At 51.3% G+C, this 109,380-nt stretch carries 90 protein-coding genes and 3 pseudogenes (1 of these 93 cut by a window edge); 51 read left to right on the forward strand and 42 right to left on the reverse strand.

Going from position 1 to position 109,380, the window contains the following annotated elements; translation table 11 throughout:
• Window positions 1-48, reverse strand: the 5' end (the start) of a protein-coding gene (locus tag BY447_RS22585; protein ID WP_013356650.1) for an AAA family ATPase. The gene continues 1,155 nt to the left of window position 1, outside the view; the window shows 48 of its 1,203 coding nt (coding positions 1-48); its start codon is at window positions 46-48; its stop codon lies off the left edge, out of view.
• Window positions 49-2,405: 2,357 nt separating this feature from the next.
• Between BY447_RS22585 and BY447_RS22600 the strand changes: the two genes are divergently transcribed.
• Window positions 2,406-3,479 carry a RepB family plasmid replication initiator protein gene (locus BY447_RS22600; RefSeq protein ID WP_110332336.1) on the forward strand — a complete coding sequence of 358 codons (1,074 nt, stop codon included), beginning with the start codon at window positions 2,406-2,408 and terminating at the stop codon, window positions 3,477-3,479.
• A 1,483-nt stretch (window positions 3,480-4,962) separates the two neighbouring features.
• Here BY447_RS22600 and BY447_RS22605 read toward each other — a convergent pair.
• The 3 genes from BY447_RS22605 to BY447_RS22615 form a co-directional block, all read right to left on the reverse strand.
• On the reverse strand, window positions 4,963-6,150 hold the full coding sequence (locus BY447_RS22605) for a diguanylate phosphodiesterase (RefSeq protein WP_110332337.1): 1,188 nt from the start codon (window positions 6,148-6,150) through the stop codon (window positions 4,963-4,965).
• Between the two features lie 305 nt (window positions 6,151-6,455).
• On the reverse strand, window positions 6,456-8,240 hold the full coding sequence (locus BY447_RS22610; protein ID WP_013356496.1) for a GGDEF domain-containing phosphodiesterase: 1,785 nt from the start codon (window positions 8,238-8,240) through the stop codon (window positions 6,456-6,458).
• Between the two features lie 513 nt (window positions 8,241-8,753).
• Window positions 8,754-8,978 (reverse strand): DUF3606 domain-containing protein, encoded by a 225-nt coding sequence (locus tag BY447_RS22615; protein WP_013356498.1) that lies wholly within the window; start codon window positions 8,976-8,978, stop codon window positions 8,754-8,756.
• 371 nt (window positions 8,979-9,349) lie between these two features.
• On the opposite strand from BY447_RS22615, the gene BY447_RS22620 reads away from it, so the two are divergent.
• Together BY447_RS22620 and BY447_RS22625 are read left to right on the forward strand one after the other, a co-directional pair.
• Window positions 9,350-9,589, forward strand: a complete 240-nt coding sequence (locus BY447_RS22620) for a hypothetical protein (protein ID WP_013356499.1) — start codon at window positions 9,350-9,352, stop codon at window positions 9,587-9,589.
• A 174-nt stretch (window positions 9,590-9,763) separates the two neighbouring features.
• Entirely contained in the window at window positions 9,764-10,252 is a 489-nt protein-coding gene (locus tag BY447_RS22625; protein ID WP_107320517.1) for an Hsp20 family protein, read from the forward strand.
• A gap of 72 nt (window positions 10,253-10,324) precedes the next feature.
• Here the strand turns inward: BY447_RS22625 and BY447_RS22630 are convergent, their stop codons facing one another.
• The 3 genes from BY447_RS22630 to BY447_RS22640 all read right to left on the reverse strand — a co-directional run bounded on the left by BY447_RS22630 (window position 10,325) and on the right by BY447_RS22640 (window position 12,888).
• Window positions 10,325-11,089 (reverse strand): MerR family transcriptional regulator, encoded by a 765-nt coding sequence (locus tag BY447_RS22630; protein WP_110332338.1) that lies wholly within the window; start codon window positions 11,087-11,089, stop codon window positions 10,325-10,327.
• Between the two features lie 201 nt (window positions 11,090-11,290).
• Entirely contained in the window at window positions 11,291-11,500 is a 210-nt protein-coding gene (locus BY447_RS22635) for a CsbD family protein (RefSeq protein WP_010256969.1), read from the reverse strand.
• A gap of 173 nt (window positions 11,501-11,673) precedes the next feature.
• Window positions 11,674-12,888: a diguanylate phosphodiesterase gene (locus tag BY447_RS22640; RefSeq protein ID WP_110332339.1), complete on the reverse strand. Its 1,215-nt coding sequence runs from the start codon at window positions 12,886-12,888 to the stop codon at window positions 11,674-11,676.
• A gap of 947 nt (window positions 12,889-13,835) precedes the next feature.
• On the opposite strand from BY447_RS22640, the gene BY447_RS22645 reads away from it, so the two are divergent.
• Window positions 13,836-14,069, forward strand: a complete 234-nt coding sequence (locus BY447_RS22645) for a DNA polymerase V subunit (protein ID WP_095708319.1) — start codon at window positions 13,836-13,838, stop codon at window positions 14,067-14,069.
• Window positions 14,070-14,149: 80 nt separating this feature from the next.
• On the opposite strand, the gene BY447_RS22650 is transcribed toward BY447_RS22645, so the two are convergent.
• Entirely contained in the window at window positions 14,150-14,479 is a 330-nt protein-coding gene (locus BY447_RS22650) for a hypothetical protein (RefSeq protein ID WP_110332340.1), read from the reverse strand.
• Window positions 14,480-15,109: 630 nt separating this feature from the next.
• Between BY447_RS22650 and BY447_RS22655 the strand changes: the two genes are divergently transcribed.
• Both BY447_RS22655 and BY447_RS22660 read left to right on the forward strand, forming a co-directional pair.
• Window positions 15,110-16,768: a methyl-accepting chemotaxis protein gene (locus BY447_RS22655; protein ID WP_110332341.1), complete on the forward strand. Its 1,659-nt coding sequence runs from the start codon at window positions 15,110-15,112 to the stop codon at window positions 16,766-16,768.
• A 615-nt stretch (window positions 16,769-17,383) separates the two neighbouring features.
• Window positions 17,384-19,309 carry a methyl-accepting chemotaxis protein gene (locus BY447_RS22660; protein WP_110332342.1) on the forward strand — a complete coding sequence of 642 codons (1,926 nt, stop codon included), beginning with the start codon at window positions 17,384-17,386 and terminating at the stop codon, window positions 19,307-19,309.
• A 52-nt stretch (window positions 19,310-19,361) separates the two neighbouring features.
• On the opposite strand, the gene BY447_RS22665 is transcribed toward BY447_RS22660, so the two are convergent.
• From BY447_RS22665 to BY447_RS22680, 4 genes are all read right to left on the reverse strand, one after another.
• Window positions 19,362-20,162 (reverse strand): MBL fold metallo-hydrolase, encoded by an 801-nt coding sequence (locus tag BY447_RS22665; protein ID WP_095708323.1) that lies wholly within the window; start codon window positions 20,160-20,162, stop codon window positions 19,362-19,364.
• 77 nt (window positions 20,163-20,239) lie between these two features.
• A complete protein-coding gene (locus tag BY447_RS22670) occupies window positions 20,240-21,355 on the reverse strand; it encodes a metallophosphoesterase (protein ID WP_110332343.1) in 1,116 nt (371 codons plus the stop codon).
• Between the two features lie 240 nt (window positions 21,356-21,595).
• Window positions 21,596-23,923 (reverse strand): FdhF/YdeP family oxidoreductase, encoded by a 2,328-nt coding sequence (locus BY447_RS22675; RefSeq protein ID WP_110332344.1) that lies wholly within the window; start codon window positions 23,921-23,923, stop codon window positions 21,596-21,598.
• Window positions 23,924-24,448: 525 nt separating this feature from the next.
• Complete coding sequence (locus BY447_RS22680) at window positions 24,449-24,787, reverse strand: cupin domain-containing protein (protein WP_110332396.1); 339 nt, start codon at window positions 24,785-24,787, stop codon at window positions 24,449-24,451.
• A gap of 201 nt (window positions 24,788-24,988) precedes the next feature.
• Here BY447_RS22680 and BY447_RS22685 point away from each other — a divergent pair, with 201 nt between their 5' ends.
• Window positions 24,989-25,726, forward strand: coding sequence for a 2-phosphosulfolactate phosphatase (locus BY447_RS22685; RefSeq protein WP_110332345.1), 738 nt, complete (start codon window positions 24,989-24,991; stop codon window positions 25,724-25,726).
• 44 nt (window positions 25,727-25,770) lie between these two features.
• On the opposite strand, the gene yajD is transcribed toward BY447_RS22685, so the two are convergent.
• The gene (gene yajD / locus BY447_RS22690; RefSeq protein WP_013356513.1) at window positions 25,771-26,118 is read right to left on the reverse strand and encodes an HNH nuclease YajD; all 348 of its coding nucleotides are present in this window, start codon (window positions 26,116-26,118) and stop codon (window positions 25,771-25,773) included.
• Between the two features lie 234 nt (window positions 26,119-26,352).
• Window positions 26,353-26,520 (reverse strand): hypothetical protein, encoded by a 168-nt coding sequence (locus BY447_RS23430; protein WP_167493470.1) that lies wholly within the window; start codon window positions 26,518-26,520, stop codon window positions 26,353-26,355.
• A 43-nt stretch (window positions 26,521-26,563) separates the two neighbouring features.
• Here BY447_RS23430 and BY447_RS23305 point away from each other — a divergent pair, with 43 nt between their 5' ends.
• Together BY447_RS23305 and BY447_RS22695 are read left to right on the forward strand one after the other, a co-directional pair.
• Window positions 26,564-26,728, forward strand: a complete 165-nt coding sequence (locus BY447_RS23305; protein WP_158280091.1) for a hypothetical protein — start codon at window positions 26,564-26,566, stop codon at window positions 26,726-26,728.
• A 77-nt stretch (window positions 26,729-26,805) separates the two neighbouring features.
• Entirely contained in the window at window positions 26,806-29,910 is a 3,105-nt protein-coding gene (locus tag BY447_RS22695) for an efflux RND transporter permease subunit (protein WP_110332346.1), read from the forward strand.
• 229 nt (window positions 29,911-30,139) lie between these two features.
• Here BY447_RS22695 and BY447_RS22700 read toward each other — a convergent pair whose 3' ends face one another.
• The gene (locus tag BY447_RS22700) at window positions 30,140-30,316 is read right to left on the reverse strand and encodes a general stress protein (protein WP_009093122.1); all 177 of its coding nucleotides are present in this window, start codon (window positions 30,314-30,316) and stop codon (window positions 30,140-30,142) included.
• A gap of 201 nt (window positions 30,317-30,517) precedes the next feature.
• Here BY447_RS22700 and BY447_RS22705 point away from each other — a divergent pair, with 201 nt between their 5' ends.
• The 5 genes and pseudogenes from BY447_RS22705 to BY447_RS22725 all read left to right on the forward strand — a co-directional run bounded on the left by BY447_RS22705 (window position 30,518) and on the right by BY447_RS22725 (window position 36,516).
• Window positions 30,518-30,811, forward strand: coding sequence for a hypothetical protein (locus BY447_RS22705; protein ID WP_013356516.1), 294 nt, complete (start codon window positions 30,518-30,520; stop codon window positions 30,809-30,811).
• 446 nt (window positions 30,812-31,257) lie between these two features.
• The gene (locus tag BY447_RS22710; protein WP_110332347.1) at window positions 31,258-33,231 is read left to right on the forward strand and encodes a methyl-accepting chemotaxis protein; all 1,974 of its coding nucleotides are present in this window, start codon (window positions 31,258-31,260) and stop codon (window positions 33,229-33,231) included.
• Window positions 33,232-33,335: 104 nt separating this feature from the next.
• Window positions 33,336-34,352 carry an NADPH-dependent aldehyde reductase Ahr gene (ahr, locus tag BY447_RS22715; RefSeq protein WP_107320469.1) on the forward strand — a complete coding sequence of 339 codons (1,017 nt, stop codon included), beginning with the start codon at window positions 33,336-33,338 and terminating at the stop codon, window positions 34,350-34,352.
• 272 nt (window positions 34,353-34,624) lie between these two features.
• A pseudogene (locus BY447_RS22720) lies at window positions 34,625-35,404 on the forward strand (MBL fold metallo-hydrolase).
• 71 nt (window positions 35,405-35,475) lie between these two features.
• A complete protein-coding gene (locus BY447_RS22725) occupies window positions 35,476-36,516 on the forward strand; it encodes a GlxA family transcriptional regulator (protein ID WP_110332348.1) in 1,041 nt (346 codons plus the stop codon).
• On the opposite strand, the gene BY447_RS22730 is transcribed toward BY447_RS22725, so the two are convergent.
• Window positions 36,513-36,914 carry an H-NS family nucleoid-associated regulatory protein gene (locus tag BY447_RS22730; RefSeq protein ID WP_110332349.1) on the reverse strand — a complete coding sequence of 134 codons (402 nt, stop codon included), beginning with the start codon at window positions 36,912-36,914 and terminating at the stop codon, window positions 36,513-36,515. The two genes, BY447_RS22725 and BY447_RS22730, sit on opposite strands and share 4 nt — an antisense overlap.
• Before the next feature lie 274 nt (window positions 36,915-37,188).
• On the opposite strand from BY447_RS22730, the pseudogene BY447_RS22735 reads away from it, so the two are divergent.
• The 3 genes and pseudogenes from BY447_RS22735 to BY447_RS22745 form a co-directional block, all read left to right on the forward strand.
• A pseudogene (locus BY447_RS22735) lies at window positions 37,189-37,458 on the forward strand (GGDEF domain-containing protein); the annotation flags it as partial.
• A 35-nt stretch (window positions 37,459-37,493) separates the two neighbouring features.
• Window positions 37,494-37,676 carry a diguanylate cyclase domain-containing protein gene (locus tag BY447_RS23680; RefSeq protein WP_072009016.1) on the forward strand — a complete coding sequence of 61 codons (183 nt, stop codon included), beginning with the start codon at window positions 37,494-37,496 and terminating at the stop codon, window positions 37,674-37,676.
• Between the two features lie 54 nt (window positions 37,677-37,730).
• Window positions 37,731-38,166 (forward strand): annotated as a pseudogene (locus BY447_RS22745) (VOC family protein).
• 221 nt (window positions 38,167-38,387) lie between these two features.
• On the opposite strand, the gene BY447_RS22750 reads toward BY447_RS22745, so the two are convergent.
• The gene (locus BY447_RS22750; protein ID WP_098049800.1) at window positions 38,388-38,789 is read right to left on the reverse strand and encodes an H-NS family nucleoid-associated regulatory protein; all 402 of its coding nucleotides are present in this window, start codon (window positions 38,787-38,789) and stop codon (window positions 38,388-38,390) included.
• A gap of 1,215 nt (window positions 38,790-40,004) precedes the next feature.
• Here BY447_RS22750 and BY447_RS22755 point away from each other — a divergent pair.
• Window positions 40,005-40,190: a DUF2256 domain-containing protein gene (locus BY447_RS22755; RefSeq protein ID WP_013356527.1), complete on the forward strand. Its 186-nt coding sequence runs from the start codon at window positions 40,005-40,007 to the stop codon at window positions 40,188-40,190.
• Window positions 40,191-40,234: 44 nt separating this feature from the next.
• Here the strand turns inward: BY447_RS22755 and BY447_RS22760 are convergent, their stop codons facing one another.
• The 3 genes from BY447_RS22760 to BY447_RS22770 form a co-directional block, all read right to left on the reverse strand.
• On the reverse strand, window positions 40,235-40,540 hold the full coding sequence (locus BY447_RS22760) for a hypothetical protein (RefSeq protein ID WP_013356528.1): 306 nt from the start codon (window positions 40,538-40,540) through the stop codon (window positions 40,235-40,237).
• A 110-nt stretch (window positions 40,541-40,650) separates the two neighbouring features.
• Window positions 40,651-41,193, reverse strand: coding sequence for a YfaZ family outer membrane protein (locus BY447_RS22765; RefSeq protein ID WP_110332350.1), 543 nt, complete (start codon window positions 41,191-41,193; stop codon window positions 40,651-40,653).
• 62 nt (window positions 41,194-41,255) lie between these two features.
• Window positions 41,256-41,492, reverse strand: a complete 237-nt coding sequence (locus BY447_RS22770; protein WP_110332351.1) for a YgdI/YgdR family lipoprotein — start codon at window positions 41,490-41,492, stop codon at window positions 41,256-41,258.
• A gap of 377 nt (window positions 41,493-41,869) precedes the next feature.
• Between BY447_RS22770 and BY447_RS22775 the strand changes: the two genes are divergently transcribed.
• The 4 genes from BY447_RS22775 (at window position 41,870) to feoB (ending at window position 46,603) form a co-directional block, all read left to right on the forward strand.
• Window positions 41,870-42,295, forward strand: a complete 426-nt coding sequence (locus BY447_RS22775) for a DUF1090 family protein (RefSeq protein WP_110332352.1) — start codon at window positions 41,870-41,872, stop codon at window positions 42,293-42,295.
• A gap of 661 nt (window positions 42,296-42,956) precedes the next feature.
• Window positions 42,957-43,337, forward strand: a complete 381-nt coding sequence (locus BY447_RS22780) for a YgiW/YdeI family stress tolerance OB fold protein (RefSeq protein ID WP_110332353.1) — start codon at window positions 42,957-42,959, stop codon at window positions 43,335-43,337.
• Between the two features lie 714 nt (window positions 43,338-44,051).
• Window positions 44,052-44,276, forward strand: coding sequence for a FeoA domain-containing protein (locus tag BY447_RS22785; RefSeq protein ID WP_013356535.1), 225 nt, complete (start codon window positions 44,052-44,054; stop codon window positions 44,274-44,276).
• A complete protein-coding gene (gene feoB / locus BY447_RS22790) occupies window positions 44,276-46,603 on the forward strand; it encodes a Fe(2+) transporter permease subunit FeoB (protein ID WP_110332354.1) in 2,328 nt (775 codons plus the stop codon). Before BY447_RS22785 ends, feoB begins: the two co-directional genes overlap by 1 nt.
• A gap of 355 nt (window positions 46,604-46,958) precedes the next feature.
• Here the strand turns inward: feoB and BY447_RS22795 are convergent, their stop codons facing one another.
• Entirely contained in the window at window positions 46,959-47,996 is a 1,038-nt protein-coding gene (locus BY447_RS22795) for a tyrosine-type recombinase/integrase (protein WP_110332355.1), read from the reverse strand.
• Between the two features lie 889 nt (window positions 47,997-48,885).
• On the opposite strand from BY447_RS22795, the gene BY447_RS22800 reads away from it, so the two are divergent.
• From BY447_RS22800 to BY447_RS22830, 7 genes are all read left to right on the forward strand, one after another.
• Window positions 48,886-49,353, forward strand: coding sequence for an SgcJ/EcaC family oxidoreductase (locus BY447_RS22800; protein ID WP_110332356.1), 468 nt, complete (start codon window positions 48,886-48,888; stop codon window positions 49,351-49,353).
• A gap of 271 nt (window positions 49,354-49,624) precedes the next feature.
• A complete protein-coding gene (locus tag BY447_RS22805; protein WP_110332357.1) occupies window positions 49,625-50,836 on the forward strand; it encodes an SfnB family sulfur acquisition oxidoreductase in 1,212 nt (403 codons plus the stop codon).
• Between the two features lie 9 nt (window positions 50,837-50,845).
• On the forward strand, window positions 50,846-52,036 hold the full coding sequence (locus BY447_RS22810) for an SfnB family sulfur acquisition oxidoreductase (RefSeq protein WP_110332358.1): 1,191 nt from the start codon (window positions 50,846-50,848) through the stop codon (window positions 52,034-52,036).
• A complete protein-coding gene (locus BY447_RS22815) occupies window positions 52,033-53,382 on the forward strand; it encodes an LLM class flavin-dependent oxidoreductase (RefSeq protein ID WP_110332359.1) in 1,350 nt (449 codons plus the stop codon). Before BY447_RS22810 ends, BY447_RS22815 begins: the two co-directional genes overlap by 4 nt.
• Before the next feature lie 33 nt (window positions 53,383-53,415).
• On the forward strand, window positions 53,416-54,225 hold the full coding sequence (locus tag BY447_RS22820) for a MetQ/NlpA family ABC transporter substrate-binding protein (RefSeq protein ID WP_110332360.1): 810 nt from the start codon (window positions 53,416-53,418) through the stop codon (window positions 54,223-54,225).
• A 2-nt stretch (window positions 54,226-54,227) separates the two neighbouring features.
• Window positions 54,228-55,328 carry an ATP-binding cassette domain-containing protein gene (locus BY447_RS22825; protein WP_110332361.1) on the forward strand — a complete coding sequence of 367 codons (1,101 nt, stop codon included), beginning with the start codon at window positions 54,228-54,230 and terminating at the stop codon, window positions 55,326-55,328.
• On the forward strand, window positions 55,312-55,962 hold the full coding sequence (locus BY447_RS22830; protein ID WP_110332362.1) for a methionine ABC transporter permease: 651 nt from the start codon (window positions 55,312-55,314) through the stop codon (window positions 55,960-55,962). The genes BY447_RS22825 and BY447_RS22830 overlap by 17 nt, the downstream gene beginning before the upstream one ends.
• Before the next feature lie 34 nt (window positions 55,963-55,996).
• Here the strand turns inward: BY447_RS22830 and BY447_RS22835 are convergent, their stop codons facing one another.
• From BY447_RS22835 to ssuD, 5 genes are all read right to left on the reverse strand, one after another.
• Entirely contained in the window at window positions 55,997-57,214 is a 1,218-nt protein-coding gene (locus BY447_RS22835; RefSeq protein ID WP_013356546.1) for a monooxygenase, read from the reverse strand.
• Window positions 57,207-58,667 (reverse strand): MFS transporter, encoded by a 1,461-nt coding sequence (locus BY447_RS22840; RefSeq protein ID WP_110332363.1) that lies wholly within the window; start codon window positions 58,665-58,667, stop codon window positions 57,207-57,209. The genes BY447_RS22835 and BY447_RS22840 overlap by 8 nt, the downstream gene beginning before the upstream one ends.
• 263 nt (window positions 58,668-58,930) lie before the next feature.
• Window positions 58,931-60,343 (reverse strand): LLM class flavin-dependent oxidoreductase, encoded by a 1,413-nt coding sequence (locus tag BY447_RS22845; RefSeq protein ID WP_110332364.1) that lies wholly within the window; start codon window positions 60,341-60,343, stop codon window positions 58,931-58,933.
• 68 nt (window positions 60,344-60,411) lie between these two features.
• A complete protein-coding gene (locus BY447_RS22850) occupies window positions 60,412-61,824 on the reverse strand; it encodes an FAD/NAD(P)-binding protein (protein WP_110332365.1) in 1,413 nt (470 codons plus the stop codon).
• A 26-nt stretch (window positions 61,825-61,850) separates the two neighbouring features.
• On the reverse strand, window positions 61,851-63,023 hold the full coding sequence (ssuD, locus tag BY447_RS22855) for an FMNH2-dependent alkanesulfonate monooxygenase (RefSeq protein ID WP_110332366.1): 1,173 nt from the start codon (window positions 63,021-63,023) through the stop codon (window positions 61,851-61,853).
• Window positions 63,024-63,297: 274 nt separating this feature from the next.
• On the opposite strand from ssuD, the gene BY447_RS22860 reads away from it, so the two are divergent.
• The 4 genes from BY447_RS22860 (at window position 63,298) to BY447_RS22875 (ending at window position 68,431) form a co-directional block, all read left to right on the forward strand.
• Entirely contained in the window at window positions 63,298-65,187 is a 1,890-nt protein-coding gene (locus BY447_RS22860) for an aliphatic sulfonate ABC transporter substrate-binding protein (protein ID WP_110332367.1), read from the forward strand.
• Between the two features lie 95 nt (window positions 65,188-65,282).
• Complete coding sequence (locus BY447_RS22865; protein WP_110332368.1) at window positions 65,283-66,230, forward strand: sulfonate ABC transporter substrate-binding protein; 948 nt, start codon at window positions 65,283-65,285, stop codon at window positions 66,228-66,230.
• A gap of 359 nt (window positions 66,231-66,589) precedes the next feature.
• Window positions 66,590-67,723 (forward strand): glutathione-independent formaldehyde dehydrogenase, encoded by a 1,134-nt coding sequence (locus tag BY447_RS22870; RefSeq protein ID WP_033785312.1) that lies wholly within the window; start codon window positions 66,590-66,592, stop codon window positions 67,721-67,723.
• Between the two features lie 393 nt (window positions 67,724-68,116).
• On the forward strand, window positions 68,117-68,431 hold the full coding sequence (locus BY447_RS22875; protein ID WP_110332369.1) for a hypothetical protein: 315 nt from the start codon (window positions 68,117-68,119) through the stop codon (window positions 68,429-68,431).
• Here BY447_RS22875 and BY447_RS22880 read toward each other — a convergent pair.
• Window positions 68,428-69,246, reverse strand: a complete 819-nt coding sequence (locus BY447_RS22880; protein WP_110332370.1) for a DUF4225 domain-containing protein — start codon at window positions 69,244-69,246, stop codon at window positions 68,428-68,430. The genes BY447_RS22875 and BY447_RS22880 overlap by 4 nt on opposite strands.
• 346 nt (window positions 69,247-69,592) lie before the next feature.
• Here BY447_RS22880 and BY447_RS22885 point away from each other — a divergent pair, with 346 nt between their 5' ends.
• Complete coding sequence (locus BY447_RS22885; protein ID WP_110332371.1) at window positions 69,593-70,294, forward strand: haloacid dehalogenase type II; 702 nt, start codon at window positions 69,593-69,595, stop codon at window positions 70,292-70,294.
• A 31-nt stretch (window positions 70,295-70,325) separates the two neighbouring features.
• Here BY447_RS22885 and BY447_RS22890 read toward each other — a convergent pair whose 3' ends face one another.
• From BY447_RS22890 to arnB, 8 genes are all read right to left on the reverse strand, one after another.
• Complete coding sequence (locus tag BY447_RS22890; RefSeq protein WP_110332372.1) at window positions 70,326-71,855, reverse strand: Fic family protein; 1,530 nt, start codon at window positions 71,853-71,855, stop codon at window positions 70,326-70,328.
• A gap of 146 nt (window positions 71,856-72,001) precedes the next feature.
• Entirely contained in the window at window positions 72,002-72,367 is a 366-nt protein-coding gene (arnF, locus tag BY447_RS22895; protein WP_110332373.1) for a 4-amino-4-deoxy-L-arabinose-phosphoundecaprenol flippase subunit ArnF, read from the reverse strand.
• Window positions 72,364-72,684, reverse strand: coding sequence for a 4-amino-4-deoxy-L-arabinose-phosphoundecaprenol flippase subunit ArnE (arnE, locus tag BY447_RS22900; RefSeq protein ID WP_110332374.1), 321 nt, complete (start codon window positions 72,682-72,684; stop codon window positions 72,364-72,366). The genes arnF and arnE overlap by 4 nt, the downstream gene beginning before the upstream one ends.
• Window positions 72,684-74,351 (reverse strand): lipid IV(A) 4-amino-4-deoxy-L-arabinosyltransferase, encoded by a 1,668-nt coding sequence (arnT, locus tag BY447_RS22905; RefSeq protein WP_110332375.1) that lies wholly within the window; start codon window positions 74,349-74,351, stop codon window positions 72,684-72,686. The genes arnE and arnT overlap by 1 nt, the downstream gene beginning before the upstream one ends.
• Window positions 74,351-75,253 carry a 4-deoxy-4-formamido-L-arabinose-phosphoundecaprenol deformylase gene (gene arnD / locus BY447_RS22910; RefSeq protein ID WP_110332376.1) on the reverse strand — a complete coding sequence of 301 codons (903 nt, stop codon included), beginning with the start codon at window positions 75,251-75,253 and terminating at the stop codon, window positions 74,351-74,353. The genes arnT and arnD overlap by 1 nt, the downstream gene beginning before the upstream one ends.
• Window positions 75,253-77,232, reverse strand: a complete 1,980-nt coding sequence (gene arnA, locus BY447_RS22915) for a bifunctional UDP-4-amino-4-deoxy-L-arabinose formyltransferase/UDP-glucuronic acid oxidase ArnA (protein ID WP_110332377.1) — start codon at window positions 77,230-77,232, stop codon at window positions 75,253-75,255. Before arnA ends, arnD begins: the two co-directional genes overlap by 1 nt.
• Window positions 77,229-78,212, reverse strand: a complete 984-nt coding sequence (gene arnC, locus BY447_RS22920) for an undecaprenyl-phosphate 4-deoxy-4-formamido-L-arabinose transferase (RefSeq protein WP_110332378.1) — start codon at window positions 78,210-78,212, stop codon at window positions 77,229-77,231. Before arnC ends, arnA begins: the two co-directional genes overlap by 4 nt.
• 1 nt (window position 78,213) lies before the next feature.
• Entirely contained in the window at window positions 78,214-79,350 is a 1,137-nt protein-coding gene (gene arnB / locus BY447_RS22925) for a UDP-4-amino-4-deoxy-L-arabinose aminotransferase (protein ID WP_110332379.1), read from the reverse strand.
• Window positions 79,351-80,033: 683 nt separating this feature from the next.
• On the opposite strand from arnB, the gene BY447_RS22930 reads away from it, so the two are divergent.
• Window positions 80,034-80,612: a YceI family protein gene (locus tag BY447_RS22930; RefSeq protein WP_110332380.1), complete on the forward strand. Its 579-nt coding sequence runs from the start codon at window positions 80,034-80,036 to the stop codon at window positions 80,610-80,612.
• A gap of 470 nt (window positions 80,613-81,082) precedes the next feature.
• Here the strand turns inward: BY447_RS22930 and BY447_RS22940 are convergent, their stop codons facing one another.
• Complete coding sequence (locus BY447_RS22940) at window positions 81,083-82,096, reverse strand: Gfo/Idh/MocA family oxidoreductase (protein ID WP_110332381.1); 1,014 nt, start codon at window positions 82,094-82,096, stop codon at window positions 81,083-81,085.
• Between the two features lie 108 nt (window positions 82,097-82,204).
• Between BY447_RS22940 and BY447_RS22945 the strand changes: the two genes are divergently transcribed.
• The 3 genes from BY447_RS22945 (at window position 82,205) to BY447_RS22955 (ending at window position 84,728) form a co-directional block, all read left to right on the forward strand.
• Window positions 82,205-83,215 (forward strand): LacI family DNA-binding transcriptional regulator, encoded by a 1,011-nt coding sequence (locus BY447_RS22945; protein ID WP_110332382.1) that lies wholly within the window; start codon window positions 82,205-82,207, stop codon window positions 83,213-83,215.
• A gap of 629 nt (window positions 83,216-83,844) precedes the next feature.
• Entirely contained in the window at window positions 83,845-84,288 is a 444-nt protein-coding gene (locus BY447_RS22950; RefSeq protein WP_110332383.1) for a PACE efflux transporter, read from the forward strand.
• 236 nt (window positions 84,289-84,524) lie between these two features.
• The gene (locus tag BY447_RS22955) at window positions 84,525-84,728 is read left to right on the forward strand and encodes an Hha/YmoA family nucleoid-associated regulatory protein (protein WP_033785255.1); all 204 of its coding nucleotides are present in this window, start codon (window positions 84,525-84,527) and stop codon (window positions 84,726-84,728) included.
• 188 nt (window positions 84,729-84,916) lie between these two features.
• Here the strand turns inward: BY447_RS22955 and BY447_RS23610 are convergent, their stop codons facing one another.
• Together BY447_RS23610 and BY447_RS22970 are read right to left on the reverse strand one after the other, a co-directional pair.
• Window positions 84,917-88,981 carry a S6 family peptidase gene (locus BY447_RS23610; protein WP_323859542.1) on the reverse strand — a complete coding sequence of 1,355 codons (4,065 nt, stop codon included), beginning with the start codon at window positions 88,979-88,981 and terminating at the stop codon, window positions 84,917-84,919.
• Between the two features lie 616 nt (window positions 88,982-89,597).
• On the reverse strand, window positions 89,598-89,846 hold the full coding sequence (locus tag BY447_RS22970) for a DUF333 domain-containing protein (protein WP_110332384.1): 249 nt from the start codon (window positions 89,844-89,846) through the stop codon (window positions 89,598-89,600).
• A gap of 620 nt (window positions 89,847-90,466) precedes the next feature.
• Between BY447_RS22970 and BY447_RS22975 the strand changes: the two genes are divergently transcribed.
• Both BY447_RS22975 and BY447_RS22980 read left to right on the forward strand, forming a co-directional pair.
• Complete coding sequence (locus BY447_RS22975) at window positions 90,467-93,319, forward strand: autotransporter outer membrane beta-barrel domain-containing protein (protein ID WP_110332385.1); 2,853 nt, start codon at window positions 90,467-90,469, stop codon at window positions 93,317-93,319.
• A 42-nt stretch (window positions 93,320-93,361) separates the two neighbouring features.
• A complete protein-coding gene (locus tag BY447_RS22980; RefSeq protein WP_110332386.1) occupies window positions 93,362-93,670 on the forward strand; it encodes a NirD/YgiW/YdeI family stress tolerance protein in 309 nt (102 codons plus the stop codon).
• A gap of 552 nt (window positions 93,671-94,222) precedes the next feature.
• On the opposite strand, the gene BY447_RS22985 is transcribed toward BY447_RS22980, so the two are convergent.
• Window positions 94,223-94,858 carry a helix-turn-helix transcriptional regulator gene (locus BY447_RS22985; protein WP_095708273.1) on the reverse strand — a complete coding sequence of 212 codons (636 nt, stop codon included), beginning with the start codon at window positions 94,856-94,858 and terminating at the stop codon, window positions 94,223-94,225.
• Between the two features lie 38 nt (window positions 94,859-94,896).
• Window positions 94,897-95,487, reverse strand: a complete 591-nt coding sequence (locus BY447_RS22990) for a helix-turn-helix domain-containing protein (RefSeq protein WP_013356578.1) — start codon at window positions 95,485-95,487, stop codon at window positions 94,897-94,899.
• A gap of 1,036 nt (window positions 95,488-96,523) precedes the next feature.
• Here BY447_RS22990 and BY447_RS22995 point away from each other — a divergent pair.
• The 11 genes from BY447_RS22995 (at window position 96,524) to BY447_RS23045 (ending at window position 108,179) form a co-directional block, all read left to right on the forward strand.
• Window positions 96,524-96,841, forward strand: coding sequence for a hypothetical protein (locus tag BY447_RS22995; protein WP_061060988.1), 318 nt, complete (start codon window positions 96,524-96,526; stop codon window positions 96,839-96,841).
• 9 nt (window positions 96,842-96,850) lie between these two features.
• The gene (locus tag BY447_RS23000) at window positions 96,851-97,072 is read left to right on the forward strand and encodes a hypothetical protein (RefSeq protein WP_013356580.1); all 222 of its coding nucleotides are present in this window, start codon (window positions 96,851-96,853) and stop codon (window positions 97,070-97,072) included.
• Window positions 97,073-97,176: 104 nt separating this feature from the next.
• Complete coding sequence (locus tag BY447_RS23005; protein ID WP_110332387.1) at window positions 97,177-97,707, forward strand: fimbrial protein; 531 nt, start codon at window positions 97,177-97,179, stop codon at window positions 97,705-97,707.
• A 61-nt stretch (window positions 97,708-97,768) separates the two neighbouring features.
• Entirely contained in the window at window positions 97,769-98,506 is a 738-nt protein-coding gene (locus BY447_RS23010; protein WP_095708274.1) for a molecular chaperone, read from the forward strand.
• Window positions 98,507-98,532: 26 nt separating this feature from the next.
• On the forward strand, window positions 98,533-101,118 hold the full coding sequence (locus tag BY447_RS23015) for a fimbria/pilus outer membrane usher protein (protein ID WP_110332388.1): 2,586 nt from the start codon (window positions 98,533-98,535) through the stop codon (window positions 101,116-101,118).
• A 12-nt stretch (window positions 101,119-101,130) separates the two neighbouring features.
• Window positions 101,131-102,192, forward strand: a complete 1,062-nt coding sequence (locus BY447_RS23020; protein WP_110332389.1) for a fimbrial protein — start codon at window positions 101,131-101,133, stop codon at window positions 102,190-102,192.
• Between the two features lie 55 nt (window positions 102,193-102,247).
• A complete protein-coding gene (locus BY447_RS23025; protein WP_110332390.1) occupies window positions 102,248-102,910 on the forward strand; it encodes a response regulator in 663 nt (220 codons plus the stop codon).
• Window positions 102,911-102,946: 36 nt separating this feature from the next.
• Window positions 102,947-104,269 (forward strand): TolC family outer membrane protein, encoded by a 1,323-nt coding sequence (locus tag BY447_RS23030; RefSeq protein WP_013356586.1) that lies wholly within the window; start codon window positions 102,947-102,949, stop codon window positions 104,267-104,269.
• Between the two features lie 25 nt (window positions 104,270-104,294).
• Window positions 104,295-105,554 (forward strand): HlyD family secretion protein, encoded by a 1,260-nt coding sequence (locus tag BY447_RS23035; protein ID WP_013356587.1) that lies wholly within the window; start codon window positions 104,295-104,297, stop codon window positions 105,552-105,554.
• Between the two features lie 17 nt (window positions 105,555-105,571).
• Window positions 105,572-107,755: a peptidase domain-containing ABC transporter gene (locus tag BY447_RS23040; protein ID WP_110332391.1), complete on the forward strand. Its 2,184-nt coding sequence runs from the start codon at window positions 105,572-105,574 to the stop codon at window positions 107,753-107,755.
• Entirely contained in the window at window positions 107,748-108,179 is a 432-nt protein-coding gene (locus BY447_RS23045; protein WP_110332392.1) for a DcrB-related protein, read from the forward strand. Before BY447_RS23040 ends, BY447_RS23045 begins: the two co-directional genes overlap by 8 nt.
• A 75-nt stretch (window positions 108,180-108,254) precedes the next feature.
• Here BY447_RS23045 and BY447_RS23050 read toward each other — a convergent pair whose 3' ends face one another.
• Both BY447_RS23050 and BY447_RS23055 read right to left on the reverse strand, forming a co-directional pair.
• The gene (locus BY447_RS23050; protein ID WP_110332393.1) at window positions 108,255-108,752 is read right to left on the reverse strand and encodes a FidL-like protein; all 498 of its coding nucleotides are present in this window, start codon (window positions 108,750-108,752) and stop codon (window positions 108,255-108,257) included.
• Window positions 108,749-109,380, reverse strand: a 632-nt coding sequence (locus BY447_RS23055; protein ID WP_110332394.1) for a winged helix-turn-helix domain-containing protein, incomplete at its 5' end; no start/stop codon positions are given. The genes BY447_RS23050 and BY447_RS23055, both read right to left, overlap by 4 nt.

Consider the following 109,380-nt stretch of genomic DNA (forward strand, 5'->3'; position numbering starts at 1 on the left):
GTTGGCACGTGTTGCCATCTCCAGCACTCCACCATAATCGCGCTTCATAAGACCCTCTGCGTTAATGTTTTTTGCATACTACACAAAAAGCGCACACCTGCCAATTTTTTAGGAAAATGCCAAAAACCTGGATTTTTTGTCTCAGGTGGTGGAATGGTTTTCGAAAATTTATGGTCAGCTGTAAAAGAGGATCTCTTGAGCTCTGTGGCCGTAGTCCATTCAGTTTGAGTATGTTGAACAGGCATCAGGGTTGAGTTTGATAATGGATGGCGGAGGGTAGTGCGCGATATTCGTTTTACTTTTGTGATGGCAGAAATGCCCAGTCGGCAATCGTGGCCCTTATATCAGACGCTGATCATGGTGTTTTCATCATGAAAATTTTATATATATCTATTTATATCAATATCTTACGAGAATATTTGCTTGGTGAAAATCTGCAGCGAAAATGGGTTTTTATAAAGTATTCTTTTAACTATAAATAGTGGCTTAACGTTAGTGGAAAGTCTAAGTGGTCACCCTGGCAGTACTCTCTTTTTGATAATAAAACCTTGCTCCCTCAAAAGAACAGATATCAGCCTTATACATTACCAAACTAACCTTTTCTGACTTTTAAGATCATCGCAATCGAAATCGAAGAATTTCTTTTCTGGCCCGGAGCCGATCTGTCAGCAATGTAAGCTTTGCTAAGAGCCAGGCGTAGACATGACTTCTTCTAGAAAGTCTATAAAGGCAAAGCTATAGGATGCGATGCTTTACTCACTTTCTTAATAAATCTGCAAAAGAGAGGAGATGTATCGAGCCAGGCTGAAACCCTATACATCAACTATCGGGCTGTGAGCTTCTACACGAAAAATGATTATATGCGTATTGGAGTTACAGCTCCTGCATAGGCAGGACAGAATCTGTCTGTTCCTCTAAGAAATGGTGCTGGTCGTAAGCTTGTCAGAAATTCATATCCTCTTATAACTTTCAATTACGATTTGTTTATAGTCTGTGTGGATGCTTCTCACAGAGTCCTGCAGCATTTGTCACTGCATCTGACAGAGATTCTATTCTTATCGCTGACTGACTTTGATCCCCATAAAGATATTTTATTTATAGTGTTAGCTTTAGCGGTTTCATGAATACTGTGATGAAACATTGAGATCTGTGAATAGGGCAGGGGATTGAGAGTAACAGGCCAGATAGTAATAACCAGTAAGACGCCGCATAAGCAGCAAAAGGAAATCCGCATAATTTAAACATCGTCTGTTCGGTAAGTGTACGGGTATGAAAACCAACTTTCTTTTTCCCTCGTGATAAACGATCGTATGCAGTTACCTGATGATGAGACTATGCATAACAAATTTCTTTATGAGCTGGATTTATCAGGTTGGGGAAAAGTATCAATTGCTACGCTAACTTATCGCTGTCTGAATTCATTCAGGAGCCAGTTGGACTTAATGAGTCCATCTTCAACCTCTTGAAACGTTATTTCTGAGATCATAAGCAGGGTGTTTTCACTATGAAAATATGGAAAAATCACTCGTTTATCAGATAGATAAATCATTAAATTCATGGTGAAAATCTGTTCTTTACTCATGAACGTTTATTTGAAGAGCTTGGAGATATTCACTTTGGGCTTAAAACCTTAATCTCTTTATGGTTATTGGCACATACCCGATTAAATGCTTTGCCTTGTCAGCAACAGATTGCTCCCACACCTAATAACTCGCTCAGAACTTGCTTATAGAATTCTTCATCTCGTATCTGCAGTTGAAAACCCGTTTGATCTCAGCTTTGGTTATTGCTGAATCGTGTCTGTTTTATCCCCGTTATTCACAGGCCAGATCCAATTGGTCGATCCTCAATAGATCAAATTGAGATCCTTAACAGATCCCAACAGGCTTTGAAGCCACGCAGCACAAGGTCTGAAAGGGTGTTGGTATCCACTGTAGCGAGAAGAACAACCACTGCAGAGAGCACAATAACCACTATAGCGAGTAAAGCAACCGCGCTGGCGAGTACTCAACAACCACTGTAGCGAGTAGATAACACTTTTTCATGTGCATAACCCCCGATTGAGCACACCCGCTGCAGTTTTAGAGTCTTTGCCAAGGAAACAGGATAAAAACGGAGATTCTGATTAACCGGGGGGTAGGCTTTTTTAACGGGTTATCCACCGAGCAGATCCAATAACAGATCCACATAAGATCCTTTTTAAGTTCCTTAAAGATCCCCGTGGAGCCTCAGCCCCTGGTATCACTGCGATAAAGAAGGTTAGCTAACCACTGTAGCGAGTAAAACAACCACTGTATCGAGATAAATAACCACTATGGCAAGTAGATTAACCGCTATAGTGAGTGCTAGTATCCACTGTATTGAGTAACAGCGGCTCTCGCCTGTTCACATTACGGATCTTCCTAATGCCAAGAAAAGAACCAGATATCCTGAACATAGCTGATGCGTTTAGCGAAACAGACAAGCGTACAGGCGAAGTTGTTACTCTAACGCCCAACAGTAATAACACCGTGCAGCCAGTCGCGTTGATGCGTCTCGGCTTGTTTGTTCCAACGCTGAAATCCACAGCGCGTAGTCAGAAAAACCAGATGAATGCGATGGATGTGACTCAGGATCTGAAACAGTTATCTCTGGTCAGATCGGAAGGGTATGACAACATCAAGATTCTGGGTGCCCGGCTGGATATGGATAATGATTTTAAGACCTGGGTTGGGATCATTCGCGCATTCGCCACGCATGAGTGTCTGGGAGACACAGTAACGCTCTCGTTCGTAGAATTTGCAAAACTCTGCGGCATACCTTCTGCGCGCCTCTCATCGAAGCTCAGGAGCCGTCTGGACGCTTCGCTGACGCGGATTGCGTCTAATACCCTGACTTTTACCAGCAAGGGCGGAGAGAACTACACAACGCATCTGGTGCAGTCCGCCAAATACAGCGTCAAAAAGGACACGGTGACCTTACAGGCTGATCCCAAAATCTTTGAGCTGTATCAGTTCGACAGAAAGGTTCTGCTGCAGCTTAAGGCTATTAACGAGCTGGCACGCAAAGAGTCCGCTCAGGCGCTTTATACGTTCATTGAAAGCCTTCCGCCTAAGCCTGCACCAATATCCATGGCACGCCTGCGTGCAAGGCTTAACCTTACGTCGCGCGTGATCACCCAGAATGCGACAGTCAGGAAAGCGATGGAGCAGTTAAAAGAGATTGGTTATCTCGATTATACCGAGACCCGCCGCGGCTCTTCCGTATACTTCTGGGTCCATTACCGTCACCCCAAGCTGCGCCCGGCCGAACTGCCGCTCAGCAAGGCAGGCCTGATCGATGATGAGATGGACGAGTTTGACGATATGGACAACGATCCCACTATTATTGATGTCAATCTGCCTGAACCGGTGGGTGAAGATGAAAGCAGTGAACTTGTCATGGTATCGCGTGAGGAAAAAGAGTTACTGAATAAAATCAGGAAACAGAAAAAGCGTTAGATGCCTGTTCACCACACAGTTCATGGCTGACCCATCCTGCAGCCTGCTAACCACTATAGCGAGAGATGGGCTGTTTAAGGGTATCTGACAGCCCTAACCACTATAGCGAGTTAGATTACTCGCTATAGTGGTTAGCCCCTTTCCGAAAGAGCATCAATATCCAGATGCGCTTGCCTGAAAACATCCTGCAATTTGCTGTGGTCTTCCATTCCGCCTCCCGGACCCAGAGGGTGCATTGGACTTCACAAGAGATCTACTTCTCGTAGTGGTTAGCCAGTACGTGGCTTCACTGTAAACGCTGCAATAAGGCGTTATCGTGTTTATCACTCTCTATAGTGGTTAGTCAGGTCTGGTTAACAGAATGCGGATTCTCCTCCCAATGCCATCTGACGTGTTCCGCAGGCGATATTGAGCTCTTCGGTTTTACTCGCTACAGTGGTTATCGCCATTCTGAAATGGCTATCTCATCCTGGTTTGCCTCATTCTGCCCAAAAGATTTACACGCTACAGTGGTTTTCTGGAGATTTATTGGCTGATGCGTTCAGATAATGATCAGGTGACAGACACGGTTCTTACAACATTCTCGCTACAGTGGTTATTTTTTTGGATTGAGGGGCGATATTACTCGCTATAGTGGTTAGCAGTATCATTTTACTCTGCCTGTTAATGACATTTAGCTAGTTAAAGTGAGTGCTTACTATCAATATTTATCTCTCATAGCATGATGAGAACAAAAAATTAGCTTAGCAGGTAAGGTCAGCCAGGCACTCGCTACAGTGGTTGTGTTACAGGATGAGCAGAATGATTTCGTCAACAGAACAAAGCTATTTTAGCGAATAACAGCGCAAAACAGGGCAGGGCTATCACTCCGTTCAAGCTACATGCACCTCCTCACACGACCTTTTCACTCGCTATAGTGGTTATGCCGCATGGAAGTCGTGCGTGGTGCACTGTTGAGCATAGATAATCTTAGGCTCCTCTTTCTGGATCACTTACTCGATACAGTGGTTATCATCTGAGAACAGAGGTGAGCAGGTACTCGCTACAGTGGTTATCTGAGCGTTTATCGTCTGCCTGAGTGATTTATCGGCATAATCCGGATGAATATTGCGCAACATACTGGCTACAGTGGTTGTCATAAACGCTTCGGGCGCACCTTTGCTCGCTATAGTGGATATTTGTCACATTCTATACCCTGATAGTGCAGTTCAATCTCAGATTTACTTCCTATAGTGGTTAACCTGTAAGCGTTACTCGCTATAGTGGTTATCAGAAAATGTATGCCGGAAATGCGTCAGAAACTCATTCAAAAATGCAGTATCGCGTCCAGGATTTACAAAAGAAGCTTAGAATGCGCAGATAAATAAAGGGGAGTAGGGAGGGCCTGTTAATCATGCCTTTTCCTGAGAGTCGGCACGGCCATAAATGAAAAAAGCGGCCGCTCGCTGGCGTACCGCTTTAAAATTATTAAGACCGCGTACGGTTACATCGCTTCGCGATATTCCGGCCAGGCGACCGATTGGGCCTCATAGCGGCCCGCAGATGCGAACAGCGTACCCTGGAAATTGATCACACCTGCAGCTTCCAGCCACATCCACTCTTCAGCCTGTACGATCCCAGCCGCGATAACGGTGATCTCCAGCGCTGAGCAGCACTTGATGATTGCCTGCACCACCGCCTGCTTTGGCCCACTGCGATGAACGTCGCGGGTGATACCGGCATCGATACGGATACGGTCAGGCTGAATATGAGTCAGCAATGACAATCCCGCGGAGCCGTCTCCAAAATTGTCGATAGACAGGCTGATCCCGAACGCTTTTAACGCGCGTACGGCTTCAGAGAACGCATCCAGCTGTGAAATCACGCCGGTTTCACTCACACCAATAACCACCTGCTCCGGCACCAGACCCGCCTGCTGAATGGCTGCCACAATGTGCTCAACGGCGTCGGGTATGACAATCAGCGTCATTGGCAGCAGACTCACGTAGAGCGTCATACCATCGGGACAAACCAGGCCAGCGTGGGCAAAGGTTTTCTTCACGGTTTCCAGATCGTCAACATAAAGCCGGTCGCCGGAAATTTCACCGGTCAGCGCCGGACGCAGGGTGACAGCTTCAATGGCGGTCACCTGACGCGCCAGTGGATCGACCACCGGCCGGAAGCTCACCCCTTCTGTCTCCGGACAGGAATCCGGCACATTAGTGTGCTCTGAAATAAACTCCCAGTAACCTGGCGGCAGAACCTCGTAGTAGTTTTCTTTCTCGCGTGACTCAACAAAAGTACGCAGGAATTGCAGTGCCCGATCATCATAGGTCAGGCGATATTTAGACGTACCTTTGTCCAGCACCGCCTGCAGCAGTGATGAGCGATCGTGTTCGCGCAGATCAAACAGCGACATGCCCGCATTACCAAAACGTCGGGAAGGCGCATAGTCGCGCATTAACTCCACCACATTATGATGCCGGCGATCGGCACAGATTCGCTGATAAACGGCCTGAATGCCCGCTTCCGGGCCTTCAAGTAACTGGAAGAAATGGGTGCCGTTGAATAACAGGATACCGGTTACACCGTGGGTAGTATTGATTTTGCTGGCGTTGTCGACCATTTCCGGTAGGGTTCTGACCGGAAAGTCCTCTGAAATATGGCTGCGATAGATTATGGTGGTAAGCATGTGCAGCTCCGTTTTACGTGATTGTTGCGGACACGCTAACATTGATCAAAAAATGTTTCACCTTTACTTGGTTACTGTCGCACAGACTGCACCAGAGCAGGTGGCACTAAGCGAAGCGGCAAATTGGCAGATCTGAATTCAGTTACCTTAATGGTAATAATGCTGCTGGATCTCCGCAGAGAAGCTCATTTCAGTGCATCATAAATAAGACCGCCATCAGGGCGGCCTTGTGGCTTTAGCGGAAAGTTAATCCGCAGCTCAGCAGTGACATAAGCGCAATGTTCACACAGGTATAGCCTGCAGGTTTAATGACACTCACCACGCAATTTCCAGTGAAGCCAGTGATCCAGCGCCTCTTCGTTTAATGGCCTGGAATAGAAATAGCCCTGAGCCTGATCGCAGCCATATTCTGTCAGGGATGTCACGGCGTCAGGACACTCAACGCCTTCTGCCACCACCGTATAGTCCAGCTCTTTGAGCATGGCGATAATGCTGCGGGCAATAATGCGTGAAGCCGTATCTGAAGAGAGTTCACTGATCAGAGAGCGATCCAGCTTGATAACATCGAGCGGCATACGGCGCAGATAGCTGATATTGCTGTAGCCTGCGCCAAAATCATCGAGTGAAATCGTGAATCCCCGTTCTCTGAGCATCTCCAGTCCGCGAAGGGCGGTGGGGCTTTCCAGGATACGTTCTGTCTCCAGGCATTCGATGCCCAGCAGCGAAGTCGGAAGCTTAGACTTCAGCATTTTGCTTTCCAGCGCGGATGCAAATCCCTCGCATGCAAAATCGCGTACGCTGACGTTGATGGTCAGTGGCAACTGAATACAGTTATTACGCAGTCGTCTGAGACGTTCAACGGCCTGATCGATAATCCAGGCGGTGAGCACCGAGAGCAGATCGGTCTGCTCAGCCAGCGGAATAAAGGCGGCAGGTGAAAGTTCCCCTCTGCTGGGATGTCGCCAGCGGATGAGCGCTTCCAGGCCCACCGGTTTGCCACTCTGCAGGCAAATCTTAGGCTGATAGACCATATAAAGCCCGATGTTATCGCGCAAAGCGGTTTTCAGATCGGTCATCAGCAGGAAATCTTCTGAGCGCTGTGTTTCCGCCTCAATATCAAAACGCTGAGAGGGCAGTCCGCGCCCGACAGCTTCATTCAGCGCGCTGACCGCGCGGCGTAACACTTCCGACGCTGACATGCTGCCGGCAACAAAGGCCGCCTCACCGGTATGAGGCGTCAGTGCAACTGACAGCCCCTCATCCATGTCTGCACTGATACCTTCCAGGCGACCGGCGACCCAGGCTGCACTCAGTCTGCTATCAGCACGGGTCAGAATGGCAAACCGCCCTGTGGCCACGGTGTAGATCATCTCACCCACCGCCGGGCGCAGGCGCAGCGGCAGCAGGGTAGCCATATCCTTCAGCAGGCTTTCAACCGGATTCATTCCCATGGTGCGGGCCAGTTCATAAGCACGTGACATGTCGATGCAATCAATCAGCACCAGACGGCGTGGCGTGGTGTCACCCGCCACGGCCAGATATTGTAAATCACGTATCAGGCGCTGACGGTTAGGCAATCCGGTCACCGGATCGCAAAAACCAGCGGAATGCCAGGCTTCAAGAAAGGACATGACCAGCGTGGAGAGCAGCGTTAATGTCGTCACCTGCTCAACGGCAAACGCATGCGGCTCGGTGTCGGTAACACAGAGCGTGCCCAGAATAATGCCGTCGCGGGTTTTCAGAGGCACACCGGCATAAAAGCGAATAAAAGGTGAGCCGGTGATCAGCGGATGCGTCACGAAACGCGCATCGTGATAGGTATCCGGGACGATCACTGCGCTGTCGCTGTCTACCACATGACGGCAGAGTGAATCCCCACGCGTTGAACGTTGCAGATCAAAGTTATGTGACGCCCGTACGGTCTGGAACTCGTCATCCAGCACAGAGATAAAGCTTCCCGGTATGCCCAGGGCCTGACTGGCTAACCGGACAAATTTTCGCAGAACGTCATCGCGACTTTCGTCAGGGTCACGCAGTGCCTGCAAAGCACGACTTCGGCGTTCATTGTCGCCGTTTAGATTCTTGAGCATGTGTGTGTAACCTCCGCACCGGCTGATTACGGAGCGAAAAAAGAAAACTGTCCGGAGCGAAATTTCATTCGGGCGGCAGGAAATATAGCGTATTTTTTTATTTTCATCCTGATGATAAGGGACTATGCGGCGGGTGTCTCTTAATATTTTCTTTAACGCATAAAGGCGATATTTACGATTCGAAAATTTAATCGAAGCGGTGCCTGATTATTTACCTTTTATATTTTCAGCCCGGCGCAGCAGCGCTGTTAAGGTTTATTCCCGGGCAGAAAATCAATAAGCATTCAGGATGGTTACTATTATTTCTAAGTTGGTTTTCAGGGGGAACAGTCATGATGCCGGAGGCAGGATCGTTATGCGCAGACTACTCAGCGGGATAACCTCTTCAAACACAACGCAAAAGCCGGGCAGAAACCCGGACCGGCAGAGATGACCTGTCAGCGTGCTCCCGGCTGATGCAGGCCAATCCACCGCAAGGCCGGCGTTAACACAGCGTTTCTGTCAGCAATCAGCTTAACGTTTGATGCCATTCAGAGATTGAGCCGGGCGGCGTGGGGGCGGGTTCTGTTCCAGCCAGTCACGCACCTGTTCGGTCCGCGCGCCGCTTTCTCGGATCGCGCGTGTCAGCCTTTCCTGGGTTGTCCTCAGCTCCTGAGTCCAGTAGGTGATTTGCCACTGCTCACGAATTTCCACATGCGACAGATCGTCGGGTGAGCGACGCTGGATGGGATTTTTCATTTATTATCCTCCTCTGGTTTCAATGATGCAGCCTGAACAGGAACCTCAGGCTAAACATCTATCCTGATGAAGAAAGCGGCATTGAGGTAGCGGATTAATCCCTGAATGGTCCTTAAGTCAAATAACAGGATAATTCCTGGCGGAAGAAATAAAGCATTCTAAGGAAATAGGAAAAGTACTGCGAGGACGAAATATGCCGCTTCGCTTACAGAAAAATTTCGCTTAATTGTTGAATCTGAAATTTGACATTTAAGCAAAATAGTCAATTATTCTCTGGTCTTTTCGCTGTGAGCGCTTTCAGGCCGCTTCGCTTTAATTGCTGGCGAAGCGCTGTGCTTTTGCGTTTTTAATCATGTTGAAGGAGTGTTTGTTTGGTTAATCGTCCCCCCAAGCCGCCTGTGGTTGTCCAGAGTAATGTACGTGAACTTCGTCTTGCCGCTGGCCTCTCACAACAGAGCGCCGCTGAGCGTTTTGATCTTAGCCTGAGAGTCTGGCAAACCAAAGAAGCGGCAGGTAATCCGACGCTACTCAGTCAGGGTGAATATGAACTGCTGTTATTACTGGCGGGTTGCCATCCCCATTTCACTCTTGCGCCTCAGAGCAAAAAGTAACGGCTCAGTTAATACCCTGAAATGTATTTCTGTGATAACCGGCCGTACAGTCACGTTAAAAAAAATCTATTAAGCTACTTGAAAGCGGACAACTGATCCCTACTTTAGCGATGATCGGGAATATCATACCGGTCAGATGAACTTTTGGATGAACCTGTTCAGGAGATTATCACCATGTCTGTACAACAGTTTTCTGTTTTTCCTTCGCTGACGGATTCTGTCTTTTCAGACCGTTTTAGCCGTATCGATAAATTGTTCAGCCAGCTGACTGGCGACAAGCCGGTGACGTCAGTTCCCGCTTACGATCTGCAGCGGGTTGAGGATAACCGCTACGCGCTGACCGTCAGCGTACCCGGCTGGAAAGAGCATGAGCTGGAGATAGAACTACGTGGCGGCCGGCTTTGCGTGGCAGGTCACCGGGATGATGCATCCGGGGAGTCGTCCGGCGAAGCTCGGCAGGAGAACAGCAGCTGGATCCATCGCGGCATTTCCCGGCACGATTTCCAGCTAAGCTTTTCGATTCCGGAGCACATGAAGGTGACCGGCGCCAGCCTGGCGGACGGTTTACTCAGCATTGATTTGATCCAGGAAATACCGGAGAGCGAGAAACCGCGTCGTATCCCGATTGCGATCGGCGGACCACGAACGCTGGAACATCAGTAATGTGAACAGGGCGGAAGCGGCTAAGGCTGTTTCCGCCCTTTTAACTGCTGGCAGGGAAGAAGGTCAACCGCATCAGGCGCTGGCAGACATCGGGCAGACGGGCGATTGCACGCCAGTATTTGTTCCGGTCAGCATAACAGGATCACCCGCCTCCAGGCTGGCGTGAAATGCCGCCTTCATCGATGCACTGATACCATCGCCACACCACATCAGATGATGCTCAAAGCGGCGATGCGCTACAGCGGGAACACCGCATGCGGCCGCTGCGACTTCAACCCGAAAGCCCTGTCCGTTGAGCCGTATCGCCTCCATCCAGATCTCGGTTTCATCCGTTACGCTGACCGCTTCAAGAAACAGTGGTACGGTGCTGCGTCGCCGTGCGGCCAGCGACAGGCGCTCCCACTGGCCGATGACGGCACTATGAAAACGCTGCTGACGCTGGGCTGCTCCTTCGCTGAGGTCAGAACGCAGCCAGAGGTTGAGCGGCCGCAGATAGCGATTAACATAGTCATCACCACAGTAGTCGGTATTCATCATCTGTAGTTCACGTTCAACATCTGCGTCCGGATTGTTCGCCAGCAGTTGCAACATATCCTCTTCCCGGCAGGCCCAGCCGCCGGGCAGCGTGACGCTGGGCCAGTTAAGGGCAGCATGGATATCAAACAGCGTATGGCCTCCTGATGTCATTTCACGAACGCAGAGCGCGCGCGTGAGCTGCTGATCTGAATAGCCAGCAGGGCCAGGCGGTGTGATCAGCCCGGCCCGGCGCCAGCGACGCAGGGTTTCAGGAAGAACACCGACGAGACCACATACGGTGTCGGTAGAGTGGTGAGGCATAGTTGATATCCGGGAAGCGTTGCAATCCCATGATCGGGAAAGATGGCCGCATTATGCGCGCCAGGAATAAATAAAGAAACAATCATTTCCATAATCTGTCCCTGCAACAGGTACAGAGGTGTCAGAGAGTAAATGAACAGACGGAGAGAAGGGCTGACGGGCAGGTGCCGGGCGCAGAGACGCCCGGCGATTAAGAACGCTTTACCAGTGGTACTTGTTGGAATCTTCCCACTCTTTTACTTCTTTTTCGGCACGGTCTTTCTCGTAGCCGTAGCGTTCCTGAATTTTACCGACCAGCTGATCGCGCTTCCCTTCTACAACGGTCATATCATCATCCGTAAGATCACCCCATTTTTCCTTGACCTTACCTTTGAACTGCTTCCAGTTGCCGCCAATGCGATCTTCGTTCATGGTGATTCTCCCAATTCCGGTTGTTATCCAGGGACCTGATGAATATCTGTCCTGCCAGAAGGCTGTCAGATGGATCAAGCATGGCACAGCTTTTGCTTTTTGCAGCGAAGCGGTGTGAGCCGCTTCAAACTATGAGCAAAAGGGCAGGCAGGGAGGTATTTCTGCCGGGGAAATCACGGGCGTCGTGCAGGCCAGCTCACGGCAGGCTGAGCATTAAGGGCAGGGCGGGCAAACAGAAAGCCCTGGTAATAACGGACCCCGGCACCTTCCAGCCAGAGCCACTCTTCAATTTTCTCCACGCCTTCCGCAATGACCGTAATTTCCAGCGCCTGGCAGCATTTAAGGATGGCCAGCACAATCGCCTGACGCGGGCCGCTGCGATGAATATCGGTAATCAGCTTGCGATCGATCTTAACTTTGTCGGGCTGGAAATCGGCGAGCAGCGACAGGCCTGCGAAACCGGCACCGAAATCATCAAGGGCCAGGCTGATTCCGGCTGCTTTCAGCTGGCGCACAGCAAACTGAAAGGCATCGAAGCGGGAGATGACCTCATCTTCAGTCACCTCAACCACCACCTGCTCAGGGCGCAATCCCTGTTGCCTGATCTGCTGAATGAGATGTTCAACCGCATCGTCGATCACCACCAGCGACATGGGCAGCAGGTTGACGGAGAGCGTCTGCTCCCGCAGGCCGAGATGTCTGGCCAGCTGAAACGCATAGGTTTTGGAATGGAGATCCGCCTGATAACGCTCGCCTTCCGGCAGCTGTGAAAAGTAGTCTGCGGGTGGTGCGCCCTGAAGACCGCGTATCAGGGCTTCGCAGGAGACAATCCGGCGATTCGCTGCGTCTACGATAGGCTGAAGCGCAAATTCACAGCGCTGATCCGCTGCAGGCTGCAGGGGTGGCAGGGCGCTGACGGTAAGGGGCGTAGTCAGTGTCCACTCGCTGGCAGGGGCAATCCCGATAAACGTCTCTTTATCTCTGCCTTCGACAAAAGAACGCAGGAACTTCACTACCCGGTCATGTCTGATTCGTTCATCAGTCAGGGTGACCCGTTTAAGCAGGGCTTCCACGACGGTATGTTTCTGATAGTCACGTAAATCAAATAAGGCCATACCGGCATGACCAAAGCGACGTGCAGGGGCATAGTCTCGCATCAGTTCAATCAGATTAAAATGCCGATCATCCCGACTGATATGCTGGAAAACTGTGTGAACGTTCTCGACGCTCCCTTCAAGCACCTGAAAAAAATGCTGCCCGTCATAGAGCAATATTCCGGTGACTTCAGCTTCAGCGTTTTTGATGCTGGCGCGCTCCACCAGCGCTTTAAGCTTCTCTGGCGAGACCGAACCCGCAAGCTGGCTACGGTAAATCAGGGTGGAGAGCATAAGCAGACTCACATGGCAGGAAGTTACTGATTAACCATACCACAGAAATATTGATGGTTAAGGGCATAACTGCGGCCAATATATCGTTCTGCTTGCGGCATCAAACCGGGCATAGGGCAGGGAAATACTTCAGGCATTAAGCACACACATGTCAGATGGCGTCTCAATAATAAACCGGCGAATAAGCAGAGATAAAAGAAAAGCCCCCGCAAAAGCGGGGGCGAAGAGCGGATATAGCGCATTATTATAACGTCACGACATCCCTGGTGAGGCGCCGGTTATTCGGTTCGTGCCTGATTATTACGCGCTTTATATTCTCCTTACCATGTTGTTCTGGTGGGATTATTACGCGGGTAAAAATCAGTTTCTCTGATATTTCAGGAAATTGTCCTGATATTCAATCAACTGGTTTGGGCTTTTGATAATATCAGCACAGCCATTGAATTATCAGGTTACAAATCCACCACTTTTCCAGTCGCAATCTTAACGTCTTCAGCAGGTTTAACCGGTACGCGTAAACATTACTCGCCTGCAGAGTTAACTGCGTGTCGACATCTGCGGTAACTGAAAAAGTGCCCCCCTATAAAAGGGGGCAAGGGTAGGAGTCAGATCACTCTGAAACAGAAGTGGATTTCGTTGCAGAGCCATTTAAAGATAGGGCAAAACCGCTGTTATTTCCGCTGCGGTTAACCCTTTTTTTAGTTAGATATCAAATAATTAAAATGCTTACAATGTAAAATAATGAGCAGGATCAGTCAGTTAATTGGATATGAAAACGATTACTAAGATTAGGATTAAAGTCCTGATCTGCCTGCGGCTACGGCTATTAATGGCCATAATTCCGGCATCCAAAGCATGTGAATGCAGACTTGACCGCCTGACGGATTAATTATACTGTTCATAAACACAGTACTATTTCAAACAAAAGCCGTTGTGGAGTCAATGTGATGTCACAGGATGATGAGATCTGGCATGCTTTCAGAGAGGCGACAAGACAGGATGATGCCGGTCAGTTTACCGTCAGCACCCGGGATTTTGTGGCGGAGCTGCAACAGCGCAACGCACCTCATACACTGCGAGCCGCAAATACCTGGATCGAGATGCATATCACTACCTTCAGTGATATTTCTGTTGAGCCTGGTGAGTGTCGGTTGTTTCAGATGCCTGCGGCGCGCAGTTAACACGCGCCGCAGAACGGAAAATAACACTACAGTGCAGGTATTTCAGCCACGCTGCTCTGGCGGATGCTGACTGAATGGCTTCAGAGCCTGGACGACTGACGACCCATATCTGACCGATCCTGATAGTTAGGATTAGCAGGATAGCTCTTCTCGCAGGCCATGCGTGCCAGGTTGAGCGCAACTTTACGCTTTTTAAGCTTTAACTTTGGCAGCCACTCTTTGAACTGCGCCGTCAGCGACGCTGCCTGCTGTTCTGTTGTGACGCGACAGATAAACAGCTTGCTCTTCGTCTGGCGGCTGACATCAATGGCGTAGATTTCAAAGCCAGCACTGCACTCTTCATATTCAACATCCGTAAATTGCATGTGTGGCCAAAGACCGGTTCTGGTTTCAAATGTGGCTAAATCCATGAGAACTACCTTTTTTATTGTAAACGTTATTGCTGCGCGACAGACTTAAGCCTGGTCGGGCCAGTGAGCATAGACCACAATCAGTATTCCGCCAGTGAATTTCCTGCTTTAATCTGGCCCTGACACAAATGGCTAAAATCTCAGAGATGTGCCGTTAGGGTTCACCCGCCCACGTTTACACCTATCATTTAATCTGATGACACGCCCACATTTCGAATGTTCGTCTCCGGCAACGCCTGCTATTCGCAGCACTGATGTTGCAGGATCTGTTGCCCTTTTTCATGATGCAGACGTGCCTCTTTACAACAATTATCGTCAGCGATCCTGTTGAATTAGCAGGCTAATTATCAGATCCCAACGGACAGCATCTTAATCCTGATCCTGACCATCGGGTTATGTAAATATCGTGTAAGCAGGCAGGCAGATTCTTGTCGACATGCGTTGTTAAAGGGGAAAAATGAAAGGGGATCGATAACTGAGAACATCGTGAGGTAGTTCACTCTGTTAGAGACGCAAGTAAAAATAAAAAAATATATCCTCCACGATTGATTAAAGCCCCGTGGACGAAAGCCGATAAAAATAATCCAGTTCAAACCAGGTTCACACTTATTTTCTCTCCAGGGGACGTTTATGACTATTACACAGCGTCTGGTATTGATTTTCTCACTGCTTGCAATGTCACTGATTGCGCTGGTGATTATTTCTTTATCAGTGATTTCGGGCTTTCAATCCCGTTTTGAATACGTACAGATGAATGCGATACCCAGCATTCGCGATCTCAACAAATCGATCAGTGTGACCAATCAGATAGGCATTGCTCTTTATCGCCACCAGAGCACTACCGATGCGACAAAACTCCCTGCTGCGGAAGAGCGCATTGAAAATCTGCTTCAGCAGGTTAAGTCATTGAATGATTATTATATGGCGAATGACATCTCCAATGATGAAGATAAAGCGATGACCGAGCAGGCCTATAAAAATCTGGATGCGGTTCGCAGCGCATTGCCAGCATTTCTTGCCGCCTCTCGCGCTCAGAATGATGCTGTCTCACTACCCTTACTGCAGAGTGATAATGGTATAGGGGCCGCTACCCGTAAAATGGAGGCGGATTTCACCCGTCAGATTCAGCTGAATATTGAAATTGGCGAACAGCTCAGGGCTGAGAATAAGCGCATTTATTCGCAGACGCTGTGGGCGATGTCTGGTGGTTCGCTGCTGCTTGTTCTGCTGCTGGCCGGTTTCTCCGCTAAGGTGATCCTTGGCATTAAAAAGAGCCTCTCAGGCATCGTCAACACCATGACGCAGGTGAGTCATACGCTTGACCTGACCCATACCGCTGAAGTCAGTAGTAAGGATGAGATCGGCAAAACGGCGATGGCGTTTAACCAGTTGCTGTCACGCGTTTCCGGCACGCTGCTTTCGGTCAGTCACGCCGCGCAATCGGTCAGTGCCGGATCCACGCAGATTGCTGCAGGTAACGAAGACCTTTCCGCGCGTACTGAAGAGCAGGCGGCATCTCTTGAGCAGACAGCAGCCAGCATGGCGACGCTGAGCGAAACGGTTCGTCAGAACTCAGAAGGCGCGCATCAGGCCAGCAGCCTGGCAAATAACGCCAATCACATGTCGATCCAGAATGGCACGTCAGTGAAGCAGATGCTCAACACCATGGATGAAATTCGCGCCAGCTCAGCAAAAATTTCTGAAATCACCGGGCTGATCGAAGGCATCGCCTTCCAGACCAATATTCTGGCACTGAATGCGGCAGTCGAAGCAGCACGTGCAGGTGAACATGGTCGCGGCTTTGCTGTGGTCGCATCTGAAGTGCGTAATCTGGCGCAGCGTTCCTCGTCTGCCGCACGTGAAATCAAAGACCTTATCTCAACATCGGTTTTACAGGTGGAGCACGGTTTAGAGCAGGCCAACGGCGTGGGATCAAACAGTGAAAATGTCCGTCAGGCGATTCAGCAGGTAGCCGATCTGGTCAATGAAATCGCCGCGGCGACGTCTGAGCAGAGCAAAGGCATTGAGCAGGTTCATCAGGCGATTGGCCAGATGGATGAGGTGACGCAACAGAACGCCTCACTGGTAGAAGAGGCTTCATCCGCCTCTAAATCCCTGCAGGAGCAGGCAGAGACGCTGTCAGGGCTGGTAGCGACCTTTACACTGGAGAGCAACCAGCGTGTTGCGCAGTCGCAACAGCCCGCTGGTGTACGCCGTCCGGTATTGCAGGCGAAGCAGCCTGCGCGCCACACCGTCGACATGACTCAGGCGAACTGGGAAAGTTTCTAATCGCTGAGCAGTAAAATCATGGCCTCCACACTGTGGGGGCTTTTTTTTATCTTTTATGAGCGAAATAAGAATAATTTTTATTTAAATAAAAATGAAATGAAATCGATTTCATTTTTAAAATATGCTGATCAAATTAACTCTTTAGAGTGAGGTGAAACTGTATCGATATATACAAAAAAAGAGTTCGTCAGGGTTAATAGCGTAATGGAGATTGATTCGATACAGTGCGGATGTCTGTTATCGGCGATAGATGCATTAACTTGAATTTCTTTATTTTCATAACGGTGATGCTGAAGTCAGGCTTACGACTAAAAATGCTGATATGTGCATTATTATTTTATGTTATTGATATTTATAAGTATTTTTAGATTTAGCTTAGGTGAAGCTTGCAGTAAATATCGTCATTTTATTCACTGTAAAATAACGTACCGCAATCTATACTCCTTTCTGCTGCGATATGCATTTCTGAAATTTCATACCAAACCCCTTTCTTCATAGCGTTATTGCGCTGCATGAGGCGTCTCTGGCTATGTCAAAGAAAGGGTAAAAATAATATGACACGCGCAATTTTGTGCACTACTCACCTGCACGCCCCACACATCAGAGCGGAAAAGAATGAAAAAAATACTCGACCGGATTAATTTGCCAGCAAAATTCCTGTTACTGGGAGCCTTTGCACTGGTGTTATTTATTTTACCTACCTTTCTGTTTATTCAGACAGGCAACCAGCTTATTGATACCAAAAAAGTCGAACTCACCGGTATTCCGGTTGAGAAAAAAGTCCTGCAGTTGCTGAACCTGCTGCAGCGCCATCGGGCGGAAAGCGCTATAGCGATTGGCCAGAACAAAATGGATAATCCGCCGCGCCTGGCCCTGGTCTCACAGATCAATAGCTTATCTGACAGCATTGCTGCCGATTTGCGTCAGAGCGATGAGCAGGCTCAGCCATTAAAGCGCCTTGAGCAGGTTAATCAGGAGTGGCGTCAACTGCAGGAAGATCTCAATGGCGGCCGGCTGACCCTGGCGAGCAGTCTGACGCGGCATACTCATCTGATCCAGGTGCTCCTGGACACCAGTCAGGATGTACTGGATTTTTATCAGCTCTCGCTGGATGCCGATTTAAACACCTATCAGTTGATCGTCAGTATTTACAGCCGTCTGCCGCTGCTCACTGAAACCCTGGGTCAGATTCGCGGCAATGGTGCTTCGCTAATTGCCAGCGGTAAAGCATCGGATGCCGATCGCAGTCGTCTGGCATTTCAGATAGATAATGGCAAAACGGCCTTATCACAGTTCAGCGGCAATATGGATAAGGTGTTCATGATTGAACCCGATCTTAAGACGACCTTTGGTGACCTGGCGGAGAATGCGAAACAGCAGGCCCTGAGTGCATTACAGCTGGCTGAGGGTGCCATTGTAACCGGACAGGTCAGCATTACCCCGGTTGAATATGTACGGGTCTTAACTGAGGCGATCAACCGCTACGGCATGCTGAGTACCCAGAGCAGCGCCCGTTTGCAGGCGTTACTGCAATCGCAGATTGATACGCGTCGTCAGGCACAGTATCTGCTGCTGGCGGGTTTGCTGGCGATTGCCGTGCTGTCCATCCTGCTGGCAGCTATGATCACCCGCTCTGTGACCCGCCCGGTCAAAGAAGCGGTCGAAGTGGCCAGTCGCGTCGCGGCGGGCGATCTGACAGCACAGCTGACGATTTCCGGCAGTAATGAAATGGCTGAACTGCTGAATGCGCTGATGCGGATGCAGCAGCGTCTTGCCCAGCTGGTTTCGGATATCAAAGGTAACGCCGCCACCATTGCCAACTCTTCAGAAGAGATTGCCCGAGGCAATGGTGATCTTTCGTCGCGCACCGAACAGCAGGCGGCTTCACTGGCTGAAACAGCGGCCAGTATGGAACAGCTGGCATCAATTATTCAGCAGAATGCGGATAACACCCGCTTTGCTTCTGATCGCGCAGAATCAGCGACGCAGGCGGCACTGTTAAGCGGCGCGGCGATGGATTCCGTGATGCAGACCATGCACAAAATCCGCGGCAGTTCGGGTCAGATTGAAGAGATCACCTCCGTGATCGACAGCATCGCTTTCCAGACCAATATTCTGGCACTAAACGCAGCGGTTGAAGCGGCGCGCGCCGGTGAGCAGGGCAAAGGTTTTGCGGTTGTCGCATCCGAAGTGCGGGCGCTGGCCCAGCGTTCAGCCAGTGCAGCAAAAGAGATCAAGAGCCTGATTGAGCAGTCGGTCTGTCACGCGCAGGAAGGGATTGCGATGGCGCAGAACGCAGGCGACAAAGTGAAGCAGAGCGTCAGTGCCATTGAACAGACCTCTCAGCTGATGCGTGATATCTCTTCTTCATCTGAGGAGCAGAGCAGTGGCATTTCGCAGGTCAATATTGCGGTGAACCAGATGGATCAGGTGACGCAGCAGAACGCCGTGCTGGTGGAAGAGTCGGCCTCCTCTGCTGATGAGCTTGCCGCACGCGCAGGGCAGTTACGTACCATGGTTGCGGTGTTCCAGACAGCATAATAGTGTTAAAACAGCCGCCACCTGTGGGCGGCTGTTATTCTCTCAACGCCTGCTACGCCTGATGATCCTGCAGACAGGCCAGATAAGTTTCTCCCGACCGCATCACTTTCTCTTTCGCCTGCTCACGAATTTCCTGACCTTCAAACGCGCCATAAAGCTGCCTGAATGTTACGTCATCAAGCCGATGCAGGATGTCGCCTACTGTGGCGGCTGACAGTGGCAGCATATTTGGGTAGCTCCACATAAACGACACGCCATGCGCACCCGGCGTGACCTGAATGATATCACCCGCCAGCATCACCCCTTCGCCCTCGTCCCAGTGCAGCACGCTGCCACCTGGAAAGTGGCCGCCCAGCCGTAACAACGTTACACCCGGCATCAGCGCCAGTGAATCCCCCTCCCAGAACCGGATATACGGGCTTTCCCGGACAATCCATTGCCGATCTCGGGCATGCAGATGCAGGGGCGCATTAAACGCCTCTGCCCACTCCTGCATGGTGGTGTAGTAGTGCGGATGAGAAATTGCGATAGCATCAATGCCGCCCAGCGCCGCGATTAGCGTGTACGTGGCGTCATCAAGGTTAGCGATGCAATCCCAGAGCACGTTGCCGTGCGGCGTACGCAGCAAAAAGGCACGCTGATTAATGGCAAATTCAGGCACCGTTTTAAGACTTAACAATGCATCGCTGTGGGCCGTCCACTTATTCGCGTGGCTGGTGCGCAGCGCGTCAAACGCGATCCAGCCCTGACCCGCAGCCGGAACGTACTGACGTTCATCCTCACAGATTTTACAGTGCTGATTCGGGGCATCAGAGGGATAAGCCGTCCCGCAGGCGGTACATAACATCGTCATGGTGATCTCCTTTGTCTCACTCAAGCTTATGCACACCTGCGAAAACCGCACTTTCCTGACGTAATTTCGTCACGCGATTACCGCTGGCGGCGCAGCGTAATCCGCGTCAGTTCGGAGGGGCGGCCCAGCCTGACCGCCATGCCCGGCCAGAGTGCCGTGCCGTTATTCACATAGAGCTGCATTCCGCCAACCTGATAAAGCCCGGACACAAACCCGGCGTTGGGTTTAGCAAACAGCCGGTCCAGTCCGATAATCAGCCCGCCATGCGTATGCCCTGAAAGCTGCACATCCACGCCCTGAGCCGCGTTCTGACGGGCATTGCGCGGCTGATGATCCAGCAGGATCACCGGTGCGTTTTCAGGTGCCTGCGCCAGCGCGCGGGCCAGGTCGGGGCCGGTTGCATTTCTGCCGGGTGCGGAGGCATCTGGCAGACCGGCAATCACCAGCTTTTCCGCACCGCGCTGGATGACGGTATGGCTGTTGAGCAGCGGCTGCAGCCCCAGTGACGCCAGGTGGGCCGTCCAGACTGTCTGATGGAAGAAATATTCGTGGTTACCGGTAATCGCCCATACGCCATCACGGGCTGCCAGCCCACGCAGCGGCGCGACGTCATGCCGCCTGTGTTCCAGGCTGCCATCGATCACATCGCCCGTTACCACAATCAGATCGGCGTTGAGAGACATCGCGCGCTCAACCATCGCGGCGGTCCAGGCCGCATTAAACAACCGGGTGATATGCAGGTCAGTCAGCTGCAACAACTGATAGCCCTCGAACTCAGCGGGCAGGTTGGGCAGGACCAGTGTTACCTCTTTGACTGGCGGCACGCGTATCGCCTGCTGTACCCCAACGGCAGCCATCACCATCGCCAGCACCACAGCCAGATAGCGAACACCGGGCACCAGCTCCAGCGGATGCCGCAACAGCAGCGCGATCAGCATTACCGCATCCATCAGCATCTGGAGCAGCGCCAGCAGCAGCACGGTGCTGTACGCCCAGTTAAACAGGATGATAATAATGCGAGGCATTTCGGCGGAGAAAATACCGCCCGACGTAAAGCGGCTTACCAGCAGATATTGTGAGGCCAGTAAAACCAGTGCGGAGAGCAGGATCTTGATGGCCAGTGGCAGGGATAAGGGAATGATGACGCGCGCAATAACATACCAGCTGGGTAAGCTGAAAATCAGGTGAAACATGGCAGTCTTCCGGTAGGGCGCTGAACGTCAGCGCAGGCAAAAAAGAGACGATCGTTTATAGAGCTGTTTTCAGCACATCAGTGTATACGATGCTGCCGTTCGGGTTACTTCGCGCGGGGTGCTTTACGGGTGATAAAACAGCTGGAGGGCCGAAAAAAGGGTGCCGGCAGGCCGACAAGCAAAAACAGCGTGACCGGAACACCGGCCACGCTGGCAATATTAACTCTCTTGCAAGTCAGACTAGCGAAGAATACCTGAGGTGGTGTGCGTCTCGTCGGTTACGCGCGTCATAGCAATCGGAATACTTTTATAGGCGGGAATGCCGCTTTTGGTATCGTGGCTATCGAGCGGAACCATCACATTGGCCTCCGGGTAGTAAGCGCCGACTGAACCTGGTGCCATATCAATAATCACGATGGTCAGGTTTTTCATCTGACGCGAGGTGGGATTACCCTCCGGATCCAGCGCCATGAGATCGACACGGTCACCCACCCGCAGCTCTCGTTTCTCCGCCTCTTCCGCATTGATAAACAGCACATCGCGGCGGCCCGTCACGCCACGATAGCGGTCATTCAGTCCGTACAGCGTGGTGTTGTACTGATCGTGACTGCGCAGGGTGGTGAGCACCAGATCATGGCACTTCAGCGAGCGGGGATCTTCGTTGATGCCCTGCATTACTTTAAATTGCGCACGACCGGAAGGCGTGAGCCAGACGCGTTCTGATGCGGCGTTATGGAGCCGGAAACCACCCGGATGCTTAATCCGCTCGTTGAAGTTTTCGAAAGCCGGGAACACGGCTTCAATGGCATCACGGATACGGCTGTAATCGGCGACCATGGCTGACCAGTCAACCACGCTGTCTGGCAGGGTTGCCTTAGCGAGTGAGGCGACCAGCGCCGGTTCAGATTTCAGATGGGGTGAAGCCGGGTTCAGCGAACCGCGCGAGGCGTGTACCATCGACATGGAATCTTCAACGGTCACACTTTGCGCGCCGGTCGCCTGAACATCGGTCTCAGTCCGGCCCAGCACCGGCAGCAGATAGTTATGTTTTCCGAGTAACAGGTGTGAGCGATTCAGCTTGGTGGCCATATGCACTACCAGATCTAAATTACGCATGGCCGGGAATGTCACCTGTGGATCGGAGATTGCCTCTGCCAGGTTACCGCCCAGACAGAGCAGCGCTTTGGCTTTACCATCGCGCATCGCCTTGATCGCCTCGACAGCGCCGTGACCATGTTCCTGTGGCGGACGGAAACCAAAGACCTTTTCAATGCTATCCAGCAGCGACTTCGGCGGGATCTCAGTGATGCCCACTGTGCGGTCACCCTGAACATTGGAGTGACCGCGTAACGGACAGATCCCCGCACCCGGCTTACCGATGTTGCCGCGCATCAGCAGCAGGTTCGCGATTTGCTGGACGTTCTGCGTGCCGTACTGATGCTGGGTAATGCCCATGCCATAACAGATGATGGTCCGTTCAGCGCTGGCGTAGAGCCGGGCGATATGCTGGATCTCCTCACGCGCCATGCCGGAGACTTTGAGGATGTGCGCCCAGTCGGTGCTTTCCAGGTCAGCTTTCAGGGCATCAAAGCCTTCGGTGTGCTCGTTAATAAACGCTTCATCGATGACGCCGGGTTTGCCATGGCTCAATGCCTCCTCGTGCAGGGTGAGCAGGATCTTCATCACGCCTTTGAGCATCGCCGCGTCGCCGCCCACCCGCACTTTGTAATAGGTCGAAGCCAGCTCAGTAGAGCTCATTGAGAGCATCTCAATCGGACTCTGCGGCGAGGTAAAGCGTTCCAGCCCGCGCTCACGCAGCGGGTTGATCGCCACAATGGTGGCACCGCGCTTAGAGACTTCCCGCAGCGTGCCGAGCATGCGTGGATGGTTGGTGCCAGGGTTATGACCGATGCAGAGCACCAGATCGCAGTGGTCAAAATCCTCCAGCTCTACCGTACCTTTGCCGACGCCAATCGACTCCGGCAGTCCGACGCTGGTCGGTTCATGACACATGTTTGAGCAGTCGGGGAAATTGTTGGTGCCATATTCGCGGGCGAAGAGCTGCCACAGAAACGCCGCTTCATTTGAGGCGCGGCCCGACGTATAGAACTCCACGCTATCGGGATCCTCATAGCTACGCAGATGCTCACCAATCTCCTGGAATGCCGTCTCCCACTCGATGGGCTGATAGGTGTCGGTAGTGGGATCGTACTTCATGGGATGGGTCAGCCGTCCCTCGCCCTCCAGATGCAGTGCGCTGCGCTCCCACAGTTCGGTCACGGTATGAGCAGCAAAAAATTCCGGAGTGGTGCGCTTGCTGGTGGCTTCCCACGAGACGGCTTTTGCGCCGTTTTCGCAGAACTCAAAGGATGAGGCATGCTGCGGGTCGGGCCAGGCACAGCCCGGACAGTCAAAGCCCTGCGGCTGATTAACTTTAAACAGGGCAATCACATCCTGCTTTACTGACATCTGGCCACGGATCGCATCGGCAACCGCCTTTAGTGCGCCCCAGCCACCGGCGGCACCACCATAAGGGGCGATGCCATTTGTGCGATTTTGCTCTTTCATAATGCTCCACATTGTCTCTATTGTTATTGGCTAAGCCTGGTACATAAAAAGGAACAGCAACGTGGATTCTGGCTATTATTCAGCGAAATTTTTTCTCAAAATGTTTCGGTGTGGCCGTGCGCTCTGTTTTTCTGGTATGAAATAAGCGTGAGGGTCACGCAATAATAAACGGGACGGCCGTGTGCGATCCCCTGGGAAATTTATCAGGAACAGCAAAGCTGTTATGACTGGCAATAAATGGATTTTAAGTAACGTATTGTTATAAAATAATAATAATGCGGTGGTGATTCTGTGGTATCTAAATAATTTGATTTCTTGCAGGTAAAGTCATTACGGTTAATATTTCCATCTGTACGCTAAAAAAAGAATATTCACAACGGTATTATTAGCGTAGCGGGAGTCGGGTAAATATAACGGGTCGTTATTACCGCACAAATTAATAAGCCGTTCTGGTATTTAAACTATCGTTCAGCCGGTATCTGTACACATCATGAGACAGCGCCATTGCCCGGCGCTGCTGGCCGATCAGGGGAGGTCAGTACGATCGCCTCGTGTTGTCGGATGAGAAATTACAATAAATTCTACTGGCGCATCGCTGTTATTTCTGGCCTGGTGTTTAGCGTGTGGCGGAATTTCGATTCCCTGTTGCGCACTGATATCATGCACTTCGCCCTCCAGTTCCATCGACAGCACGCCCTGAAGAACAAAGAAAAACTGCCGGGATGAAGCATGATAGTGTCTTTTTTCACGGGTGCCGGGCGGCATTTTTTCATGAATGACTAACATATCTTTGCGGTTCATCAGATACCAGCCATCACACCCGTCCCCCCAGCTATAGTGTTCTGCATTCTCTTTTGAAATCATCATTCTGCGCTCTGGTTATTATTGAAAAGTCTGAAGCCCTGACTAACTATACAAGGCCAGGTTACTGGCCCTCAATTTTTAGTGTCGGTAATAACTTCAATGTACTTTAACTCTGCTGATAACTTAACTGGGGATGACCCGCCAATGGCGTGTCGTGGATTGAGCGGCGCACACCTGACAGGCTGTAACGGAGGATGAGATATGCAATGGTGGGATCAGGAGAGATTTAACGTTCGTCTTGAGTGGGGCGATGCTGCTGTCCGCTACGCGGCAAAAGACGTGGAGTGCATCATTATCGTCGATGTGATGTCCTTCTCTACCTGTGTCAGCCTGGCGGTCGATAACGGAGCACAGGTTTATCCTTATCCATGGAAAGATGCATCTGCCATCGGTTTTGCAAACAACATCGGCGCACGACTCGCCAGCTACGACAGACTGTCTGACGCAGGCGGTTTTAGTCTCTCTCCGGCCTCGATTCAGAAAATAGAACAGGGCGAGAAGCTGGTTCTGCCGTCTCCCAATGGATCAGCGATTTCATTCCTGGCCCGTGATAGGGTTGCGGGCGTCACTGTATTCAGCGGCTGTTTCAGGAATCTCACGCAGACAGCAAAGGCCTGTCGCAACTTCGGGCGTATTCTGGTTATCCCCTGTGGAGAGCGCTGGCCCGATGGCACGCTTCGCCCGGCCATAGAGGACTATGCTGCAGCCGGTGGCATTATTGCAGCCATCGGGCATGACCGTTGCTCCCCTGAAGCAGCAGGCGCGGTTGCCGCCTGGCGGCAGCTGAATCTGTTATCTCTTCGCGAATGCGCTTCAGCCCTGGAACTTCAACAGCGCGGATTTCAGGAGGATGTCGATCTCTGTCTGGATCTGGATAGCGCAACGCGGGCCTGCCGGTTGCAGGGCGATTTTTATGCGGCAGGTCCGGAACGGGGCTGAGCCTGTCAGCTCGTTGTTGTCCTGACAGGCTCAACATTCAGCGGTTACTTCTTCTTATTCAGCATCGACTTCAGGTCAGCAAACGGATTGTAGGTCGCTTCACCCACATCTTTTTGTGCATCCTCGCCAGCCACCACGCGGGTGCCATACTGGTCAGCCTCAGTGTACTTTGAGTGCTCGTGATCGTGACAATAGAGACACAACAATTCCCAGTTGCTGCCATCTTCCGGATTATTAGTGTGGTCGTGATCGATATGGTGAACCGTCAGCTCGCGCAGATTTGAATAAACAAATTCTCGTGAGCAGCGCCCACACACCCACGGATAGATTTTAAGTGCTTTCTCACGGTAGCCGCTTTCCAGCCGCGAATAGTTTTTGGGGATCAGAGCCATTGCAGTTATTACCTGTTTTGCAGAGGTGTGTTCACGATAGTGCAGCCACTATATCCCACAACGGAACCCGAGGAGAAATTCTCCTGTTACGTGGGAAGAAAGGCTGACAAGCTTAAAGCGATCACCGGCAACTACCCGCGACTGAAAACTTATCCTGTTACCCGCGCCAGCCTTACCTATCAGCAGCATGGCGTAAGAAACATGATTATTTACCGCTTTGCTTTAAATTCCACGCTAAATGTAGTGCCGCACGCCATAAACCGCCCAGAAAATCGCGTTAGCTCCCAGATAAATCCAGCATCCCCAGTAGGCAATAGGTTCACGGCGGGTGCGGAGTTTGGGCAGGAAGATCAGTAAATAGAGAGCAGAGGCGATAAGAGAAACGAAGTAGAAAAATTTCATTGTTCTCTCCTGGTTAATATCCTTTATTTCAGGATAGTCAGGGATGACCATTTTGCTCAGTGCATCATCAGATTCGTGCCACACCGAGGTTTTTGGCAACCACGCCGGAAGTGACCCGTTCTGGCTGCTACAAAGCGAACTGGCGGCACAATGTCGCGATCGGCCCGGTTCAGGAAAAGATAACGTCAGGATGTTTAACCGGATGTAACAACCTATAATCAACGCAGTTTGTTGACCTGCAGGAATGCAGGTCTTGCACCCGCCCCAAAGGAAGAGATCCCGCTGATGTTTTCTCGCTTTTTTATTTATCGCCCCGTCTTCGCATGGGTTGTTGCCATTTTAATTATGTTGCTTGGCGCGCTCTCTATTACACTGCTGCCGGTTGAACAATATCCCGATGTTGCTCCGCCCTCGGTGAATATTAGTGCAACTTACACCGGTGCCTCTGCGGAGACGCTGGAGAACAGCGTCACTCAGGTGATTGAGCAGCAGCTGACCGGGCTGGATAATCTGCTCTATTTTACCTCCAGCAGCAGCTCGCAGGGGAATGTGTCGGTCACCGTCACTTTCAGTCAGGGCACCGATCCGGATACCGCACAGGTGCAGGTGCAGAACAAGGTGCAGCAGGCGCTCTCACGTCTGCCCAGCGAGGTGCAGCAGCTTGGCGTCACCGTGACCAAATCACAGTCGAACTTCCTGCTGGTGATGGGGCTGTATGACACGACAGGTAAAAGCAACAGCACCGATATCGGCGACTGGCTGGTCAGTAATATGCAGGAGCCGCTGGCCAGGACTGAAGGCGTCGGTGACATCCAGGTGTTCGGCGGCCAGTACGCGATGCGCATCTGGCTCGATCCCTTCAAGCTAAACTCTTATGCATTGCAGCCCTCCGACGTGTCTGCGGCGATACGCTCGCAGAACATTCAGGTCTCAGCCGGTAAAATCGGCGGCCTGCCATCGCCCGATAATCAGCAACTCACCGCCACGGTCCGAGCGCAGTCGCGACTGCAGACACCTGAGCAATTCCGCAACATCATTGTTAAAAGTGATAAAAGCGGTGCCATCGTGCGGGTAGGGGATGTGGCGCGGGTGGAGCTGGGCGGCGAATCTTATGACATGACCACCCGACTCAACGGGCATCCTGCGGCGGGGGTCGGCGTAATGCTGGCACCGGGTGCGAATGCGCTTGCCACTGCGACGCTGGTCAAAAACAAAGTTGAAGAATATCGCCATTCTATGCCGGAAGGTTACGAAGTGGCCTATGCCCTCGATAGCACCGATTTCATCAAAATCTCCGTTGAGGATGTGGTCATCACCCTGATCGAGGCGATCGCACTGGTGGTGGTGGTGATGTACCTGTTCCTGCAGAACATCCGCGCCACGCTGATACCGGCGCTGGCGGTGCCGGTCGTTCTGCTTGGCACCTTTGGCGTGCTGGCGCTGTGCGGCTATACCATCAATACTCTGACGCTGTTTGCGATGGTGCTGGCCATCGGCCTGCTGGTGGATGATGCGATCGTGGTGGTGGAAAACGTCGAGCGCATTATGCATGACGAAGGTCTGCCGGCGCGTGAGGCAACTGAAAAGTCGATGAAAGAGATCTCCGGTGCGCTGGTGGCTATTGCGCTGGTGCTTTCCGCTGTCTTTCTGCCTATGGCCTTTTTCGCAGGCTCAACTGGCGTGATCTACCGGCAGTTCTCCGTGACTATCATAGCCGCCATGACCTTCTCTGTGGTGGTGGCGCTGACCCTGACGCCTGCGCTATGTGGCATGCTGCTGCGGCCAACAGCACCCCATCGCAAAGGCTTCTTTGGCGGATTTAACCGCTTTTATGCTGCCACCGAGCGTCAGTATCGTCACAAAGTGGTGAGAACGTTGCGTCGTCCGCTCATCATGGTGTCACTCTACGCCGCAATGGGCGTGGTACTGTTTGTCATGTTCACCCGACTGCCGGGTAGTTTCCTGCCGACTGAAGATCAGGGCAGCATTATGCTTCAGGCGACGTTGCCGGCGGGCGCTACGGCCAGCCGCACCGAGGCCGTCAATAAGCAGATCGTTGACTGGTTTCTGATGGAGGAGAAACAGAACATTGATGTGGTCTTTACCATCAACGGCTTTAACTTCAGCGGCGCAGCGCAGAATGCCGGTATGGCGTTTATCAAGCTTAAAAACTGGGACCAGCGACCCGGCAGTGAGAACTCTGCTGAAGCGATTGCCGGACGCGCCACCTATGCGCTTGCATCGATTCGGGATGCACAGATCTTTGCGCTGACGCCGCCGTCGGTGCCGGGGCTGGGGCAGAATAATGGTTTCACCTATGAGCTGCTGGCCAGTGGTGGCACTACGCGTGAGCAGCTGGGCAGCCTGCGCGATCAGCTGTTACAGAGCGCCGCACAAAGCCCGGATCTGATCGGTGTGCGGGCGAATATCCTGCCACAGACACCGCAGTTGCAGATTGATATCGATACCAGCAAAGCGGTGGCGCTTGGACTTCAGCTGGATGATGTGACCGACACGCTGACCAGCGCCTGGGGCGGAGCCTACATTAATGACTTTATCGATCGTGGCCGGGTGAAACGCGTTTATCTGCAGGGCGATGGTCAGTATCGCTCTGCGCCATCGGATCTGGATAAGTGGTACATCCGTAACAGTGAGGGCACCATGACGCCGTTCTCCGCATTTGCTTCGACCCGCTGGACCATGGGGCCGGAAAGTCTTAACCGCTACAACGGTTCTGCCTCCTATGAAATCCAGGGACAAAACGCCGAAGGCTTCAGCTCTGGTGATGCCATGAACACCATTGAGCGGCTGGCGAATGAACTACCGGCAGGCACGACGGGTGCGTGGAGCGGACTTTCGCTGCAGGAGAAGCAGGCCGGCGGGCAGTCGACCACGCTTTATGCGATCTCGATTCTGGTGGTTTTCCTCTGTCTGGCGGCGCTGTATGAGAGCTGGACGGTGCCGTTCTCCGTGCTGTTAGCGGTGCCACTCGGTGTACTGGGTACGGTGCTGGCCGTGGCGCTGCGCGGATTAAGCAACGATATCTACTTCCAGGTGGCGTTACTGACCACGGTCGGGCTGACGTCCAAAAATGCGATACTGATTATCGAATTTGCCGAGGATGCGGTGCGTCGGGGCAGTTCGCTGAGTGCTGCGGCGTTGCTGGCGGCGCGAACCCGCCTGCGACCGATTATGATGACCTCACTGGCCTTTATCGCCGGGGTGATCCCGCTGGCGGTGGCGACCGGTGCCGGTGCCAACAGCCGCATCGCCATCGGTACCGGTATCATTGGCGGCACGCTGGCGGGTACCGTGCTGGCTCTGTTTTTCGTTCCGCTGTTCTTTGTGCTGGTGAAGCACTACCTGACCCGGCATCGTGACGCAAAATAACCCTCTCAGCTCGTCTGTCGGACAGGACCGGCGGGCTGAAATTACGGCTCCTGCGACTGAAAATAAAGCGTTCCGTCAGACCTGCTATTCGGGTCACGAATAACGGAGAGGTGAAATAGCGTAAAAGTATTTAATGGCAGAGAGATATAAGGGATGAACATCGTCGTGAATTCATTCAGAAGAGATGCCACTCCATGGCGTAAAACGTCCTAAAGCGCTTTATTCAGAATTACTTAGAAGGACGGCGACTAATCTTGCCTCCTTTCCGACCGGCTTCCCTGGCTTTTTCATGATCGTTTTTGAAATTGCCCCCACTGACCTTGCCTCCTGCACTGCCAGCTTCACTCGCACGTTCTGGATCGTTGGCAAAATTACCGGCACCACCTCTGTATTTCTGTTGTGTCATAGGAAGACCTCATATCAATGTTCCATTAGATAAAAAGGACTAGCTAGTCACACCAGGAAGCTTAGTCGACCGCTTCGTTTATGCAAATGCACAGCGTTAATACCTTGATAAGTCAGAGATTAAACTTCGGCTGCCCGTTCGCCGCAGCAGGGCAAAGACCGATGAACTACGCTTAAAGGCCTGACGAAAAAGGAGAATGCTATGAGCGACGCGACATTAATCGACACGCTTGAGTTTGGTTCTGACGAGCAGAAGCAGAAATATGAAATCTACGGCGATGATGCACAGACGCCCACTTTTGCTGTGATCTCACGACAGCAGGGCGATGGCTGGCAGAAACTGGAGGAAAAAATCAGCTTCGCCGCGCAGGATGAACAGCAGGAAGCGACGGGATCAATGGGCTACGGTTCCGGCGATACGCTGCCCGATTTACGCGATTTGCCTGCGGAAGCACGGGAGCGCTGCGAGCGGCACTGGCAGGAGCAGAGTGCATAATGAGTAGAGCGCTGCTCATTTTTTAGCGGTGAAGTGGCCTGATGAAGAGAGACGCGTGAAGGCGGCAGAATAACCTTCTGAGCGCTCTCTTTTTCCGACAGCCACAATAAAAGAGACCCAGGTCCTTAAAAACGGATGAGTCTGCATCGCAAAAAGTAATCATCAGTCACCAGCACAGCTTTACATCTGCCCGCCACAGTCCTGTCCCGGCTTATTTTATGCTACTAAAATGTAACAACTTCATTCATTAAACCAACTGCAGCAATCGCTAAAGGTTTTCCCGCTGGTGGCGATAACCCAATGGCGTTGAGCGCGCCACTCAATGATGAACCCGGCACTCAGCGACGAGTTCTGAACGCGAACGGACCTGCATTTAGCCCTCCTTCTACACACCAGAAAGCGCGAATTTAAGCGCAAGTTACTCCTATAAAAGTGAAAATAATAATATGTCGATCATTAAGACGATCAAAAGACGCCTGCCTGTTGCCCGTCTCAGGCGTAGCAGCCAGCCAGCGAATGGCACCTGGGATTGTCGTGCATTGCCTGATTCACTCTCCTCCATTGGTTTAAGCTCGCACGCGGGCGGCATTCTGATGACATTTGTTCCGCCTGAAGCCGATTTTCAGCGGGTCAGCCAGGCCTGGCAGCGCTTTAACACCCCCGATCTGACGGTACTGACGCTTTCCTCCAATGGTGCGCTGAGCAGCAGCCGATCGCAAAGCACCTACTGTGATGGCAATGGCCCGGAAGGAAGCTATCTCTGGCTGCCCGACACGTTGATCGCCAGCCATGAAACGCACATTGTCGATCTGCATGTTGCCGATACGCAGACCGCCAGTCAGCGTATCACCGCCATCCAGCAGGAGCTGATGCGGTTACAGGTGCGGATGCCGCTCTCGGCCGATCGGACTTTTGCGATGATTTACTGCGACGGCCTGTCGGCGTCAGAAGGCTTTCTGATGCAGGCCTGGTATAACAGCGGGCGCTTCCCGTGCCTGGCGATTGGCGGTTCAGCCGGTGGCAAAATTACCTTTGATGGCACCTGGATTGGTGCGGGTGGCAGGGTGCTGCAGGGCAAGGCCGTCATCGTGTTCTGCCAGATAGCAGCAGGAAAATCCTTTGCACCGTTCAAAAGCCAGAACTTCACGCCACGCGAGCAGAGCTGGCTGATTGCTGAAGCCGATCCGATTGCGCGTACGGTCACTTCCGTGTTTAACCGCCAGGGACAGCAGCAGCCGTTTGTGGCGTCGCTGTGTGAGCATCTTAACTGCACCGAGGCGCAGCTGACTGAACGCCTGAAGGGGCTGACCTTTGGTGTCAAAGTCGGCGGCGAATACTTTATTCGCTCAATCGCCAAAATTGAATCGGGTGGCGTGCAGTTTTTCTGTGACCTTGAGTTTGGCGATCGGCTGTTCCTGATGGAAGAAAAAGACTTTAAACAGGCGACACAGCAGGAATGGCAGGCTTTTACCGCCCGGCACGGCAAACCCGCGGCGATTCTGATGAACGACTGTATCCTGCGTCGTGTCGGTAATGCCGATAAGCTGCACAATGCTCATTTCTTCAAAGGGATTGCCGCCGCCGGTTTTTCCAGCTTTGGTGAAATCCTGGGCGTGCCTATCAACCAGACGCTTTCTGCGCTGGTGTTTTTCAATCATGACGTCAAAGCGATGAGCCAGTTCCCGGTGGAGTATGCCGGCTATGCGGCCCATTACGCGCAGCGCGCGTTACGCCGCTGGGAAGCGCTGAACACCATTCAGACGCGGGTGCTGGATCGGGTTATCAACTATCAGCAGGCGCTGACGCCGCTGATGGAGGCGTTACCGGTACTCGAAACGGCGACGCATAGCCAGGGAGAAACGCTGAGCCTTGCAGAAAGCAGTATCCGTAACATCAGCAACATCGCCACTGAGAGTCAGCAGGCGCAGGGCCGGCTGGATGAAGGGCTGGACGATCTGGAAAAAATCTCGAATGGCATTAATGAGATTACACATGGCATCAGCAATATTGCTTTCCAGACCAACATCCTGGCGTTGAATGCCGCCGTCGAAGCAGCACGCGCAGGCGAGGCCGGCCGCGGCTTTGCGGTAGTCGCGGGTGAAGTTCGTCGTCTGGCACATTCGTCGAAAGAACAGGCCGAAGCCACGGCGAGTAACATTGGCGAGGCGGTCATCACCATCTCACGTATCCGGCTGGTGGCCAGTGACTCGGCGCAGACGGCTGCACAGATGGCGGAGCGCAGTATCAGCGCGGCCGATACGCTGGCGGCCATGAATCAGCAGACCCGACATGAGCGCGCCGACATTGCGAAGCATCTCGGCAGCCTGCGTGAACTGACGCAGGGAATGGATGCGATGCAGGAAGCGGTCGCGCAGCTCAAAGTGTTACAAACGCTTTCCGGGGCGCAGGTTAAAGGCTGATTTATCAGCATAAAAGACAAAAAAGTGCGGTGTAAGCGTAACGGCCAGGCAAGGCAGGCTTTCAGTTGTTACACTTGTCGGTGATTAACCACGCAGAGGTACTAATGAAAATCAAAAGTTATGCAGCCATGCAGGCTGGCCAGGCCCTTGAACTCTATGAGTACGATGCCGCCGAACTGGCAGCCGAAGAAGTCGAAGTCCAGGTCGAATATTGTGGCGTCTGCCACTCAGATCTGTCGATGATCGATAACGAGTGGGGCATCTCTCAGTTCCCGGTGATTGCAGGACATGAAGTGATTGGCCGCGTCTCTGCCCTTGGCGAAGCGGCTAAAAGCAAAGGTCTCTCAATCGGCCAGCGTGTAGGAATCGGCTGGACAGCTAAAAGCTGTCAGCACTGCGATGCCTGTATCAACGGCGAGCAGGTTAACTGTCAGCAGGGCAGCATCCCAACCATCATGAATAAGGGTGGTTTTGCCGAGAAGCTGCGCGCCGACTGGCAATGGGTTATCCCGCTGCCGGAAAAACTGGATGCGGCCAGCGCCGGTCCGCTGCTGTGCGGCGGTATTACCGTATTTAAACCGCTGCTGATGAGCAACATTACGGCGACCAGCCGTGTTGGCGTGATCGGTATCGGCGGTCTGGGCCATATCGCGATCAAACTCCTGCACGCGATGGGTGCCGAAGTCGTGGCCTTCAGTTCAACGCCGGATAAGAAGCAGTCGATTCTGGATATGGGTGCGGATGAAGTGGTTAACAGCCGTGATCCTGAAGCCCTGAAGAAACAGGCGGGTCGTTTTGATCTGATCCTGAGCACCGTGGCAGTCGACCTGGACTGGAAACCTTATTTCGCCGCGCTGGCGCCTCAGGGTAAATTCCACACCGTGGGTGCCGTGATGAAGCCAATTGAAGTCAGCGCGTTTGATCTGATCCTGGGCGACAAAGCGGTAACCGGTTCGTCAACCGGCTCACCAGGCCAGCTGCGCTCGCTGCTGCGACTCGCTTCGCGTGCAGATATTGCGCCACAGGTTGAGTTCTTCCCGATGTCAGACATCAATAAAGCGCTGGATCACGTCCGCGCCGGCAAAGCTAATTACCGTGTAGTTCTGAAAGCCGATTTCTGATGCGAACCTGAGATGACATGCCGCAGCTTGCTGCGGCATTTTTTATGTCCTCATGTTGTCAGCCCTGATCCTGATAATTCGTTTCACACTCAGGTCATGCCCTTTCTTCCATCACCCTCAGACTCCATTCAGCGATACATTCAAAAGTGGCCCGAATCCATCGAACACTGTCCTGTGAGCCTGTCACGCGCAGGTCAGAGAGTACCGTAAAGTGAACTTATCGCAGCCTGTAAGCCTGCCTGATGTTAAAGAGACCCTTTGCGGAGCACAAAATGAAACTGACCCAGATTCGTAATGCCACACTGCTGCTGGAGTATGCAGGCAAAAAATTCCTGATCGATCCGTTGCTGGCAGATAAAGACGCGTGGCCGAGCTTTGCCGGTAATGCCCGTCCCCATCTGCGCAATCCCATGGCTGAACTGCCTCTCCCGGTTGAGGCACTGCTGGCGGTAGACGCAGTGATTGTCACCCATACACATATGGACCACTGGGACGAGGCCGCGCAGCAGCTGATACCAAAGACGATGATGATCTACAGCCAGAATGAACGTGATGCAGCGCTGATTCGTTCGCAGGGTTTTGCACATGTTCGGGTGCTGCAGGATGAAAATCCGTTTGTTGACGGCCTGACGATCCACAAAACGGAGGGTCAGCATGGCAGCAATGCGTTGTATGCCGACAAAGTCATGGGCGATATTCTGGGCGATGCCTGCGGTCTGGTGTTTACCCATCCGTCCGAAAAAACGCTCTACATTGCCGGGGATACCGTCTGGGTTAAACCTTATGTCAGAACGCTGCAACGTTTTTAGCCGCAGGTCGTGGTAATCTATGCCGGCAATGCGACTAACGATCTCTATGGCCCCATTATTATGGGAAAGGAGGATACGCTGCGCACCCTCCATATTCTGCCTGAAGCGACTCTGGTGACTTCGCACATGGAAGCGATTAACCATTGTCTGCTGACACGCGCTGAACTGCGCGCTTACACCCTGGAACAGGGTATTGCCGACCGGGTACTGATCCCGGAAGATGGTGAAGCAATGACGTTCTGAGCATCGTCGTCCTGAACCGGCACAGCTACGCGGTAAGGGCTCAATCATGCGTTTCACAAAAAGGGGATAAGATGACTGCTCTGAACGTCGCGGTGCTGGCAACAGCCGGTTTAAGTCCGTTTCATTTTTCAGTTCCCTGCATTCTGTTCGGCTCTGCTCTGCCGCAGCAGGATCTGTTTCAGATTGATATCTGCGCAGAAAAATCAGGCCCGGTGATCTCAGAGATGGGACTGTCAATCATGGTGGCAAATGGGCTCGGTCTGCTCGACCGGGCCGATATCATTATTGTGCCATACTGGCATAATCCGGCTGAAAAACCGTCGCAGGCGCTGCTGGATAAGCTGGTAGCTGCCTGGCTGCCTGGCTGCCTGGCTGCCTGGCAGCGTGGCGCAGAGGTGGTCGGGCTTTGTCTGGGCACTTACGTACTGGCTTATGCAGGCCTGCTTGATCAGCATCGGGCTGCCACACACTGGGAATTTGAGCGCGATTTCAGCGAACGCTTTCCACAGGTTCACCTCGACAGCAATGCCCTTTATACCCGGGACGATCGTCTGATCACCTCTGCCGGCACCGCGGCGGGTATCGACTGCTGTCTGGACATCATTCGTCAGCACTATGGCAGCGCTGTAGCGAATCGGGTAGCCAGGCGTATGGTGGTGCCGCCTTACCGTGAAGGTGGGCAGGCGCAGTTTATTGAGCGGCCGGTTCCGGAAACGACCCGCGACGGCAGGATCAATGCGCTGCTGGCCTCCCTGCGAGAGACTATCCATCAGCCGCAGGATCTCGACACCCTGTCACAGTCGCTTGGTATGAGCAGGCGGACGCTGACGCGCCATTTTCACAAGTCGACGGGCATGTCACTGGGTGAGTGGCTGACGGCTGAGCGTCTGCAGCATAGTCAGCAGTTACTCGAAACCACCGGTATCAGTATTGAAAGCGTGGCAGCAAGGGCAGGTTTTGATTCGCCTGTTTCATTCCGGCAGCGTTTCAAATCCCGGTTTGGCGTCACTCCCAGTGAGTGGCGCCGGACGTTTCGCGGTCCACAGCCGGAGATGAACAACGCGAGAGTGGCGGAAGATAATGTGTGCTCCGGCAGGAATTCTTGCGGCTAAAGCAGGAAATCATCCAGCGACTGGCCATTTTCAATCGCCGCCTTAATGACGGAGGGAGTACGGCCCTGACCTGTCCAGTCGCGAACCTGACCATTTTCATCGGTGTAACGATATTTCGCCGGACGTTTCGCGCGTTTCTTTTTCCCGGATACCGCAATAGCATCGCTATTCACCAGTTCCGCCGGATTGATCCCTTCCTCCATTAACAGCTCATGATAAAAAGCCAGTTTCTCCGCTTTTTCACGGGCTTCTGCCGCTCGTGCGTTTTCCTCATCACGACGCTCATTTACCACGGTCTCTAGTTTCTGGCGCAACTCTTCGAGCATATCCAGAGCCATGTTGCGCGCCTCTGCACGAAGCGTGCGGATATTATTCAGGCTGCTCAGGTTCTTAGTCATAAAATTCCTCAAATACTCAAGTTAATCAATAAAGTGCAAATTATTCAGCCAGCAAGGGTAACATTTACCTGCCTGAGAATTGAAGCTTAAATGTGGGTTAATTCGCTATAAATCCTGCATTATGGATACTGGTTGAGCCATTTGAGGAGAAGATTTAAGCGAATTCTGCTGGTTTAATAGGGATTGTCATTATCGAAGTGGGATTGCGGGGATTTGCATTCGTGCTTTTGACTAACCGTGCTGAAATCAGTCAACAGGGATTATCAAAGAAGGCATGAAGTTTCGCCGTAAAAATGATGGTTCTGCGCCAGAAATTTCGCCGCTGCTGAGAAGCATTATGCTCTCAGGCGTATTGCTCACCGTGGCGGTAATTGGATTGAATCTTTGGACGCTGCGGGAAGACTGGAATGAAACCGTCCGTAAAGCTGAGGATACGGCCGAGAATCTCTCACTGTCGCAGGCGCGGCAGGCTGACGATACGTTTCTGCAAACCGAACTTTCATTGCGCGAAGTGCAACGCGAGCTTGAAAAGCAACTCGCCACCACATCGCAGCCGTTAATCGGCTCGCTATTCCGCATATGACTACTGAGCTGCCGCAAAAGCACGTCACCCTGAGTGCTGGCTGTGCCATGTATTTCGCTACTGATTTACAGCATGGGAAACAGGGGCTTATAAAGCGCGCGGATGAGGCTTTGTATCGTGCGAAACGGGCAGGGCGCAATCGGGTAATGTGTGAAGAACGTCCGGCTAAGCACGCATGATGAAATTCTGAACTGCCCTGTGGCACGATGATCGCTCAACTTCAACAGGGAGCGATCATGTCAGACGATACCGGTTCCACTCATCTTGCACTGGTACGCGATTCAGTAAAGCGCGTGGATTTTTATCGCCGTTATGCCGGATGCGGGTAATACATCGGCGAGAATCGGGCGTTACGGACGCGCAGAAAATCGCATGGCTGTCAGAACTGACCGGACCTTTTGCTCTGGTGCTGGTGCAATCAGATAACAGTAACAGTACGCCGCTGGGGCCTTTTGGTCGTATTGGCTTAGCCTGCGGCCGTCGCGAAGAGATAGATGAACAGGTGGCAATTTCGCGTCGCGAAGGGGTATTACGCAGCAGTCTGAAATAACCGTTAGTTACCGGGCATTCTTTGGCGACCCTGATGGTAATACGCCCGAACTTTCATTTGGCCAGCAGAACGGGTTGGAAATCATCATCGCACGTGTTTCCCGGTCTGTTGTAAATTGATAAAACGGCTAAGGTAAGTGAATGAAACCTTTTATCTGCAACGAAATTGCGCAGAGCATTTCGGAAATTACATTCAGGTTAGTGTCTGTGCATGATTGTGTATAAAGATGGATAAGCATCGTATGTACAGGCAGGGGAAGTATGAAGTTAGTGTTTTTCGTCTGTTGCTGATAAAGAACCGCCTGAGCAACGTCAGGCGGTTCTCATCGAGACATCCTGAATTAGATCAGAAAATCGTCCAGCGATTTACCTGCATCGATGGCTGATTTAATCGCCGAAGGGGTACGGCCCTGACCTGTCCACTGCTTAACGTCACCATTCTCGTCGGTATACTGATATTTAGCCGGACGAGGGGCACGTTTTTTCTTCTCAGCGGGAGCAGTCGGCATACCATTTAACAGTTCGTTAGGGTCGATACCTTCCTGCAGCAGTAATTCACGGTATTTTGCCAGCTTCTCAGCTTTTTCACGATTAGCCGCTTCAGAAGCCTGAGCTTCTTCACGTCGCTCACTGACCACAACCGACAGTTTTTCCAGCATTTCTTCCAGGGCAGCAAGGTCAAGCTCGCGAGCATTTGCGCGGAGGGTACGGATATTATTCAAGCTGTTGAGAGTGTCACTCATCAAAGTCACCATAGTCATGTTCAGATAATAAAAATACAGAGCGGATTCACGCTGATGCTTTTCGTCGGACCTGCTTTTTTTAAAATGCTTGCCTTCGAAGAATCATAATACAGAACCAATAGTTCAACCTTAACATATTAATCTGTTTCTGAGAGAGTTGAAACTCTATTTAACGCATGCTGGTTAAACAAAAGTAAATTTACGCCATTTTTTTACTCACTTCACTCAAAATGGCTAAAACCCGTATTACCTGAGACGTGGGGTGTAATTTAGCAGGGTTATGGATTAATCGTGCTGGTTTTTGTGCAGTGGCAGCGGAGTCGCTTCGCTATTCGCATGGTTGTCCTGAGAAAGAGGATAACGTCAGCTGCAAAGCTCACACGCAGCTACTGCTCAGAGCAATGATGCTGTGCGTAATTTCGCTGTAAAAATCCTGCTATGAATTATTTCGCTAATTTATTGTCAAAAAAGCTGATTCAGCATCATAGTGGTAAGTTCATGATAATAGTTTAATTTATTTATACCTCCCTGTTTTTTTTCAGGAACGTAACATAACGCATAGCAGTGCTGCGAAATTGTCTGCCGATTGGTTTAAATATGCGTGAAAAATGCCGTGCACTCACACAGATGGATACGGGTTAAGCAGAATCATCGCCTGCCTGCTGCCATTAAAATGATTATTTACGGTAATATTTACCCTTTGTTCATTCAGCGCCTGCAGCTAATAAGCCCACGACAGGCTGTGGATTCAAGCCTGAATGCCATTTTTCTCCAGGATTATTGATTAAGTCTCATTAAATCAAGCGTTTATTTGCACAATCCCGGCCAGTTTGATAAGTGGTTTGACAACCTCTTCTTTTTTCAAGTCCACCACGTAACGTAAAGATGAACAGAGTAATCAATAACCGGCCTGACCAGTGCGGGTATGAACTGCGCTGGACTGTTGCCTGGTGTAATTAACCCTGTGGATTTTCACTTATGCAGGGTTCATTCTGAGGTTGCAGAGCAACGCAAGTTTAAATAGTTGCTAATGATAAATTTGCACTGTAAATCCGTTCTGGGATTGGGCGGGTAAGGACAGGCATCCGCATTACCTGATCTGAACACCATGCACGTAGCTATCGCAGAGATGGGGAGGAATTACCGCAGGCTAAGCTACACTTGACAACTGATGCGTTTACGTCAGCGCGATGATTACTTCTGCAGAGGTCTGAAGTGTTTAAAGGCAATAAAAAGTCATTACCTGTTCGTTACTGTAAAACCTGTAACAAACCGATGTCATGGCGTAAAAAGTGGGAGAAGTGCTGGAATGAAGTTTTGTATTGCTCAGAGCGTTGCCGGCGTCAGCGTTCTGCGCAGCATAAAGATGATGCAGAAATAAACGCTGAGTGGAACAAGTAAAACTCACAGGAAAAGGCCAGGTTTTGACCTGGCCTCACAGACCGCTATTGCTGAACCTCAATCTGTTGCCAGCCTTTTTTAAACATGCAATCTTTCACCAGTATCTCGCGCTGACTTTCATTGGCGTCACTGGTTGAGTAGTCGGTATCAGTCGTTTTATATTTACTGTCTTTCGAGGTGTATTTACCGCTGACGATATTATCAGGCGGTAAATCCCGCAGCGCCTGAGCCTGACAGGCTGTTTCCGCTATGGTTTCCTGCTGCTCAGATGCATCGGGCTTAACCCATTTGTATTGCACGCATCCGGTCAGACAAAGAGTGAACAACATCAGCATTAGAGGTTTCATCATCTGTTTCTCAGCAATACCCGCCAGCGTTCAGGCAAGTTGTTCAGTAAAGAAGCCAGTCTGATTATCTGAATAGGCTTCCTCACCAGCCAAAAAGAAATTTTTATCTGACATTAAAATGTCAGACCGCCACCGATGTAGGGACCATCGATCAGCGTATGACCCGGACGTCCATCTTTACCGTCGACACCCGCGTAACGGTAGCCCACTTTTAAAACCAGCGGACCTAGAGGTGACCAGCTGATGCCGGCGTTTGCTTCCACAAAATTCTTAACGCTGTTGGTCAGCTGTTCCGGCGCGGAATACCCTTCACCATAAATCGCAAAATCGGCAGGCAGATTGAGTTTCACACCGCCTCCGACAGGAAATGCGACGCCGTTATCCCCTTTTTTGCCACCGATATAAGTCGCTTTCACGCCAGCGGTCAGCATCACAGGACCGATTTCCAGGTTATAACCGGTACCCGCCTGACCAATCTGCACACCATCTGCCGTATTTTTGATCCACTGGCTGTCCAGATAGAGTCCGCCGGATGAACGGCCAATTTCAGCATCCAGTGCAGAGGTGTTTTTACCTTGTTCAGCATTCAGGCCAATGGCCATTGCAGATGAAGAGATACACAGCAGTAAGCCAAGGCTAATTAAGGAAATTTTCATTGCTTATTTCTTCCACATCAGGAGATTTTAGGAAATTAATCAGGATCGTTGCTTAAAAGGATTTACTTTTGCACCATTTCTTTAACATCGCGCTGCTGCAACTGATGTATGTTTCCGTCTGCATCTTTATAGGAGAGCATGCCGGTTTCTTTATCTCTGATGGGTTTACCCTGCGTCGTTATCATGTGGCCGTCATTGGTCGAGATGATATAATTGCCAGAGCAGGCGGAAATGGACATAACTGCAGCCATCATCACGAAAGCATTGGCGAATTTTCTGCCATGTTTGAAAGAGGTCATTTTACTTTCCAGTCGTTGTTCTTTAAGAAGATGCGGCATTATTAGCTGTGTTTGTTAAACGATATGATAACAATCAGGGAGTCCCGCGCCGAATGCGTAAAAAAATGATCTGGATCATTTTCACAGGATACTCAGGGGATTGTTAAAATTTTTCTCGTTATTTGAAAGGTTAAGGCATTAAAAAGCTGTGCTGCAATGCTGGATTTTTAATGATGCCATTTCCGCTGAAGTTATTGAGATTTAAACCGCAATTTAACAACGACTCCCTGATGACGTGATAATTTCATGTTTCAAATTATATGTTGTGGCTTTGGATCGCTTCGCTATAGTAAACCGGCAATATCACTCTGATTAGTCTGTTTTAACAAGGATTTAATATGGCTATGAAAAAAGCAGTTGTTGCTTTATTGTTTATCACGTCACCATTAACAGTATTTGCTGCAACTGATTCCTGCAAAGATCAGCTGGCAGATATTTCAGCAAAAATTGAGGTGGCCAAAAGCCGGGGGAATAGCGCTGAATCAGCACGACTCGATATTGCCCGTGATAAAGTTGAGACCTATTGCACTGATGAACGTCAGGCAAAGCGTGCCTCTCATGAGGTCAGTAAACGCGAGATGAAGGTTAAAAAGGCAGAACTTGAACTTCAGGAAGCTCAGCAGGAGCTGGCTGAAGCCGAAGCGGATGGCCGCAGCGATAAAATCAGGAAAAAGAGTACCAGGGTAGACGAGAAGAAACTGAAGCTTGAATCTGCAAAAATGGAGTTAAAAGAAGCTGAGGCTGATGCTCAGAGACTGAACTAAGATCCGTTAATTATCAGGCTTACGCTGTGAGCCTGAGAAAATTCCATTCATTTCAGCCTGTTTTAGTGGCAGGCTTTTACAACCCCATTCTTTATAAGCGTCGCAATGCGATGCATGGCAATTAACGTCTTAGTATTCTTCTTACGCAGGCAGGTCCTGACGGCATTCACAGCTTCTGTTAACTGTACCTTTGGGTGGAAAGGTTATGAAAAACCGATCAGGTGGTGTACTGCAGTTGCTTTACACCGCCGTCCATGAGGCATAGAAAAACCACTCAAAAGAGTGGTTATAAGTAGTACAAAATACTTCATGAGCAAAGCTGCGATACAGAATAAATTAATACTGGGACATATCTATGCCAGCAAAGGATAGCTGCTAATATGCAGGCGGGCTAAGTAATTTGTGCGGAAGGATGAATGGGTTAATTATAGACATTGTCATATTGCATAAGGTGTTAATTACAGCGAGTTCGTTAAAAGGTTTTTTGATGGCTATTTTTTGAAAGCAACATTAATTTAACTTTGGTTGCCATTTTGATGGTTTTATAGTGTACTCACATTACTGGTGATATTTTCAAAACACGCGCAGACAATAAAGCTTCTTAAGATCCCGTTAAGATCTGCGATGTAAACTATCCTGGAGATTTAACGGAGATAAAAATATGAAAAAGATTATGTTAGCGATGCTATTAGCAGGTATGAGTCTGGGTGTTTCTGCGCAGGAAGGATTTATTAATCCGGCAGGGCAGGGTTCTTCACAGGGTGGTTTTAAAGGCCCGACACCGGGTGTCGCTTCAGTCGCCCAGGCTAAAACACTGCGGGATGATGCATGGGTTGTTCTGGAAGGCAATATCATCAGACAGGTTGGGCATGAGCTTTACGAATTTAAAGATAGTACCGGAACAATTTATGTCGATATCGACGATAAGCGCTGGATGGGACAATCATTGTCACCCGCTGACAAAGTGCGCATTGAAGGCGAAGTCGACAAAGACTGGAACAGCGTTGAAATTGATGTGAAAACTGTTCGTGTCATGAAGTAACCTGTATTTACCACTGATATGGCAGTGACCTGAAGCCGGGTCACTGTCTTTTCTATAATGCACATTCCCAGGCGGATATTCTAAGGTAAGCGATAAATATCTACGGAACCTGCCCGGCAAGATAGCGATGACAAAATCTTCAAGGCTTAACACCGGATTAGACAGTGGATTCACGGCTTAAAAAAGCTGGTGCAGAGTCAGTTCTGGAAAAATGATATATTAGTTACAACACACTTCTATGCTGTCAGCTGAATCGCCGGTTTTCCTGTGAAGTATGCGCGTTTTAGTCAAAACTAACCGAGCTGTTCTGAAAATCCGAGTGCTCATTGGCAAGCCGCCCCGCACGGCCCAAAGGGCCGTAATTGTTGTTTTAGCTTAATTGAATGATGTAACTAAAAAGCTATTCTGTTACGGGCTTTATAAACACCAAAACAGAATGACATCCCTTCTGCTGACCAGCTCGCTTTTCGTCTGAGCTCGTATCGAATGAACACACCGGCAGGCGAGGCGTCAGATGGTGAAAATATTGCTCTCACCTGGGTACAAGACAAAGACGGACTTCTGAACCCTCTCCGGTAATCCACGAGTTAACTGCCTGTTGAGCTGTTGTTGACAATAACAGCGGTTTTCCCCTACCTGTGCGATCCCAGATCAAAAACCGAAACGCTTATCATTTATAAAATGATAGCTTCTTTATCAGAGGCAGAGCGTCGTATGGCAATTAACATGGGTAGCACTTACCGGATTCTTGGTTATCAGCCATCGGTAAATTCCGCCTGGCGGCAGAAATTACTGACAATGGGCATGCTGCCTGGGGCAGTGGTGGAGGTTATTCGCGTGGCACCTATGGGCGATCCGGTTCAGATTCGTACCCGCCGTGTCAGCCTGGCGGTGCGACAGCGTGATCTGGCCGACATCATTCTGGAGGAGATCGTCTGATGAAAAAGATCACCATCGGGTTGATAGGCAATCCCAACACCGGCAAAACCACGCTGTTTAATCAGCTGACCGGTGCCCGCCAGCGGGTCGGTAACTGGGCTGGCGTCACGGTTGAACGTAAAGAGGGCCAGTTCTTCACTGCACAGTCTGACGTCCGGCTCATCGACCTGCCTGGCACTCGCTCGCTGACTACGCTATCCGCTGAAAGCTCGATTGATGAGAGCATCGCCTGTCAGTATCTCTATCAGGATCACGCCGATGTGGTGATTAACGTCGTCGATGCCTCCAGTCTGGAAAGTAATCTGTTCCTGACCTTTCAGCTGCTTGAGCTCGGCGTACCCTGTATTGTCGCCCTGAACATGCAGGATATTGCTGCAAGCCAGAACATCACTATTGATGCCGCAGCGCTGTCAGCCCGCCTGGGATGTCCGGTGGTTTCACTGACCTCAACCAAAGGCGACGGTATCGCTCAGCTAAAAGCACTGATTGACCAGCCGCATATCTATCGCGCTCCGGAAAGGGTGCAATATCCGGCCGCGATTGAAACTGCGATTGAGCTGCTCAGCCTGCAGATGTCCGCGACGCTGGCTCCGCAGAAAAGATACTGGCTGGCATTGCAGTTGCTGGAAGGCGATATCAACAGCCAGAAACTTTGCCCGGAACTGCTTCCATCCCTGCCTGAGATTATGCAGCGGGCGGGTGGCGATACGGGTGTACAGATTGCCGATTATCGCTATCGTGCCATTAACGCGGTCTGCGCAGCCGTCAGTAACATTCATCAGGCCATCCCGGCAAGTCTTACCCGCCAGATTGATAACATTGTGCTGGACCGCTGGCTGGGCATTCCGATATTCCTGGCAGTGATGTATGTGATGTTTGTACTCTCAATTAACATTGGAGCCGCACTTCAGCCACTGTTCGACGGCAGTTCGGTGGCGATATTCATTCATGGCGCACAATGGCTGGGATATGTCTGTCACTTCCCGGCCTGGCTGACGGTTTTTCTGGCGCAGGGTCTCGGCGCCGGCATCAATACCGTGCTGCCAATCATTCCACAGATTGGCCTGATGTTCCTGTTCCTCTCTTTCCTTGAGGATTCAGGTTATATGGCGCGCGCCGCCTTTGTGATGGATCGGCTGATGCAGTCACTGGGCCTGCCGGGAAAATCTTTTGTGCCGCTGATTGTCGGCTTTGGCTGTAATGTGCCGGCGGTGATGGGTACAAGGACGCTGGACACGCCGCGTGAGCGTCTGCTTACAGTACTGATTGCGCCCTTTATGTCCTGCGGCGCGCGGCTGGCAATCTTCGCGGTGTTCGCTGCGGCATTCTTCGATGCTCACAGTTCCAGCCTGGTATTCTCCCTCTATCTGCTGGGCATTGCAGTGGCGATTGCGACCGGACTGGTGCTCAAACATACCCTGCTGGGTGGCGAAGCTTCACCGTTTATCATGGAGTTGCCGGTCTATCACCGGCCTCATCTTAAAAGCCTGCTGCTGCAGACCTGGCAACGGTTGAAAATGTTTGTGGTGCGTGCCGGTCAGGTCATCATCCTGGTAAGTATGCTGATTGGTGTGCTGAGCAGCTTTGCATTCAATGGCCAGCTGGTTGATGACATAAACCACTCTGCGCTGGCGGCGACCAGTAAAGCCATCACGCCTGTGCTTCTGCCAATCGGGGTGACGCAGGATAACTGGCAGGCGACAGTGGGGCTGGTGAGCGGCATTATGGCAAAAGAGGTCGTGGTCGGTACGCTTAACAGCCTTTACACCACGGAGGCGATTCAGAGCAGCGTATTTGATCCGCAGACTTTTAACCTGGCGGATGAATTGAAAGAGGCGCTGACGGAGACCTGGGCGGGCCTGACGGCTGCATTCAGAATTGATGCGCTGGCCCATCCCATCGATGCCAGTAAAGGCGATGGTGAGATGGCATCCGGTTCGATGGGCGTGATGTCAGCCAAGTTTGGCAGCGGCTTTGCCGCTTACAGCTACTTAATCTTTGTCCTGCTCTACGTTCCCTGTGTCTCAGTCATGGGTGCGATCGCGCGCGAGGCCGGGAAAAAATGGATGATGTTCTCATTCTTATGGGGGCTTAATATCGCCTATACCATGGCGACACTCTTTTATCAGACCGTCACGTTTAACGAGCATCCTGCATTCAGTGCAGTCTGCCTGATAAGTGTGCTGGTGCTGAATGGAATCATCCTGCTGACACTGCGTAAAGCGGGAAACAGAGTGCAGGCAATACCGGTTATGCTCACCGAGGAAAATAGGGGTTGTCGCGGCTGCCACGGAAGCTGTGATAAACAGAAAGGCTTCGCGCAGTAACGATAAGCACCGATGCTATCCGTTGCGATGCTGATTTATCAGCGACGCAGCGGATAGTTACGCGATCGTCCTGTTACTGACAGTGATAAAGCAGAAGCATCAGTGAAGGGTGTTAGTTAATCTCGCCTGGCACACCGCGCGTTTCGGCCATTCCTTTTAAACTGGCAGCGGCTGTCTCAGAGACAGACTCGCAGCAGGTGGTATGGCAGCACCAAGAAAGCAATGAAATCAGCCACCTGAACCCGGCACAGACTTACAGCAGCGATAATCCGTACCGGCTTACACACAGGCTGTCCACTTTTTCTGTGGATAACTCTGGCCTGAAAACCGACAAAACTCGCGCTTTATGAAGCCATCAGCCGGGAATATCGGGTTCAGCATATTGTTCCATGAACTCCACCATAGCGCCTTTATGCGCATCCACATGACGGATATAACGCATCAATGTCTCCGGTTTTTTCCATGTGCCTTCCTGCATAATACGGGCGACAGGATAGCCTTTATCAGCCATATCCTGAGCTGCGCCCACCCTGGCACTGTGGCCACTCCAGCCGGTGTAGCGATTTTTATTGGCCTTTACTGCGCTGCCTTTTCCAGCCGTTCGCCAGGCACGATTAAAAATCTGTTCCAGTGCCCGGGTGCTCATCGGTTTTTCTGTAATCAGTACCCGGCCTGAGCGGTGTACGGCATTGAACAGCCAGGCATCAGGCTGACCGGAAAGGCCGGACGCCTCGATCCACTCTTCAAGTCGCCGGGTTGAATGAGCGCTGAGCGCCTTGATCAATCCGCCGGTCTGCACAATCGTTTTTGTCCACGCCACATCCAGAATGATACGGCCATCACCGGCACGCATCACATCACGCACCCGCAACCGTGACAGTTCACTGATACGCAGTAGCGTTGCATAGGCGACATGCAAAAAAGCCAGATCACGAAGCACCTGGAGATTACCAGAACCTGACCACTGTTTATCCAGCACCATCAGGTCTGTCAGCCTGAAGGGCACGGCCTGGCCTGCACGCTCGCCATTCACAACGGCAACCCGGTTAATCTTCTTCATGGTACGGAAAACCAGCGGAGAACCATTCGGCACAGGCAAGCCGGCGTTACGGTGTAACATCGAAATCAACGCTGCATGGGACGTGACGGTCGAAGAAGCCCGTCCGCTTTCAGCCAGAAAAGAGAGATAGTCCCGCAAATCCTCTGCGCTCATCGGCAGAAATGTACGCTGGTTATCTTCTGACCACTGATTGCAGATTCGCATGACGCTAAGCAGCTGTCGCCAGGTATTGGGGGAAAAAGCCTCTTTGTCCTGGACGAACTGTCTGAGCCGTTCGGTGATATCACTGTTCCGGATAACCGTCAGACGGGTTAACGGCACTATCTCACTCATCTTTGCTCGCTTATTAATCAGAAAACGCGATGATCGCGCTACGTGAATTCTGAGAATTCAGCAGGGGGATTACCGGTCAGAATTTACGTAGCGTTGCCATTTTGCAGCCTTACCTTTGCTGCCCATTATCATAACCCGTCAATTTTCCTGTGTCATGACTTCGTATAAGAACAATTATACGAAGTTATAAATCTGTAGCCTTTCTTCAGGATCTTTGCCGACCAGTCTGGCGCAGAATCGTGTGGGGTAGGCTGTCATCCTGACCACGCATTTACCGGTTGCGTTAGCATAAGGACACAGGCTGTGCAGAGCATGAGATTTGAACCAGACGTCTGAATAACCCTTCTCAACTTCAGCTTAATAAAATTACTCACTTAAATAATGGCAATAGTGAATTGAATTGATAAGACGATTTTCAATGGCTCATAAATAATCGAACACGAAGCTCGCCTGAAAATAAACCAGAAAAGATCCAAAATGATATTCACGTTCCGGACGAGCATGACCATTATTTATCATTAGCCTGTAAGTTGAGCAGATTTTCCCACCATTATCTTTATTGTCACGAACTGATAACCCCACATTCCAACTATCAAAAAGTGTTCTGAAAGCATTTGTCAGAATAAAAAACTAAATATCAATATTTTAAAGATTTAAATATCACCCAGCAATGACAAGCCGCTATCCTGCACTCCTGAATATGGGAAGCAGTGACACCCTTTTATCCGCTTTTAATCAAAATAAGACGGACAGTTAATGAACTGACCGAAGCAGATTAATAATGAATAAGATGATATTGGGGTCATTGAGAACTAATCAATTATGCGCATTTTTATGCCGGCGTCTGAAGTAACACCGGCATTCATCAGGGTAAAAAGAGGATTTTTTCATGAAGAAAAGTTTATTATCGCTGTGTCTTTTAGGTTTTTCCTGCGCGCCGGCTATTACACTGGCACAACAGCCGGTTAGCTGTGTCAAAGCGTCTGAACAGGATGTAGCCAGCCTGTTTGATACCTGGAATAATACGCTGGCAACCGGCGATGCGACTAAAGTCTCTGAGTTATATGTCAGCGATGCCGTGCTGCTGCCAACTATTTCAAACCATGTGCGCCTGACAGACCAGGAACGCATTGACTATTTCAAAGACTTCCTGAAAAAAGGTCCGAGCGGTAAAATTGATTCCCGCACTATCCGGATTGGCTGTAATAAAGCGATTGATGCCGGCGTTTATACCTTTACCTTCAAAGATAATACGCACGTCACTGCACGTTATACCTTCACTTACGTCTGGGATGGCAAGGGCTGGAAAATCTCAACCCATCACTCTTCAGCTATGCCAGAGCCAGTGAACAAGTAATATTCTTTCACATTAGTACCGACTTTTTAAAATCAGCCTCTGAATATTTCAGGGGCTGATTTTTATGGTCAAAAAATTTTTTTATTGCCTCAGCCAGAAATAACTGAAAAAGCCAAAGCCATATTATGAATTAGCTTTGCGAATATTGTAATAACCACGCTATTTACTTCGTTCTGACCAACTGCCTATTATCGCTTTCATCGTAAATAAATGTGACGCGCTCAATATCAGCCAATCTGCTTTGACGCCTGTCTCTTTTTCCGGAAGCGCTATGAAAATCATCTCAGATCCTCCCGAGACTTGCCTGGCAGCCGTCATTACCCGATGCGATCAGGCTATTCAGGCTGCCCATTCGCTGGCTGAACAGGCGAAACCTGGTGCCATTGAACGCGATCAGCAACGACTTTACCCCCGCGACCTTCTCGACAGGTTTACCCGGCTCGGACTGGGCAGCATCAGTGTTCCACGCCACTTTGGTGGTGGGGGACTGGATTTTCAGACAGTGGCGGAGGTATTCCGCATCATCTCAGCCAGCGATCCCTCTCTGGGCCAGATTCCGCAAAATCACTTTGGTCTGATTCAGTTCATTCTTGGCGAAGGCAACCCGCAACAACAGACAACATTGCTGCAGGCGGTGGTCAGTGGCAAACGGCTGGGCAATGGGGGCCCCGAGAAGAACACCCGTCATACGCGGGACATTCAGGCACGGCTGGTCAGTGACGGTCCGGAACACCGTCTGACCGGAGAGAAATTCTATTCTACCGGTGCATTGTTCGCAGACATTCTGGTGACCACCGCTCTGCAGGAGAGTGACCAGCCTGCAATGGCTTTTATCCCGCTGCCTGCCAACGGCGTAGAGATTATTGATGACTGGTCAGGCATGGGTCAGCGTACCACGGCCAGCGGCACAGTAAGGCTTGATCGGGTTGCCGTAGATCCTGCATTGCTTATCCCCTTGCCGCCAGAAGAAAAACCGACCCTGCGCGGGGCTGTCTCGCAACTGATTCAGGCGGCGATCGATGCCGGTATCGCTCAGGGCGCGCTGGACGATGCGCTGGAGTTTGTCCGCAGCAGCTCACGCCCCTGGGTGGACGCAGGCGTGGAGCGCAACGCTGACGATCCCTACATCCTTGCTGACATCGGTCGTATCAGTACTGAACTGAGCGCCGCAAATGCCCTACTGCGCCGGGCCGCAAAGGTGCTTGATTCACTCGATCAGCAGGCACTGACAGCGGAAAACAGCGCAGCCGCCTCTATTGCCGTAGCGGAAGCCAAAGTGCTGACCACTGACATCGCGCTGCGTGCCAGTGAAAAACTGTTGGAGTGGGGCGGCAGTCGCGCCACGCTCCTGCAGCATGGGCTGGATCGCCACTGGCGCAATGCGCGCACTCACACGCTGCACGACCCGGTGCGCTGGAAAACACACGCTATCGGCAATTACTACCTCAATGCGATCTACCCCGCGCGTCATGCATGGATTTAAGGAGAAAGAATGAGTCAGGTTCAGCCCAAACAGCACGCTTCCCCTATTCGCAGCGAGCAGCATGCGCTGGAAGTGGCTGCGCAACTGGCGCAGCAGTTCCGTGAGGGGGCCGCAGCGCGAGATCGTGAACGTGGACTGCCGCATTCCCCTCTGCAGACCCTGTTTCAATCAGGATTAGGGGGGATTACCGTGCCGCAGGCGTACGGAGGCATTGCCGTATCAACCGCCACACTCGTCTCTGTGATCACGCTGATTAGCGAAGCTGATGCAGCGATTGGTCAGGTTCCGCAAAATCACTACTACGCGCTGGAAGTGCTGCGCGTTAACGGCAGTGAATCACAAAAACAAAGGTTGTATCGGGAAGTCCTGACAGGCGTGCATCTGGGCAATGCGCTGGCAGAGTTCTCCTCCCGTGCCGCACATCAGCGGACCACGCAGATTCGGTGCAATATTCTCAACGGCAGCAAGTTCTACGCTACCGGTGCGCTGTTTGCTGACCGCATTCCCACGGCTGCGCGCGATGAAGAGGATAAAGAGCAACTGGTATTTGTGCCACGTCATCAGGCGGGTGTGACCGTTATTGATGACTGGAGCGGGTTTGGTCAGCGCACCACAGGCAGCGGCAGCGTCCTCTTCGAAAACGTCACGGTGGATGCTGCAGATGTGGTGCCGTTTCAGACAGCATTTGAGCGGCCGACGACCGTCGGCCCTTTTGCGCAGATTATGCACGCCGCTATCGATCAGGGAATTGCACGCGCCGCATTTAACGACATGCTCGATTTTCTGCGCCAGCGTGCCCGACCCTGGCCCGACAGCGGGGTAACGCGTGCCACTGATGACCCCTTAACGCTCGATCGCACCGGACGTCTGGCGGCGCGACTGAGCGCCGGTGACGCCCTGTTAGCCGAGGCAGGGGCAGCCATCGACGCCGCGCAACAGCAGTCTGACGCCGCGACGGTGGCGCTGGCCTCGGTGGAGGTGGCCAGAGCGCGTGCCTGGACCACAGAAGTCTCACTGGAAGCGGCTAATTTGCTGTTTGAACTGGGCGGTTCACGCGCCAGCCTGCGTGAATATAACCTTGATCGCCACTGGCGTAACGCGCGCACCCATACCCTGCACGATCCGGTACGCTGGAAATATCCCGCGATAGGGAATTACCTGCTCAATGGCGTGCTGCCACCGCGCCGGGGCACGCTATGACTCAGAAACAGGTTCTGCTCAACGCGTTTAACATGAATTGTGTCGGCCATATTCATCACGGTATGTGGACGCATCCTGAAGACCGTTCAACCGAGTTCAATACGCTGGCCTACTGGACTGATCTGGCACGCCTGCTGGAACGCGGACTGTTCGATGGACTCTTTATTGCGGATATTCTGGGCGTCTATGACGTTTATCAGCAGGGTATTACGCTAACGGCACGCGAGTCGATTCAGTTACCGGTCAACGATCCGCTGATGCTGGTTTCGGCTATGGCGGGCGTCACGCAGCATCTTGGCTTCGCCGTGACCGCGAATCTCAGTTATGAAGCACCGTTTCCTTTTGCCCGCCGTCTTTCCACACTCGACCATCTGACTCAGGGACGGATAGGCTGGAACATCGTCACCGGCTACCTGGACAGCGCCGCCCGTGCCATGGGAAACAAACAGCTGCTGGCACACGATGAGCGCTATGCACAGGCAGATGAGTTTCTCGATGTCAGTTATCAGCTTTGGGAAGGAAGCTGGCAGGATGATGCGCTGGTTGTCGATCGTCCGAATCGTCTTTACGCAGACGCCACGAAAATTCATCCGGTCAGGCATCAGGGTGAATTTTATCAGGTTGAAGGCTATCACCTCAGCAGCCCGTCACCCCAGCGTACGCCGTTACTGTTTCAGGCCGGCACCTCTGCACGCGGGATTCAGTTTGCTGCGCGTCATGCCGAATGCACTTTTGTTAACGCAGCGACACCCGCAGCGATGCGCCAACAGGCTAAGCGGCTGCGACAGGCCGCAGTTGAAGCAGGTCGACGTGCAGATGATTTGCGCATCTTCATGGGTGTCGGCGTCATCGTCGCCCCGACAGAGCGTGAAGCACAGGAGAAACACCGCAGTTATCTTGAATATGCCAGCCCGGAAGCGGGGATTGCCCATTTCTCCAGTTCTATTGGTCTCGACCTGGCCGCCTTTGAGCTTGACGAACCCGTTATCAGCGGGGAGACCCGGGCTATCGAATCGGTCAGTAAAGCCTACAGCGGCTGGACCCGTCGTCGCCTGCTGGAGCAGCATGCGATGGGCAGTCGCTATCCACTCATAATTGGAAATCCCGCGCAGGTCGCGGACGCGCTGCTGCACTGGATGGATGAAGGCGACATTGACGGCTTTAATCTGACCCGCATTCTGAACCCGCAGAGCTACCGCGACTTTATCGATTTAGTTGTACCTGAACTCCAGCAGCGCGGGCGCTATAAAACGGCTTATCAGCCCGGTTCACTACGCCACAAAATTTTCCAGCAGGATCGCCTGCCCGAACGTCATCCGGCGGCTCGCTGGCGTCATCCCGCCTGACCTCATTGATCTATTTAACCTCAAGGAATCACCATGACACGCTCAGAAACACTACGCGCCGCCCTGGGTGGTCTGCTGCTGACCCTCAGTGCCGCGGCGACCGCAGCGAACTATTCCGGCCCGCTCAAAGTGGGCACCACCGCCGCGTTTGCCCCGCCGCTGGAGACCGCCGTCGCCGAAGCAAAGAAGCAGGGACTGGATGTTGAACTGGTCGAATTTACCGACTGGACTGCCCCAAATGTCAGCGTAGAAAATGGCGATATCGACGTCAATCTGTTCCAGCACAAGCCTTTTCTGGAGAATGCTAATCAGTCCGGCGGCTTCCATCTGGTCGCTTATGCACCAGCCATCATCAATAACATTGGTCTTTATTCCAAAAAACACAGCGCGATTGATCAGGTTCCCGAAGGCGGCACCGTTGCTATCGCCAACGATCCGATTAATGGCGCACGCGGATTATTGCTGCTGCAGAAGGCGGGGCTGATTACGCTCAAACCGGTTGTGGGACTGAAAGCAACCGTTGATGACATCGTCAGTAACCCTAAAAAGCTGAAAATTATCGAGGTGGAAGCGGTACAGCTCTCGCGCTCGCTTGAAGAAGTCGACCTGGCGCAGGGCTATCCACACTATCTGCGTCTGGCAAAAACGATTGATCCCAATAAGGCACTGCTGTTCGACGGGCTGGAGCACCCGGAATATGTCATTCAGTTCGTAATCCGTCAGGGTCATCAGGACGATCCGAGGCTGGCGAAGTTTGTTGATATCTATCAGCACTCTCCGGTAGTCCGCGCCAGCCTCGACAATTTCTATGGCAAACTCTATCAGCCAGGCTGGAGCCAGTAATCATGGTCAGCCTGAGCATCCCTGAGACGTCGGCATTGTCCGATGCCGCTACACGCCATACCAGCGGTGCCTCACACGTCATCATTGAAGCATTAAGTAAGCGCTATCCCGGCCAGTCTTTGGATGCCCTGCGCAATATTGATCTCGGGATCCATCGCGGAGAAATATTCGGCATCATTGGCCGCAGCGGCGCGGGAAAATCGACGCTCATCCGCTGCCTTAATCGTCTGGAAGAACCGACTGCCGGACGCATTGTGATCGATGGCATCGATATCAGCGCGCTTAACGCGCGGCAGCTGGTCGAATGGCGGCGCAGCACCGGCATGATTTTCCAGCACTTCAATCTGCTGTCGGCCAAAACCGTACGGCAGAATATTGAGCTACCGCTAAAAGTGGCAGGCGTGCCTGCTGCCGTGCGGGCGCGCAAAGTGGATGAGCTGCTGGCGCTGGTCGGGCTGGAGGCGCGGCAACATGCCTGGCCCGCACAGCTTTCCGGTGGACAGAAACAGCGCGTCGGTATTGCACGTGCGCTGGTCCACGATCCGGAACTGCTGCTATGCGATGAAGCGACATCAGCACTCGACCCCGAAACGACACGCTCAATTCTGGCGCTGCTTAAAAAGATCAATCAGCAACGCCATATTACCATTGTGCTGATCACCCATGAGATGGACGTCGTTCATGACCTCTGCCACAACGTTGCGGTAATCGATCAGGGTGAAATCATTGAGTGCGGCCCGGTCTGGCAGGTTTATAGCGACCCGCAGCAGGAGACGACGCGCCAGCTGCTGAACCCGAATCACCAGGCTCTGCCAGAGTCGGTCGGCACACGCCTGACTGTCCACCGGCAACATCATCAATCTCGTCTGTTGGTGCGGTTACGCTACACCGGGCAGGGTGCACAACCCGATATCGGTGCGCTGAGTGCAGAGATCGCGGGCGAAATCACCCTGATTTACAGCGCTATCGAGTGGGTTGACAGCAAACCCACCGGCCAGTTGTTGCTCCTGCTGGATGCCCGACACGAGGCGCAATCCGTGACAACTCAACTGGCGCACATCGCCGATCGACTGGAGGTATTAGGTTATGTCACCGGCTATTGAACGTTTATGGGTCGCCTTTCTGGATACGCTGCTGATGGTAGGCTTCTCCTCTGCGCTCGCGCTTGCACTGGGCTTACCCATGGCGGTGATTCTGGTGGTCAGCGGACGCGGCGATCTTTTTCCCAGCCCACGACTTAATCGGGTGCTGGGCTGGGTAGTTAACCTCTTTCGCTCCATCCCATTTCTGATCCTGATGGTGGCGTTAATTCCCTTTACCCGCTGGATTGTGGGAACCACCTATGGCGTCTGGGCAGCCGTCGTACCGCTTACCCTGGCGGCCACCCCGTTTTTTGCCCGTATTGCGGAGGTCAGCCTGCGTGAAGTTGATAAAGGGCTGACCGAAGCGGCGCAGGCCATGGGATTTTATCGCTGGCATATTATCTGGCATGTGCTGCTGCCGGAAGCGCGGCCTGGCATCGTCAGCGGTTTTACCATCACGCTGGTGACGATGATTAACGCGTCAGCGATGGCCGGCGCCATCGGTGCAGGAGGATTGGGGGATCTGGCGTATCGTTATGGTTATCAGCGGTTTGATATGCAGGTAATGGTGACAGTTATTGTGGTGCTGGTCGCGCTGGTGACGTTGCTTCAGTTGTGCGGTGACCGGCTGTCGCGACGGCTAAACCACCGCTAAACGCGTAAGGCCGGGATCACCCGGCCTTGCTGTATTATGACGCTTCGCCGTTGCCGATCTGCCAGATAAACGTCGGATCGTTGCCGTTTACCTCCCAGTCACCCACATTGCGGATTTTGTAGATCACCGGATTGTGTGACGACACCGTGCGGGCGTTGCGCCAGTGTCGGTCCAGCGCCTTGCTGACGCGGGTATCTGACGCGCCCAGCGCATTGAAGAACTCCGTGGCGGCACGCGTCACTAACTCCACCGCGACCACCTGCGCCCGGGCGGACTCCACCTCGGCCTGAACGTTCGCCGCGTGAAGCTCCGCTTCATTGGCACCGCTCAGTTGCAGTTCAAATGCCCGTTGCAGTGAGTGAGTCGCCCGATCAACGGCGGCTTCAACGGCCCAGGTCCAGCTGCTGATCTGACCAACCACCTGCAGCACCTGCACATCCTGCTTAACCTGGGGCGCATTGCCGTGGCTGTAAATCCGTTTACGCTGCGCGACCCCCTGTGACGCATCACGCACTACGGCCCGGCCTATACCCGCCAGCGTGGCTAATAACACATGCTGATAAAATGCTGTCTGATAGCGAAAGCGCTCACTGAAATCATAAACGTGTGGCTGCTCCACACGGGCATGATGAAAGCGTGTGGTGCCACTGCCGGTCAGCCGCTGCCCGAAACCATCCCAGTCGTCATCACGTTCCACCTCATTCTGATGCGTGTTCACCAGCGCGATGACGTCGCGGCCGTTGTCCGTGCGCTGCGCATAGACATCAATCCAGTCCGCATAGAGCGTGCCGGTGCTGTAAAACTTCTCACCGCTGATCCGCCATTCTCCCGCATCGGGTGAGACCTGGGTGTTGACCTCACCCAGCTTAACCGCCCCGATTTCACTCCAGCCACTGCCCACCAGCTCGCCATCCACAAAACGGCGGAACCAGCGCCGCCGATCCTCACTCTCCGGCTGGTTCAGACGATCTTCGATAAAGGCAAAGTGCGCGCGCAGTGCCTGCGGCAGATTCGAATCCGCTTCGGCCAGCGCGGTCAGCAGGGAAAAGAGCTGCGGCAGCGAGACGCCGAAGCCACCTTCTTCTTTGGGGATGCGCAGGGTGCCAAACCGCGCCTCTTTCAGCCAGCGGATCGGCTCATGCAGCAGAGTACGATCGATTTCACGTGCGGCGGCGCCTTCAGCAATGCGGCTGAAAAGTGGCCGGAACTGTTCGGTCAGCGCGGCAAATTCAGTACGGGTTAATTCAGACATGATCTTCTCCTGTTACAGGTTGTTCATCAATGTCCTGTCGGGTCGGTTCAAACCGGATAATCAACAGGAAAATAATCGGAAGAAGGGCGGCGAGAGAGACGATCCAGAACATGTTGGTGCCATAACGGGCCTGCAGAATGGGCAGGATAAATAGCGCCAGTGCACTGCCAATGCCAGAGAGCGAGCGACTGAAGCCAACACCGGTCGCACGAATGTGGGTCGGATAAGAGAGCGCCGGATAGATCATCAACTGCGCGCCGGGGCCGAACCCTTCGGCAAACAACCAGAGTCCCAGCATCAGCACGGCAAACACCACGCCGGCAGTGGCCTGTGGATGACCGATCAGCGCCAGTGAGATCAGCGCGATAAACTGCAGGGCAAAACCCGCAATCGCCACATGCCTGGAAGGGAACTTCCATGCCAGTCGCATCCCCAGCAGGCCGCCGGTAAAGGCGAACAGCGCGTTCAGCCCCAGTGAGGCGGAGATGGTTTCAAACACGCCCGCGCCCAGGAACTGCGCCAGGATAGAGGGCAGGAAGAAAGCAATGGCGGTGTACTCAAATGCGATACAGACGTTCATTACTGCGCTGACGATCGTGCGTTCGAGGTAAGGCTTCTGAAACAGCACGCGGAAACTCACTTTCGGGGCCGCTTTCACGGTTTCGGTTTTTTCGGGCTGCTCTTCATGCGCAATAATGCCGTAGGAGTCGCGCAGGATACGAACTGCACCGCTCAGGTCTCCCTGATTGGCGGCCCACAGCGGTGACTCATTCATGAACTTGCTGCGCACCGCGATAATGAGCAGAGCCGGTACCGCGCCAAACAGCAGCGAGGCGCGCCATAACCAGTCGATGTGTTCAGCTGGCAACAGGAAATAGAGCGCAAAAATAATAAAGAAGCAGGCAGATGACGCGGCATACCACATCGGGCACCAGGCCGCGAGGCGCGACGCTTTATTGCCTTTGCCGGAGAATTTAGAGAACTCCGCCAGGTAGGCCATGGCAACCGGCAGATCGATCCCGACCCCGACCCCCATCAGAAAACGCGCGCCAATCAATACCCAGACGTTGGGCGCCAGACCGGCAGCTATCGCAGAGACCACGAAGAACAGCATGTCCGCCATAAACACCGAGTAGCGGCCATATTTGTCGGTGAGCCAGCCGCCGACCAGATTGCCGATGATGGTGCCGATCATAATTGAAGAGGTGACCAATCCGGTCAGCACCGGGGTTAAGCCAAACTCTTTCACCACATCGTCAATACCATAGGAGAGCGTGGTGAGATCGTAGGCGTCAAGAAATACACCGCCCAGCGCCAGGAACACAATCCAGCGCGCGTAGCTGTTTTTCTCCGTATTACTGTTGATTAGCCGGGCCACATCACTCACCGAACGAACCGGCGTGGAGTGAGGCGGCGAGGCGGTCAGGGTGTTGTCAATCTCTAATGTACTCATCATATCCTCGTTATTATATTCAGCAGGTAACGAGGTTTTTATAGGCATTTAAGGCATGGTTAACAACCAACAAATAACGATAACTATTTCAATATATTCAATAAGTTAATCATTAAAAGATGACCACGGCAGAAGCCGGATGAATAGCAGGATTCATCCGGTACGAATTAAAGCATTTTTCTTTACCAGGCCTGAAACCGGCGCGCTTCTTTAGTCGTTAATAAATCTGTAAAGCGATGACTGAGACTATTAACCGGCAGATTTCATCCTGATATTTCAGCGCTATCTATCTGCGTTTCTGCGTCAGCGTGGCGGCGGTAACCGGCACCCGGATGTGGCAACGCCAGCCGCGGTCCCTTTCCGAACAACTTTTCACGCAGCGTGCCGGGTTGATAATCCTGCTTGTAGACGCCGCGCTTTTGCAGTTCCGGCACCAGCAGTTCCACCACGTCGGTAAAGGTTTCATGCGTCACGGCGTAGGCGAGGTTAAACCCGTCAACGTCGGTCTCTTCAACCCAGCTCTGCAGTTCATCCGCTACGGTTTCGGCGCTGCCCACCAGCAACGGGCCAAAACCGCCAATGCCCACCCAGTCAGCCAGCCCCTGCACCGTCCACTGACGATTGGGATCGGCGGTGGAGAAGGTTTCAACCGCCGACTGAATGGCGTTGGTATGCAGATGCTTCAGTACCTGATCCGGCTGATACTGCCCGAAATCGATACCGGTCCAGCCCGAGATGAGCGCCAGCGCGCCTTCGTAACTGACATAGCTTTTGTACTCCTGCCATTTCGCCTGCGCCGCCAGGTCGGTTTCACCCACAATCACCGTCTGCAGATTGAAGATCAGGATGGAACGCGGGTCACGTCCCGCCTCAGCGGCCCTGCGGCGAATATCTGCCACAGTTTTCTTCAGCAGTACTTTCGACGGTGCCGCGACAAATACACATTCAGCATGCTCCGCTGCAAAGGCCTTACCGCGGCTGGAGGCACCGGCCTGGTATAGCACCGGCGTGCGCTGCGGTGACGGCTCGCAAAGATGAATACCCGGCACCTGGAAAAACGTTCCCTGATGGTTAATCGGATGGATTTTGTTGGGGTCGCTGAATATATGACGTTCATGATCGCGCAGGACAGCGTCGTCTTCCCAGCTTCCCTCCAGCAGCTTATAGATAACCTGCAGATACTCATCGGCGTAGTCGTAGCGCGCATCGTGATCGGTCTGAGCCTGATGCCCGATATTGCGTGCGCCACTTTCCAGGTAGGAGGTGACAATATTCCAGCCAATACGGCCTTTGGTCAGGTGGTCGAGAGTCGAGATCCGCCGCGCAAACGGGTAGGGGTGTTCAAACGACAGCGAGGCGGTCAGGCCAAAGCCCAGGTGTTCCGTCACCATGGCCATCGGCGTGACTAACGCCAGCGGATCATTTACCGGCACCTGTGTAGCCTGACGGATGGCAGCATGATTATTACCGTTGAGCACGTCATAGACACCCAGCACATCAGCAATAAACAGCCCATCAAACTTACCGCGCTCCAGCAGACGCGCTAAATCGGTCCAGTACGCCAGATCTTTATACTGCCATGAGCGGTCACGCGGATGCGCCCACAAGCCGGGTGACTGATGACCAACACAGTTCATATCGAAAGCATTCAGGCGAATTTCACGTTGCGATGACATAGCGACTCCTGAGCGGATGCGGCAATCGCTTGCCGCCCACCTTTTAATATGTGTTTTATAAGGAAGATTCAGTAAGTGAGTGAGCCGGGACATCGCTCGCTGACAGGCAGGGATAGGGCATTCAGCAGTTGCCGTGCAACAGACTCGGCATGTTCCGCCACCTGCGGTAATCCCATCAGCTCGCCAAAGCGACCCCGTGCGGCAGGCCCGGCAACATACAGTCCGGGATTCGCTTCACCGTTCACATTCAGCGTCTGAGACAGCGCATTAACCTGTATCCCCAGCGCCAGCGGGTCAGGCTGGATAACGCCATCGCCATGGAGCTGACGCAGCAGCGCATTGCTGTTAAGCAGCGCGTTGTGTGCAGGGCCGGTGGTGACAATGACTTTATCCACCTCCAGCCTGTGCGATTGCGCGCCACGCAGTCGCAGCGTCAGCCGGAGCGTTGCGCCATCCGATTCAGCGGCGATAAGGCGCGCCGCCAGCAGAGTCAGCTGACCGCTGGCCTGCTGCTGGCTGAGAATCTGACTCACCTGCGGCGCAATCCGGTAGCGGTGAACATCCCACCATGGGCGCAGATGATGCAGAAAGCGCTGCTGCTCGTGCAGCGACAGACTCTGCCAGATGCGCTGACCGTTACGGCGGATATCATCCAGCACCAGCTGCCAGGGCAGATTCAGCGCTGCCGCCTGTTTAACCTCCTGTCGCACCCGCTGTAGCCAGCCGCGCGCGGTCGCGGATTGCGGCTGACTGTAATCCAGGGCGTAAGTCTCATTGTTGCCACTCAGGTTGGCACGCGGCAGCTGGCCACGACGTGAGAAGATGGTAATCTTTCCACGGTGCTGCTGAAGATGCAGCGACGCCACCACATCGGACATGGTCAGCCCTGAACCAATAATCGCCACCCGATCGTCAGGGGCGACCTGCGCCAGCGCGTCGCGCTGCCAGGGATTGGCAATCAAAGCCGGATGGCCCTGTAGCGGCCTCAGCAGAGCAGGCAGATCCGGCGGGGGATGACTGATCGCCAGCACTACCTGATCGGCATGAATCTGCTGCCCGGAGGCCGTGGTCACCACGCCATTCTTAAAGGCAAGCGCACTGTCACGCAGATGACTCAGTTTCACCGGTGAGTGCTGCTGCTGATGAACAAACTGCGCATTGACCCAGCGTCCGAATTCACCGCGTTGCGGGTAGACGTTGCCGTCATGCCACAGCGCTTCCGGATCGGCCCTGAAGCCGGCAGAGGCGCGATAATCGCGATCGAAAACACCCTCTTCATCACCGGCAAGCTGCATTCTGCCGGCCGGCACATTAATGCGGTGGGCCGGATCGGTGGTGCCGTATGCCACGCCCTGCGCCAGCTGTGCGCGAGGTTCAATCACCGTCACCTGTAATCCCGCCTGGCCAGCGCGGGCCAGATGGATCGCCAGCGCAGTGCCGGTGAACCCGCCGCCGATAATGACAATCTGCTGTTGTGACATAAACGAGCCTTTTTTCTGTTAACTGACTAGCTGGCGCTGGCCTGTTTAGCCGGGCGACGGTCGCCACCGATAGTTTCACCAAACGGACCGGTGTTGACGCTGCGCTGTTTCTTTTCGGCATTGGCGGCCAGCGGCAACAACGGCATTACCAGCTCAGCAAAGCGGTGTGCCTCTTCAAGATGCGGATAGCCGGAGAAGATAAAGTTTTCGATCCCCAGCGCCTGATACTCCCGGATGCGATCGGCAACCTGCTGCGGATTGCCAACCAGCGCTGTTCCTGCACCGCCGCGCACCAGACCAACGCCCGCCCAGAGATTGGGACCAATACGCAGGCTCTCCCGCGACCCCTGATGCAGGGCACTCATCCGCGCCTGACCGGCGGAGTCCATGCGGGCAAAGATTTTCTGCGCGGCAGCGATAGTTTCTTCATCCAGATGAGAAATCAGTCGATCGGCGGCCGCCCAGGCTTCCTCTTCCGTTTCACGTACAATGACATGTAAGCGGATGCCATAAGAGAGCGTGCGGCCATTTTCCTGCGCCCGCTGACGAACCACCGCCAGCTTCTCCGCGACCTGTTCAACCGGCTCGCCCCACGTCAGATAGGTGTCGATCTGATTCGCCGCAACGTCGATAGCGGCCTCAGACGAGCCACCGAAATAGAGTGGCGGACCGTCTTCCTGCACCGGCGGGAAGAGGAGCTCGGCGCCTTCCACGCGAATATGTTCGCCTTCAAAGTCTACCTTCTCGCCTTTCAGCAGGCGGGAGTAAACCTCAAGAAATTCTTTGGTCACCTGATAGCGCTCTTCATGACTCAGGAAGATGCCGTCACCTTTGTTCTCTACCGGATCACCACCCGTGACCACGTTGATCAGCAACCGGCCGCCGGAGAGACGGTCCAGCGTCGCCGCCATCCGCGCCGCCAGGCTGGGCGGTTGCAGGCCGGGACGCACGGCCACTAAATAGCGCAGCTTTTTAGTGATTGGTGCCAGTGCCGAGGCGACCAGCCATGAATCCTCGCAGCTTTTACCGGTCGGGATTAACACACCGTAGTAGCCCAGATTATCTGCCGCCAGCGCAACCTGCTGTAAATAGGGTAAATCGACTGCTCTGCCGCCTTCGGTGGTACCCAGATAGCGCCCGTCGCCGTGGGTAGGCAGAAACCAGAAGAGGTTGAGGTTTTCCTGTGTCGCATGACTCATTAGCAGCTTCCTTTATAACGATATTAAAATTTATCATATAGGGTTAATCCCTTTTGTTATATAGCCTCTAGCAGGATGCGTGCCACTGCGATGAAATATTTTTATTATTAAAATTCAATAACTTATGGTTTTTGTGGCACACGCTAATCTGCTGCGTTCGCAACAGGCATAGTTGCATCCTGCTGCATTGGCAACAATCTGACTCGTTCCGCCTCTCGTTTCGGCGTTAGCGGCGCGGTATGGTCATGGTTTTCCCGTTCATCCGGTAAATGAGATGCAGATATCCAGCCCTGAGTTAATTGACCCCGCATCGCGCGCCTTTAAAAGCGTGCTGGATCAGCTCGCGCCCACCGATGCGACGGTACTGATCATCGGTGAAACCGGCACCGGCAAAGAGGTGATGGCGCGCTATCTGCATCACCACAGCGTCCGCAGCCGGCAGCCTTTTCTGGCGGTTAACTGCGGCGCACTTACCGAGAGCCTGGCGGAGTCGGAGCTGTTTGGTCATGAGAAGGGTGCCTTTACCGGCGCACAAGACAGGCATCGTGGCTGGTTTGAGGCGGCTGAGGGCGGCACGCTGCTGCTGGATGAGATTGGTGAGCTAAGCCCGTCGCTGCAGGTGAAGCTGCTACGCGTGCTGCAGGAGCGTGAAATTACCCGCGTCGGATCGTCCAGGCCGGTAAAAGTTAATGTGCGGGTCATTGCCGCGACCAACCGGGATCTGGCGGTGGCTATCCGTGAACGGCGATTCCGGGAAGACCTCTATTACCGGCTGAATGTGGCCAGCGTCACACTGCCGCCGCTGCGCCAGCGCTGCGAAGATATTCCGGTGCTGGCCAGTCACTTCCTGCAGCTCTATGCGCGCCGTCTTGGTCGTCCTCAGCTTCGCCTCAGTGACGAAGCCATGGCGGTGTTGATGAACTACAGCTGGCCGGGCAACATCCGTGAACTGGAGAACACGCTGCACAACGCCGTGCTGCTCAGCAAAACTTCACTGGTCACGCCGCAGCAGCTGCGGCTAAGCCCTCTTGCGGGGAGCGACCTGCCGCAGGGAGAGGAGGCGCTGGATCAGTTTTTACGCCAGCAGATGCAGCAGAGTGATACACCGCTCTATCCCCGGGTTATTGGCGCACTGGTCAAAAATGCGCTGGAACTCACCCAGGGTAATCAGTTACAGGCGGCCGCGCTGCTGGGTATCAGCCGACATACATTGCGCACACAGCTGGGACATCTGGGGGTGATTAAACCGCGCCGCGGTTCAGTGCGTCAGCGTGATGCTGCTCCCGGTCAGCAGCCTGAGCGGGAGCGGGAACTGCGTATTGGTTATCAGAAATTTGGCAACCTTGGCATTCTGAAAGCCCGCCAGTCGCTGGAGCAGCAGCTGGCCGGGCAGGGTGTCAGCGTCATGTGGAGTGAATTTCCTGCGGGTCCGCAGCTTCTGCATGCACTGAGCAATAAGGAGATCGATTTCGGGACCACCGGTGAAGTTCCCCCCTTGTTTGCGCAGGCCAGCAACAGTCCCATGGTCTATGTCGCCTGGGAACCTGCCGCCCCGCAAAGCGTGGCGCTGCTGGTGCCGAACAGCAGCCTGATTAAGCAGATTGGCGATCTCAGAGGCAAACGTATTGCCGTGAATCGCGGCTCCAACGTTCACTATCTGTTGTTGCAGATTCTGGATGAGGCGGGTTTAGCGCTGGATGATGTGCGTATTGTCTATGCCCCGCCTAAATATCCGCTGACGCCCAGCGATCTCAACGCGGTGGATGCCTGGATGATGTGGGATCCGTTACTCAGCGATGCGGAGAACAGCGGAGAGTTCAGGGTGATTGCGGATGGCACAGGCCGGGTCAATAACCATCAGTTTTACCTGGCTGAGCGCGGATTTTCGACGCACTCTGGCGATCTGTTACAGGTTCTGCTTAGCGCACTGGAGCAGACCGGCCGCTACATTGATGCGCATCGTGCTGAAGCTGCCGGGCTGCTCTCAACGGAACTCGGCATCTCTGCAACCTCACTGATGCACGCCTTAGCCCGGCGCAGCCATCAGACCCAAAGAATGAACCTGGCCATCATCCGGGAACAGCAGACTATCGCCGACCGCTTCTATGCGCTGGGGTTATTCAGTCGCGCCATTCGCGTACGCGAGTCGGTCTGGCATCCATAGCGTTTTTTTAGCTAAGCATCGAACATTTCATCGCTAAGCGCTTCAAGCCGCGTTTGTTATGTTGCGCAGACAACAACCAGACTCAGGAACGAGAGATGAAAAAAGTTTTACTCAGCGCTTTGATTATTGCCGCCCAGGCGGGTTTCGCGTTCAGCACCCAGGCAGCAGAGAAACCCGAGACAGTGAACATCGGTTTTCAGAAAGCCAATATCTTTGCGCTGCTGAAGTATCGCGGCACGCTGGATCAGGAATTTAAAAAGCAGGGTATTGCGGTGCACTGGATTGAGTTCCCGGCCGGACCGCAGATGCTGGAGGGCTTAAACATCGGCAGTATCGATCTGGCCGCTACCGGCGACGCGCCACCGACGTTCGCGCAGGCCGCGCAGGCCGATCTGGTTTATCTGGGACACTCGCCAGCTAACCCTAAAACCGAAGCGATTGTGGTGCCCGCTGACTCACCGATCAAAAGCGTGGCGGATCTCAAAGGCAAACGTGTGGCGCTGAACAAAGGCTCTGACGTTAACTATCTGCTGGTCACCGCGCTGGAGCAGGCAGGGCTGACCTATAAAGATATTACGCCGGTCTATCTGCCACCTGCGGATGCGCGCGCCGCTTTCCAGCGCGGCGCGGTGGATGCCTGGGTCATCTGGGATCCCTACTACGCCGAAGTGGAAACAAACGCCCACGCGCGGCTGATTAAAAATGCCGAAGGGCTGGTGCCGCACTACACCTTCTATCTTGCCAGCCGTAAGTTCGCGGAGCGCTATCCACACATCGCTTCTGAGGTGGTGGATGAGCTGGGTTCACTGAGTCAGTGGGCTAATCAAAATCAGGAAGAAGCCGCAAAAATCATGTCCACCTCAACCGGTCTGCCGCAGCCGATCTGGCAGCGTGCGCTGGCAAGGATGCCGTTTGGCGCAGAGCGGATGACGCCAGAAGTCTTCACCCAGCAGCAGGCGCTGGCAGATACCTTTACCGGGATTGGTCTGTTGCCGGTGAAAGTCGATATCCGCAGCGCGACGTGGTCACAGGATAAGAAGTAGGCAAACATCAGGCGGATGTTTATCAGGATAAATGCCGCCTGACATCTGATGATAATCAGGCCCGGTAAATAGCAACAGGCGGCCTCGCTAATCCTGTTCCAGCATTAGCCCGGAACTTTACAGCAGGATGAGGATAAGCAGAACGGCAGAGGGAGATGAACGGTTTTTTAGCGAAGCGGTTTTACATTTCATAGAGTTACATGATATTTCTTTTTCCAGACTGCGCCATAAGCTGTTCTACACTTACATCTTCAGTCGCGCCATTTGACTGAAAAAGCAGCATCACGAAGAAGGTGGCGACAGCAATGCATCACGCAGTCGCCACCCTCAAAACTGATCATGCCTGTGAGGTAAACACTATGAAAGCAGTTGTCTATAACGGACCTTTTGACGTTTCAGTCAAAGATGTCCCGGATCCGAAAATCGTTCGTCCCACCGATGTGATTGTCCGTATTACCACCACCAATATCTGCGGTTCTGACTTACATATGTACGAAGGGCGAACCAGCTTTGAGCAGGGTCGCATCTTCGGCCATGAGAATCTGGGCCAGGTTGTTGAAATTGGTAGCGGTGTAGATCGGATTAAAGTCGGTGATTATGTCTGCCTGCCCTTTAATGTCGGCTGCGGCTTCTGTGAAAACTGCGAGAAGGGGTTAACCGGTTACTGTCTTACGGCAAATCCGGGTACGGCCGGTGCCGCCTATGGCTTTGCGGAGATGGGCGAATGGGAGGGTGGACAGGCGGAGTTACTTCGTGTTCCTTTTGCTGACTTTAACTGCCTGGTACTGCCGCCGGATGCGGCAGAAAAGGAGGAAGACTACGTTATGCTGTCCGACATCTTCCCCACCGGCTGGCATGCCACTGAGCTGGCAGGCTTGCGCCCTGGCGAGAGTGTTGCCATTTACGGCGCTGGCCCGGTCGGCTTAATGGCGGCACATTCGGCCATGATTAAAGGCGCATCACAGGTCTTTGTGGTCGATACCCATCCTGACAGACTGGCGTTAGCCGAACAGCTTGGTGCAGTGGCGATCAATGGCGTGGGCGATGACGCGGTCAATAAAATCCTCGAACTCACCGAGGGGCGCGGCACGGATTGCGGTTGCGAATGCGTGGGTTATCAGTGCTGCAATAAACATGGCCACGAAGATAACTCCGCCACGCTGAACAGCCTTGTTGCATCAACTAAAGCCACGGGCGGTATTGGTACGGTAGGCGTTTTTGTTCCTCAGGATCCCGGCGGGGCAACCGAACTGGCTAAAGAGGGCAAAGTGCCGTTCGATTTTGGTACGTTCTGGTTTAAAGGTCAGTCAATGAAGACCGGCCAGTGTAACGTGAAAGCCTACAACCGCCAGCTCGCAAGGCTTATCCATCAGGGCAGAGCTAATCCGGCGCAGATCATTTCGCATCGTCTTGCACTGGCAGACGCTCCCGAAGGCTATAAGCATTTTGACGACCGGGATAATGGCTGGACAAAGGTTATCCTGAAACCCTGAATCATGACGCACAGGATATAAGCCACATTCAGGCTGTGGTGATAAGGAGAACTAAAACTGCCTGTCTGTGGTTTGAAGCTTTATATCGCGTGTCATGACCTTGCCGAAGCTACCGGGTGTCGCGCACGTCATACTCAGCAGCTTTTTCTTAACTGAATTGGCGCTTTCCATTCCGGATAAACCGGCTTCTGTCAGTACACGATGACTGGTTAACAGGTCTTATTACTCCAGCAACATCCCGGTCTTAATGGCGGTTTTCGCGGAGACGATGACGCTTTCCCAGCGGGAATTCTGTCTGCCGGGTGTTGTGGGGTAAACTGACGGGGGTCGATAACTAGACCGCTTTCTGCTATATCTGTTGTGTTTCCAGGAGCATTTTAAGGACGAAAGGCAATGAGAGTAAGTGAAGAAGCCCTGCTGCGCTCGGGCTTCAGCCCCGCAGACCTACGAAAAGTTAATAATAACCTTGCCAGCTATGGCGGCACCCTGGGAGATGCCATTCAGGATCTGTCCAGACGCTTCAGAATAGCGCTGACCGTGGTGCTGTGCTGTCTCGCTGTATTTATTTTTCTACTATTTGTTGGCTCCAGCGAAACGGTTTTTTCCGGGGGGATTGCGCTTCTCTGCGGTTGTGCGGTTGCCATTTTTGTTCAAACGCCAGTGTTGTCTTATAAGTCCTGGCGATACCAGAGAGCAAACAGAGATTAACGGCTACGTTGGTCGGTCGTGAGAAGGTCAAAAATCACTTTCGCTTTGACGCCATAATCCACGATTTTCATCGTTAATTTTGGTCTGCTCATGGTGTCAACTTTCCGGTAGTAGTCACGGGGAAGCCACCGGAACAGACGCCACGCGACGGGTTTTCTTGCCAGACCAAAAACACTGTAAACGCTGGCACTCAGTGTTGCCGCATTGTAGAACGCCAGTCCTGTGTTCGGGCTGAATCCCATGAACTGCGCAGCTTCCATTGCCCCGTCTGCAAAAATTCCTTCAGAGTGTGACTCTGTGCCGTAACGGAGATGACTGACTTCCTTCGATATGCCATTTACGCCGTCAATGAACAGTGTGGCACCGGCCAGCATACCGATGGGAGTCATGGAAGAGATCATGATCATCCCGCCGAACATGGCAACCCCGGACAAAACGATATGTACGGCAGAGATGACATACCCTACAATTTTGTTATTTTCTCGGATAAAATCCACTTTAGCGATGAGCTTTGCGGTCTGCATCCGTAGCAAGCGATCCTGCTCACGAAGGTTCTCAGTCTCTTCCCGAAGTTTTTTTATACAAGCTATACAGTCTTCATCGGTCCTGGCCTGACGTGCTGCGGCAAATTGTTTCTCTACAACGTCCCTGATTTCCTGAACAAACTGAAGCCGGGTGAGGCTGTCGCGCAGATGAAAGCCTGAAATCACGTTAGCGGCTTCTATCAGCTTTCTCGCTTCCATATTGACCATCGTTTCGGCCCATGCCCGGTTACGGCCACCTGAACGCATCATTGAAATTAACGCAGCATCCATTTTTACTCTCCCTGTTGATTTTACCGTTCCAGAGGTAATAAACCATTCTCTTCGTGTGTAAACCATACACCAGGGAGGGAAGGAGCAGACGTTATAATGGGATATATCCAGATGCTGTTTAGCTGAGAATTGAGAAAAATAGTCCACCTTTGATGTATCTAATTGATATTTAACATAATTAGTATTGTGCGCCATACCTCCAGGCTTAAGTTATATCTGGTTTTGCCAATCTACCTTCAACCTATCGCTGCCCCCAAATCTTGAGTAAACCTCCTCAGTGTCCTACCTTCAGACAGCGTCTGACAAAGCCTCACAATCACACCCAATACATCAGCCGGAGGCCCCCATGACCCGCATTCATAACCCCGAACCCTGTAGCGGCACCCTGTTTTTCGATGTCAATGAAACCCTTCTGGACACCACCGAACTCAATCAGGTTGTTGCTCAGCGCCTCGGCAACAGGCCGGAGCGCGCCGAGGCCTGGTTTACCTCGCTGTTGCATCATTCACTGGTCGAGTCAGTGACGGGCAGCTGGTACAGCTTTGGTGATATTGCCGAAGCGGTACTGAAGATGACCGCTGCGCGTTACGGCGTCACTCTGCCAGCTGACGCGACGCCGCTGGCTGACATTATTGCAGCGATGCCCGCCCATCCGGACGTTGCCGCAGGACTAACTGCCCTGAAGCAGCAGGGATTTACGCTGGTTGCGCTGACCAACTCCTCAGCCGCGTTGGCAGAAAAACAGCTCAGTTCAGCCGGGCTGGTACCGCTGTTCACCCGCATCCTTAGCGTGGAACAGGTGCAGGTCTATAAGCCCGATCTCAGAGTCTATCAGTGGGCAATGAAAGAGATGGGCAAGCCCGCCGCAATGTGCATGATGGTAGCGGCGCATGGCTGGGATGTGGGCGGCGCAAAACGTTCAGGGATGAAAACCGCTTTTGTCAGCCGTCAGGGACAGGTCCCTTATCCGCTGGCACCTGCACCCGATTTGATTGTCAGCGATATCCAGGCGCTGGCCGCACAGCTCAAACCGCTCTGCGGAGCATAGTGCACAGGGATTCCCGGTGAAACCCAGGCAGTCAGTCTGCCTGAGACTCAAACGCCGATCTGACCGCTTCCACGATACGCCCGGACAGCGTCGCATCGTCCAGCAACGGGAACGTTTTTTTAAGCTTGCCGGAGATTTGCCAGCCATTTTCCTTCAGCGAACGAATAATGCGACTCGCGTCCTGATCGGGCATTTCAATGACTTCCTTCAGGCGCTGCTGTGCACGCTGAAATATCACCAGTACGCGCGCTTCATCAGCCATCTCTTTTCGGACGGTGTGCTCTATTACTTTGCAGGTATAAAGCACATGTTCGGTTAAGTCGGGATATTGCCAGGCGAACCGGGCATCCTCATAGTCGCTGAAACTGAAGTTGCTCAGCGTGCCATCTTCATAAGTTTTGAGTTCGCCAAACCGATAGCAGCCCGCATAGCGCCGCATCAGCCGTTTCGAGAACACGTCCAGCGTGCGATCGTAGCCGACCCGAAAATCCATCGAGCTGGTGATGGTGGCTGAGACCGGCAGGATGACTCCATCCGGTATCGCCCCGTCACGAATCAGCGTGTCATTGATTAAAAACCGGTGGATGCGACCATTGCCATCACGCATCGGATGGATATAGACGAAGCCAAACGCAATAACCGCGGCACGGGCCAGTGGCGCAGCGCCCTGTGTCGCCAGGTCAAAGGCTTTCAGGCCCTGCATGAAGCGAGGAACATCATCATAGTGTGGCGCAATATAGTGGACGATATCTTCACGCATTGTCGACTGCCCGACAAACACGGGTGAGCGGCGCAGGCCCAGTCCCAGTGCGTCCTGGCCAAGAATGCCCTGCTGTATGGTATGCAGGCTGCTATCACTGAGCGGATCGTCAAGCTGTCCGCAATACTGCGCAATAACGTGAGCAAAACGCTGAATGCGGTCACCCTGATCCGACTCTTTCTCAATCAGAAAACTGGCGCGCGACTCTTTAAATGTCAGCCAGCTGGCAGTGCGCATCAGAATGTCTGCGCCAAAGGCGTTATCCAGATCGTTTAAGGCATCATGGAGATCGAACGTAAGCGCCTGCTCAACGGCCGCGGTTCTGCGCACCAGCGGGCAGAAATCCACCGATCCCGGCAGGTTATCATTGATGCGCCAGCGTCTGACGCGCTTTACTGTTGTTCGGGTCAGACAGGCTTTGGATGAAATGGCCTCAATATAGCCTCCATTGGTGACATCCGTTACCTGCAGCGTGTTGCCGGTCAGCCATTCATAGAAAAAGCCAGCCCGTCGCGCATACTGTCCGAACGGCTCCTGACGGCACCACGCCTCCAGAGGCTCCGGGCCGACAGCGGTAAACAGGCGGGCAAAAAACTCCAGGTGAATCTCTTCGTATTTGAGACCGAAGGCAAAGTGACCGGCAAAATCATCTTCCGGCTGATAGCCAGGGGGATAATGATTTTCCACCTGCCCCTGACTCTCATGATGAGAGCGTACCGTTCCGATAGCTGACTTAACGCGTAATGGCTGCGCCAGTCTGATAGCATAACGTTCGCGCAGTGCGCTGAAGCCGACCAGCATAGTGAATCCTTTATCCGTTGCCCGAAAACAATAACAAAAAGGATATTTAACACTAAAACACTAATGTGCCTATCATGGCGGCATTAATTTTTGCCCGAAAACGTTAATAACCAGGATTTACAGTGTGGAAACGCTAATTTATTTGTTCAGGGCTTAACTACAATGCACAGTAGCCCGATAACAATAATCGCCACGCCTGCCAGGCTATGCCAGCTGAACGCCTCATGGAAAACCGGCACGCAGACCGCCACCAGCCAGACCAGCACGTAACTCAGGCTGAGCAGCGGATAGACCCGGTTCAGCGAGAAATAGTACAGCGCCCGTATCCAGCAAAGCATCGAGACACCATACGCGCCCAGCCCGGCCACCAACAGCAAGGCGGGCAGTATGGCAATCGCAGGCAGCGACGTGAGGCTACTGACATCGGGCAGCCGCGGCATCGCCCAGCGCATCATCAGCTGTGCCGCTGAAACCAGCAGCACGCTGCATGCGACCCATCCATACCCTTTCATAGCTGACTCGCCATCAGCGCCACACCCGTTACCACCAGCAGCGTACCGGCAATCTGGCGCAGCGTTAACCTCTCACGCCAGAGGATGCGGCCGGCCAGCGCAACGAAAATGAAGTTCAGGCTCAGCATGGGATAGGCCTGACTGACGGGTACCCGCTGCAGTACCAGCAGCCAGAGGAGCATCGCAACGCCTAACAGCAGCACGCTCACCCCAATCCAGCTCAGGCGAATCCGGCGCGATGCCGCATGAGTCGCCTGTTTCTGGCACAGCTGCGCACTGCAGCTGAGCAGACTCACCAGCACAATCAGCAGCAGCATTACTTCATCTGACCGTAGTAAAGGCAGACCAGCCTGCCCTGACGATAGACTGCATCAGGCACCGGCACATCCTCACCGATATCGCTGTGAACCGAGTCGACCAGCAACAGCAGCGACACGCTTCCCGTGCGGCGATGATCGGCAAGCCAGCCGCCGAAGTCCGTCTGAGAGACAAAGCGGGACTGCGCATCCGGGTAGCTCAGCCCATATTCCAGCTCGCCTTTGGTGTCGTAGAAGCCAATATCGCTGCGCTGCAGATGCCAGGCGACGGCAGAAGCCACGCCGGGATTGTCCGCCAGGATGAAGCGGCTGGAGGCCAGACGCGCGCTGATCGTCGAGACAAAGTGCTGCGGCTGTTTAGCGTCGCGGATTTTGTCCGGGATCGCAGCGCCAATAATCAGTGCGACCCCCAGCGGGCAAAGCGCGGCCGCCAGCCAGCGGCGCTGTGAAGATCGGCAGCTGTATGCGCCCACCAGCCCCCAGATAAGAAACGCCAGTGCCCCCAGCGCCAGTTTCAGCATCTCGTGTGTGGCGAACAGCGGATGATGCGTCACGCTCCAGGGCGCCAGCACCAGCAGCACCGTTGCCAGGGTGAGAATGCCGAAAATCAGGTTAAGCCAGCCATTGACGGTTAATGCGCGCCCTGCCCGCTGCGCGGCGTTCAGCCCATAGTGCGCCATCAGCAGCGACAGCGGCACAAAGCAGGGCAGAATATAGGTCGGCAGCTTGCCCTTTGCCAGGCTGAAAAACAGCAGCGGCATAACCGTCCAGCTCAGCAGATAAAGCGCGCCCGGATGCTGCTGACGCTCGCGCCAGCCGGTCATTAACGCGCCCGGTAACAGCGCCAGCCACGGCAGTGTGCCCAGCAGCAGAACCGGCAGGTAATACCAGAACGGTGCCTTGTGCTGTGCATTCTCTTCCGCAAAGCGCTGGATATGCTCAACCCAGAAGAAGTAGTGCCAGAAATCGGGAGCCTGATGATAGATCGCCAGCGCCCAGGGCGCGCTGATCGCTGCGGCTGAAAGTACCGCCAGCGGCCCGAAGCAGAGCAGCTCCGGAAGTCTCTTGCGCCAGATCGCCCACGGCAGAATCGCCAGCACCGGAACCGCCAGTGCCAGAAAGCCTTTGGTCATAAATCCCATGCCGCAGGCGAGACCCAGCAGCAGATAACCGCCCACACGGCCAGTTCGTCCGGTAGCCTCCGTCGCCAGCCAGAAGCTGCACATCGCCGCCGCCAGCCAGAGCATCAGCATAGGATCGAGCACCGCATAGGTGCCCACGCCGTAGACCAGCAGCGAACTGAGGAACATCAGGGTGCCGACCGCGGCGGTACGCGCCGAACCAAATATCCGCCTGCCGAGCCAGAAGATCAGCGCCGCGGTGATAGCAGTGGAGAATATCGAACCCGCCCGCACGCCAAAATTGTTGTGGCCAAACAGCCACTGACCCAGCGAGTTAATCCAGTAACCCGCAATCGGTTTTTCAAAATAGCGCAGGCCAAAGAAGTGCGGCGTGATCCAGTTACCGGTCGCCAGCATCTCCCGGCTGATCTCCGCATAGCGGGTCTCATCCGGTTGCCAGAGATCGCGGAACACTGGCGGGATAAGGTAATAGAGAATAAAGAAGCTGAAAAAAAGCACCCACATCGTGTTGTTACGTATCCGCACTAGTTCGCCTCTTCAGTCAGTTGCTGGCAACCCAGCCACCCTTCCCGTCCGGGGATTTCGCCTCTGACGACCCTGCCTACCGGTAACATGCTGAGATCGTCGGGCAGCAGCTCGCCTAACGGACAGAACTGGATGCCGTTACGTTCTGCAGCATCCAGCAGCCGGTCAAAGTCCGGGTAGCCGATGATCCCCTCGACTTCGGCATGTATGGTGTAAACCGCGCCCTCATCAGACGCGAGCATCTTCGCCAGAATGTAGTCGTTATACCCTTCTGCGCTGACCTCGCGGCCAACCACTTCATCCCATGTGGGCAGCGTTACCGGGATCTGTACCGTGCCGATCTGCCCATCAGGCAGCAGGGGCCGGAACGGGCCGCTGCCCCGACAGTCGCTGTTGTAGTGAAAGCCGAAGTCCTGTTTGGCGGCGATCACCCGGCCATCAGCGCGCCAGCCTGCAACGGCCGAGCAGCTGACCGGGTGACCGAGGATCTCACTCAGCGTTTCGGTGCCGCGCGCTATCTGCTCCACCAGCTTATCCTGCGGCCAGACGCCCGCCCAGGTCTGCCAGGCAAAGTGGTCCCAGGCGTGCAGACCAACTTCATGCTGACGTGTGGCGTCCTGCATGATTTGCCGCAGGCCGCGTCCCATCTGCTTTCCCGGCCAGGCCGTGCCGGCGAGCAGAATGTCCCAGCCATAGAGCGATGCGGCACGGGAACGCAGCATCTTCATGAGAAACGCCGGTTTCACCAGCCGCCAGAGATGGCGGCCCATGTTGTCCGGTCCCACGCTGAAGAAAAAGCTGCCCCGCACCGCATGACGCCGGAACAGCTCAAGCAGCGCCGGCACCCCCTGCTTCGTGCCGCGCCAGGTATCTACGTCAATCCGCAGACCGATCTTCTTCATCACTTGTCAGCCTGTTGCTCGACGGTGCGCAGGAAGAAGTCGAGCGTGTTGTCGATAGTGACATCCATCGTGACGGTCGGCGTCCAGCCCAGCAAACGACGCGCATTGCGGATAGCGGGTTTGCGGTGCTCTACATCCTGATAGCCTTTGCCGTAGTAGCTGCTGCTCTCCACTTCCCGGAAACCGGCAAACGGCGGAAACTGGCTGCGCAGCGGATGACGCTCAAAGCTTTCCAGCAGCTGCTCGGCCAGCTCTTTGATACTGGCTTCATTGTCCGGGTTACCGATATTGATGATCTGACCATCACAATTCTGCTGCTTGTTTTCGATAATGCGGAACAGCGCTTCCACGCCATCCTGAATATCGGTAAAGCAGCGCTTCTGTTTGCCGCCGTCGATCAGCTTAATCGGCGAACCTTCTACCAGGTTGAGGATCAGCTGAGTGATCGCACGGGAGCTGCCGATGCGTGCCGCATTGAGGTTATCCAGACGCGGTCCCATCCAGTTGAAGGGACGGAACAGGGTAAAACGCAGCCCCTCTTTTTCGCCATATGCCCAGATCACGCGGTCCAGCAGCTGTTTCGATACGGAGTAGATCCAGCGCTGTTTGTTGATCGGCCCGACCACCAGATTAGAGGTATCCTCATCGAAACTGGCATCGGTACACATGCCGTAGACCTCAGAGGTAGACGGGAAAATGATGCGCTTCTGATACTTCACGCAGTCGCGAATGATTTTCAGGTTCTCTTCGAAATCGAGTTCAAACACGCGCAGTGGGTTGCGGGTGTACTCAATCGGCGTCGCAATCGCCACCAGCGGCAGGATGACGTCACATTTTTTGATGTGATACTCAATCCATTCAGAGTGGATCGCGATATCCCCTTCGACAAAATGGAAGCGCGGATGCTCCAGGAAGCGGCTGATAGCGTCTGAACTGATATCCAGGCCGTAGACTTCGAAATGTTCATCCTGTAGCAACCGCTCGGTGAGATGGTTACCGATAAAGCCGTTAACACCCAGGATCAGCACGCGGGTACGGCGCTGCAGCACCGACTGCGGCTTTGAATAGAGCAATGCGCCAGGCACCATGCCCAGGCTCTGCGCCAGCTGACTGCCGTTCATGTAAACGCCATGCTCAGACTGTCCGGTCTGGATTTCCAGTGCGCCTTCGCCGCAGGCGATCAGGAACGGCTGTTTAGAGATGACCGTACCCGGTTTCGCCTGCTGCTGCTGCGGATGAACCCGGCTCTTCCAGACGATAAATTTAACCGAACCGGCAAAGGCGAATGCGCCAGGCCAGGGATCGGTGACCGCTCTGACCAGATTGTGAATCGTCGCAGCAGGCTGATTCCAGTCAATGCGGCCATCTTCGGCCGTGCGACCGCCCACGCGGGTTGCCTGGCTCTCATCCTGTGGCCACTCACTGACCTCACCCTGACGCAGGCGAGGCAATACGTCGCTCAGCAACTGCTCTGCGGCCTGGGTCAGCTTGCGATGCAGCGTCAGCGCATTGTCCTGATCGTCAATGGCCACTTTCTGCTGCGCCAGAATATTACCGGCATCAGCGCGCTTCACCATGCGATGCAGCGTGACGCCGGTTTCTCGCTCGCCATTGACCAGCGCCCAGTTCAGCGGTGCCCGGCCGCGGTATTTAGGCAGCAGGGAGCCATGCAGGTTAAAGGCCCCCTTCTGAGCGCATTGCAGGATCTCATCGCTCAGCAGATGGCGATAGTAGAAGGAGAAGATCATCTCTGGTGCCATGGTACGGATGCGGTCAAGCCAGATCGGATGATTCGCCTCGTCCGGTGCATAAACCGGAATACCGTGCTCTGCCGCCAGGCGGGCTACCGAGCCGAAAAAGTTATTTTCGGTCGCCACGTCGTTGTGCGTGAAAATGGCGGTGATCTCATAGCCTGCATTCAGCAGGGCATTGATGCCGACACAGCCCATGTCGTGATAGGCGAAAACAACGGTCTTCATGATTGAGTATCCTGTACTGAAGGCTCTTCAGGAGCCTGAACAATGCGTTGAACGAAATAGCGCGGACGCGCGCGAACGTCGTTATAAATGCGCCCGATGTACTCCCCGAGCAGTCCCATACCCACAAACTGGGCACCGATAAACATGAACAGCACGGCGAACAACACGAAGACGCCATCACCCGCCCAGGCCGCACCAAAAAAGAGTCGCAATACGATTAGCACCAGTGAGAAAGCAAAGCCGGAGAGCGCAATCAGGCTGCCGACCACGCTAAGCAGTCGCAGCGGCGTAGTGGTCAGGCAGGTCACCAGGTCGTACATCAGGTTGATCAGGCGCATAAAGCTGTATTTCGAATCGCCAAAAGCGCGTTCGGCGTGGATCACCGGTAGCTCGATGGTGTGACGGGCAAAGGTATTGGCCAGAATCGGAATAAAGGTGCTGCGTTCGTGGCAGTTGAGCATCGCCTCGACGATGTGGCGGCGGTAGGCGCGCAGCATGCAGCCATAATCCCCCATTGCTTTGCCGGTGACCCGCTGAATCAGGTGGTTGAGCGTGCGCGAGGCCTTACGACGGAACCAGGTGTCCTGGCGCTGCTGCCGGACGGTGCCCACAACGTCATACCCCTGACGCGCAGCCTCGACCAGCCGCGGGATCTCTTCCGGCGGGTTCTGCAGATCGGCATCAAGGGTAATAATCAGATCGCCACGGACCTGGCTGAACCCGGCCATGATGGCAGAGTGCTGACCATAGTTGCGGTTGAGCAGCACGCCGGTTATCCGGCTGCCGGGAACGGTGGCGGCCTGTTCAATCAGTTCGGCAGAGCGGTCACTGCTGCCGTCATCCACCAGCAGAATTTCATATTCAAGGTTGATGGTGTCGCAGGCGGCGCTGGTGCGCTGCAGCAGCTCCGGCAAACTCTCCTGCTCGTTATAGACAGGGATCACCACGGACAGCATATTGATCGGTTTGATATCGCGCATCTCAGGCTCCGGCAATGTCATGTAAAGCCTGAATCACGCGTTCAACATCCTGATCCGTCATGGATGGAAACAGCGGAATTGAACACATCTGCTGGCTGTTACGATCACTGGCGGGCAGACGCAGATCGGGATAGCGCTCGCGGTAATATTTGTGGGTATGCGCTGCACGGAAATGCAGGCCGCTGCCGATGTCCCGCGTCTTCAGCGCCTGCATAAAGGCATCACGGGACAGGCCGCAGCGTTGTTCATCAATGCGGATAATAAACAGGTGCCAGGCATGCTGATGCGGCCACTCTGGCCGTGAAAGTGGCGTAAAAGGCAGCGAGCACAGCGCCTCAAGATAGCGTTCAGCAATCTCACGGCGGCGGGCAATAAAACCTGGCAGTTTCTGTAACTGTACCAGCGCAATGGCTGCGCTGATATCGGGCAGATTGTATTTGAAGCCCGGCATCATCACTTCCGCCTGCGGCAGACGCCCCTGGGTCTGACGATCAAATGCATCCACAGCAAGGCCATGAAACTTCAGGCTGCGGATACGATCGGCGAGAGCGGCGTCATCGGTCACGACCAGGCCGCCTTCCGCGCAGGTGATGTTTTTGATGGCGTGAAACGAAAAGATTGCCGTGCCGCGATGCCCGACCGGCCTGTCGTGATAAGTCGTGCCCACCGCGTGAGCCGCATCTTCAATAATGGCAATGCCATGCTGCTCAGCCAGTTGATAGATCGGTGCGATATCGGCGGGCGCACCGGCGTAATGCACCGGAATAATGGCGCGGGTGCGTGGCGTAATAGCCTGAGCTATCCGTTCCGGCGTCACCATCAGGTTGTCCGGATCCACATCAATCATGACGGGCGTGGCACCCAGCAGCGTAATCAGGTTCAGGGTTGAAACCCAGGTCATGGATGGCGTGATCACCTCATCGCCAGGCCCGAGCCCCATCGCCATCAGCGTGACATGCATCCCGGCAGTAGCCGAGCTCACTGCAATGGCATGCTGGTTGCCGGTCAGCTGAACAAAGGCCTGCTCCAGTTCGGCGCATTTCGCCCCGGTTGTTATCCATCCGGAGTCGAATACCGCTTTAACAGCAGCCTGCTCCTCATCACCGAATGAAGGGCGGGAAAATGGCAAAAAATCCATGCTAAAACTCCTGCAAATCAAACCCATAAACTGTCGCGCGTTGTTAATCGGATACAACGCCGGAAAAGAACTGTAATAGCGATTTATCAATGTCTGGCAGGCAGATAAGTCATAACAGGTTTCCCGTTATGGAATTAAGGTTACCGGACTGCTAATACAAGCTAACGTATGAAAGTTAACTGAACATTAAATGAATAGGTTTAATTACAATAAAATCAACAGGGATTCAGTTAATGGATTCCTGAAAAGTTCACTATTATTTCAATAATATTCCCCCGGCACTCAACTCTTTTTGATTTATTGATATTTTGTTTATAAAACAGCAGACCCGGCCTGTTGTCAGCTCAGACATAGCTCGACTGACATCAGTTCCCGCGCAGGATAAAAACGTAACTAACTGATTATAAAATATAATTTCAGATGGTGAATTGCCGCCTCAACGTCATCACCTGACTCCAGTCAGGATTTCAGTAAAATGACAGATTAATAAAGTCGCCTTAATGTATTCTTAATATTTCCTGTTATTAATGTTCCGCCCCCGGAATAATCATTACATTTTGGTGAATCTGAGGTGACAGTCAGTTAATATCTTTCAGATTATCTGTGCCTCTATGGTAAAAGCAGTGCGAATAAAATCGTGGTTTCAGGCGTTAACGTTTGGTCTTTATGAAAGAGAAAAAGTGATGATACGTGCTGCCTGTTTATGCACTCTGTTTGCCCTGATCAGCCCGGCGCTCTGTGCCGCGCCGGTAACCTATGCCATTACCCCCGATAAAACGTCGATTGGCCTTTCGTGGCGTGCCTTTGGACATGACTTTTCGCAGGCCAGACTGCAGGGCGTGACCGACATGGTTACGCTTAATCCTGATGAAGATCGTGACGATCGTATTGAAGTGAATATTCCGGTGGGAACGCTGGTCGCCTCGAACAGCCTGTTAACCTGGCAACTGAAAAGTGATCTGTTTTTTGATGCAGAGCGCTACCCGCAGATTCATTTCGTCAGCAGTCGCGTGGCTGCGCTGGGTGACGGTAATTACCGGATTTTTGGCACGCTGACGATTAAAGCTGTCAGCCGGCCGGTGGTGATGCTGGCCTCACTGGACAGCGGGAAGACGCTCGTTCCTGCCTCTCGCTTGCTGGCACTGCATGCTTCCACCGCCATCTCTCGCTCCGCCTTCGGTATGGATCGGCTGGTCGGGGTAGTTGACGATCGGGTAAATATTGCGCTTAAGATTGCAGCGCAGGTCAGAGAGCCGCGCTGACCGTCACCGCTGCGCATGCCGCCGGATTAGGTAAGCGCTGCCTGTCATGTTTCAGCGGTGGACGCCGCTAGCGCGTCGGGATTAAGGAATGTCTGTACCTGTACCTGTCTCACCTTTCGCGCCCGTAAGTCGCTGATCCAGATGACGTAAAGGTTCGGGAAAAGCCATCGGTCAATACGAGTGCCCGGCATGAACTGCGCGCTGCGTTCCAGCGCAAGCTGGTTTACTGCACCAGCTTATCTGTCATGTCACGGTTATGCGATAACGCATAGCCGTACGCCAGGTGTTCCTCATGGTGCGGACAGAGGTGACTGTAAGTGATTTTTCGCTCTTCCCTGCCACATAAGACCTCGGGATGGTCATTAATAACAGACTTCAGATCGCGGTATTCCTCACAATCGGTAAACAGCTCAGCACCGGTTTCTATTCAATAAAAATAAACTTATTTTTTGTCCGCCTGCCATGCCGAATCAGATCAGCACGTTTTCCACCTGACAGAAACGCCTTTCCGTCAGGGACATCACCGCGGCTTCCGCAATCGCCTGTGCCCTGAGGCCATCCTCCAGACCAGGCAGATCCCCAACCTGCTCCCCGTTCAGCGTTCGGATAAATGCATCCAGATGAGCATAATAGGTTGGCTGCACCCGGCTGAACCAGTCTGGCAGCAGCCCAGGCTGCTGAATCTGCGCGCCCTGATAACAGCTGACTCCGCGCTGCGGCTGGGAGGCCGATTCCAGCATGCCGTTTGCCCCCATCACACTGATGCGTTCGTCATAGCCATAGCCGGTGCGGCGGGCATTATCGAGCTGTGCCAGCGCCCCGCTCTGCAGCCGCAACAGCAGCGTGCTGGTATCCACGTCAGCGAATTCGCCGATCAAAGGTAGTGCCAGCGCGGCCCCCATCGCCGCCACTTCCGTTACCTCTTCTTCTGTCAGCCAGCGCAGCAGGTCAAAAAAGTGGATAGCCTGATCGCGCATCTGACCGCCGGACGCCTGAAGATAGGCCAGCGGCGGCATGGACGAAGAACGGCAGACCATCTGAATCAGTTCTGCCGGACCAATCCGCCCCTCACGGAGTTGCTGCTTTAGCTGCTGATGGCTGACATCAAAACGGCGATTAAACCCCACCGTGACCGGCACGTTGTAAGGGAGGACGTTAGCCACGGCCTTACGGGCACGCTCAAGAGAGAGATCGACCGGCTTTTCACAGTAGATTGCTTTACCGGCGCGGGCAGCGGCTTCAAGCAAATCCGCATGGGTTGGCGTCGCGCTGGCGATAAGCACCATGTCAATTTGCGGATCGTTTATCGCTTCAGTCACGGACGCGACCCGGGCATCATAGCGGGTCGCAAAGTCGGCAGCGCGCGACGGTTCCGCATCCGCCACCCACACCAGCTCTACTCCGGGATGGGCCTGAAGATTCGCGGCATGAACTTCACCAATAAAGCCACACCCCAGCAGGGCAACACGTTGCTTTTTATTCATTTATTTGAACTCCATCATAGTCCGGCAGAAAGCTGCACCGGCAGGATAACGCGGCGTTTTACACTTACGGCATGATGTTTTGAGGTGTTTACCTCAGAGGAGAGCGGCATGTCGCTGAAAGAGGTCGCCCGACGGGCAGGTGTGGGACTGGCAACCGTGGATCGGGTGCTTAATGAACGTGGCGGCGTCGCGCCGGAGACGGTTCACAGAGTACTACAGGCAGCACGGGAAATAGGTCTGAAGCGTATCCTGCCTGAAGAGCATCGTCATCCGTGGCAGATAGAACTGCTGCTGAGCAGCAACGATTCGTTTTTCTTTAAGCAACTGGCGCAGGATTTTACAGAGGTCGCCTCGCATCTGGGCTATCGCCGGTTAACGCTGCATCGCACCTTTGTTCCGGAAGCACAGCCCGGGCGACTGGCCAGGCTTATCAGACAGGGAGCAGAGACACGGGATGGACTGATCGTTTTTGCACATGAGCATCCGGCGATTTATGAGGCGCTGGAACATTGCCAGGTGCGTGGTGTACCTGTGATCTCGCTGGTCACCGATTTGCCTGGTGCTGCCCGGCTCTGTCATGTCGGGATCAACCAGCTGCAGGCAGGACGCACCGCCGCTCAGCTTATGGGTAAAATGCTGCATCAGCCAGGTGAGGTAGTGATGATCAGTGGTCACAGGGATTACAGCGCGCATCGTCAGCGCATTGAAGGATTTTGCACGCTGATGACTGAACGCTATCCCCATCTTCAGCTGCGTGAAGTTCTGGCCGCTCAGGAAAATCGCAACATAATCAGTAAGTTGCTGGAGGAACAGCTGGTTCGGAGCGGAAATCTGTTGGGAATTTACAACACCGGGCTGGGGAATACCGAAATCGGACAGGCGCTGGCACGGCATCGCCAGCTGAATCAGTGCGTCTGGGTCACCCATGAACTTTACGCCACGACACGCAAGCTGATGGCGCAACAGAGCGTTGCGCTGACGCTGGATCAGAATACCCGGCAGCATGCTCAGTTGGCGGTACAGCTGATGCTGAATTATCTGGAGCAGAAAGTGAAACCCGATGAGTATGCCAGTGGAAAAGTAGACTTCATGATTTATACAGCCGAGAACGCGTTATGAAGCAAACCAACACCTCATACTCTCCACCGGGGGCCGCATTTTCGTTATAGATGCCAGCCGTTGAATCTGTTTAGGCTATTGATAATGGCACAGCGGACAAACCACTTTTAAACTCATGCAGCCTCACTTTTACTCTGCACTTCTGTATTGCAATCGCCTCAGAACGTCAAAAAACGCCGACATACAGTTTTTAAAACTGCCCATCCCATAAATATTAAAATATAAATCTATATACACTCAATTTGTTATTTTAATATTCCACTCCATTTCTGAGTTGTTATCATCGCCTCGAATCCGACAGACCATCACCGCATGCAGTGAAAAACTTTCCAGATTAACCATTCTGGACCCGGTTCGTTGAACAGAATGAGTAATTCAGGAGCTGGTATGCTAAGGCGCATCACTGATAAAGCACGTTTTGTATAAGGTTTGATAAATATCAAGCCTGCCTGGATTTTTATGGGTAGTTTCCCGTTACGCTTTCACTTTATGACAGTGCGATGCTAAATTCTCATCGGTTTGAGGCAGGGAAACGTCCAGCGCTTTGAATATAAGCGGACTGAGCAGTAGGTTATCCTGAATTTTATCTCCACCGGTAACGGTGCCTGGCGGATTAATGAGAGCGTGGTTTGGAACAGTGTTTATCTCCGGTGCGCACCACCACAGAAAGAGTGCTGCACGCCGTTATTTTCGAAGTCGTTGCTAATATCCTGGTATTCATCATTCTGATTAATTTTGCCTCGGCAGCACCTTCGCAGTCGGCACTGTTGACTATAGTTTCATCAACGCTGGCAATGGGATGGAACTATCTGTTCAACCTGGTTTTTGACAGCGTTCAGCTGCAAATCGGATTTAAAAAAGACTGGCGAATAAGATGTCTCCATGCCGTTTTATTTGAGGCAGGTCTGTTATTCGTATTGATACCTTTTGCAGCATGGTGGCTGGATATTACGCTACTCGCAGCGCTGAAACTGGAATGTGGATTGGTGCTGTTTTTTCTGGTTTATGCTTATCTGTTTAATCTGATATGGGATTACGGCAGGACTGCAGTAAAAACATTAAAAAAACAATAAATTATAAACTCAATAAGGTCAAGACTGATTGTTTAACCTTCCGCTTAGCCAGGTCAGTGAAGCGTCAGAGGCGACACTGCGCATCTGAACGCATCCAGTGCGTAAGGACACACGTATATCAGTTGTCAGGTTATTATTTATTTTACTGGCAGCATCGATAGCACAGCGAGTCAGCTTAGTTAAAGTTAAGACCGCGCATAAGCTCATTTTTACAGGTTAACTTCAGCAAAAAAATTATGAACAAAATCTACTATCTGAATAAGTTAAGAAACTGCCCGTCAACCGATATCCTGGATATCGTGACAAGCTATATGCGGAAAAAACTTCCTTCTGACGATCTCTCTTCTTTTGAGGGCGCATACGACCATCGCAAAGCCGAACTAATAATGAATGAGACTTACAACGAAGTGCCTGCGGAAGTCTGGCGATTAGTTTGCTGACGCTGAAATCAGCAGAAAAAATTAACATTAATATATTATCCGCTGAAAAATTACTGCACTGCTGATTATCCTTTTTCGTCTTACAGTGACGTCCGCAGACTGACATTTCCCAGCAGGGATAATGTATCGATAAGTCAGAGCATCACCCCTTCATGCAGTGATGCTCTGATATTATTCAGACACGGATATCAGAAGTGATATGACAGGCCGATCATACCACTGTAATCCGTTTTAAATTCACCACCCAAACTGCTCTCTACTTTCGCATTTAGTGAAAGGCCAGGCGCGACAATACCTTCCAGCCCTACACTGCCACGATAACGGTTATCTGACCAGGCGCTGTATTGCCGGTTTGACTGACGATCGGAAAGTGTGGTTGTGGAGCCATTATTACCAGGTGAATACTGATAGGCCAGACTGGCATTGACGTTAATATTCGGCATTAATGCGCCCAGACCGCGTTTCTGCACCATGAACCCGCTGCTGGTGAAGTAAGGTGTGGATGAACTTAACGAAACTGACGCATCTTCCCCTTTCAGGGTATAGCCGGACATGACACCAGCGGTCACACCAACAAACGGTGAGATAAACAGAGTATCGTTAGCCAGCGCAAACTCATAGCCAGTGCGCAGGCTGCCTGCCAGCATATGGCTGTCCTTTTTCATGCCATTAATATTTAAAGCAGGATCCAGCGTTATCTCCTGATTCAGATACATATAACGACTGGCCGCATCAAAGAACCATCCGGCATCAGCCTGCCAGGAATAAAATGCACCGACAGTAGCCAGTCGATGCTTTTCATGACCCTCCCCTTTTACCTCACCCTGCGTATAACTGGCGCTGATACCGGCTGTTTGCTTATCGCTGCGGGTATCCCAGCCCACATTCAGTGTTTGCTGGTTGACGTCGAGTCCAAGAAAATGCCCTTTTTTCTGCTCTATTGTTGCCCATGATCCGCTGCTTTCTGGCGCGGCGCGCAGACTGTCAGTGCGGTTATGCAACTGACTGACCGCTTCACTGAAAATGTACTGCCGCGAGGCGATTAAGGCACGCGTGCGCTGGATCAATGGCAGGTTGTCGTAAACAGAGAACCAGTCATCCGGATTGAACGCCGGCTTTTTGGCTTCCTCTTCTGCTTTCGCTGCTTCCTCTTTCGCTTTTTCTTCAGCAGCTTGCTCAGCAGTAGCATTATCCGCTGACGAAGCGTCTGTAGCAGGCGCTGGCGCTGGCGTTACTTCTGGCTCAGGGGTAACTTGCGGCACTGGTGTCGGTTCCGGCTCAGGCGTGACTTCCGGCGCTGGCGTCGGTTCTGGCTCAGGGGTCACTTCCGGCGCTGGCGTCGGTTCCGGCTCAGGCGTGACTTCCGGCGCTGGCGTGACTTCCGGCGCTGGCGTGACTTCCGGCTCAGGGGTCACTTCCGGCGCTGGCGTCGGTTCTGGCTCAGGCGTGACTTCCGGTACTGGCGTCGGTTCCGGCTCAGGCGTGACTTCTGGCTCAGCCGACTTGTTACTTTCCAGCACCCACAAAACACGGTCGTTATCGTCTTTCACCTGGTAATTGGGGGTGTAAACGCTGAATCCGCTGTAGCTGTCTGCAAAAGAGAAATAGCTGTGCGACGTGCCAGCAGGTGCATCAACCATCACCAGATCCTGCGTCAGCGCAACTTTCTCCTCACTTCCGATTAGCAGACTTACGTCCAGCAGGTTGTCGCCACCACTCACCGAATTTTTTACAATCAGTTTGTCGCTTTCCAGTGTTGCGGGTTTAACGCCTAACATCAGATTTAACCCGGTCGCATCCAGCGTATCGACATTCAGTGTTTTGGCGCTCCAGTTGCCTGAAGGCACCATTGAAAGTGTCGAATCACGTTTCGCCAGAAGTGAACTGACATTACTGTTGCCGGTCATCGTCCAGTTCGCATTGGCATCCAGCGTCATAAGGCTGCTGCCTGTTGATGTCACGGCCCCCTGATAGTTAACCTTACCAAGATAAAGTGAGGCATTGTTAGCCAGCTGAACATCGCCTTCCACTTCGCTGGCGGGCAGCAGTGCCAGTGCATCCGCGCTTCGCAATGGCTGACTGCAGGAAACATCATCAGAATAGATGGCAGAATAGCAACGCCAGCTTTTCTCGCCTGCCAGGTCGCTATCGTTGTAGCCAAAAGAGAGTGTTGACGAATCAGCAGCAACAATGTTGGCTTTCACGCCAGCATATTCTCCCACCTGAAAATGCGCACCGGTGCCAACATTGATTTGATTGGCTTTGAAAAGCGAAGTGTTCCAGTCGTCATCAAACACTACGCCCCCCGCGTGTGCGACAGGCTGGCCTGAGAGAACAGTGGTACCCTTTTCCACACTCAAGTTACCGTTCAGATTCATACCACCGGTTAGTGCCGTAAGTGCTGAAGCTTGTTCAGGAAGAACATTAACATTCATCACTCCATTAAGCTCATTTTCCAGCGTTTCACCAAAGAAACCACGAAACAGCTGAACGTTTAACTGTGTAAGACGGTGATTAATCGCTTCATCCAGATCTGTCCCCAGGTAGGTCCATTCCGATGTCGTCTTTTTAGACTGGGGATAATAGACGTATTTGCTTTTCTGGAGTTGAAAATATTCAGTAGGTTTATTCGCTTTTTTATATGCGTAAATTGACCCCGGAGTTCCATTACGATTATTAGTATCGAGAGTGTTAATGCTAATATCTTCAAAGTGGTAACCATTAAGATTTACCGTGGATGCATCCTGGCTATGGTTAACCAGTCGCGCCCCACTGTCAGTATGATTAATTTTAGTAAAATTAATCGTGTTACCATTTACATCTAAGCGACCGCCGCGATAGCCAAAGAAGATCTGGTCAGTCGCAACCTGATTTTGATCATTCAGTACTACAGTGGGTCGGCCACTAACCAGAGTGATGGAAGAAAAAGCTTGTTTATTGCCTGAGACATCAGCTTGCTGGTCAAGAATAACGGTACCCTCGCCCACGTTAAGCGAACCCGAATTTTTGCCCACGGCATTGATATGCAGTGTCCCGGCTCCGATTTTATGCAAGGCATCGCCTGACAGGCCATTAACCTGCCACAGGACCTCTTTATCCGCGTCAACCTCAACGCCGCCGCCAGCCCAGGTTGCATTCGCTCCTTCAGCTGAAGCAACAGTATAATTGTTGGAGAACTGGAGTTTACCTGCTCCCATATTAATCGGTGTATTCAGGGTAATCAGACCGCCAGCGCCATTGAAGCGAAGGTCTTTGGTCGCATCAAGTTCTGCTGTGGTGGCTGAAGAGGGTGCGGCTGACGCATAGGTCGAATTCAGGCCCGTCCAGGACCAGGATGTGCCATATTGCGTTATAGCGGACTTGTCCCAAAAAATTGTTCCATTGCCGGCGACATCGACAACATCAGGTGAGGTGTTAGCAGCCTGCACTGAAGCGATAAAGTCAGCCGGAATATAGCCTGCGATTGCACGTTTTTTATAAAGACCACCATCGTAATCATAACCTACATGGACGGCAACCAGCTTCCAAAGCTGTTCAATTTCATCCCAGGCAAATACCGGACTACCACTATCTCCGGCGTTTGCGCCAATCGATAGCGGTGTAGTTCCAGCATCGTCAGGCCCCAGGTTAAAATAACGCAGATAGGAATTATAAGATTTTTCGCGCACATTATCCGCACTGATAGTACCGCCTGACTTCCATTTATAAGCTCCAGCCAGCTGGATACGCTCTGTCTGGGCGTCATTGATTTGTTCCTGCGTTCCGGTACCAACCCGGGTATACCAGGAGTAGCGTGATTTATAGTTCGCAATAAATTCCGATTTATTTACATAGCTGTATGGTGCAGCCTCCGTAACTACCTTATTGAGTCGTGGTGCATGAAAATCCTGTGAGCTCAGTTCATTACGATTGATGAGATTATAAGTCGTGGCGTATTGAGCTCCATTACCAAATGCTACCGTTTTATAGCCAGTATTATGTTTTACACTGACAACATATGAAGGTGATATAAGTGTAGCGTAGCCCAGAGAGGATACACCGCCAAAATCAGGCATCGTAAAATCAAGATAGCCAGAGAGTGAGCCATCTTTTCTGTAAACGGGGGCGTTCACCCGCCCCACATTATACCCCCCCAGATTTTCAGCAAAATCACGATAATCCTGAACATCAATATCGTTAAGCATGATGCCGGCATAGGATTCAGTGCAGATAAAGAAGGTGCAATATAACGCTGCGCTTCCAAAATGTTTCAATAGATTATCCTCATGAGGCTATTATTATTTAAGAAAAATACCTTAACTAATGAAATAGTATCATTATGACAATCGCCAACAGAATCCAAGTTCTATATAAATATTGACTCAAATCAAACAATTGAGTTAGGTTAATGTAAAACTCATGATAACTCTTTGAATTGAAAGACTATAAAAACCCATTGCCAAAATGGATTGAAAATTTCTTATTTAATAAAACTCTTAAAAAAGCACCAGAACACTTACCAAATGAGCTCAGGATAGGTATAACAAATAACAATTCCTGATAAAAAATTATTTATTACTTAAGAACTGGCCTTTTATCAACCTTAAATTTTTTATCTAAAAAGCTTGTTCTTCTTAGTGAAAATAATACTCTATATCATTCATGGGAGTAACTAATTCCCCGTCTGGTTCAAATGAAACACGCGGTAACCCCATTCATGGAGTAAGAACGGCACCATGAATCCTGGTAGTCCTGAAAAAGGTCTAAGATGAATGATCCGGCGTTCTGCAAAGAAGTTGCCTACATTTTGCTCAGACAGAACCTCATGGTAATTATCTTTTCATATAAAATGATTTTGAAAACTTTGCTGGCAGAGAAATTGAAAAGTGATTATTGCGGGTGATCGCGATGATACAATGCCCACTGCTCAATCCTTTCTCCTGAAGGTAACAGACAGTAGAGTGTGCTGGTGCTCAATGATTCATCCTTTACCTGCTGGCCGCCACGCTGCAGGCACCATTGACTTGCAGGATTCCGCATTGTCAGGCGCTGTGGCTCGGCATGATGGGGCATGCAGGCACTAATTTGTAGCGTGGCCAGCATCAGGGAGCAGACTGTTATTCTGTTCATGATTTTCATATAACCCTCTCTCAGGATCAATTTCAGGTAGGTGAGACTTCATTTCTTATGCTCACAAGGCTATGGCACAAAGCGCATTAGCGCATTAGCGCATTAATTAATACGCTCGCCGTCATACGTTTTTCATAGGCCATCGCTTCAGATTCCTTTCTTGCCCGTTTATGGAAAAATCTGGTGTGTATCTGAGCATGTAATAATGATAGCACCTACGCGCTAAACCCTCTCTTAACAACACCTATTGCTACCAGCACTCTCATTATTGACCTGCGAGAACCAATAAACAAACCTCAAATGAGAATGACTGTAATAATAAATAACAAGACTTCCCGAGTGACAGCTAACACATAAGCTTAATTTTAAATGAAAATTCCTTTATGACACTTCGGTTCTTTTAACCTCTTGTCAAAAGATGCATGCTTTCACTCTCTTTACATAATTAACGCCTGACCTGCATAATCCTGCCGCCCTTAGTAAATATGCTGTAATTAATGGATTTAATTAACAAGGCGTTTAATTCGTATCGGGCCAAAAGAGCGTATGAAGTGCGAAATGGCATGCCTGTTTAACATTTTCACAGCCCCCCAGGCCCTTTAATAAAACCTTAAGGAAGAGTCACAGATATGAATAATAATACTGACTTAAATAAACGCGTAAAAGCGATGATACTGGCCGGTGGAATGGGTATGTTGCCTCTGGTCAGTTCAGCTGCAGTTGTCGGAAGCCAGAGAGGCGGAGATATTACGCTGGCAGATGGCACCACATTAATCGCCGATCAGTCATCTGGCGGTGGTTATTATGGCATTCTTGTAACAGGTGCAACCGCTGCTGAAGTGACAGCCGGTTCGGGCAGCACAGTTACGGTGAAAGACCCTGAGCATTACGCTAAGGGAATTTTCATCCAGGCTGCGAACAGTCACTTTACTGCTGATAAATTAATTCTCAATGTTTCAGGAATATCCGCAGTGGCGATGGAGCTCAGTGGAAAGCAGGTTACTGCCAATCTGGGATCAGGTAGCTCCGTCACATCGATTGGATCAGGTATTGCTTACGCAGAGGGGGTGGTTGTAAGCAATCAATCCTCGTTGCAGGCAGAAGCATCAAGTATCAGTACCCAGGGCACCAACGGTATTGCACTGCGCGTCAGCGGTTACGGCTCAAACGTTGATCTAGGCAGTGACAGTAGTATACAGACCAACGGGACCAACAGTCATGGTGTACAGGTGGACACACTGACCGGTGATGCGATTAATGGTGCCGCAACGCTTAAAGCGGAAGCGCTGACCATTAATACTCTGGGCGATGCCTCGCAGGGCATCAATATTCAGGATAATGGCTCGGTTGATTTGGGCAGCCACTCAACCATTATCACCACAGGTAAGACTTCTGCAGGCATCTGGAGCCTGGGTGAACTGACTGCCGATCATCTGACAATCAGCACATCTGGCACGACTTCTCCTGGCATTTCAGCCAGAGAAAATAGCCTGATAAATGTCGGCGCAGGCAGCGTGATCTCTTCAGCACAGACTGGCGGCCTTGTTGCGATGGATAATAATGCCACCCTCAACTTTTCAGGTAGTGAAGAGGAACGCAACACCATTCAGTCTGGTGGTTATGGCGCATCCGCCCAATCGACAGGTGCAGTGATCAATCTGGCAAACACAGATATGGTTCTTAAACAATCAGATATGGTCAGCAGAGGCCTATGGTCTCTGGGGGGAGGCGTGATTAATGGCGAAGACATCAGCATCACCGGGCCTGATACAGGAATAGGTGTTGTCGCCTGGAATGGTGGCCAGACCAATCTGACAGGCGATCTCTCTATCGATATGGCCTCTCCGGACGGAGTAGCAATAGCAACACTTTACGCCGAAGGGTTTGAACCGGGCATTATTACTTCTCAGGGTAAAGCGGATATCACCGGCAGCGTGGTATCGCTGGGAGGTCTGATTGACATTAATTTAGAGCCGGGTTCACTGTGGTCCGGTAGTGCTGCCAGCGATAATGTGAATGGCGGTCATTTAAACGTCAGCCTCACCAACAGCACATGGAACGTTAGTCAAACATCAAATCTTGATAACCTGACATTAAATAACTCACTGACAGACCTTTCTGCAGCAACAGACGATGCGACCTACTCCACTCTGACCATTGCTAACCTGAGCGGTAGCGGCAACTTTACCCTTCGTACCAATCTGGTCGGCGATGGTGAAGGGGTAAATAATACTGGCGACAAAATCGTGGTGACCAAAAGCAGCGCAGGTGAGTACGGTCTGAATATTCTGAACCGCGGCAGTGCCATTACCACAGGTAATGAAGTACTAACCGTTGTTGAGACTACCGATGGTATCGCGACTTTCAGGGGCAACACCGACGTTGAACTGGGCGGCTATGTCTATTCGGTTAACAAACAGGGTACTAACTGGGTTCTCTCATCTCCAAAAACACCTGAAACGCCCGCAGCGGACGAACAGGCTGTAATACCAGCAGAAGATCGCCCTGTTCAGCCCGCCTCCGCTTCGGATGCCACGACACCCACGACGCCATCAGGACAAAATAATTCAACCATCACCAGCACAGCGAATGCAGGTGCCAACTTCCTTAACATCGGTTATCTGATGAATTATGCCGAAATGCAGACTCTGATGCAGCGCATGGGTGATGTGCGCCAGGGAAAGACGGGCGGCAATGTCTGGCTGCGCGGAATGGATGGGCGTTTCAGTGGTTTTGCCAATGGCAAGCTGAGCAACTTCAGCATGAATTATACAGGCTATCAGTTTGGGGTAGATAAACGCCTGTCCGATGATCTGCCGATCTATCTGGGCTTGTTCATGGGAGCAACTGAGGGCTCACCTCATTATCGTACTGGCGATGGGACTACCAAATCTGAACATTTTGGTATCTACGGCACATGGCTGAATGACGCGGACTTCTACCTGGATGTCGTACTGAAATTCAACCGCCTGAGAAATCAATTCGATGTCAGCGATACCCAGAATAATCGCGTATCCGGACAGGGTGTCTCATCAGGCCTGAGTGGATCACTCGAAGCCGGGAAGAAGTTCAGCTTCTCTGACGAACTTACTGGCTTCTACCTGGAACCACAGCTTCAGCTGACTGCCGGTCATCAGGATGGAACCTCTTTGCAGGCGTCGAATGGCCTCAACATTAATCTCTCAAGTTACAAATCGATGATGGGAAGAGCCAGCGTACTGGCAGGTTATGAAGTCAATCAGAACAACTACAAACTCAATACTTATGTCAAAACAGGTGTTTTGCGCGAGTTTGACGGGGATGCTGCTTATGCTCTGAATGGTTCAGATGAGCGTCTCTCGTTTAAAGGTAATGGCTGGAATAACGGTATCGGTGTCAGTGCGCAAATCAGTAACCATACCCTTTTTATCGAAGGAGATATGGTGAATGGAAATCGCTTCAACCAGCGCCAGGTCAACGCCGGCTATCGTTTTAGTTTTTAATAAATAAACCGACAAAGGATGGGTGTTAAAGGAAACGTGTAAATGAAGAAAATATTATGGATGATACTGGCCCTCATCAGCTCAGGCTCGGTATATGCCCGGCAGGAGGTCACGGTTGCAGAGGCGAAAACCCTGCGCGAAGATCGTCAGGTTACGCTCACGGGAACGATCACTGGCAGGGCCGATGATGATCACTACTGGTTAAAAGACCCGACTGGCAGCATCCGTGTCGATATAGACGATGATGATGATCGCTATCTGATTGGTAAAAAGGTACGGGTCAGCGGTGAAGTTGATAGGGATGATGGCTACAGCGAAATCAACGTAGATCATGTTTATATCCTGAAATAATTATCTGAAAATATAAAAAAGCCAGCGGTGGCGCTGGCTTTTTTACTTGTTTTAACGTATCAGGAGTCTCAGTTAACCTAACGTTTGCAGGAGTAAATGGTACAAAGGTTATACCCCTGCACGGATAATGGCTGAAAGTCATTATCTTTCAACAGTGTTGATTTCAAATACTGTTTAGCAATCCGGATGAGTATTCACGAGTTTGTCAGGGAGATTTCTGCATACTTATGTGCGTTTCTTTGAGTCTCGGCGCAGGCTGAGAAGGATAACGGCTACCCACGCCTGACTGAAACGCATCGAGAGTTGAAGTACGGGTGCAGCAACCGCATAGTTACTGTAAATATAAGTAACTATCCCTGACATGATTGCCGTTACCCTTTTAAAGGGGATGCCAGGAATTGATTATTTTCGTGGTTCTTTTCTTACATAAACTTATCAACCCTTAACGGCCTTAAGGCTACCTGTGAATGCCGTTATGCATCATAGAAAATCCGGGCATCAGAATTAAATCTTTAATTCGCAGGACCACTCACCTATGGGATGCATAAGGAGTTAAAATCTTCCAGACTCAATAACACCCTTATAAAGCTCAAGCAATGTCAGATCATTGATAAAGGCGTTAAAGGCCATATCACCACTTAGCGAAAACTTCTTCATGACATTGTATTTATGTGCATAAATTGTTTTAGCGGACAGATTCAGGCGTTTAGCTGTCTGCCCCACGCTATACCCTTTCTTGAGAAAACTTAGCACCTGCAGCTGGACTACTGTAATACGCGCAAAATCGCAATGCGAGCAATCCGTGGGTACAAATCCTTTGGCCCTCCCCTGATTTCCCAGCCAGAACCGGATGATTTTATCAGCAATATCGCGAACAGAATCCCTGTGCGAAATGATAATCAAAGAACGATAGCAAAGAGGCAAATGCTCAGTAATAATGTCTTCAATATCGTCAACAAAGACTATTAAAATGCTACCGGGTTTCCTATCCCGGTAGGCAGGCTGACACATATAAAGGCGCCACTGTGCAACACTAATGAGTATAAAGTCCGCCTGACATAAATTTTTTGAGTCATAGGCGGGTAAGAATTCTACTGGCGTATCTGATAACAGTGCCTCCTCAATAATTTTGGAGATGCCCAGCCGAAAGAAGTAGTTCTCATTTGTACAAACGACTTTAAAATCCATTTTCCCTTAAGCATCCCAAAAGTTAAATAAAAATAGACTCAGGTAAACTTGCCGTTAACCAGGGTAAGCTCACCTTTCTCTTTTAATTCTTTCAAAACTCTGCAAATGGAGCTTTTTGAAAGATGAGAACTGTTTTCAATCAGGTAAAGTGCCGAAAAGCGCTTCTTAAGATGCGGTGGCAATTTTTCCCAGCGGCCAATTAAAGAAATCACTTCATCATGTGAGTTATTCTTGGGTAGCTGAATGTAGTTCATCAGGTCTGAGTACTGGCCAGAAAGAATGGACATGGCATCGTTAAAGAGGTCCTTCTCAAATACCAGTCGCCAGAACACATCGTAATCGATGAAACTGACCTTCCCATAATCGATTCTTTCCAGATAGACAGGAGGTTCATCGAGTGCCGGTGTGACACCGACAACAAAGGGAGCAGACAGGATATTTAAGACCTTATTTTCACTCTTTAATTTCAGCAGGAAGTCACCATCAAGAATGAACATTACCCGGCGTACATTATCTTTAGTGAGATGATAACGACGTTTACCACGTGAAATCTCATCTGGATTAGCAACCTGGGTGTACCCGGCTAGCGCATCGATGATCCGCTCATGATTCTCAGTCACTCTATACATAATAATTAACTCAATCTAACTAACACGAAGTTAGTGATTAGTAGAAAAATTAGTAAAAATCCGTTTGTTATAGTCTCTTTATTTCGCCTGGTGTATTTCTTATCTCTGCCCCCCCCATTATAAGCCATAGAAGAGGTCGTTATTGGTTTCACTATAGTAAAACCATTGCGATAAAATTCAACACCACAAACATGCAAAAAGGAAGATCATTAAGCCAGAGAATGGCATCACAACCAGATATTTCACCGCTTTAAAGCCATTTAATCAGTAGTTCAAACTAACAAGTAGAGACTTACTGATGGGGTTATAACTTTTTTCTTAAAAAAGGAATCAATCATAACCATATGAACATTAATGTTATAAAATCACTGTATTAAAACAAACAAGTACGCATTAGCATTTTAAAAACCCGTAATAATCTTCACATGTTTACTCATAATATAATGATTGTTAATTCTCCCGTAAAAATAAAAAAAACAACACAGCTCCTGATGGCATAAATTAAACCATAGAATTGTCATAACAGACATTTAAATCGACAAATGATATATATATAGATTTATATTCTAACTTTTGACAATTAATAAGAATTTTAAGCCAATACAGGACATACCTTTAAGCACCCGGATTTTACTTTACACTTCATATGAAGCTAACTTATTCCGAATCAGACTGATTTAAGAAAAGCCCATAGATTATTTTCAAAGCCTTTACATCGCAGAATGCGTACCATTCTCACCGTCTGAAATTGATAGTTCCACCTCAACGAAAGACAACCATAAAAATATGAAAAGAAATAACTTATCGATAAGATGAATAATCTTACCCCATCAAACTAAATTACAATGAATGTAAAAAAAATGTAATGAAATCATAACTTCTATAGCCAGTAAAAACCGCACCAAATATCAATTATGGATATTTTGCTATTTTATTTTTTATGGCCTAAGAATCTAATAGCGCCGTTCGCTTGAAGCGGCATTTTAAAAAATTCATTACTGAATAATTGAACAACTGATTAATCCTGGAGATATAAATGAGAGAGTTAACATCTGTTGAAATGCAGACCGTTTCAGGCGCAGGTTTTTTTGATTTCATCGGTTCAGTCGTTGTAGGTGCAGCTGCAGGTATTACTGCTTTCGGTCTTAAATGGGCCATGAGCGGCGGTAGCGCGGGCGGCGTCCTGGGCGTTGGTATTATCTCTGGCGGTGTTGGTCTGATCGTGGGTGCCGTTGTGGGGCTGGTCGATGGCGCACTTTATGGCGCGATGAATGGCTGGGAAACAACTGCAGGCTGGTTCAATAATATTGTTGAAAACCAGCTTGACCTGGGAACAGGTGTAATTACTGCATAAGGAAAAATCATGCGTGAATTGAAAACAAATGAAATTGACGGCGTTAGTGGCGGCTCATTAACTTCCGTCATTTTAGATTTCTTTAAACAGATTGGCGGAAGCTCCAAAGAAAAAACTGAGTGGGTACGTCCGGAATCAATACCAGAGGCTAACCCGGTTAGCGGTACTGCTTTTGGCATGGGTATTGTCGGTGTTGCTGCGGCCGTAGTTTTCGGCCTGCTGATGTTCTGATTTACCAGGAAGGCGACAGACTTCCGGGAAGGAATGAGCGCTTGTCATAAAAATCAATCGCTCATAATTAAATGTTGTTCACTATTTTATACAAAGGAAAGTATATGAAAAAGGTATCCATGGTTGCTATGGGTCTGCTGCTGGCAGCGGCACAGGTTAGTGCAGCAGAAGCTTCAGATGGCACAATTAACTTCACCGGCACCATTGCATCTCAGACCTGTACCGTAAGCGTTAACGGCGGAAGCAGTACTGCCACCGTTACCCTGCCGAAAGTAGCAGCCGGTGTATTAAATGCGGCAGGTGCCGTTGCGGGCAACACTCGCTTTACTCTGGCGCTGAGCGACTGCTCCGCAACAACTGGCGATGTCTACGCTTACTTTGAGCAGGGCGCTGGTGTGAACGCCAATGGTCGCCTGACTAACACGGGTACTGCTACAGGTGTTGATCTGCAACTTCTGGACAGCGCTAACAACGCCATCAATGCAGGCAGCACTGAACAGTCTACCTCTCCTGCAACTGTCGCTCTGACTGCAGGAGCTGGCACCCTGTCTTACTCAGCTCAGTACTATGCAACTGCTGCTGCAGAAGCGGGTACCGTTGCGTCAACAGTAAACTATTCAATCAATTACCTGTAATTGATTATGGTGAGGGCAATGCCCTCACCACTCTTCTCCTTTCATCACTTCAGTTAATATCATGAAAAAAAAAAGTTTTAAATTTCTGATCTCCTGTTTGCTCACTTGCGCAATGACTTCGTCTGCCTTTGCCAGTGTGACCATCATTGGTACCCGGGTAATCTACCCCGCTTCCGAGAAAGAGGTTACCGTTCGTCTGGATAATCGCGGCGATCATCCCGCGCTTGTTCAGGCATGGGTTGATGACGGAAATCCTGACGAAGCAGTAGATAAAATAAATGTTCCTTTCGTTTTATTACCTCCGGTTTTCCGTATGGAGGCGAATAAAGGACAAACGTTACGGATTGTTTTTACGGGCGCCAGTCTGCCCACCGACAAAGAGTCTATCTTCTGGCTTAATGTCCTTGATATACCTCCTCGTGATAAAAGTCTGGCTAATCAGAACCAGCTGCAAATGGCAATCCGGAGTCGCATCAAGATTTTTTATCGTCCAGTTCAGTTTGATACAGCCCAGGCCAATAAAGCTGCGTCAGGACTGGTATGGCGTCACGGTCAAAAACCTAATTTTCTTTCCGCAACTAACAACTCACCTTTCTACGTTAACGTCTCACAGATTAATGCAGAAGATAACGCAGGTCATAAATTAGTCAGTGAAAAAGGGGAAATGCTGGCACCAGGCGAAACAAAAGAGTTCCCGTTAAAAGGCATGAGCACAAGTCAAATAAAAACAACATTTAATTATCAGTATCTGGACGACTTTGGTGCAGCACGTAAGGTTGAAAGCAAAATAAACGAGTAGCTTTTGATAATTATCCAGGGGAAATTATGATGGCAAGGACGGTATTTTTTAATAAACCAACTGGCAAAACTTTTTATCGCTCTTTTTTGGCGCTGTTCCTGACCGCAGCAACTCAGTCAGCGATTGCTGAAACTGCTTATGATTTCGATGAATCATTTGTAAAAAATTTAGCTGGTGTAAAAGTAGACGTTTCCCGCTACGCAACTGGTAACCCCATTGATCCCGGCGTCTACACGCTGGATATCTTTTTGAATGGCCGTCAGATTAGTCGGGAGAATGTTCAGGTTGTGCGTGAGGGAGCCGGTACTAAAGCCTGTCTTTCTTATGATCTGGTAAAAAGCCTTTCCATTAAAGATACAGTCTTCAGCTCTGAGCAAGCTGAAGAGTTACGTTCAGGTAAGCAATGTATAGCACTGGAAGATGTGGTTAAGGAGAGTCATGCCGCAATCAACTCCGCTGATATGCAGATGGACATCTCAATTCCACAGATTTATTTGCTGCGCTCAGCACGTGGCTATGTCGCTCCAGAATTCTGGGATAAGGGCGAAACGGCGTTAACACTTAACTATGACACCAACTATTATCGCTCTGTTAACGACGGACGTGAATATGACTCTTTTTATGGCAGGGCGCTGGCAGGTTTTAACCTTGGCGGCTGGATGTTTCGTCATGATGGCTCATTAAGCTGGCGACGCCAGCAAGGTAAGGAGTCTCATCATTATAATGCCATCAACACCTATGTTCAGCGTGATATCCCGCAACTGAAATCACGCTTACTGTTAGGTGAAGGTAATACGAGTGGCGAGCTCTTTGATACCCTCGCTTTCCGGGGTGCGCAGATATCGACTGTCGATCAAATGTGGCCTGATTCACAACGTGGTTACGCACCAGAAATTCGTGGCGTTGCACGTACTAATGCTCAGGTAACTGTATCGCAAAACGGTAGTAAAATTTATGAGACAACCGTTTCGCCAGGCCCCTTTAATATCTCCGACCTCTACCCTACCGGCTACGGTGGCGACTTAGATGTCACTGTAAAAGAAGCTGACGGCAGCGAAACGCGTTTTTCAGTTCCTTATGCAGCCATGACGAGACTGAAGCGCCCGGGTATGACGTTCTACTCTGTGACGGGAGGTGTGTCGCGTAAAGACAACATGGCTTATACGCCTTCTGTTTATCAGGGCACCATTCAGCATGGCTTTACCAATAGTCTGACCGGTTATACCGGTGTGCTGGGATCAGACAACTATATCTCTGCGCTGTTAGGCGGTGCATTTGGGTTACCGATCGGCGCTATCTCTCTTGATATCACTGGTGCTCAGACAAAATATGGCGATGAGAAAAAGCAGGGTGTGAGCTATCGTGCGACCTACAGTAAAAAAGTTTCTCAGACTGACACCAACTTTACCCTCGCAGCGTATAGATTTTCGTCATCAGGCTATTACAGCTATGACAATGCACTGCAAATTAATAACTATTACAAAAAGAATAAAACCAACGGGACAAATTATCTCTCCCGGCCTAAACAACGCTTTTCACTGACTGCCAGCCAAAATTTTGGGGAGTCATATGGGAATATCTATCTTACTGGTTTCGTTCAAAATTACTGGAACAGCACCGGTACAAACACCCAATTTCAGTTAGGCTATAATAATAGAATTGGTCGCGTGTCCTATACATTGTCAGCAAACCGATTATTATATTCAACCGGCGGGCATGACACGCAACTCTCACTCGACTTCTCTATACCACTTGGTAGTGAAAGTAAAAATTATGTAACTGGAAGCGCCACACATAATAAAGAGGGTGTAACTGCTCAAACTGCACTTAATGGTGTACTAGGTGAGAATGATCAATTTAGCTATAACGTAGGTGCTGCACGCGATATCGATAATAAAAAATCAGGTTCGATCGGTGGTCAATATCGCTCACCTTACAGCATGCTGACAGCAGCATATACTAAGGGTGAAAACTATTATTCAGCCTCGGCAGGCGCCAGTGGAACAGTTATTGCGTTACCTGATAGCATTAACTTTAGTGCTTATCAGTCGACAACGTATGCTGTAGTAAGCGCCGATGATGCAGCAGGTGCCCGCGTGTACGGTTATCCCAACATAGTGCTGGACGGAAGCGGCAGAGCAATTGTACCTAATCTTAATCCGTACAGAATAAATGAACTGGCGATTGATCCAAAAGGTATTCCACTTGATGTTGAGCTGGAATCAACTCAACAGCGAGTTATTCCTGTTGAAGGTGCTGTCGTCAGACTGGACTATAAAACCAGTAAGGGAAAACCACTTTTAATAAGGGCAAATCAGCCTAATGGCAATGCCTTACCATTTGGTGCATCAGTTAATGATGAAAATGGCAATCTGGTGACTACTGTTTCACAGGGTGGTCAGATTTACGTCAGGCTGAATAAAGATGTCAGCCGTCTGCATGTTTCATGGGGGAAAACGGCAAATGACAAGTGCCTGGTTAACCTTGAATCTGGTGCCGTTCAGTCCAGTGAAAATCAGACACTGGCGAGATTAACGACAACCTGCAGTAGCGATCAAATGCAGCCGGTACGGTACGCTTCTAATACCGACAATAAAGATACACAGGGTTAATGAGGTAACATCATGTTTTTAATTTCAGGAAAGAAAATAATGCGCCTCATTGGCTCAGTTTCATTAATGTTAAGTCTGATGCTGATAGCTAGTTTTAATGTTAATGCAGCGGGTACATCAACGGATGTGACACTGACGTGTAAAATAACATCAAGTACATCGTTAGTTGATGTGAGCTCATTGGGCATTAATATTTCAGCTGCTGTGCCGGTGGGTACGATCGTTTATAGCGGTACAGCAACCGCTAACTTTAAATGTGCTCTGGATAATTTGCAGCAGTACGCAGATGGATTAAGCGGTGAGGTCTATTTTAAGCGCAAGGCGATTGACGCGGGTGCCCTGGGTTATGGATTGACGTTATATACTGGCTATGGCGGAGAGATGAGTACCGATGCCGCAAGTATTGCAACCGGTATCATGATTAGTACTTATGCCTTAACCAGCGGCGGAACCGTGGGCTCCTATACAGATGTCTCAATCAACGTACCCTATCAGATTGTAAAGACCTCCAACTCTATGTCAGCATCGACTTCTCTAAAGAGCTATGTAAACGCTTTTGATGTTGGTTCGTTAGTATCAGGTAAAGATGTATCATTCAACTTCACTAATATTAAAACAGGTATCACAGTTAAAGATCAGACATGCTCAGTCGCCGGTGATACCAATCTGCCTGTGCCATTAGGTAGTTACACCACGAACCCTACTAGCGGTTTAGGATCAGGAATCGGCCAGACTAGCGCTACAACCGCGTTTAATATTCAGCTTAACTGTGAGGCACTTCTTTCGGGTTCGTTTGATGTGATGATGCAGTTGGATGGTGATGCGTCTAGCGGATTATCGGATTTGGGTGTGGTGGCACTTAACTCGGCCTCAACAGCGAGTGGTGTCGGTGTACAAATCCTCAATGAAAATCAGCAGCCGATAGCACTCGCTACACCGTTTAACATTGCGACTTACCCGCTCTCATCTGCCTTAATCACAGTGCCACTCTATGCACGTTATTATCAGACGGCGACGAAAATAAATCCCGGCTCGGCCAATGCAGTAGCAACGTATACGCTTAGTTACCAGTAATCAGCAGGGCTCTGCGGAGCCCTTCTTCACATTTATCTACAGAAAAGGATTATCTGTGAATAAACCTAAGGAAAAAAGTAAGCTCAGGCTTGGTGTATCAGATGAAAGTCCATTTATTTTTTACTCCATCCAAAACATACTTGTAAAGGAGTTTTCAGAACTTGATATTATTTCTTATCCGGTTGAAGCTGATCATTTGCTGTCTGTTATCAGAGAGGATATGCCAGATATATTAATAACGGACTTCTGCTTTAATTTTGAGCGTAACGATGTTAATGGCGTAAAAAAAATAGAACAGATACATAAGAAAAACCCGGACTTAAAAACTATTATTTTTACTGCACAAAACAGTCAGGCTATTTTGAAAAGTATATTGCAAATCCCGGTTAATGCCATCGTACACAAGCGAGACGACATTCGTGATTTGGTCAAAGCATTCAATTGGGTTTGCTCATCCAATACAGGAATATACTACTCAGAACAGATGAGGAATTTAATGCTCTCTGCACCCGCAGATCCGGCACAAACACTTTTGTCGCCGTCAGAAGTAGAGGTCATTCGATTATTCGCCATTGGATATAGCCTGATGGAGATAGCAAAAGCACGTAAACGTAGCATAAGCACCGTTGCAACACAGAAATACAACGCCATGCGTAAGCTACAGCTGCAATCAAACACAGATTTGATTAAGTATGTTTTTGCACAGGAACTCATTTAATCACCTGGCACAAAATTTTTATATACAGCGAAAATCATGAAATTTCATAATCAGAATATTGCATTACTGGCACTAACCTGTACTCCATTTTTCACATCTGCAACCAACCTGCAGCAAGCTGCTCAGGCTGCATTGAGCTATGACTCAGCATTACAATCCAGTCAGATGACCAGTTCAGCAGATAAACAAAAATACTGGCAAGGCATGGCCGGAATGTTGCCAACATTAACTCTGGAAGGAAACTGGGATCGTCAGGAACAGCCTGATAAGAAATATCAGAGTGGGGTAACCAACCACAGTTACGATCTCAGCGTCAGACAACCACTATTTGATATGAGTAAATATGCCGGATGGCGTAAAGGTGTTGCTATTGCCAACACTGCTGAAGCACAGGCAAAACAGGCTGAAGAGAAATTACTTAGCGCTATTAGCAATGCTTATTTTACAGTGCTTTATCAGCAGGAAGTTTTACAGGCTGCCAAAGCCGCCAGCCATAACTTTAAGCAACAAGAGCAAAAACTTCAGACCGGGTTAATCAATGGGCAGAATACCCGCACTGAACTGGACGAGGCAAAAGCTAACTACGCTCTGGCACAGGCTAAGGAAATAGAAGCTGGCAATCAGCTATTGCTGGCAGGCGAGGCATTTCGCCGTTTATCAGGTATCAGCCCGGACACTGTAGAACCGGTGAATTTTCAGTGCCTGAAAGCATCGCCTTATTCTTCTCTGACCGATGCAATTAATGCCAGCCAGCAGCGTAATACTGATATTAAAATTGCGCTTTTTCAGAATGATCAGGCAGACGCAGATGTTCTTGCGGCTGACGGCGCGCACATGCCAGTGGTCTCGCTCTATGCGCGATACGGCAAGAACTGGAGTCGTAATGACGACGACGACAATATCCTGTATGACGCAATCTTCGGGACGAACTCAAAGAGTAATAACCTCCAATATGGCGTAAACGTTTCTGTTCCATTGTTTGCCGGCGGCAGTCAGGTTTCACAATCCTTTGAAGCAGCTTATCGTCGTCAGGCAGCAAAGTATTCCACGATGGAAGCACAACGCAAGGCGGCAACCGATACCCGTTCTGCCTGGCTTAGCCTGACCAATGGCAAGGCCTTAATCAGTGCTCAAAAGAATGCCGTCGACTCAGCACGTGAAAAAGTGGTGTCGGTCCAGTATGGCCGTGAAATGGGCTTCCGCACCGTTAATGATGAACTGGATGCTCAGCAAAAATATTACACCGCACTCAAAGATCAGGCTGAAGCACGCCTAAGTTATCTCAATGCCCTAATCAATCTGGCGCAAAGCACTGGATCGTTATCGCTCGACATGCTGAATTTTTTTCAGTGCCGTTAATCCCTTAATCATGATGAATCTATAAATGGAACAATCACTCTTTCGTCAGGAGGCGCTTGATGCCGCTAATCGGGGTAACCTGGGCATCGTGGCACTTTATTGTCCGCCCTATCGCTGGCTTGTTATTTCTGTGGTGATTTTTATTACTGCCGTTACAACCCTGTTTTTCATTTTCGGCAGCTATACGAAATATGAATCTTCTACCGGAGAACTGCTGCCTGAGAATGGCATGTTAGTCGTTCCTCCTCCTGTAAGCGCAACCGTAGTGGATATTCCGGTTAAAGAGGGACAACTGGTCAAAAAAGATGATGTTCTTATGGTGTTGTCATCCGAAGTCTCAACACAGATGGGACAGACACGTCAGGTTATCGCCGAAAACCTGGTGGCTCAGCGGGAACGACTTCAGCAGGATCTTCAGACGCTTGCAAAATTGCATGACGTCGAAATGAAAGGGTTATCCGACACTATCGCCAGTCTGAAACTCCAGCAGGAACAGCTGAGACTTCAGCTGTCACACCGCCGCAAACAGGTGGCGTTAGCGAAATTGCAACTGGATAAACTCAACGCTATGCACCTGGAGGGGTACGCCTCAAACCGTCAGCTGGAAGAACAGGAATCCAATCTGCTCGACAGCCAGGCACGTTACCAGGAGTACCAGCGTCAGCTGCTGGACACGTCGCAAAAAATTGTTCAGGCGGAGCAGCAACTGCATGAAAAGCCGCTGGATGATGAGAAAAAACGCAACGACATCGAGCGGCAACTGGCAGATAACCGTCAGTCAATGGCAGAGAATGAAGCGCGCCGATCCATTGAGCTTCGTGCGCCGAAGAGTGGTTATGTCGGCATGATCATGGTCAAAAATGGTCAGATGCTGAACGCCGGTCAGTCGGCCATCGCGATTCTGCCTAACAATACCAACCTTGTTGCCCGCATCATGGTCAATACGCAATCAATTGGCTTTATCCAGCCAGGTCAGCGTGTCGTGCTGCGCTATAAAGCCTTTCCTTATCAGAAATTTGGCCAACAATATGGCAAGGTGATCGAGGTCTCTCGAACCGCCCTCTCGCCTCAGGAAGTCACCACCTTAACCGGTAAAAACAATGTTCAGGAACAGCAGTACCGGGTTCTGGTCTCTCTGGATAAACAAACTATTTCTGCTTATTCGCAGAATGAAAAACTGAAGCCAGGTATGGCGCTGGATGCCGACTTTATTGTTGACAAACGTCGTCTCTATGAATGGGTACTGGAGCCGATTTTCGCGCTGGGACACAAAATTTCTCTCTGATTTATAAGGTCTGTTCTGTGTTGTTATTAGAGAAACTCAATTTCAAATGGTTTAACCGCTTACCGATGATTCGTCAGTCACAGGCAGCGGAGTGTGGTCTGGCTTGTCTTGGCATGATAGCTAATTATCACGGCCATCAGATCGACATGATCACGTTACGTCGTCAGTTCGCTACATCGCTCAAAGGCGCCACACTGGCTGATGTCATCGCTATGGCACAACAGCTCAATATGACTTCCCGCGCACTGCGAGTGGAAATGGAAGAGCTGTCTAAACTGCGCATGCCCTGCATTCTTCACTGGGAACTGAACCACTTTGTGGTATTGAAGAAAGTACGCGGCAATAAAATCACCATTCACGATCCCGCGCGTGGGATCCGCGAACTGACCTTTAAAGAAGCATCGACCGCCTTTACCGGTGTCGCGCTGGAGCTGGTTCCCTCTTCCACCTTTGAAGTAAAAGAAGAGAAAGAAAGCATCTCAATGATGAAGCTGGTGGGCAGCGTGACCGGGGTAAAGTCTGCCTTTACTCAGGTGCTCATCCTCTCAATCGCACTGGAGCTATTCGGCGTCCTCGGTCCCTTCTTTATGCAGTGGGTGATGGATATGGTGCTGGTTTCTGCTGACTATTCGTTACTGTCGCTGCTCGGTGTGGGCTTTATCATGATCGCGCTGTTTCAGACTATCGTTACAGCGTTGCGTTCATGGGTAATGAGCTGGTTCTCAAGCCAGCTTAGTGTGCAGTGGACCATAAACGTTTGTCACCATATGTTAAAGCTGCCGCTGGAATGGTTCGAATCACGCCACGTTGGAGACATTCTTTCTCGTTACGGTTCGCTTAATACGATTCAGAGTACACTGACTTCCCGTTTCATCAGCACCGTACTGGACGGTGTCATGTCAATCGTTACGGTAGTGATGCTTTTCATCTATAACGCGCAACTGGCGTGGCTGGTCATTGGACTTTTTCTCGCCTATGCACTGCTGCGTTTTATGGCCTACGATCCGGTTCGCCGCGCCAATGAAGAACAAATCATCAGCTCGGCCCGTACCCAGTCGTCTCTGCTTGAAACGCTGCGCGGGATCCAGGCGGTTAAAACCAATAATAAACAGGTACCCCGACTCTCGGCTTACATGAACTTTCTGGTGGATACCACCAATAAAGGCATCGTGATTCAGAAGCTCAACATCCTGTTCGGTTCGGCTCAGGGACTGCTAACCTCAGTGGGCCGTGTGGTTCTGGTCTGGCTTGCTGCCCTGCAAGTTTTGGATGGCAACTTCTCTGCCGGTATGCTGACCGCCTTTATCAGCTTTTCAGATCAATTCATGAGTCGCGGTTCAGGTTTGATCAATGCCATCATCGATTTCCGTATGCTGAGAATGCATGGTGAACGCCTTGCCGATATTGTTCTGTCTGAAACAGAAGTCAGTTCTGAGGGCAATCCAGGTCTGGTTAGTAAGGAAACCGACAAGGAGACAGACGTACCGCAGGATATCAAGCTTATCAATCTCCGTTTTCGTTATGCGCCGACTGAACCCTGGGTTGTCGATGGTGCAAATCTGGAGATTAAAGCGGGTGAAAGTCTTGCCATCGTGGGGCCATCCGGCCAGGGTAAAACTACGATGGCCAAACTTATTCTTGGCCTGCTACACCCGGAAGAAGGCACCATCACCGTGGGTGGCATGGACATCACTCAGACCGGACTTGAACATCACCGTAATCGCATCGGCTGCGTAATGCAGGATGACATTCTCTTTTCAGGCTCAATCAGCGAGAACATCAGCTTCTTTGATAACGAACCCGATCACGCAAAAATTACCCGCGTGGCCCGTCTGGCTCAGATTCATGGCGATATCATGAAAATGCCGATGAATTATCAAAGCCTTGTAGGTGATATGGGCTCGTTTTTATCAGGTGGCCAGCTACAACGTATTCTGCTGGCGCGCGCACTCTATCGCGAACCTAAAATCCTGGTACTGGATGAGGCCACCAGTCATCTGGATATCTATAACGAAGCCCAGATCAACAACGCAATTAAACAGATGAAGATCACCAGAATCATCATTGCACACCGTCCGGAAACTATCCGCAGTGCCGACAAAATCGTCCTGTTAAATAACGGTAAGCTCAGCGAAGTCACGGCAGAGCAGTTATTTGGCCAGACAAAAACCCATAATGAAACGGAGATTAACCATGGATAAGACTATTTGCCGCTTCACTGAAGGCACAATTACCTTGCCGGAAGGCTACTGCGAGCGAACACTGAATACGCTAGCTGATACACGATCTGTTCTGCCACCAATCACTATTTCCCGTGATAAGTTAGGCGACCATAACAACCCGGAAGAGTATATCCTTAGCCAGCTCGCTATCCTGCAAAAGCAGATGAAAGACTGGCAACAGGAAGTCCATCAGCCAGTGGTTTTGGGGGACAACCTGACTACGGGAATCATGATCAGTTATGATTTCCTGCGACCAGATAATCTTCGTCTTTATCAGAAACAAGCTTTATTCACGCTTAATATGGAAGACATATTGATTTTCTCTCTGTCGAAGGCGAGTCCTATTACCGCAGCAGATCTTCAGTTGTTCTCAGATACGCTAAAGAGTTTCCGTACCTGGTAATCAGTCGTGTACAGATAAAAAAACCGGAAGGGAGTTAACTCTTCCGGTTTGCGTTTCAGTAATCAGTTACTGCGTTTAGTAACGCTGGCAGGTGAAAAGATAGGAGAGCGGCCCGCCGACCAGATAAGTTTTTTTATCAATTTGCGTGATATCCAGTTGCAGATAACCAGGATCGAGTGTGATCTCTGCCAGGAGAAGATTAAACACAGCATCCGGTGTAGTGTCGTTAGTTGAAGTAATGGTCGTTCTTAATTTGTAGCGATAAGTGTCGCTATCGATTTTATTACCGGCACTCAGTGCAATACGTCGATTAAGGATGGTCACCTTATCACCAAAAGTAACCTGCCCATTCATTAATAGATAGCCGAACTTAGAATCAATAAAACGTAAATCCTGAGAAACAACAAACTCAATCTTTTGATCATCATGACGGCTAAGATCATAGCGGCTGAATGCTGAGCAGCGGAAAGGCAGATCGTCAGGCCGGGGCTTTACGTAATTAATTCCCGCGAAGACCAGCAGCAGCATCACAGCCAGGGTTATCGTCAGCGTGAGGGTAGCGTTCCGTTTCAAAGCGGTCTCCAGTCAAGATAATAGAAGTTTTCGCAGGAAACGATATGGCCACTGCTGTTTAGGTTACAGGCGGAAAGAATGGTCCTGCCATAATCTTTAGTTGTGAATGCCGTGTTTTTATCGAAATAGATGCGTCGTCCTGATACACAGGATTGATTATTCTCTTTAAGGATTTCCAGAATCTGCTTATCCAGTGACTTTTGCTCAAAAACATCCAGCCCCTGAATAATGACCGCCTCGCAGCCGCCTTCCAGTTTGATGGTACTCATAGAGGAATTCTTTTCAGCAGGATCCCCTGAAGTGATGTACCAGAAAGCACCTCCCAGCAACATCAGCATGATAAGGGCGACTATGACCTGTCTGAAGTTAAAAAAAGATTTTTTAACAGACTTGTGTGAGATAACTCGATCGGATGATAGTGAGTGGCTATCCTGGCTGGAATCAACATTTTCCTCAGGCATTTCATCAGCCTGAAGCTTCCCCACAACCACAGCCGGGGAGTGTTTATGTTCAATTTTGATGTCAGTATTTAGTCGGATGCCGATTTTCGGAATGGTGATAATCAGATTTTCACAACCATAAGCCGCAAGCGCTCTGCGCAGAATACTCAGATACTGGTTCAGATTAC

It is taken from the genome of Pantoea sp. JKS000250 (assembly GCF_003201065.1).
In the GTDB taxonomy this organism is placed as follows: domain Bacteria; phylum Pseudomonadota; class Gammaproteobacteria; order Enterobacterales; family Enterobacteriaceae; genus Pantoea; species Pantoea vagans.

Bases quoted from the DNA above. Each gene is read 5' to 3' on its own strand.
- BY447_RS22850 (WP_110332365.1), bottom strand. From the start codon at position 61,824: ATGTCACAACAGCAGATTGTCATTATCGGCGGCGGGTTCACCGGCACT.
- BY447_RS22750 (WP_098049800.1), bottom strand. From the start codon at position 38,789: ATGAGTGACACTCTCAACAGCTTGAATAATATCCGTACCCTCCGCGCA.
- BY447_RS22700 (WP_009093122.1), bottom strand. From the start codon at position 30,316: ATGACACAACAGAAATACAGAGGTGGTGCCGGTAATTTTGCCAACGAT.
- BY447_RS22655 (WP_110332341.1), top strand. From the start codon at position 15,110: ATGACTATTACACAGCGTCTGGTATTGATTTTCTCACTGCTTGCAATG.
- BY447_RS22630 (WP_110332338.1), bottom strand. From the start codon at position 11,089: ATGCCTCACCACTCTACCGACACCGTATGTGGTCTCGTCGGTGTTCTT.
- BY447_RS22665 (WP_095708323.1), bottom strand. From the start codon at position 20,162: ATGACGATGTTATGTACCGCCTGCGGGACGGCTTATCCCTCTGATGCC.
- BY447_RS23045 (WP_110332392.1), top strand. From the start codon at position 107,748: ATGGATAAGACTATTTGCCGCTTCACTGAAGGCACAATTACCTTGCCG.
- BY447_RS22990 (WP_013356578.1), bottom strand. From the start codon at position 95,487: ATGTATAGAGTGACTGAGAATCATGAGCGGATCATCGATGCGCTAGCC.
- BY447_RS22770 (WP_110332351.1), bottom strand. From the start codon at position 41,492: ATGACCTCTTTCAAACATGGCAGAAAATTCGCCAATGCTTTCGTGATG.
- BY447_RS22640 (WP_110332339.1), bottom strand. From the start codon at position 12,888: ATGCTCTCCACCCTGATTTACCGTAGCCAGCTTGCGGGTTCGGTCTCG.
- BY447_RS22605 (WP_110332337.1), bottom strand. From the start codon at position 6,150: ATGCTTACCACCATAATCTATCGCAGCCATATTTCAGAGGACTTTCCG.
- BY447_RS22695 (WP_110332346.1), top strand. From the start codon at position 26,806: ATGTTTTCTCGCTTTTTTATTTATCGCCCCGTCTTCGCATGGGTTGTT.
- BY447_RS22660 (WP_110332342.1), top strand. From the start codon at position 17,384: ATGAAAAAAATACTCGACCGGATTAATTTGCCAGCAAAATTCCTGTTA.
- BY447_RS22705 (WP_013356516.1), top strand. From the start codon at position 30,518: ATGAGCGACGCGACATTAATCGACACGCTTGAGTTTGGTTCTGACGAG.
- arnB (WP_110332379.1), bottom strand. From the start codon at position 79,350: ATGGATTTTTTGCCATTTTCCCGCCCTTCATTCGGTGATGAGGAGCAG.
- arnC (WP_110332378.1), bottom strand. From the start codon at position 78,212: ATGCGCGATATCAAACCGATCAATATGCTGTCCGTGGTGATCCCTGTC.
- BY447_RS22760 (WP_013356528.1), bottom strand. From the start codon at position 40,540: ATGATGAAACCTCTAATGCTGATGTTGTTCACTCTTTGTCTGACCGGA.
- arnA (WP_110332377.1), bottom strand. From the start codon at position 77,232: ATGAAGACCGTTGTTTTCGCCTATCACGACATGGGCTGTGTCGGCATC.
- BY447_RS22875 (WP_110332369.1), top strand. From the start codon at position 68,117: ATGAGAGTAAGTGAAGAAGCCCTGCTGCGCTCGGGCTTCAGCCCCGCA.
- BY447_RS22885 (WP_110332371.1), top strand. From the start codon at position 69,593: ATGACCCGCATTCATAACCCCGAACCCTGTAGCGGCACCCTGTTTTTC.
- arnF (WP_110332373.1), bottom strand. From the start codon at position 72,367: ATGAAAGGGTATGGATGGGTCGCATGCAGCGTGCTGCTGGTTTCAGCG.
- feoB (WP_110332354.1), top strand. From the start codon at position 44,276: ATGAAAAAGATCACCATCGGGTTGATAGGCAATCCCAACACCGGCAAA.
- BY447_RS23035 (WP_013356587.1), top strand. From the start codon at position 104,295: ATGGAACAATCACTCTTTCGTCAGGAGGCGCTTGATGCCGCTAATCGG.
- BY447_RS22625 (WP_107320517.1), top strand. From the start codon at position 9,764: ATGTCTGTACAACAGTTTTCTGTTTTTCCTTCGCTGACGGATTCTGTC.
- BY447_RS22680 (WP_110332396.1), bottom strand. From the start codon at position 24,787: ATGATTTCAAAAGAGAATGCAGAACACTATAGCTGGGGGGACGGGTGT.
- arnD (WP_110332376.1), bottom strand. From the start codon at position 75,253: ATGAAGAAGATCGGTCTGCGGATTGACGTAGATACCTGGCGCGGCACG.
- BY447_RS22840 (WP_110332363.1), bottom strand. From the start codon at position 58,667: ATGAGTACATTAGAGATTGACAACACCCTGACCGCCTCGCCGCCTCAC.
- BY447_RS22800 (WP_110332356.1), top strand. From the start codon at position 48,886: ATGAAGAAAAGTTTATTATCGCTGTGTCTTTTAGGTTTTTCCTGCGCG.
- BY447_RS22930 (WP_110332380.1), top strand. From the start codon at position 80,034: ATGATACGTGCTGCCTGTTTATGCACTCTGTTTGCCCTGATCAGCCCG.
- BY447_RS23680 (WP_072009016.1), top strand. From the start codon at position 37,494: ATGACTACTGAGCTGCCGCAAAAGCACGTCACCCTGAGTGCTGGCTGT.
- BY447_RS22820 (WP_110332360.1), top strand. From the start codon at position 53,416: ATGACACGCTCAGAAACACTACGCGCCGCCCTGGGTGGTCTGCTGCTG.
- BY447_RS23005 (WP_110332387.1), top strand. From the start codon at position 97,177: ATGAAAAAGGTATCCATGGTTGCTATGGGTCTGCTGCTGGCAGCGGCA.
- BY447_RS23015 (WP_110332388.1), top strand. From the start codon at position 98,533: ATGATGGCAAGGACGGTATTTTTTAATAAACCAACTGGCAAAACTTTT.
- BY447_RS22860 (WP_110332367.1), top strand. From the start codon at position 63,298: ATGCAGATATCCAGCCCTGAGTTAATTGACCCCGCATCGCGCGCCTTT.
- BY447_RS23030 (WP_013356586.1), top strand. From the start codon at position 102,947: ATGAAATTTCATAATCAGAATATTGCATTACTGGCACTAACCTGTACT.
- ssuD (WP_110332366.1), bottom strand. From the start codon at position 63,023: ATGAGTCATGCGACACAGGAAAACCTCAACCTCTTCTGGTTTCTGCCT.
- BY447_RS23430 (WP_167493470.1), bottom strand. From the start codon at position 26,520: ATGAAATTTTTCTACTTCGTTTCTCTTATCGCCTCTGCTCTCTATTTA.
- BY447_RS22955 (WP_033785255.1), top strand. From the start codon at position 84,525: ATGAACAAAATCTACTATCTGAATAAGTTAAGAAACTGCCCGTCAACC.
- BY447_RS22615 (WP_013356498.1), bottom strand. From the start codon at position 8,978: ATGAAAAATCCCATCCAGCGTCGCTCACCCGACGATCTGTCGCATGTG.
- BY447_RS22725 (WP_110332348.1), top strand. From the start codon at position 35,476: ATGACTGCTCTGAACGTCGCGGTGCTGGCAACAGCCGGTTTAAGTCCG.
- BY447_RS22945 (WP_110332382.1), top strand. From the start codon at position 82,205: ATGTCGCTGAAAGAGGTCGCCCGACGGGCAGGTGTGGGACTGGCAACC.
- BY447_RS22650 (WP_110332340.1), bottom strand. From the start codon at position 14,479: ATGGATTTAGCCACATTTGAAACCAGAACCGGTCTTTGGCCACACATG.
- BY447_RS22970 (WP_110332384.1), bottom strand. From the start codon at position 89,846: ATGAAAATCATGAACAGAATAACAGTCTGCTCCCTGATGCTGGCCACG.
- BY447_RS22600 (WP_110332336.1), top strand. From the start codon at position 2,406: ATGCCAAGAAAAGAACCAGATATCCTGAACATAGCTGATGCGTTTAGC.
- BY447_RS22675 (WP_110332344.1), bottom strand. From the start codon at position 23,923: ATGAAAGAGCAAAATCGCACAAATGGCATCGCCCCTTATGGTGGTGCC.
- BY447_RS23020 (WP_110332389.1), top strand. From the start codon at position 101,131: ATGTTTTTAATTTCAGGAAAGAAAATAATGCGCCTCATTGGCTCAGTT.
- BY447_RS22865 (WP_110332368.1), top strand. From the start codon at position 65,283: ATGAAAAAAGTTTTACTCAGCGCTTTGATTATTGCCGCCCAGGCGGGT.
- BY447_RS22810 (WP_110332358.1), top strand. From the start codon at position 50,846: ATGAGTCAGGTTCAGCCCAAACAGCACGCTTCCCCTATTCGCAGCGAG.
- BY447_RS22890 (WP_110332372.1), bottom strand. From the start codon at position 71,855: ATGCTGGTCGGCTTCAGCGCACTGCGCGAACGTTATGCTATCAGACTG.
- BY447_RS22805 (WP_110332357.1), top strand. From the start codon at position 49,625: ATGAAAATCATCTCAGATCCTCCCGAGACTTGCCTGGCAGCCGTCATT.
- BY447_RS22710 (WP_110332347.1), top strand. From the start codon at position 31,258: ATGTCGATCATTAAGACGATCAAAAGACGCCTGCCTGTTGCCCGTCTC.
- BY447_RS23010 (WP_095708274.1), top strand. From the start codon at position 97,769: ATGAAAAAAAAAAGTTTTAAATTTCTGATCTCCTGTTTGCTCACTTGC.
- BY447_RS23000 (WP_013356580.1), top strand. From the start codon at position 96,851: ATGCGTGAATTGAAAACAAATGAAATTGACGGCGTTAGTGGCGGCTCA.
- BY447_RS22880 (WP_110332370.1), bottom strand. From the start codon at position 69,246: ATGGATGCTGCGTTAATTTCAATGATGCGTTCAGGTGGCCGTAACCGG.
- BY447_RS22780 (WP_110332353.1), top strand. From the start codon at position 42,957: ATGAAAAAGATTATGTTAGCGATGCTATTAGCAGGTATGAGTCTGGGT.
- yajD (WP_013356513.1), bottom strand. From the start codon at position 26,118: ATGGCTCTGATCCCCAAAAACTATTCGCGGCTGGAAAGCGGCTACCGT.
- BY447_RS22940 (WP_110332381.1), bottom strand. From the start codon at position 82,096: ATGAATAAAAAGCAACGTGTTGCCCTGCTGGGGTGTGGCTTTATTGGT.
- ahr (WP_107320469.1), top strand. From the start codon at position 33,336: ATGAAAATCAAAAGTTATGCAGCCATGCAGGCTGGCCAGGCCCTTGAA.
- BY447_RS22645 (WP_095708319.1), top strand. From the start codon at position 13,836: ATGTCACAGGATGATGAGATCTGGCATGCTTTCAGAGAGGCGACAAGA.
- BY447_RS22975 (WP_110332385.1), top strand. From the start codon at position 90,467: ATGAATAATAATACTGACTTAAATAAACGCGTAAAAGCGATGATACTG.
- BY447_RS22835 (WP_013356546.1), bottom strand. From the start codon at position 57,214: ATGTCTGAATTAACCCGTACTGAATTTGCCGCGCTGACCGAACAGTTC.
- BY447_RS22765 (WP_110332350.1), bottom strand. From the start codon at position 41,193: ATGAAAATTTCCTTAATTAGCCTTGGCTTACTGCTGTGTATCTCTTCA.
- BY447_RS22830 (WP_110332362.1), top strand. From the start codon at position 55,312: ATGTCACCGGCTATTGAACGTTTATGGGTCGCCTTTCTGGATACGCTG.
- BY447_RS22785 (WP_013356535.1), top strand. From the start codon at position 44,052: ATGGCAATTAACATGGGTAGCACTTACCGGATTCTTGGTTATCAGCCA.
- BY447_RS22815 (WP_110332359.1), top strand. From the start codon at position 52,033: ATGACTCAGAAACAGGTTCTGCTCAACGCGTTTAACATGAATTGTGTC.
- BY447_RS22870 (WP_033785312.1), top strand. From the start codon at position 66,590: ATGAAAGCAGTTGTCTATAACGGACCTTTTGACGTTTCAGTCAAAGAT.
- BY447_RS22730 (WP_110332349.1), bottom strand. From the start codon at position 36,914: ATGACTAAGAACCTGAGCAGCCTGAATAATATCCGCACGCTTCGTGCA.
- BY447_RS22635 (WP_010256969.1), bottom strand. From the start codon at position 11,500: ATGAACGAAGATCGCATTGGCGGCAACTGGAAGCAGTTCAAAGGTAAG.
- BY447_RS22670 (WP_110332343.1), bottom strand. From the start codon at position 21,355: ATGTTTCACCTGATTTTCAGCTTACCCAGCTGGTATGTTATTGCGCGC.
- BY447_RS22685 (WP_110332345.1), top strand. From the start codon at position 24,989: ATGCAATGGTGGGATCAGGAGAGATTTAACGTTCGTCTTGAGTGGGGC.
- BY447_RS22985 (WP_095708273.1), bottom strand. From the start codon at position 94,858: ATGGATTTTAAAGTCGTTTGTACAAATGAGAACTACTTCTTTCGGCTG.
- BY447_RS23305 (WP_158280091.1), top strand. From the start codon at position 26,564: ATGACCATTTTGCTCAGTGCATCATCAGATTCGTGCCACACCGAGGTT.
- BY447_RS22995 (WP_061060988.1), top strand. From the start codon at position 96,524: ATGAGAGAGTTAACATCTGTTGAAATGCAGACCGTTTCAGGCGCAGGT.
- BY447_RS22795 (WP_110332355.1), bottom strand. From the start codon at position 47,996: ATGAGTGAGATAGTGCCGTTAACCCGTCTGACGGTTATCCGGAACAGT.
- BY447_RS22980 (WP_110332386.1), top strand. From the start codon at position 93,362: ATGAAGAAAATATTATGGATGATACTGGCCCTCATCAGCTCAGGCTCG.
- BY447_RS22775 (WP_110332352.1), top strand. From the start codon at position 41,870: ATGGCTATGAAAAAAGCAGTTGTTGCTTTATTGTTTATCACGTCACCA.
- BY447_RS22825 (WP_110332361.1), top strand. From the start codon at position 54,228: ATGGTCAGCCTGAGCATCCCTGAGACGTCGGCATTGTCCGATGCCGCT.
- BY447_RS22845 (WP_110332364.1), bottom strand. From the start codon at position 60,343: ATGTCATCGCAACGTGAAATTCGCCTGAATGCTTTCGATATGAACTGT.
- arnE (WP_110332374.1), bottom strand. From the start codon at position 72,684: ATGCTGCTGCTGATTGTGCTGGTGAGTCTGCTCAGCTGCAGTGCGCAG.
- BY447_RS22610 (WP_013356496.1), bottom strand. From the start codon at position 8,240: ATGCTCAAGAATCTAAACGGCGACAATGAACGCCGAAGTCGTGCTTTG.